The sequence below is a fragment of the Pedobacter sp. 22163 genome (genome assembly GCF_052045595.1).
Taxonomy (GTDB): Bacteria; Bacteroidota; Bacteroidia; order Sphingobacteriales; family Sphingobacteriaceae; genus Pedobacter.
This window is the reverse complement of sequence record NZ_JBQEPM010000004.1, coordinates 519,044-634,386: the sequence shown is the minus strand read 5'-3', so window position 1 is coordinate 634,386 and position 115,343 is coordinate 519,044. Positions and strand designations below refer to the sequence as shown.

Genomic DNA, 115,343 nt, shown 5'->3' with positions numbered 1-115,343 from the left:
CAGAAAATCACAAAATCTGGCAAGACGACAATCACCCTATCGAATTACAAGAAATCGATGCTTTTCAAAAACTACATTATATCCATGATAATCCTGTTAAAGCTGGTATTGTTGAATTTCCCGAGCAATACATTTACAGTAGCGCTAAAGATTATGCTGGAATTAAAGGTTTGGTGAAAATTGAATTGATTTAAAAAGCGATAAAATCGCTATTCTCGTTCATCCTCGTTACAAACGAGGACGATAGCACAGATGAATTATAGTCCCCGTTTGTATAATGGATATAGATTTTTTGATGTCCGGTTCAAAGATTTCTCCACTTCTGTCGAACATATTATACGAATGGTTAACTTCGATTAAGGTATATCTTCTCTCATCCTAAATCTTCCCTTTTACCTCCTAGCTCAAATAAACCCGATCTTCTTCACCTTCCACATCCATTACTACATCCACATGTTCTTTTAAGATGGTAGCCAGTTCAAGCCCAACAAAATCGGTGGCAATAGGGAAAATTTTATGGCTTCGATCAACCAAAACTACTGTACGTATTTTTTTATGTGGCGTATTTAAGAAAACGCCTAAACCATAAGCAAGGGTTTTACCGCTGTTCAGTACATCATCAACAATAATGATCACCTTGTTTTTCCAATGGCTTTCATCCAGATCTGTCGAAGCAACCAATTTGCTACTTTCTTTCTGCAGGTCGATACGCAGTAAGGTTAGTTTAAAGCCTGAAATCTTTTTAAGCACTTTTTCTAATCTTAGCGCTAGTTTGTAGCCACGGTCCCAAATACCGGCAAGCACCACTTCTTTCTCATTCAGGTTATCTTCTAAAATCTGATAAGCGATACGATCTATTTTCTGCTGAATTTGTTTCTTGTTGAGAATAAGTAATTGCGATGCCATTGTATAAAAAGGATTGAATACAAAAAGAACGATTTTAAGGATGAAATTCAAACTATTTGAAAAATAATTTCGATTGTTTGCAACGTTTTCATCAGAGATGCGTCTAATCTATAACCAAAACACAAAATCGAAGCCATCGTTGCCTAAATACTGCGTAATGATAGCTTCAGAATCATTTAATGAAAAAACGACTATGAAAACCCTTATCAAATCATCCGCCATTTTATTTATCGTGGTAACCAGCTACATGGCTAAGGCACAGGATACTAAAAGTTTTACCGTTAAAAACTTCAATAGCATTGGAGTAAGCAGTGGTATAGATTTATACCTCACTCAGGGCGGTAATGAAAGTGTGAGTATAAAATCTGATTCTGAAACATTAAAAGATATTGTTGTTGAGCAGAGCGGCAGCAATGTTACCATAAAATTTAAAGATGGCATCAATTGGAGCGGCATGTTTAAAAACCGCACCATTAAAGCTTATGTAAGTTTTAAAACCCTAAATGCAATTGCAGCATCGGGAGGATCGGATGTTTTTACACAAAACCAAATTAAAACAGATAAACTTGCTATTCGCTCTTCAGGAGGATCAGATTTAAAATTAACGGTTGTTTGCAACGATCTATCTGTTCAATCGAGCGGTGGCAGTGATCTCGATTTAAAAGGCAAAGCAGAAAATATGACCATTCAATCTAGTGGAGGTAGCGATATCGACGCTTACGAATTAATTACAGATTATGCAAAGGTGCAGGCTTCTGGTGGTTCTGATGTAAATCTTCATGTAAATAAAGGCCTAGAAGCCAGTGCAAGTGGTGGTGGCGATGTAAGTTATAAGGGAAATGCTTCACTCAAGAAAACATCAAGCTCAAAAAGTGGAGATGTGCACCACGTAAATTAAAAGTTTAGTTTAGTTAATAATAATGCGCTGCTTTGTGGATACAAAGCGGCGTTTTTTATTCGGTGATTGCACAGATTAATAGATTACACAGATTCTGATCATTAAAGGCTGTAGAGAGGAAATCTTAAACTTTCAGCCTTTCTATCCTTACCTTTTTTTGTAAGGATAGTAAATAAAGTTGGCACCTTCAGGAACAATTACGAATACACACATAAAATCTTCAGGCTTTTTATACACTTTTAAGAAGGGTTCCTTTTTCTCTTTGCTGATGATTCCTTTTTCTACAAATTCTTCTAAAGTAGAGGCTTGTATGGTCCAGTCGGTGTTAAGTTCTTCTTTATTTAAAATAAGTTCACCTATGTTTACTTCGTGCTGATGTGCAATAAAAATTGGATGGGCAGAAATGCCTTCAACCATAATCTCGATTGCTACTTCTTTAATCGCATCAGCATAGAACTCCAGGTCCTTTTCTAAACTTACCAGCGGACTTTCCTGCTTTTTTTGTGGTGTTCCGTTCTCTTCGGGCGTTGCGCCTAATAATTCTTCTCTATCCATACCTTAACTAGTAATTGAATTTTGAATGAGTGAATAGTTAAATGTTAAAGGCAAATTGCCCCATTCTGTCATTCAATCTTTCTCTCACTCAATCATTTTATTACTTTAACCTTAACAATACTACGTTCTCTACGTGCTGCGTGTGTGGAAACATATCTACAGGTTTAATGCGCACCACATCGTATTTCTCTTTCAATAACTCTAAATCTCTAGCCTGCGTGGCTGCATTACAGCTTACATAAACAATTTTTTCAGACTCCATTTCAAGCAATCTCTCTACTACATCTGCATGCATACCAGCGCGTGGCGGATCAGTAATGACTACATCTGGTTTACCATGTGCGAGGATAAATTCTGAAGTAAGAATATCTTTCATATCTCCAGCATAAAAAATCGTATTATCGATGCCATTTAGCGCTGAGTTAAACTTTGCATCTTCAATAGCAGTTGGCACATATTCTACCCCCACTACCTGCTTTACGTTTTTGGCAATAAAATTTGCAATCGTCCCGGCGCCAGTGTATAAATCATAAACCAGCTCATCGCCTTTAAATCCGGCAAAATCTCTGGTGATTTTATATAGCTCGAAGGCTTGTTCAGAATTGGTCTGATAAAAAGATTTCACCCCAATTTTAAAACGAATGCCATCCATTTCTTCGAAAATATGATCGCGACCTGAGAAAACCACTACATCCTGATCAAAAATAGTGTCATTCTTTTTTTGGTTAACGATATATAGCAAAGAGGTAATCTGTGGAAATTCATTTTTAAGAAAACCCATCAAACCATCAATGTGTGCCTGTTCCGGATAAGCAAATACCACAGCAACCATCACCTCACCTGTACTAGAAGTACGGATTATCAGGTTACGCAAAACGCCTTCATGGTTACGCAGATCGTAAAACGAAAGATCATTTTCTAAAGCATATTTACGAACAGCATTTCTGATCGAATTAGAAGGCTCATCCTGTAGATAACAATGCTCGATATCTAAAATTTTATCGAAACGCAATGGTACGTGAAAACCCAGTGCGTTCATATCAAAATCTTCATCGCGTTCTACATCGGTTTTTTCCAACCAGCGTTTGTTCGAAAAAGTAAATTCTAATTTATTTCGGTAATACCTGTTTTTTTCTGAGCCTAAAATCGGTTCCGTTCCTGAGGTATCTATTTTACCTAAGCGTTGTAAAGCTGCCTCAACATTTTTCTGTTTAAACTTTAATTGAGAATCGTAACCCATATGCTGCCATTTGCAACCGCCACAGGTTCCGAAATGAGGGCAGAAAGGATCAGTACGCAACGCTGATTTTTCATGAAGCTGATCGATGATTGCTTCAGCAAAATTCTTTTTCTTTTTGGTCAACCGAACATCTACCACATCACCGGGAACGGCCTTATCAACAAAAATGACCAATTCGTCAGCCTTGCCTACACCTTTTCCTTCTTCGGCAATATCGATTATATGTACGTTTGGAACAATAGTTACCGTACCAGGTTTTCTTCTACTCATTATTTTGCAAATATAGAAAAAAGAGGTTAAGGGTTGAAAGGTAGAGGGTGAAAAACCAATTAATCAAAAGATTGGGCCACAACTATCCTACTCGAACAAGAACTGTCCGGCAATGAAAACCCTGATTTTAAAAATTATTTTCCAAAAAATTTAAATGCCGCACCCCAAAAGCCATCTAACCAATTAAATTTTAGGTCAAATTTTTCATCTACCAGTACAGAAAACTCTAATATTTCTTTGCTCATGATAAAAAACCCATCTATTTAAGCAATAATACTAAATTCATACTAAAAACCAAAACGGTATAAATTAATTTTATGTTAATTTTACATCAAAAGGTTAAACCACTCCTTTTACACCAACCACAAGCGCGATTCATTGATTTTCAGTCCCTTATTTGATAACTAAATAAAAATCCGTAACTTAAAGTATCATTCACATAAAAATGGAGGTTCATTATGAACGTTATCCGTAAAATTGAACATTGGGGAGATGTTCATCACTCAAAATGGCTGGATTATCTTCGGATTGTACTTGGCCTGATCATTTTTGGAAAAGGTGTTTCTTTTGTTAGCGACACTTCGGTTCTTCAGAACATGATCACACAAAACAACGTATTTGGTTTTTCGGGCATGCTCATCAGTGTCGCCATTCATGTTGTTGCATTTGCGCATTTGGTTGGGGGTGTTTTAATTACTTTAGGCTTAGTTACCCGCTTTGCTGTTGTAATTCAGATTCCAATCTTATTGTTTGCCGTATTTTTCGTTAACCTTACACCGGGCTTCTCCACACCGAATTCGGAATTGTGGTTTTCGGTATTGGTACTGTTTCTACTCATCATGTTTTGGGTGGTAGGTTCAGGCCCATTGTCGGTTGACGAAGGGTTGAAACGCAAAACAGGCAAGCGGTACGCCTAAACAACATTAAATATTCTTAGTATCTTTCGCTTTTAATAACGATCATGAAAACGAAGATACTTTTTGTACTGCTTTTGGCGGGATTGGGATGTTACGCACAAAATTCGACAGATGAATATTTCAAACTAACGCGGGCTGGTTTCCTAGAAAAAAACGCCTACGAAACCACTGCTTTTGTAGAAAAATACTTCCGCGTACCCGGCAACACAGGCTTTAATGCTAGTATCCATTATATAGAAAACATCCTTAAAAAGGCTGGTTTTGTAGAACAGAAGCAGAATGAATTCGAGGCTCCTTTAACTTACCGCATCGAAAAAAGAGCGATGAAAAACAGCACTTGGGAGCCCGTTGATGCCAATATAGATATTATTGGGGAAACAAAATCGCTCATTTCTTACAAAACTAACCGCAATATGATTCCAATCAATTGCAGATCAACAGTTGCAGGGGGTGTTACGGCTAATGTGGTTTACATTGCCAACGTATTATCTACCGAAATAGAAAAAATGGATCTGAAAGGGAAAATCCTATTTTCTGAGAACAGTCCATCGCGCCTGCTTCAAATAGCTGCAAAAGCGGGAGCCATTGGCGTGCTTGGCTATTCGATGCCAAAGTATACCCAACCAGAGGTACACCAAACATCTATCCAGTTTGGAAACATGAAAGCCAATAGTGAGGTATGGACACTGCTTTTATCTTACGCTGCTAAAGAAAAATTAAAAGCGGCCTGTTTAAAAGGCGACACCAAACTAAAAGTAAGTATTCAGACTAAAATTTACCCCTCTGAAGAATTAACCATAGTAGCAAATGTTAAAGGCAGTGTAAATCCTAATGAACGTTTTGTGTTCAGTGCACATGTTCAGGAACCCGGTGCAAACGATAATGCAAGCGGCGTTGGTACATTAGCAGAAATGGCAAGGCTAACAGCAGCATTATATCAGGCAAAAAAGATAAGCCCTAAGCGTAGCCTCACTTTTTTATGGGGCGACGAAATTGTATCAACAAGAAGGTATATTACCGAAGATACCACCCGGGCCAAAGGCATTATGTGGGGAATGAGTTTGGATATGGTTGGCGAGGACACTAAAAAAACCGGCGGTTCATTCCTGATTGAAAAAATGCCGGACCCATCGGCCATCTGGACAAGGGGAACGGATAAACATACCGAATGGGGTGCGGGCGATGTTACTGAAAAAGATCTTTTCCCACATTATTTTAACGATTTCATTTTTGATATCTGTAAGGCTCAGGGCAAATTTGCCAAGTGGACAGTTAATTATAATCCGTTTGAAGGTGGTAGTGACCATACACCATTCTTGCAAAATAAGATCCCAGGATTACTGATGTGGCACTTTACCGATGTATTTTACCATACGGATAATGACAGGATTGATAAAGTTTCGCCAACCGAAATGAAAAATGTTGGAATAAGTGGTTTAACTGCTGCCTATACTTTAATTTCTGCAGATGAAAATACTGCGATAGCCACTGTTACGCAAGTTAAAACCGATGCTTTAACCCGATTAAAAACTGAATTTGAACTGAGCAAAAAAGAAATTGCAAAAGGGAAAATCCCAGCTGATGAGAGACACATTATTGAAGTATGGGCCAAATGGTACACAGATGCCTTGGCAACGGTAAACAAAATGCCTGTAAAATCTGAAACGACCAGAGTTGGTTCGGCCATTAAGTTTGCCACCAACGAGATCGAAAAACAAACGAAGCTATATTTAGAGGAGTTGAAATAGGTTAATTTTTATAATTTATTAGGTTAATAACAACTTTAACCATCATTTCTTTTTCTTTGGGATCACTTTCTGCTATAAGCAAAGTAAGGGCAACTAATGCATTATCGGCAATTCTCTTTGCTCCGTCTGTGCGATAAAGCATTTTATTTTTATCGAGGAACCAAACGAACAAAAAGGCACCGATACGTTTGTTCCCATCAGAAAAGGAATGATTTTTTACTACAAAGTACAATAAATTAGCTGCTTTTTCTTCCAAACTCGGATAAAGTTCATCTCCATCAAATGTTTGATAAATGGTGAATAAGGAACTTTTAAATGATTGATCTTTTTCATTTCCGAAAAGCTTACTTCCTCCAAATTTCAATCTTAAATCATCTATCGCCTCAATTCCGAATCATAATCGATTTTAAAACTACCTTTAACATCAGAAACAGTATTTTCCAATTGCTGATGATCATACCTGTCCAAAACATCTAAAGCATAAACATAATCGGTAAGAATTTTAAAAGTACTTTTTAACTCTTCATCATTTAGCAACTGATTATTTTGAACAACACCAACTAATTTAATCGCTTGTTTTAATTCTATCAGCTGTTGGTTCTGCGCTTTAAGTTTTTTGTTATTTAACGCATATCCTTTTATTAAATAATCTTTTAAAATCTGATTAGCCCAAATACGGAATTTAGTACCCTCTTTGATTTTACACGGTAACCTACGGAAATAACCACATCAAGCGAATAATAGAATGTTTTATAACTTTTTCCATCCCTGGCAGTTGTCAAGTATTCCTTGACAACTGCTTCTCTTAAAAGTTCACTTTCTTCAAATATATTATTAATGTGTAGACTTATATTCTGCTTCGTTTTATTAAAAAGCTGTTGCATTTGTTGCTGCGTTAGCCAAACAGTCTCATTTCCATACGCAACTTCTATCGCAGGCAAACCCTCTTCTGTTTTATAAATTATAATTTCATCCTTAATCATCACTTCAAGTTAGTAAAATATTTATCTTATTTTCGCATCATGCGTAAACCAAAAGCAATAGTCATCGGAGCCGGAATTGCGGGCATTGCATCGGCAATCCGTCTTTCCGTAAAGGGCTATGAGGTTGATGTTTTTGAAGCTAATTCAAAACCTGGTGGCAAACTGACAGAAATAAAAATGAACGGTTTCAGGTTTGATGCCGGACCGAGCCTTTTTACCATGCCCCAGTATGTGGATGAACTCTTCAAACTGGCAGGTAAAAACCCTGAAGATTATTTTGGATATCTAAAACTAAAAGAAATTTGCCGTTATTTTTACGAAGATGGCTTAAGGTTAAACGCAAGCGCAGATCTCGATGAATTTGCTAAGGAAATAGAAGAAAAGACAGCTTCAACTGCAAAAGAGGTTGAGCGCTATTTAAACAAAAGCAAAACCATTTATGAGGTTACCCACCGTGTGTTTCTAGAAAGAAGTTTGCATAAAATTAAAAGCTACCTGCACTGGGACACCTTAAAATCTATATTCCGATTTGGCCAGATTGATGCTTTTAGAACACAGGCAAAAGCAAACAGATCGTTCTTTAAGGACGATAGAATAGCGCAGCTCTTTAACCGTTATGCCACATATAATGGTTCCGATCCCTATCAGGCACCGGCCACATTGAATATAATTCCACATTTCGAGTACCACTATGGAGCTTTCCTTCCAAAAAACGGCATGTACAGTATTGTTACTGCCCTGGTAAAATTGGCAGAAGATTTAGGAATAAGGTTTTATTACAATCAAAAGGTGGAGGAAATTATATATTCTAATAAACCTAAATCCGAAGTACAGGGCGTAAAAGTTAACGATAAAACCTATAAAGCTAACGTTGTTGTTTCGAACCTCGACGTCTGGTTTACTTATAAAAACCTGCTTAAAAACATAGCCCAACCAAAAAAATTACTAAACCAGGAACGGAGTAGCTCTGCTCTGATTTTTTACTGGGGCATGGACGGAAATTACAGCGACATGGGCTTGCACAACATCTTTTTTGCTGAGAATTATCAAAAGGAGTTTAATGCCATGTGGAAAGATAAAACCATCAGCAGCGATCCAACGGTGTACGTGAACATCAGCTGTAAACATATCAGGGGTGATGCACCTACAGACAGCGAAAACTGGTTTGTAATGATAAACGTTCCGGCTAATAATGATCAAAACTGGGATGTATTAATTAAAGAAGCCAAAACAAATATTATCCAAAAAATCAGCCGTATTTTAAATAGAAATATCGAAAAAGACATTATCTGTGAGCAGATTTTAGACCCCAGAAGCATTGAAAACAAAACAGGTTCTTATCAGGGTTCTCTGTATGGCAACAGCTCCAACAATCAGTTTTCTGCTTTTTTAAGGCATCCCAATTTCAGTTCGAAAGTTAAAAATTTATATTTCTGTGGGGGTAGCGTGCATCCGGGCGGAGGCATTCCGCTTGCATTATTATCCGCCAAAATAATTGATGATGGAATTAGGGTTTAGGGTTTAGGGTTTAGGGTTTAGGGTTTAGGGTTTAGGGTTTAGGGTTTAGGAGAAATCTTATCTAAAGCAAATTGTTTTATTGGCAAAGAAAATCTAACGATTCTTCTTAATCGCTTCTTCCAACTTTTCTCCATCCAGATCAAATGCAGCTACAATCAGTTTTGCTTGGGTGTAAAAAGGATCGCGTTCTTCGAGTTTCTCTTTAATAAATTCTAAAAGCTGTTCATCATCCAGATCTTTAATTAACGGACGTTTTTGGCGGTTATGTAAACGTGATACCAAAGCCGCTGGCTCCATTTGTAAGTAAACCGTTTCACCGTTAGCATTCATCCATTCCATGTTATCGAAAAAGCATGGTAATCCGCCTCCTGTAGCTACCACGCAGGTTTCTGGATAATCGAAGGTTTTAAGCATTTCGCTTTCATAATCCCTAAAGCCACTTTCTCCATATTCAGCAAAATATTCCGCAATGCTTTTACCTGTTTTTGAAACAATTTCGGCGTCAAGATCAATCACAGGGCATTCTAAACGATGTGCCAGCTGTTTAGCTTTTGTACTTTTGCCGCAGCCCATATATCCGATAAGGAAAATTTTCATGTGTGTTCTATTTAACCGACCTAAAGTAAATGGTCGCGTTTTAACATAATATAATCGGTTACAGGTGGTGTAAAACCTTCTTTTTTCAATAAAGTTACAACCTGTCCGCGATGATAAGTAGAATGATTAAATAAATGAAATAAAATTTCATCTAATCGGTTTTCGTACTGAACACCTTGTGTATTGCTGTACAAAATCTTCTTATCTAAAGGAGTCTCTTTCAATACCGCCCTAATCAACTTAAAATTTTCAGTAGCAATACGCTTAAAGTTTTCCTTATGATGAATATCCCAAACACCATAAATTGGCTTCTTGCCCGAAATCCGTTGTGCCCATATATGCTGCGCATTGAGTACGTGACTAAACAAGCGCTCAGCGTCTGGCATTTCGGTTGTTGCAAGCTTAAATATTTCGATGATGCGTTGATCTGCAAGCTCAGTATAATTTATAATTTCTTCTTCGCGCATAACCTAACTTAATTTAACTCTTGGGTCAACATAAGCATATAAAATATCAACCAAAATATTAATGACTACAAATACGAAAGCGATAAAAAGAATAGAACCCATCACTACCGGAAAATCAGACATTTCTAAAGCGGTTACCGTTGTTCTGCCTAATCCGTTATAACCGAAAATGTACTCAACAAAAAAAGAACCTGCCAGCAATGAAGCAAACCATCCTGAAATAGCCGTAATTACCGGGTTCATCGCATTTTTTAAAGCATGTTTATAGATTATGGCATTTCTACTTAAGCCTTTGGCCCTTGCGGTTCTGATATAATCCTGCGCTAAAACATCCAGCATTGCGCTTCTGGTTAACTGAACAATAATCGCCAAAGGCCTCAAACCAAGGGTAATCATTGGCAGCCATAGGTTTCTTAAGGTTAATACCTCACCATTAAAGGGATCGTAAGAATATAAGCTCCCGCTCATTTTTAGGCCTGTATAATTGCTCAGTACAAAGCCGAAAAGCCAGGCAATAATAATCCCCGCAAAAAAAGAAGGCGCTGATATACCCAGAATGGCAAATGCATTGGCCGATTTATCAATCCACGAATCTTTATAAACTGCTGAAAGTACACCCAAAAACACACCGATTATTGTTGCAAAAATCATCGCCGTTAAAGCCAGGATAAAGGTATTCGGTACCGTTTCGGAAAGTATTGCTGTTACATCACGTTTGGTCTGGTATGAACTGCGAAGATAAGGCCATTTAATCACCAGGGCCTTATTATCAAAGGCCATCAGTTTTGCGTAATGATATTTCTGTTGATTGGTACTATCGTTATCAAGAATGCTAATTGGCGATAAATCATTAATGTATAAAACAAACTGAACAGGTTTGGACCGGTCTAAACCAAATTCTTTACGAACGGCTTCGAGCGATTGTACATCGGCCCTTTGCCCCATCGTCATCCGTGCAGGGTCGCCAGGTAAAATATTAAACAGCACAAAAACAACCAATATTACACCGCCCATTACCAGCAGCCCATACATCAGTTTTTTTAGTGCGTATCCGATCATATTTATTTATCGAAATATTTTCGACTAAGCTGGTCGAAAGTGGGTACGTTGTGAAAATGCCATTTATTGATTACCACGCCGTTCTTCATCAATAAAACGCCAGGGTTTGCTCTTACCATACTTTTTAAAGGTACGGCATCGGCATAAAAAACCTCCGAAAACAGGTTGTTCTTTTTGATAAAAGCCTGTGCATCCTGAGCCGAATTAGAAGTAAGCAAAACCGTACGGATATTAAACTGCTGCGTAGCGTTTAAAGCCAGGGCATTTAGTTTACCAATAGCGGCCTCGTTTGTAGCATGAAGATCGTAGGCTACAAAGATCAAATTATAATAAGGGTTTTCGATCAGTTCTTTGGTATAATCGGTGCCTGAAGCATCTGTAATGTTCAGGTCTTTGATTTTAGGTTCAAAACCTTTTTTAACCAGTCTTTTTGCCGGTTCACCGATAATTTCCCAATTGTTATCCTTCCAGATCTCTGTTTTAAGATAGGCTTTATCACTCATATCTTTCTCTTCATTTGTTTTCTTGTTCTTTAGGTGATACATAATCTCAAATTCATCTGGTTTTTCTCCCGGAGGAATCACCATTAATGATGGAAGATGTGCACCAACCTTATAAGGCAGGAAATCGATAATCGGCAAAACATTGTAAGTATACAAACCAAAACCTAAAGATATAACCGTTACTACAATCGCAATATTTCTTTGAGTAGTTTCTTTTTTGAATAAAGGCTGAATCAGGTCCTTGTTTAAGAAAATAACAATGATCAGTGCTAAAAGGATTAAATCTTTACTGAACGACTGCCATGGGGTAAGTGGAATGGCATCGCCAAAACAACCACAACTGGTCACTACTTTGAACGCTGCAGATATAAATGTTAGCAGGGTAAAAAAGATAATGAGAAGCAATAAACCCCAGGCTACCTTTTTACTCCAGAAACCTAATAGCAACAAAGCCCCGAGAACAATTTCTAAAGTACAAAGTAAAATGGCAATACCAGTGGCCATTCCACTCAGGAAACTCATATGAAAAACTTCAAAATATTCCTGTAGTTTATAGCCAAAGCCAAGCGGATCGTTTGCTTTGATTAATCCTGAAAATATGAATAAAGCACCGACAAAAATCCTGGAGAATCTTAAAAGTATGTTTCGCATCTGTATGTATCTATTTTTTAAAGACTATTACGCTATTTCTTAACGCCGAGTTTGATCAGTGCAAAAACCGAATAGTTCAACATATCCTGATAATTTGCATTAACGCCCTCCGATGCCAGGGTTTGCCCTTCGTTATCTTCTATCTGTTTAACCCTAAAAATTTTCATCAAAATCAAATCGGTTAACGAACTAATGCGCATATCGCGCCAAGCCTCACCATAATCATGGTTTTTGGCAAACATTAAATCTTTGGTTTCCGTTACCTTTTCTTCAAACCTTTTTTCAACTTCGGTATAAGGCATCTCATTCGGATCGCTTTCAGTCAGTTCGAGCTGCATCATGGCGATAATACAATAGTTTACAATCCCGATGTATTCTGATATCACACCCTCTCCTACCTTACTTACTTTTTTTTCTTCAAGGGTACGGATGCGTTGTGCTTTGATAAAAATCTGATCGGTTATCGAACTTGGTCTTAAAATTCGCCATGCAGTGCCATAATCTTTAGTCTTTTTTAAAAATAATGATCTGCAAACTGCAATCACTTCATCAAATTCGGTAGAGGTATTTGTTTGTGCCAAAGCCAATAATTATTTAGTTTTTAGTGTATTTTTGTCCTGAAAAAACAAAAGCTAAAGATACATTTTTAAAGCGAAACCCAAATCCCGAAAGGGTTTATTATGGCAGAAAAAAACTTTTTTGAGCCCAAACAAAGCTTAAACATTAAAGGTAAACTTATCGATTTAAGCCGCCCAAAAGTGATGGGTATTTTGAATATCACCCCGGATTCTTTTTATAGCAATAGCCGCACGAAATCAATAGACGAAGCTTTAACCAAAGCAGCCCAGTTCCTTAATGAAGGGGCTACATTTATTGATATCGGCGGATACTCATCAAGACCTGGTGCTAAAGATATTTCTACCAGTGAAGAGGTTGACCGTTTGGTGCCCGTGGTAGAAAGTTTAGTAAAGGCATTTCCCGAAGCGGTTATTTCTATAGATACCTTCAGGGCGAAAGTAGCGGAGGAAACGATTTCTGCAGGTGCGCACATCATTAATGATATTGCCGCTGGAGATATGGACAAACAGATGTTTGAAACAGTGGCCAAACTACAGGTGCCTTATATGATGATGCACATGAAGGGTACTCCCCAAAATATGCAGCAAAACCCTGTTTACGACAATGTGTTATTGGAAGTAATTGATTACCTGGCGAAAAAAGTTGCGGCGCTTAAGGCGCTTCATGTTCACGACGTAATTATTGACCCTGGTTTTGGCTTTGGAAAAACAATTGAACATAATTATGAGCTGCTTAACCAATTAGAAGCTTTTAAAATTTTTAAACTTCCCATTTTAGTGGGCTTCTCTCGTAAAGGAATGATCTATAAAACACTTGGCACTTCGGCAGCAGAGGCCCTGAACGGGACTTCGGTACTCAATACCATTGCGCTACAAAAAGGAGCGGGTATTTTAAGGGTACATGATGTTAGGGAAGCGGTAGAATGTGTGCAGTTAGTTGGGATGCTGTATGACTAATTTAGATTGGTCGATTATTTGGTTAGAGTTACTTATACCATGTTAAATCGACAGGGTACAGACTTCTTGCAGATTCGTCCCGCTGAACTTGTTTTAGCATCTATTTTCCGATAAAGACCTTGAAACAAGTTTAGGGTGACGATCCTTAAAAAACAATTAACCATTTTAAACAGTTAACCTATCTTGCTTGTAAACTGAAAACCGTTTTGCTATCTTGCCACTAATGAAAGGATTAGATTTTGATTTCGTAAAATTCACCATTACCGACGTGGTAGACATCGTGCTCGTAGCACTTTTAATCTATTACGTGTATACCCTAATCCGCAATACTTTAGCTGTTAACCTACTGGTTGGGATGCTCATCATCGCAATATTCTATCATATTGTTGATGCTTTGCATATGAAATTACTCACGGCCATCATAGAGAAATTTATGAGTGTGGGGATTATTGCATTGATTGTAATTTTCCACCCAGAGATCAGGCGTTTTCTCTTACTGATTGGAAAAAATGCTTTTTTACAAAAGAATAAGGCCTGGTGGGGATATCTATTTGGTAGAAAAGAAATTGAAAGAAATAATTTAACCCGTATAAAACCAATTATTGATGCCTGTAAAAGCATGAAAAAAACGCGTACAGGAGCATTAATAGTATTCGTTAAATTTTACGATGAGCAGTTTTTTGCCAATAGCTGCGAACTTGTTGACGCTAAAATATCGAAACGTTTGCTGGAAAGTATCTTTCAGAAAAACAGTCCGCTGCATGATGGTGCCGTGGTTATTTCTGAAAACAAAATTAAAAGCGCGAGCTGTATTTTACCTTTGACGGATAACGACCAGTTGCCCTCACAGTTTGGGTTAAGGCACCGAGCGGGTATTGGCGTTTCTGAAACAACCGATGCCGTTGCAGTAATTATATCAGAAGAAACTGGCGAAATATCGTATGCCAAACAAGGCAGGGTAAGAATGAATGTTTCGTTTGGTGAGTTGGAGAAATTGCTGAATAAGGACTTTTAGTAATCACAGATTTTGAGATTTTAAGTGATTACACAGATTTCACTTCTATGTCATTCTGAACGCAGTGAAGAATCTCTGACCTATGAAAGCGATCCTTCGACTACGCTCAGGATGACGAACCGAAGGGGAATATTCCGTGCTTTCTGTGTTTCCGTGGCAAAAAATTACGATAAACGGAAAATGGTGAATGTTCCCATTCACCATCTCGTTATCATTTAAATCACCTTCTTATTGGTACAATCCAATAATCTGTATAATCAATTTCTAGCAGTATTGTTCAAAAGCACCGATCAGGTTATCAGCAATCATTTGCGCCGGACGGCCTTCAATCTGGTGACGCTCGATCATGTGAACCAATTTACCATCTTTAAATAACGCCATTGCCGGAGAAGATGGAGGGAAAGGCATCATGTAATTTCTTGCCTGATCTACCGCTTCTTTTTCCATTCCTGCAAAAACAGTAACCAATTTATCAGGGTGTTTTTCGTGTGCTGCTGCTGCTCTGGCCGCTGGACGAGCATTTGCTGCTGCGCAACCGCAAACCGAATTTACTACTACCAACACAGTTCCTTCGCCTTTAATCGCCTGATCTACATCTTCTGCGTTTTTTAATTCTTGAAAACCTACGTTAGTTAATTCCTTACGCATTGGCTCTACTAAATATTCTGGATACATTATCTTAGTTTTTTATTTACAATTTCAATCCTACAAAAATAAGAAAATCGAATGGCATGCACCATTCGATTTATATTTTTAAGGTAAAATTAAATTCAGCTTATTTCAGATCTCTTAAAAAATTCTCAAACATATGTGGATTTGCAACCACACCTACAATGATAAGTATAAACATAAGCACCATCAATGCACTTAAAATCGTCGCAATCATTCCGCAGATCTTACCAGCTTTAGCATTTTTGTACGATGATTCAGTATACAAACTTGGATTAAGCTGATACTTTTTCATATCACCTGCACCTAATATCCAAGCAATTACGCCAAAAATCAATCCAAATATCCCATAAAAGCAACATGCAGGTATAGCTAAAATACCCAGCACTAGCGAAGCTGTAGAGTTTGGCAAGTTCTGCTGACCAAAACCTCCTCCTCCAAACTGTCCAAATGGTGGCGGTTGCTGAAATGGCGGTGGGGTTGCCGGACCATTACCTAATGGCTGAAATGGCGCAGGTTCTGGATTTTTATCTTTTGAAAGATCAATAGGTTTATTTTCTTGAGGGGTTTCCTGTTCTTCTGACATAGCTATATTTAGATCAATTGGTGAGTGTATATTTTGTAAATGTAATTGATTAAAATAATTACTGCAACACTTGCGAAAACGATTTTTATCAGCTGTGCCCCAAACTTGAAATCGACCTTGAGGTGAACAATGGTAAATACTATAACAAAAATGAGTGGAATTGTTGCGGGATAAAACTTAAATGATGCCATTAAATCGCCTCGAAATAAAGCCAGAACCGAGCGCTGTAAACCACAGCCTGGGCAATCGAATCCAAAATGAGCTCTAAACGGACAGCTAAAAAGATGCTCGCCAATCCAGTCGAAAAAACTATGTTGCGGTTGAGCCATCTATATCGCCTATAATTTTGATCTGTGCATCTTTCCAAACTTTATATTTTTCCAGATCTTTAAGCACCTGCCTATACACCAGGTTCAAGATGTAGATATCATCAACAAAACCTAAAACGGGCACAAAATCAGGGATCACATCTATTGGAGACAAGAAGTAAACCAAGCCACCCAAAATAGCAATGATTGATCTTTTCGGAATTTCGGTATAATCGCCGTTCACGTAATCTTTTGATACGGCAAAGAGCAGTACCAGTTTCGACCAAACACCTTCCAGATCACCTTTATTCGTTACTGCCTTTCCCAATGCATCTTTAATCGTATTGCTCGCTTTGGTCTTATCACTTAAGATCACCGAAGCTTTGCTTTGCGATTTTTTAAAGAAACCCAGTATTTTCTCCCTATTCAATTTCATAGTTAACTGTATTACAAATTAACGGCCAAAAGCATCATAATTGTCTTCGGCATATTTGGTAAAGCGATCCAATAGTTTAATATTTTTGTTCTCGATAGCCGTTAAATCATTATCGACATTGTTTTTAACAGGAACATACCATTCTACAGGATCGAAAAAATTTCTGAAAGTTTGTTTTTTAAAGGCATAACCATGTCTGGCGAAAATGGTGTTTTTGATAATCTGCAAATCAAGTTTTCTTAAATTCTTTACATCTTCTTCTTTAAGTGCAGTAGTTGAAGCATTTAATTTAAAAATCTGTTCAGATGCACTTCTGTAAAAAGTATTGGCCCCTAACGAATCTATACTTCCATCTTCAAGGGTATCTAACCGCTCTACCATTTTGTGATCGCTCCAATCTACATATTCCATTTCAGTTGGCAACATACGGCTGGCATTATATTCAAAAGCCTTTTTTAACAACTTAAATTCTTTTCCCGGCCATTTCAGTTCTTTTTTATAGGCGTTCCATTTACCAATCAAGGTGTCGCCTACGAGGGTAATTTCAAATTTCCCATCGTATTTATCTGTACCAGGTTCATCCAGAACGAAGGTAATTTTACCGCCATCTTCTGATATTTTACCCAATAGCGGGCGGCTGTTGCCAGAAACCACACTTTGTGCAATCACCGTATCTTTAGTTATCTTTTTTATATTGATATTCAGTTTCTTAACAGCATCAGAAATATCCCCTTCATATTCAAACTCATCTGTTGTGTAAAAATCACCAACCCAAAAGCCATAAAGTTCCTTGTGAATTTCCTGCTGCGCAATGCCTGTTGCTTTTTCTTTTTTTGTTTTTTTGGTGTCTCTGCATGATAGCATCAAAAAGGGAATCAGAGCGAATAATAAGATTTTTTTCATCGGTATATATTTAAGGTCAAATAAATTTCTTTTTGATCAGCCATTCGGCGATTAACAAATTGGGTATCCAGCCTAACCAGGCGATAATCTGGTAAACATCCATTGGTGCCGGGTGAAATAAATATACGAAAATAACTTTCCATAGTCTTAAAGTTATCGCAGAGGTTGCCAAAGCAAAACTACGGTACATAAACTTTTTATGGGCTATTATTTCTCTTTTTAAAATAAACAGAATCGCCTTTAGGGTAAACCAGAACCATAAAACGCCTAAAATAATGAATGAGGTTTTAGCCATTAATCCGCCGTTTGCAAACCAGCCGATAAAAATACCTGATGGCGCGGCAAGTAACAATCCGAAGCTTGCATACAAGTAGCCCAACCATTTATGTATTTTAGGATATTTAGCTAAAATTTTTGGACTAAACTGTGTAAAACCAGCCAGTAGTACAAATATGGCACTATAGACATGGATGTAAAATATGGGAAGATAAGCTTTGATCCCTGAAACTTCAGTCTGTTTAATCTGCAGAAAAGACACTTCACTATTCAATGGGATATACCGTAAAGTAATCTGTACCATTAACACAAAGAAATAGGCAAAAAACAATAGCCAGGCCACACGTTTATAGCTGAAGCTTTTCATTTATTTTGTTAAACAGTAATAAGTAATAACTCATGATCCTAAGCATAAAGAAGATGAGGATGTTTTTCATTATTGAGCAGCGTTATCAAATATACTAAAGTCACATTGAGCTTGTGAATGCTTTTATAAGATCTTCGACAGGCTCAGACTGACATGTGTGAATGAGATTTATTAAATTTAAGAAGATTTCATCATCTCCAAAATATCATCAACATATTTTCGCTCATTGGCTAAACGCGGTACTTTATGCTGTCCACCGAGTTTATCTTTTGCCTTTAACCAATTATAGAAAGTATTTGCGGGGGCATTATGCACTTTGGGACGGGCTAAAGCCATATCCTTAAAACGTTTAGCATCGTAATCGGAATTCACCGCACGTAATGTATTGTCCATAATATCTACAAACTTTTCAAAATCGTTAGGTTGTTTATCGAATTCTATGATCCACTCGTGCCCACCAGCTTTTTCATCTTTAAAGTAAATAGGTCCGGCAGTATAATCTTTAATTTCGGCACCGGTTTCCTGGCAAGCTTTGGTTAAGGCCTGTTCTGCATTGTCGATAATCACTTCTTCGCCAAAGGCATTAATGAAATGTTTGGTACGTCCGGTAATTTTAATACGGTAAGGAGAAAGTGAGGTAAACTGAATGGTATCGCCGATCATATAACGCCATAAACCACCGTTTGTAGAAATTACGATGGCGTAATTTTTATGCAGTTCTACTTCACCCAGCATTAAAGCTTTAGGATTTTCTTCACAGATATTCTCCATCGGCACAAACTCATAAAAAATACCATAATCTAACATCAGCAACATTTCTTCTGAGTTATCCTGATCCTGAATACCAAAAAATCCTTCGGAGGCATTATAAGTTTCCAGATAATACATGTCTGCGGATGGAATGAGCTGTTTAAACTGTTCGCGATAAGGTGCGAAGTTTACCGCACCATGGATATACAATTCGAGGTTTGGCCAAACCTCCAGTAAATTCTGCTTTCCGGTAAGTTCGAGCACCTTTTTAGCCAGTACAATAGTCCATGTTGGCACACCCGAAATACTAGTTACATTTTCATTGATAGTGGCTTCTGCCATTCTATCCATCTTAATTTCGTAATTATCCATCAATGCGATAGACATATCAGGCGTACGGTAATATTCGGCCCAGATTGGCAGGTTTTTGATCAGCACGGCAGATAAATCGCCATAAAAACAATCTTCATTTAACTGATTAACCTGATGGCTTCCACCCAACACCAAGCCTTTTCCGGTAAACATCTGGTTATCGGGACGGTTATTGCAATAGATAGAGAGCATATCCTTTCCTCCCTTAAAGTGGCATTCTTCCAATGATTCTGGAGAAACAGGAATAAACTTACTCCTATCACTTGTGGTGCCCGATGATTTTGCAAACCACTTGATATCTGATGGCCAGAGAATATTTTGTTCCCCATTAAGCATGCGCTCAATATAAGGTTTTAAGGTATCGTAGTTTTGGATCGGAACACGTTCCTGATATTGTTGTGGAGTTAAGATCGATTTATAATCGTACAGTTTGCCCCATTCGGTATTTTCGGCACTATCAATCAAGTTATGGAACCACTCTTCCTGGACATCGTACGGATATTTCATAAAAAGCTCGATCTGGTGGATCCGCTTTTTCATTAACCAGGTAAAAATTGAATTTACAAATGCCATATTAGAAAATAAACAGCTGATTTTTACCACAGATGTTGACAGATAAACACAGATACTGTTGTTTTTGTTGCAACAATAATCCGATCTTTTTACCTGAAATAATTTTAGCTGTGTTTATCATTTTTATTCCCGAAATCCGGAATAAGAATTGGTTAATATTAAACATCAAATTTCTTACGTTTCAATACAAAGTTCGATCCAAGATAAACTTTTCTTACCATCTCGTTCTCAGCCAACACTTCTGGAACACCCTGTTCTAAAATTTTACCTTCAAAAAGCAGATATGCCCTATCGGTAATCGACAGTGTTTCCTGTACATTGTGATCGGTAATTAAAATGCCTATGTTTTTATGTTTCAGTTTAGCAACAATACTTTGGATTTCTTCTACCGCAATTGGGTCTACGCCTGCAAAAGGTTCATCCAATAAGATAAAATTAGGGTTAGCGGCTAAGGCACGTGCGATTTCGGTACGGCGGCGTTCACCTCCTGATAATAAATCGCCACGGTTTTTACGCACTTTATGTAAACTAAACTCGTTGATTAGTTCTTCGAGTTTATCACGCTGTTCTTCCTTGGTCAATTTGCTCATTTCCAAAATGGCCAGAATATTATCTTCTACAGTAAGTTTCCTAAAAACCGATGCCTCCTGAGCTAAATAACCGATTCCTTTTTGCGCCCTGCGGTACATCGGATCTTCGGTAATATCTTCTTCTTCCAAGAAGATACGGCCTTCGTTTGGTTTAATTAAACCAACAATCATGTAAAAGGAAGTTGTTTTTCCGGCACCGTTCGGACCTAAAAGCCCAACAATTTCCCCTTGGCTAACATTAAAAGAAACATTGTTTACAACAGTACGCTGTTTATATTTTTTAACCAGATTTTCGGCTCTTAATATCATATATTGATTGCTCCGTCATCCTGAATTTAGTTCAGGATCTTTCTAATTAGATGCTGAAACAAGTTCAGCATGACGATTTATTTTATAGTTAATTAACTTTTATTCCTTTAATATTTAATTGCAAACGTTTCTTATCACGCCACACGTTTTCCTCTAATGTATAACAAACCGAAAACGGCACCTTTGGTTGTAAAAGATTTTGAAATTCTGCCAACCCAAATGCAATGCCTTCAAAAATAGGCGAATTTTGTTGTTTTATGTTAATTTTTAAATGATTTGCACCAACAGCCATGGCTTGCTGTGCAAGATATACATTATGGGTAACAAATATAGGCGCCATATTTTCTGGTCCGAAGGGGCCCATCTGCGATAAAACACGATAGAATTTACCATCTATCTGTGCCAGCTCGATTTCGGCATCAATCCTGATCATCGGCGTAAGCAACTCCTCTGTAATACTCGCCGATACAATTTCTTCGAATTTATCAGCAAAGGCATCTACATTATGCTGTTGCATGGTTAAGCCTGCAGCAAATTTATGCCCGCCGTATTGATCCAGTAAATCGGCACAACCGCTTAAAGCTTCGTACAGATCGAAACCAATTACCGATCGGCAAGAACCTGCTACATGTCCGTTGGATTTTGTTAATACGATTGTTGGGCGATAATATTTTTCAGTTAAACGCGAGGCCACAATCCCGATTACCCCCTTATGCCAGTTTTCGTTAAATACAACGGTTGTTTTTTTGTTGATCAGGATGTCACTTTCGCCAATTAAAGCCAAAGCCTCACGGGTAATGTCCTGATCGTAAGTTTTACGCTCAGTATTTTTAAGATTAATCAGTTCACTCTGTTCTAGTGCGTTGCCATCTACCTGGCAAAGCAACATGGCAACTGCATGTTTAGCATGGTCTATCCTTCCGGCGGCATTAATCCGCGGGCCTAAGGTAAAAACCACATCGGTAATGCTATAGTTTTCGGTTTTGCCCGAAACTTCCATTAGGGCACGTAAACCTTCACATGGATTGGAATTTAATTTTTTTAAGCCGTAATAAGCTAAAATCCTGTTCTCCCCCACTACCGGAACAATATCAGCCGCAATGCTTACCATTACCAAATCTAAATATTGCAGATAAGTTTCTTTAGGGAGCTGATGTTTTTGCGCATATGCCTGTGCAAGTTTAAAGCCTATACCGCAACCGGCCAGTTCTTTAAAAGGGTACGCACAATCAGCACGTTTAGGATCTAAAACGGCAATAGCCTGAGGGAGTTCATCCCCAGGTAAATGGTGATCGCAGATAATGAAATCGACACCTAAAGTGTTGGCGTAATCAATTTTATCGATAGATTTTATTCCACAATCTAAGGCAATAATTAAAGAGAACCCATTTTCATTGGCATAATCAATCCCTGCGGTAGAAATGCCGTATCCTTCCAGATAGCGATCGGGGATATAATATTCGATGTTTTTAGTGAGCTGCGAAAAGAAACTGAAGGCCAGTGCAACCGAAGTTGTACCGTCTACATCATAATCGCCATAGATCAGTATTTTTTCATGGGTGGCCAATGCCGTTTCAATGCGGGCAATAGCAACATCCATATCTTTCATTAAAAAAGGATCATGAAGATGGTCAAGATCTGGCCTGAAGAAATCTTTTGCCTGATCGAAATCACAAATATTCCGCTGTACGAGTATTTGTGCAAGTGAGCGATCTATATTAAGTTGTTCTGCTATTTTTGTTATCGCAGCATCATTGCAATCTGATGCCAGTACCCATCTTTTTTCCATTTATTCTGTCTCCGAACAGTAAATATACATTTTAATTGTATATGCTAGCCATCCTTACTCGGGTTGTTCCCGCAGATTTTGCAGAAAAGGCACGCAGATTATTGGAACTTAAATAAATCTGATTTAATCTGCGTTTTTTATCCCATTAAATCTGCGGGCAAAATCAAACAAAGCCGCTAAGAGCTAAAATCAAATTTATTTAGAATCCCCAGGATAAGCCTGATAAAGTTTCATTAAATGCGCTTTCTGCTCGGCATATTTTGCATCATCAACCAAATTTACGCGCTCTGCCGGATCCCACGATAAATTATAAAGTTCGGTAAGTTCTTTATTGTCTTTTTTGGTAATCCTCAACTTCCAATCGCCATCTTTTACGCCTTCTAAAACATAATTGTGGTAATAAATCGGGCGGTGAGGTTTAGTGTTGTTTTTACTGGTCAGCAAGGCTGAAATAGATTCCCCATCATACACTTTTTGAGGTAATTTACTTTTTGTCCATTCGGCCAATGTAGGAAAAACATCCAGATTTGAAATGGGCTTGGTTAACTGGCTATTGTTAAGGGTATGCCCTTTCCAATATACAATAAATGGAACGCGATGACCACCTTCGTAAGAAATCCCTTTCGAACCCCTAAAAATTCCTGCGGAGCCAACATGGTAAAATTTGGTAAAACCATCCTCATACATACGCTGTGGTGCATTTATCCACGGACCGTTATCGCTGGTGAAGATAAAAATGGTATTGTCTGCCTGTCCGGAAGCGACCACTTGCTTCCAGATTGCAGCCAAACCGGCATCCATATCTTCGATTACATCACCAAGTTCACCACCGGCAGAAGGTGTTTTTCTACTTTTTTGTGCCGCAAAAGCAACAGGCAAATGTGGCATATTTTGCGCCAGGTAGAGAAAAAACGGTTTTTTAGCAGCAGCACTTTGTTTAATGAATTTGATCGATTCGCGGGTGTAAGAACTCGTTAAAATGCTATCGTTCGGTTTATAGATTTCTGGTTTGGTATTTCTAAAAATCTTGATCGTTGTATCGGTTTTAACATAAGGCGCTCTATAATCGTGGCTATATAAAAGGCCATAAAACTCATCAAAGCCCTTTTTATTTGGCAGCGATGCACCATGATCGCCCAAATGCCATTTACCGACTAAAGCGGTAGCATAACCTGATTGTTTAAGCATCTGTGCAATGGTAATCTCATCTTCAGGTATGCCACGTTTATCGCCCGGACCAATCGGCCATGGTAAATCCATCCTGCTACAGTATCTTCCGGTGAGCAACGATGCCCTCGATGGCGTACAGGTTGGTGAGGTGGTTACGAAGTTTGTAGCTTTTATTCCTTTCGTAGCCATTCCATCCAAAAATGGTGTTTTGATCAGCGGACTTCCATAACATGAAATGTCAGCATACCCCATATCATCAGCCAATACAATAATTACGTTTGGTTTTTGCTGTGCTTTTAACTGTATCGAAAAACTACAAGCCAGCAGAAAAATTAAGATTCGGAGATTCATGCCTGAAATTTAAGCATCATATTTTACAAAAAAAGGAAGTATCCAAGCTTTTACCAAAACAAATACTCAAATTTAGATTGTTACCTTTGTAGAAACATTAAAGATCTACATTTTGCAAGTTCACACCCTATTCGAAGGCACCTATTCTGTTGATGCAACAAAGAAATTTGTTCCTTTCGACCCTGCCATACATCATTTTAAAGACAGACCCGCATCGCTATTCATTAACGTTCAGCCTTTTTTGGTTGAGCTGAAAAACGACCTCGTACTTTTTGATACGGGTTTAGGATTTAGTGATGACCATGGCGAACTTATTTTGCACAAAAACATCCGCAATGCAGGTTTCGACCCTACTGATGTAACCAAGGTGTTAATGTCGCATTTACATTACGACCATTCTGGTGGCATGATCCATAAACAGGGGAATGGTACAGTTGAATTAAGTTTCCCTGATGCTGAATATGTAATTAACCGAGGCGAATGGGAAACAGCATTTAGCAGCACTTCATCTTCTTACCACACCGATATTTTCGATTTTGTACAACGCAATGCACAATTAAAATTTGTAGAGGGCGATGGCGCATTGGATGAAACCATTGCTTATGAATTTACAGGTGCGCACTGTCCCAACCATCAGGTTTTCCTTTTAACCGAAGGCAAGCAAAAGATATTTTTTGGTGGCGATGTACTGCCTGAACCTGAAGAACTGGTTAAAAACTTTATTGCCAAATACGATTTCGATGGCCGCAAGGCAATGGAATTACGCAAGGAGTTTGGAAAAAGAGCAACCGAAGAAAACTGGGAATGTTTGTTCTACCATGGCAAAAGCGCAGCAACTGGTTTTGTTGATGCGGTTGAAGGCGGATTTAGGATAAGATAAGCTCCACCGTTTTTTACCGCAAAGGACACAAAGAAGAAACGCAAAGCACGCAGAGTTTCTTTTTTTACCACAGAGGTCACAAAGAAAGGCACAAAGTGCCAGAGCTGGGTGCATACTTAGAATTCTGGATAGCTCAGTGTTCCTCTGTGTTAAACTCAGTGTACTCGGTGGTAAAGCTTAGCACTCTTTATTTTCCGTGCCTTCTGTGTTTCCGTGGCTAAAGATATAATCCACAAAAAAAGCCCAGACTAATGCCTGAGCTTTAATTTTTCCGAGACGGAAATAATTATTTTTTAGCTACCAATTTAACAGCTAATTCAAAGTTATCATCAATTGCTTTGTCGCCAATGCTATCGAAGAATGATTTAGAACCATATTTGATGTCATATTTAGTTCTATCAACAACGATTTTACCTGCTAAAGCTGAAGCTGTACCATCTGCATTAACCGTTACAGTTGCAGGGAAGCTTAATGGTTTAGTAATACCTTTGATGGTTAAATTACCTGATACCGTTACGTTTGCTCCTGAGCCAGCAACTTTAGTAATTACGAAAGTTGAAGTTGGGAATTTAGCTGTACCGAAGAAATCGTCTGCTTTTAAGTGTCCTTCTAATTTAGCGCTTCCATCAGCATCTTTAATTGAAGCCATATCAATAACAAAAGTACCACCAGTTACACTTTTACCGTTAACGGCTAAGGTACCTGATTGTAAAGCTACAGTTCCGTTGTGAGAACCTGTTACTTTTTTACCAACCCAAGTAATGGTTGATTTTGCTGCATCTACAGTATAAGTTACTGGTTTAGTAGGGTTTTTAAAAGCTGACAAGGCTACAACTGCCACTAATAAAAAAATTGAGCTAATTTTTAATTTCATTTTCTGGTTTTTTATAATTTGATACAAATATAGATTAACTCCCGATCTCTTGTTATTGACCTATGTTAAGTTTTTCAAAAATAATCGGATTTATTTAAAATCATTCTATTGACTATAGAAATATAGTAATGGTTTAATTTGTTTACTTTTTTATGTGAATATAGAAAGGTAGAAGGCGGAGGGTTTAAGGTAGAGAGTCTCCTTGGCATCGCCAAAAAAAATGCAAATATTTAATACATACCTATCATGCTTAATTTTATTCTATACTGTTCATAGAAAAAATAATCTTCTATATTTAGACAATAATATTAAACGCTCATGAAAAATAAAATTTACGTTTCATTATATTTATTCAGCTTATTACTTATTGCAAGCAGTTGTAATTTCAACAGCACTTATTTAAACCGCGAAGAAGATAAAAAAGATGCGGAGAAAGTAGCGGATCAATTTTACACTTTGGTTGAGAAAAATGATTTGAAAAATCTAAACCCTCTTCTTAGCAATCAATTTAAAGCAGTAACCAGTACACAGAAATTAAATGATTATTTAACCGGAACTGCCAACAAGTTGGGCGCGATAAAAAGCCAAAAATTAGATCATTGGGAAACGAAAGTAATTAGAGGCTCAAATCCGTCTGCAACGTATGTACTATATTATATCGTAGAAAGAACAAAATTCCAAGCAAAAGAAACAGTTACTTTAACTGCAGAAAACGACCAGATTAAAATTTTAGGATACAATGTAAATTCTGAAGGTTTATTAAAATAAGAAGAATTCTTGATCTATAAGGCATTTAAATCGGCAACTAAATCATGGCAAAGAAAAATCTACCCGATAATTTAAAAAATGGCATTGAAGCACTTTCGGGCATTTCAATGGATCGCGTGAAAGTACACACAAATTCGGATAAATCTGCACAATTAAAGGCTTTGGCCTATGCGAATGGTACTGATGTTCATTTAGCTGCTAATGAAGAAACGCATTTACCGCATGAGGCATGGCATGTGGTACAGCAAAAACAAGGTAGAGTTAAACCAACAACACAATTAAATTCCGATATAACAGTTAACAACGATCCTGGTTTAGAAAAAGAAGCTGATGAAATGGGATCAAAAGCAACTGGTCTTTAAATTATAAATAAGGCACCCGCTTTTTATATTACGGCGTTTGACTTTTATATTAATGCATCCGCTTTTTACAATAACGCACCTTATTTTTATAATAACGCACCCGCGATTTACATTAACCCACCCGCGATTTATATTAACTTACCCGCGATTTATATTATTGCACCCGCTAAGTTAAATACCACTCACTCTGAATTGGCTTCCCACCCAGTCACCTCCTTTATAAACCTGACAGTAGCGAAAATCCTTTTTGTTTGCACTTACAGTAAAAGATTACTTCGTCGTTTCTCCTAACAATGACGATAACGAGAGCAGAAACCACAAAAAGATTGAAGCGAATGGCAGGACTGCCGCTTCCGATGGAAAGCTGGCATTCTTTTTCAAAAAAAATCTGCAAGCCTTATAAAATGAATTTATAAAACTTGCAGATCAATATGTTCGCGAGGACACGGACCTGGGCTCAAAATTTTTCTAAATAGATTGCCACGTCGTTCCTCCTCGCAATGACGATCGGGAGTAATTAAGGCGATGGAAGGGAAAACCTTAAACCATCTACCTTCCTACCCTCAACCTTAGGGAACGATCTCTTCTAAATAACTCTCAATCGGCGGGCAAGCACAGATTAATGCCCTATCGCCATGGCTATCGTTAACACGACCAACTGAAGGCCAGAACTTGCGTTCTAACACATAAGGAAGCGGGAACGCAGCTGTTTGACGGCTATAAGCATGATCCCACTCGTTAGCGGTAATTACCGAAACCGTATGAGGTGCATTTTTTAATGGGTTATCTATTTTATCTAAACTACCGTTTTCTACAGCGGTAATTTCGTTTTTAATCGCGATTAAGGCGTCGCAGAAACGGTCTAACTCATGTTTAGGTTCTGATTCTGTAGGCTCAACCATCAAAGTACCCGCAACTGGGAACGAAACTGTTGGTGCGTGGAAACCATAATCCATTAAACGTTTTGCAATATCGGTCACTTCAATTCCGAAAGCTTTGAACGAACGGCAATCTAAAATCATCTCATGTGCACAACGGCCCTGAGCGCCTGAATAAAGCACTGGATAGTGTTGCTCTAAACGCGCTTTCATGTAGTTTGCGTTTAAAATCGCATATTTAGTAGCGTTGGTTAATCCTTCAGCACCCATCATTGCGATATATGCATGAGAGATAATCAAAATCGAAGCCGAACCCCATGGCGCAGATGAAACTGCAGAAATAGATTTTCCTTTGTCGATATCAACTACAGCATGACCTGGAAGATAAGGAACCAGGTGTTTTGCCACACCGATTGGGCCCATACCCGGACCACCGCCACCGTGAGGGATACAGAAAGTTTTATGTAAGTTTAAGTGACAAACATCGGCACCGATATTGGCCGGACTTGTTAAACCAACCTGTGCATTCATGTTTGCACCATCCATATATACTTGTCCGCCATTAGCGTGAATGGTTTCGCAAATTTCGATAATGCTTTCTTCGAACACACCGTGAGTAGATGGATAAGTTACCATCAAACACGATAAGTTGTCTTTGTGTAATTCTGCTTTCGCTTTTAAATCTTCAACATCGATGTTGCCATTTTCTAAAGATTTAACCACAACAATTTTCATATCGGCCATTGCAGCAGAAGCAGGGTTTGTTCCGTGTGCCGAAGCAGGAATTAACGCTACATTACGGTGGAAATCGCCTCTATCGTGATGATAAGCGCGGATAACCATTAAACCAGCATATTCGCCCTGAGCACCAGCATTTGGCTGTAAACTCATTGCGGCAAAACCGGTAATTTCACTTAACCATTTATCCAGTTCGTTAAAAACCGAATAGTAACCCAATACCTGATCGGCAGGTGCAAATGGGTGAATGCGACCAAAGTGAGACCAGGTAACCGGAATCATCTCTGCCGTAGCATTTAATTTCATGGTACAGCTACCCAAAGCAATCATCGAGTGGCAAAGCGATAAGTCTTTTGCTTCTAATGATTTGATATAACGCAACATTTCATGTTCTGAATGGTGCAGATTAAAGATCGGGTGTGTTAAATAAGCTGAAGTACGTTGTAGTGAAGCAGGGATAACTGTTTCTACATTTTCTACCACTTCAACCTGATCAGCTGCAATGGCTTTAACTTTAGCAAAGATTTTAGCAATTAAAGCTACATCTTCGAAAGTACTGGTTTCATCGAACGAAATAGTTGCAACGTTACCAACATAATTTAAGTTGATTTCGTTATCGATACATCCTGAATGGATACTGCCCTTTAAATCGCCTAAATCGAAACGGATCGTATCGAAGTAAGCAGAATTTAACTGCTCAAAGCCTAAACCTTTCAACGTAGAAGCTAAGCTGATGGCCAAACCGTGGGTACGTTCTGCAATGGCTTTTAATCCTTTCGGACCGTGATAAGCGGCATAAAAACCGGCCATAATGGCCAATAATGCCTGAGCGGTACAGATGTTTGATGTTGCTTTATCTCTACGGATGTGCTGCTCGCGGGTTTGCAAAGCCATACGTAAAGCATAATCGCCGTGACTATCGATGGTTACACCGATAATACGGCCTGGGATGTTACGTTTGTATTCTTCCTTAGTTGCAAAAAATGCAGCATGTGGCCCACCAAAACCCATTGGTATACCCAAACGTTGTGTAGTACCTACCACTACATCAGCTCCCCATTCGCCCGGAGGTGTTAACAAGGTTAAGCTTAAAATATCGGCAACTACCGTTAATTTAATATTTTGGTTGTGCAATGCCGATGCGAAGGCTGCATAATCAAAAACTTCACCGTTTCCTGCCGGATACTGAACAATTGCACCAAAGAAATCTTCAGTAGCTACGAAATCTAAATGACTTCCGATCACCAGTTCAATGCCGTAAGGATTAGCACGGGTTTTTAAAATATCGATCGTTTGAGGGAAAAGCAATTCAGAAACGAAGAACTTTTTAGCTGCCTGATTTTTACGCAAGCTATATTGCATAAACATCGCTTCAGCGGCAGCAGTACCTTCATCCAATAAAGATGCATTGGCAATTTCCATTCCGGTTAAATCGATAACCATGGTTTGGAAGTTTAACAAAGCCTGTAAACGGCCCTGTGCAATTTCCGCCTGATATGGCGTATATTGTGTGTACCATCCTGGGTTTTCGAATACGTTACGTAAAATTACACCCGGGGTAATGGTATCATAATAACCCTGTCCGATAAAGCTTTTGAAAACTTTATTCAACAATGAAGTTTGTTTTAAAGCACCAAGATATTCAGTTTCTGATTTTGCTGCAGGCAAATTTAATGGCTGTTTCAACCTAATTGCCGTCGGAACAGTTTGTTCAATCAGCTCATCAATAGAATTTACGCCAACAGTTTGCAACATTTCGGCTGTATCTGCCTCATTTGGTGCAATATGACGATTTTGAAAATCTTCCTTGTAGTGGATATTTAAGCTCATGCGGTATGAATAATAAATTTGCGTGCAAAGGTAGCAAAAACGAAGCTGTATTTCACTATCAATCAGTGTAAAAAAGGTGTCCTATTTATACTTAAAAGCGACAAAATAGGTAGATTTTATACACCAACAAGAAGACAAACGTTTGTTCATTTTAAACGGAAACAGATTATTCGGAAAGCAGGACGTGTACTGAAATTAAAATCTGTTTAACCCATCAACTTCGATCTTTTGTAGTCTGTTAGGCTGAGGTCCGAAACACCTCAATGTAAAATAGAAGCTACCTAGGGAAAGAAAAAAAGCATTTGCATACTTTTGAACAGTATCTACTCCTCTTTTTTATGTCAACTTGCAAAAATAACGTCGCACTTTTAGTTCATGCCTGCGATAGTTATGAATTTCTTTATAAAGGTTTTGATTACACTTTCTCAGAAAACTGGGATTTTAAAATACCATGCAATTATTATTTCGCTACAGAAATAATAAACGCTGATGTGAATGGCTTTACAAACATCCAATCGGGCAAAGGTGAATGGGCCGATCGGCTGGTAACGTTGTTAGGTAATATAGACGAAGAATATGTACTCTATTTCCAGGAAGATATGTGGTTAAGTAAACCCGTAAATCTCATGTTCTTTACAGCGCTGTTCGAACAGGCAATTAAAAACGATTGGCAACAGGTAAAACTCCATAGTTCTGGTGTTTACAAAACGAAAGAAACCACTAATTTTATTGAAGGATTTAATATTGCGGAGATCGATAATGAGGCGTCAAATTATTTAATGTCGCACCAGATTACCCTTTGGAAAAAAGATTTTCTGCTTGCCCAGCTGCATAAAAAAGAACATCCATGGAGGAATGAACGGAAAGGCACCAGAAGGTTAAAAAAATTAAACCCGCTCATTCTTCATGCCGATTATTTTGCAGAAAACGGCGCAGAGGAGAACAATAAAAATAAAAACCCATCGGAACGAAGTGAGTATTATGCCGTTTCATTTAACAGCACCTTAAATCACAATGCCATTCGGTTTATCGAAGTATTAAGGTCGGGTAGTCAACCTCAAAAAGACTATGCTGCAGAACTGCTAAACCATTACGACAACAATTTAACGCATAGCGGTAAGGAAAGGCCTAAAAAAGAAGATCTTTTTAAGAAGCTTAAAACGTATCTATCGAAAAAGAATTCGTAATTAATTTACGCATATCATATAGGTTTGAAAAGCAATGGCTGTGCTAAAATTTAAGTTTGTTCCCGCCATTTGCTACAATCTTTTTGCTACTCTCTCGTCATACTGAAGGTTGCTGCAAACAAAAAGTATTTTCACTGCTGTCGGGTTTAAAAACAAGGGAACTGCAAGAAACAGAGGTTGCAGGGCCCAATAGGCATTACGTTTTTTATCTTTGGTCTTTCAGCTTTAGTCTTTAAATCTACTTCTGCACTTTCCAACCCTCGTCTTTACTCAATTTTAATTTATAAGTTTTGGTAATGAAGTTGCTATTTTTGTTCGCATCCTTATCAAAAGGTTCGAAATCAGTAGTGGTCATTTTAAGCGATACGGTAACCTTTGCCGTGCTTGAGTTTACCTGAGCAAAATCGACTGGTTTCTCATCCGATAAAACGTACTCTACTACTTTTACAGTTGCCTTATCACCATCCTGTTTCAATACCAACGGACTTGCCTTATCGGTTAAAGTGATCTGATAAACGTAGCTGCTATCTTTCGATAAGAATTTTTTCTTTGCTTCCTTTAAGCTTAACGAAACCAGACCTTTACTCGCTAAAGATTTATACTTCCCAAGCTCGAACATGTCGTTTGTGCTGTTGAATTTGATCTCCCCAAAATTAAATCTGGCGGTTTTATATTCGGGATTGGCTTTTAAATAATCGGTAATTACCTCAGCAGCTTCGTCCTGATTGATGGTAGTTTTGGTTTTACATGCGGTTAATCCGACGATGATAAAGGATAAAATATAAATAGTAAGTTTTTTCATGTATATATGCTTTATGCTTTTTAAAGATATTTATTTTTAGTCTAACCGCAAAGAGCGCAAAGTTTATTAATCTTTAAGGCTTAAACCACAAAGGCGCTAAGAACGCTAAGTTTGCATTCAAGGCACAACAATAAATTCAAAAGCCCTGCTTTGCGTCCTCTGCGTCTTCACTCTGTGTGCTTTGCGGTAAAAAACTAGATTAATCTCGCTTTAAATATTTCAGATTCGGCAAAACCATCGCTGATAAAATTACCACAACGCCAACCCACCTTAAAAGCGATACCTGTTCTTGTAACACGAAACCCGCCATCATTACAGCAACAGGCAACTCTGCGGCGCTTAGTATCGAACTCAAGGCTGTTCCAATTCTGGGCACACCTTCTGCGTAAAATAAAGGTGGAATAACCGTACCGAAAACTGAGATAATCAATCCCCATTTTAATAAGCTGCCATTTAAAGCACCATTAAACAAGAATGTTGGTGGAAAAATAATGAAGATCAATATACAGGCACCAGTAATCATCAGGGCACTTTTTTGCAATGGAGCATATTCATTTCCAATCCGGCCACTCAGCAGCAAAAAGCCCGCATAAGAAATTGCAGCCAATAAACCGAAACCAATCCCTTTTAAATCCATGCTCTTGATACTTGTTTCAGCCATTCCGCTGGCCAAAACAGTTCCAGCTAAGACTAACAGGATTGCCAGGAGCTGTAAGCCTGTGGGCTTCTTTTTAAAGATGAGATATTCCATTAAAATACTCATCCAGATAAACTGCATTAACAAAATGATGGCTACCGAATTTGGCACAAGCTTTACACATTGATAATAAAACACGCTCACTAATCCAGTACATGTTCCCGCCAGCACCATTTTCCACCGAGGGGTTTTAATGATGATTGTTTTGGCTTTATAACCAGTGGTTCTGCTTTGAAAGAAAAATAGCACCCATAAAATTACGGCACCAAAGAAAGCCTGAGCCCCTGTAACATCACCCAGCGTATAACCTTCATGATAAGCCAGTTTAACAAAAGTAGAGAGGATACCAAAACTACAGGCACCAAAAAAGACAAGGAGAATTCCTTTTAACATAAAATCCAATATTTAACCGCAAAGGACGCCAAGGTTTTCGCAAGGCACCGCAAAGATTAACTAAAATCTATACACCCTACTTTGCGTCCCTTTTCTTTGCAGTCTTTGCGGTTAAAGACTAAGCCAATTGTTGTAAATATTTCTGAATGGTAGTTTCCAAACCTAAATAAAGCGCATCGCTAATTAAAGCATGGCCGATAGAAACTTCCAGCAAACCTGGGATACTCTGTGCAAAATAATGTAGGTTGTGTAAGTCGAGATCATGCCCGGCATTAATTCCCAGGCCTAATTTATTGGCATGATGTGCCGCAGCAACATAACTTATAACGGCTTTTTCGCGATCGGCAAAATAATTATGCGCATAAGCTTCTGTATATAACTCAATACGATCTGTTCCGGTTTCTACCGCTCCTTCAACCATCTCTACAACCGGATCTACAAAAATAGAAACGCGGATGTTTTCCTTTTGGAAAACAGCAACCATCTCTCTCAGGTAATCTTTATGTTTGATAGTATCCCAACCATGGTTTGATGTAATCTGGCCCTCGGCATCGGGCACCAAAGTAACCTGGGCAGGTTTGTTGGCTAAAACCAGATCAACAAATTTATCTTCTTTGCAATTTCCTTCAATATTAAATTCTGTCGCAATAACGGCCTTTAAATCGTAAACATCCTGGTAACGGATATGGCGTTCATCAGGCCGTGGATGCACCGTAATTCCCTGCGCGCCGAAACGTTCGCAATCTAGTGCAACCTTAACCAGATCAGGATTATTACCTCCGCGACTGTTGCGAAGTGTAGCAATTTTATTGATATTAACCGATAACTTTGTCATGAAGCAAAGATAAGGCTTTGCCTCTGTTAATCTTAAACCTTAAAAAAATTTGACTTTTTTTTGCTCATATTTGCTTCTTGTAAATGAACTTAAAAGATACAACACTATATAAATTCCTGATCGTTTTACTTGCAATTGCAAGTATACCAGCACTTTTTGGCGGCGTGATGGAACCCGATGGCGCATTGTACGCTTCCATGTCTAAAAACATCATTCTGTTTAAAGATTGGTTTAACCTTTATGGCCGTGGGGCCGACTGGCTGGACAAACCCCACCTCACTTTTTGGATTTCCGCAGCATCCTTTAAAATTTTCGGAATCTCATCCCTCGCCTATAAATTACCATCATTTCTGTTCGGTTTACTGGGCGCGTGGTATTTATATAAATTAGCCAAAGATATATATGATGAAAAAACCGGATTGATCAGTGCGGTAATTTTTCTAAGTGCCTTGCATATCATAACTTCTACATTTGATGTTAGGGCCGAAATTTATATTACCACTTTTACATTAGCATCTATTTACCATTATTATAAAGCACATCAAAATTCTTTCTGGCACATTGTAGCAGGTTCATTTTTTGCTGCCTGCGCGATATTGATCAAAGGAATTTTTGTGTTGATTCCGGTATTTGCCGGTTTTATTATCTATTGGTTGCTTACAAAACAATACCATCAGCTTTTAAAACCAAAATGGTATATCGCCATTCTTTTGATTTTTGTTTTTATTACCCCCGAGCTGTATTCGCTTTACACGCAATTCGATCTGCATCCCGAAAAAATTGTTTTTGAAAGGACTGGTGTTTCGGGTTTAAAATTTTTCTTTTGGGACAGTCAGTTTGGAAGGTTTTTTAACAATGGGCCAATTAAAGGCAAAGGGGATATTTCCTTTTTTCTACACACTACCCTTTGGGCATTCCTTCCTTGGTCTGTACTATTTTATACGGCCGTTGTAAATCTGTTTAAAAGAAAAAACAGAACTGCTTTAGCGCCCGAAAGCATTATGATCTGGGCAAGTGCAGCGGTTACTTTTCTGATCTTTTCGCTTTCTAAATTTCAGTTGCCCCATTATATACTGATCATCTTTCCTCAGTTTTCGATCATCACAGCCTTGTACTTAAGGAAGCTTGGCGGCAAAGGTTTAAAAACCTTCTTCATTATACAGAACATCATTTTCATTTTGGTTATTGCCTTACTTTCTTTCTTAGCCCTTTTCTTTGGATTTGAAAGTCCATATTTAATTATCGGCATCCCGATTGTTGTTCTCGCTATCTCTTTCTTACTATTCAAAGGCATTTTATTGGAAACCATCATTGCCAGAAGTGCATTTTTATCTGTTGGTTTAATGATATTTCTCTTCATTTTTTTCTACCCTGCCCTTTTAAAATATCAATCGGGTATGCAGGCCGGTAATTGGTTAAAGCAAAATTATCCTACGGCTAAACCTGCAGTATTAAATTATATAGATGCATTTTCTTTTGATTTTTATGCCCCGGGTGAAGTAAAATATCTGCATAATTATACCGATCTCAACAAATCAAAGCACCTAAAAGACCTGGTTATATACATTCCGGAACAGGAATTGGCAAAACTAAAAAGCGAATACCATGCTGAAATTCTAAAATCGTTTGAATATTTTCATACAACCAAACTGACGGGTAAATTTTTAAACGTGAAAACTCGTCCACAGGTTTTAGAACGCTTTTATTTGGTTAAAATACATTAACATGGATTTATTTTTCCGCATCTTAAAATTTGGATTAACCGGTTTCCTCGGGATGGCAATAGATTTCGGTGCCACCTGGTTATGTAAGGAAAAAATCAAAATAGACAAATACATTGCCAATGCCATCGGTTTTACGCTTGCAGTAACCAATAATTACCTGATTAACCGGGTTTGGACTTTCGAAAGTACCAATACGCATTGGGGAACCGAATTCAGCAAGTTTTTAGTGGTGAGTTTAATTGGTTTAGGACTAAACACCTTTATCATTTACCTTTTTCATCAAAGGAAAAACGGCACCAATTTTTACGTAGCCAAATTCTTTGCAATAGTGATTGTTTTTGTGTGGAATTTCCTCGCGAATATGCTTTTTACATTTAGGTAAAAGTTTTGAAATACTTTCTAAATAGATCCTGAAACAAGTTCAGGATGGCGGTTGGCTGAAGATTTTATGTAATTAGCATGGCCCAATGAACCAATGACCAGTGAACAAATGAACCAATTTAAGTAACGTTTTTGCCAATAAAATAGAACACAACGAGCCATATTAATCCTTTAATCAGGAAGAATAAAAACCCAACCAGCCCTACCCGCTTAAACCATAATTTTACTTTTTCTTTGTTCATGGCGATGTTTGTAAAGATAATGGATTTGCCTTAAATTAGAAAGATTTTAAATAAGGAAATATGACATTATCTAAATCTTTGCGACTCATTATTTTTTCCCTTTGCTTTTTTGGTGTTAAAGCTTTTGCACAGAATTTTGATGATATCAAACGTTACAAGGTGAACTTTGCTACCGCCGCCCGTGCTAATGAAAAACTGATTGCAGTTAGAAGTTTTACTGCAAATAATCAAAAATATTTATTGCTAGTGAATCCCGAAACTTTAGATACCAAAGTAGATCTGGCCAGTAATTATCATACAAGTAGTTTACAATTTCAGAACGTATTAGCGATTTTCAAAAATACAGCCTATGTTAAATCAATAGAAGCAGCGGCAGCTAAAGATCTACAGCTTCAAAATGCAGGAATCGATCATGCCATTCCGAACGAAAAGGGCATTACCTTAACGATTGATCTTTGTCCCTCGCACAAGGCTTTAGACAGGATTATTTTTCAATCTGTTTTCGATGAATTTAAAAAGATAGAACAGCCTGCACCCCTCGCGATTTCTGTTTCTGGCAAATGGATGCTAAAACATCAGGATGATTTGAACTGGCTTAAAAGTCTGGTAGAGAAAAAGGAACTGAATATTACCTGGATAAACCATACCTACAACCACGAAGTAAATAAGTTGCCCTTAGCTGAAAACTTTCTATTGGCACCTGGAACAAATTTAGATGTGGAGGTATTGGAGAATGAAAAACTGATGCTCAAAAATGGTCTAACTCCATCTGTATTTTTTCGTTTCCCCGGCCTGGTATCGGATAAGACCGTTGTTGAAAAAATTGAAGCCTATGGATTAATTCCTGTTGGAAGTGATGCCTGGCTGGCCAAAGGACAACAGCCTAATGCAGGCAGTATTGTATTGATCCACGGCAACGGGAATGAAGAAATCGGTGTGAAAGATTTTATCCAGTTATTAAAAACCAGACAGGCCGATGTGAAAAGCAAACAATGGCTGCTTTTTGATTTAAGAGAAGGTTTGGAAAAGGAATTTGAATAGGCTGCTTTTTAACCGCAAAGGACGCAGAGGGAAGGCGCGGAGAGCATAAGGTTGGGTGCATAGCTGTAATAAAGCTTTGCGTCCTTTGCGAAAAACTTTGCGGTAAAACCACTATTTCTTAACTGGCAATAACTTTATTTCTTTCGCCTTAAAACGGTTATTTACAATTTCGCCAGTAACTTCTGCTTTGCTCACCGCATTGCAAAAACCATGTTCGCCATGCGCATCGCCAAAATCATCAATGCCTTTTCCATCAACAAAATAAGATTTACCATCTATTTTCACGGCTAACTCGCAATCTTTCCCTTTCATTTTAAACTGACATTCTCCACAGGCAATATCTACCGTTTGTTTGGTAATTACTTTTGCTGATGCAGTTTTTTGAGGTACAGTTTGGGCTTTTGCTACAAAACCAAAAAAACTAATGCATAATGTTATAATAATTGCCTTCATAATCATTTACTTTCTTAATTCAATATTAACTTTATTTTGCCAACAACCAAGTGATTAAATCCACTGGTTCCGCTATACTCCAAGAATGCGGATGTTTTTGTGTATTATTCCTTAATCCTCTATCTTTAGTCAAAACGAGTTCTACTTTATTATCTTGCGATTTTTGTTTTAATTTATTGATGTAACCCGCACAATCTGTTACGTTCATATCCGACAGATCCATGCTCCTATTGTTTATCCACCATAAAATATCTGGTTCACTATAAATCCTTAAAGCAGTTGATCGATAGTCTGGCAACATATTTAGTGCTGTATAATCGGGATTGTAAACTGACAACTCTTTTAAACTTTGTTCTTGTTGCTTATGTTCGCTATTTAAAGCATCTAATTTAACCACAAAACTTTTTTCCCGCCCTTTTAGTAACGATTTCCTTAATCTAACCATATCTAGCGGGGGATCTATAGCGAAAACCTTACTGATTTTTATACCCTTATTTTTCTCTGAATAAAACTTTAACGCTGTTGCACCACCAATAGAAAAACCACCAAGATAAAGATCAATTGCTGGTTGAAGTTTATTTTTACGATAAAAATCGGCAATCATTTCACCTAACGTATTCAAGCTTTTTTTATCAATTGGAAAACTTTCATTGTTGGGCGTAAGATTAACCATTACAACCGCTAAACCATGTTTATTGGCTTCTTGTACAATTGTTGATTGAGCCGTTACTGCTGTTGGGCTTTCTAAAAAACCAGGCACCAAAAATAGAACCCCATTAATATTCCCTTCTGACGGGACACTTTGCATGTAAAAACATTCTTTCCCAAAAAGATGATCGTTTTCTACTTTAACCTGTGCACGTACAATAAAACCAGCAAATAAAATTAATATGGAGAGTAAATATTTCATTAAGATACATTTTTTTCAAATGTAAGTTTTCAGGGGCAAAAGAACCACAATCCGCTGTAAAATAAACCTGATGGGAACGAACATCCCGATTCTTCCATCGGGATAAAGTGTACAGCAGGACTGAAACCTCTGAAGAGAACAGGAACCAACGTTTTCAAAAAATAGGAGACGCGCCGAGACGTAGGGACACTCCTCTTGAGAGGGGAATAAAAAAGGGATATGCAATTTGCACATCCCTTTGATATTATTAAATTTCAGTTACTGCGAACTGAAAACTGAACTAGTATCTGTATGTATCTGCTTTAAACGGACCTTCTACCGGTACACCGATATAATCAGCCTGGTGTTGATCCAAAACATCTAATTCTACACCAATTTTTTCTAAGTGTAAACGGGCAACTTTTTCATCTAAATGTTTAGGCAAAGTATAAACTTTGTTTTCGTAAGCAGCAGTGTTGGTCCAAAGCTCCAATTGAGCCAAAGTTTGGTTCGTGAATGAGTTACTCATTACAAAACTTGGGTGACCAGTTGCACAACCTAAGTTAACCAAACGACCTTCGGCCAAGATGATTACATCTTTACCATCAATGGTATATTTATCAACCTGAGGTTTAATCTCCACTTTGGTATCGCCATAATTGCCGTTTAACCAAGCCATGTCGATTTCGTTATCGAAGTGACCAATGTTACAAACAATTGCTTTGTCTTTTAATGCACGGAAATGTTTTTCGCGTACAATATCACAGTTACCAGTAGTAGTTACCACGATATCAGCTTCTTTAATTGCAGTATCTAAACGTTTAACTTCATAACCTTCCATTGCAGCCTGTAAAGCACAGATCGGATCAATTTCAGTAACAATAACACGTACACCTTGCGAGCTTAAAGATTCTGCAGAACCTTTACCCACATCGCCATAACCACAAACAACGGCAACTTTACCAGCCATCATTACATCAGTTGCACGACGGATCGCATCAACCAATGACTCACGACATCCGTATTTGTTATCGAATTTAGATTTGGTAACCGAATCGTTTACGTTAATTGCAGGTACGTGCAATGTTCCGTTTTTCATTCTTTCGTACAAACGGTGAACACCAGTTGTAGTTTCTTCTGATAAACCTTTAATAGCTGCAATTAGCTCAGGATATTTATCAAAAACCATATTGGTTAAATCGCCACCATCATCCAAAATCATGTTTAATGGTTGTTGCTCCGGACCGAAGTGTAAAGTTTGCTCAATACACCAATCAAATTCTTCTTCGTTTAAACCTTTCCAGGCATAAACCTGAATACCAGCAGCAGCAATTGCAGCAGCAGCGTGATCTTGTGTAGAAAAAATATTGCAAGATGACCAGGTAACTTCAGCACCCAGTGCAGTTAATGTTTCGATTAATACAGCCGTTTGGATGGTCATGTGCAGGCAACCTGCAATACGCGCACCTTTTAACGGTTGTGTTGGACCGAATTCTTTACGTAAACTCATTAAACCGGGCATTTCTGCTTCGGCTAATTCGATTTCTTTACGGCCCCATTCTGCCAGTGAAATGTCCTTAACTTTGTAAGGGATATAAGAAGTCTCTACTGATGACATAATTATTTGTTTTAAAATGAAATGCAAAGTTACCACATCCCTTTGTGAAAGCCAAATAATTAAAAGTACAAGCAGGTTTACAGATTGTAAAATAGTACTTCTATTTCACTACAAGTTCCAATACTTCATGTCTTAGCTATTTTTGAAAAGCAAGTCTGTAGTTCTTAGCTCAGCTTCGGCCCTGCCATACATTATAGCTCCGATGAATCCCGATGCAAAATCGGGATGGAGGCTGCCGTTCCTCTCAGGTTCAGATATATAAAACTGTGCGTTGTTTGTAAACCCGAGAACAACCTGAAATAAAACTTTGATTTACAGCCAATTATTTCTTAAATTGTTATAACCAAATTAAGTTTTATGAAAAGCGTAAAACACTTGTTAGATACCAAACAGGTACGGATTATCTCGGTATCAGAAAATATTTCTGTTTTAGATGCCTTAAAAGTAATGACAGAAAAGAACATCAGCGCGGTATTGGTCATGGAAAACGATCGGCTACATGGCATTTTTACGGAACGCGATTATGCCAGAAAAATCATCCTTCAGGGTAAATCATCAAAAGATACTTTGATTAAAGAAGCAATGACGGCCAGTCCGATCACCATTAACTTAAGCGACAGTATTGATTACTGCATGGAACTGATGACCGATAAACACATCCGTCATTTACCAGTTGTAGAAAACGACGAAGTAAAAGGAATGGTTTCAATCGGTGATGTGGTAAAGTTTATCATTGCAGATCAAAAACAGACCATTTCGCAATTGGAAAGCTACATTAGTGGTTAATGCTGAGTTAGATTATGTTGGTTGGTGAGACACCAACCAATAGATGAAGCCTACGCTTTCACCGCAACTTTATCTTCTGTTTTGCCTGATTGGTGCATTTCGAGTTTTCCATTGTATTGTGCACCTAGTTCAATTTCAAGGGCTTCCGTTTTGATGTCACCATTAACCCTGCCCGTCTTTTTTATTTCCAGATTTTGAGCTTTCACATTTCCGTTAACGGTTCCATAAATAATGGCAGAACCTGTTTGAATGTCGCCTTTAATCATCCCTTTTTCACCCAAAACAATACCGCCTTCAACATTTACATTTCCGATTACGGTTCCATCGATCCTCACTACTGCTTTCCCTTTTAGTTCGCCTGTAATGGTAAAGCCGAGGCCTATGATAGTCGAAATCTCCTGCTGATTTAAGTCTTTAATCTGATTGTTTTTCTTGAACATGTTTCTTATAAGGTTAAAAAGGATCTTGGATTTATAACTTTACCATTTTTATGCACTTCATAATGTAAATGTGGCCCGGTTGACCGCCCGGTTGAGCCCGCTTTGCCAATATTGTTGCCTGCAACAACATCCTCATCTACTTTTACCAAAATTTTAGAAAGGTGACCATAGTAGGTTTCAAAACCATTACCGTGTTTAATTACGATGCAATTGCCATAACCACCGCGCCTTCCTGCAAAAATCACCTTACCGTTCGCTGTACATTTAACAATGTCGCCATAATTGGCCCTGATATCGAGTCCTTTATGTGTCTCCACATTTTCACCACTAAAAGGATTTTCGCGGTGTCCATACCCGGATGTGATTGTACCTAAATGTGGATAACCCATAGGCGTATAGGCTACATTATAAGCAATTTTACTCAGGTAGTTATCGTAAAACTCGCCGATTTCTTCAGCAGATAGAATATCATCACTTTGCTCTCCACCTTCGTTACCCGTTAAAATCGGCTTTAGTCCTCTTGCTTTTAGGTATTTATTGATGGTAAGCAGTTTTTTATCTATTGATTGGTAATGCTTTTTTAGGGAAGAAGTATCGATAACAGATAGTTTGTCTTTACTTTTTAAAAGCGCCAGTTCGAGTTTACCCTTGGCTAATTCTACACTCGAATTACTACGGATCAGGTAAAATATGCTGGATATGAGTATTAAGAATAATCCTAAAACGCCTAAAATATACTTTTTCCAATGTACAATGTATCCTGTTGGAACTTGGATGGGCTTGCTTGAACTTTGATTATTATTTACAAAAATTACGGTTGTTTTGTTCCGTTTTCTGTTCATTTTTACTCAGATTTTTTGTTTGGGACTAAAACAAATATATGATTAACAACCACATAGTCAAAAACAAAGCTCAGATTTAACACTTACAGGAATAAAAATCACAACGTATTAACTTCGAATTAACCTATACTTCATTGCTCATGCTCGCTAAAGACAGATGTGTAACATTTAAGTGGCTTTCGTTGTAAAGCTCTTTAGGTGTCTCGCAAAGATTTCTCCACTGCGGTCGAAATGACGAATCTACTAATACTTTATTTCCGCCATTTTGAGCGGAGCACGGCGAAGCCGAGAAATCTTTTAATGCAGTCTCGCAAAGATTTTCCTCCGAAGGAGTTCCTTTGGAACACTACGGTCGAAATGACGAATTATCTTACGGGAATTAATCATATCTGTGCAATCCTAAAATCGGTGTAATCAACCCGCAGGCAACATCAGTGTAATCACCCCGTAAGGAAAGAGGCAAGAAAATCTATGAAATTATTTCCACCTCCACTCGCCGGCAATACTCAAAGGCTCCTTTAGGTTCTGAGATTCTAAGAAAGCCCTTAATTCTTCTTCACCCTGAACACCGACAGGAATTTTCGGTGTATTGGCTAAAGCATAAGTTAACATAGCGCTGTAACGTACAGTATTTTTAAGTTCCTGCTCATCAACCAGTTTAAAACTATCGCCATCTGAGTGATAAAATGGACCAGAATTGTTTGGTAATTTACCACCAAAACCACCGCCAGTGGGAATACCTTCTAGCATAAACGGTTGATGATCGCTATGTAAACCAGCACCAGCATTAAACAGATTTTTGAAACCGGTATCAATTTTTACAATATCAGCTCCCCAGGCCGTAAACAAATCTTTCATTTCTGCTCTTGAAGTAGAAAAACCTTTCGGATCGTTGGTCATATCGTAATTCAGCATAAACTTAACCTGGCTTAATGTTTTGTCTTTCTTAGCCTGATCGATGTATGCTTTAGACCCCAACAAACCTTGCTCCTCGCCCATAAACAATACAAACTCTACGGTACGTTTGGTTTTTAAATTCAGTTTTTTAAAGGTACGTGCCATATCCATAATCGCAAAAGAACCAATTCCATTATCAATTGCACCAGTTGCTAAGTCCCAGCTATCTAAATGTCCACCCACCACAATTTTATCCTTAGGCCATTCAGTTCCTTTAAAAGTAGCAACTACGTTTCTCGCTTTGATTAAACCAGAGAAATTCGTCATGGCGATATGTGCAATCTGCGACTGTGATTTAATTTTTTCCTTTAAAGCTGTACCTTCTTCTAATCCAATACAAATAGCAGGAATAGGGATCAATTTACCCGTTACCGAAGCCGTTCCGGTTAAAAGCACGCCACCTTTTACCGTATTGATGATGATTACCCCAATTGCGCCGTATTTTGTGGCAATGGCAGTTTTTTCTGAGCGGTGTAATGACTTTGTTCCAGCCGGAGAGCCTGGTAATACACCCAAATAAATCAATGCAATTTTACCTTTAAACTTCTCAGGACTGGCTTGATAATCTGCCTCCAATCCGTTACCTGCATCTACTATCTCACCAGTAACGTCTGCACTAACCGGCGAATGCGCTAAAGTAACAGCCTTCATTTTGGTCAAACTGTTTTTATCAGCACCAATTTCTACACTGATTGTTTTTCTTGCCCAGCTTTCTACTTCGAAAGGTTGAAACTTCACTTCACAGCCATAAGATTTTAATAAATCGAAAACATATTGCTCTGCTTTTGCACCGTTTGTAGAACCCGTTAAACGATGACCGATAGTTTCCGTTTCATATTTAAGTGTTTGATAAGCTTTTGAATTTTGCTGTACATCGGTATTGATCTTGGCAAAAACATCACCGAATTTATCCTGGGCATTTACAAATAAAGTGGTACAAAGAAGGGCGGTAGAGAAAAGGTATTTCATTAGGTTAAGTTATATCTGCTGAAAGTACAAATTTTAGCTAGAGATTGCCAGCTGTAACGTTTATTTTGCTTTAGTTTTCTTTACCACAATAAAAGAACTAGCAATCTTTTCCCCATGCACAACCTTGCCTCGGCTCACCGCCGCCGATGGGCTCTTTCTTTTCTCTTGATAGAAAAGAAACAAAAGATCAAGGCTTGCATTCTTTCTTGTAAAAAACTACAAAAATCTCAATTGCGGCAGTCTATAGGCTCTTTCCTAACCTCATTGCCACCACACTCGCTTAAACACTGCCTTGGTCTGTGGAAGCATTGGTAAAACTGCAAAGATTTTTGTGTTTTTTCCTACGAAAATCTGCTAGGCCACACAGCAAAATGCAGTTACCACACTTAGCACTTTACAAAACAAAAAACTTAAATGTACTCAGGTGACTTAGGTGGTTAAAATAATTTTAGCAAAAATGTTTTAGATGATAAACTAAGGTTTTACTTGTACTTTTTTCTTCGGAAACACCAAAGAAGCCACAATACTCATCACTAAGATACTCAGAATTACGATCAAGGAATGCTCAGTAGTGAAACCCCATTTCTCCAGATAAGTATGTCCCAGCATTTTTATTCCGATAAAGGCCAATAATACGGCTAATCCGGTTTTTAAATAGTGGAATTTATGGATGATATTCACCAACAGGAAGAACATGGAACGTAAACCCATGATGGCAAAAATATTAGAGAAAAATACAATGTAAGGGTCTTTTGTTACCGCAAAAATAGCCGGGATAGAATCGACAGCGAATAAAAGATCGGTAAACTCAACGATCAGCAGCACCAAAAACAAAGGCGTTACCAGCGTTTTATGGTTAATTTTTACGAAGAACTTTTTCCCCTCGTACTTAGGGTGAATAGAAAATATTTTCGAAGCCCATTTAACCACTGGATGATTTTCCGGATCAATCTTATCATCCTCATCTTTGCTGAAGAACATTTTTACTCCGGTAAAAACAAGGAAAGCGCCAAACAAATAGAGTATCCAGGCAAATTTTGCAATTAGTGCTGCACCAACAAAAATGAAGATGAAACGCATAATAATGGCGCCCAAAATACCCCAGAATAATACACGGTGATAATATTTTTCTTCAACGGCAAAGGCAGAAAAAACGAGTACGATCACAAAGATATTATCTACAGAAAGTGCATATTCAATTACATACCCCGTTAAAAATTCTAAGCCGAGGTTTTGTTTATATACCGCTAAACTTCCTTCAAAATCATTAGGAATTAATTTAATGTGGTGCTGGTGTCGGGTTACAATTTCTTGCAGGTGTGCAAAATCCTTTATTCCATGTAACTGGTGCCCTTCGGTTAACAGGATAAAGTAAAAACCGATAGCTAAAGCCACCATAATCAAACTCATCACCCCAGCTTGTTTTAAGCTTACCACATGCTCTTTCCGGCTAAATAGACCAAGGTCTAAAGCAAGAATCAATGCAATAAAAAGAAGAAAACCTAAGCTAAAAAGTAATTCGTTACCCATTATTTTTTACGTTCAGTGGTGTACAGTACAAGTAGTTCTAAACCAGTTCGTGCTTCGCCTGCCTCAAAACTGTGCAAAATATCAAATGCTTCTTTCTGGTACTCCAGCATTTTCTGGTTCGCGTAATACACACCTTCGTGTGCATTAACGAAATCTATAATTTGCTGAATTTTAACCGGGTCGTCCTGATGGTTTTTCACCAGGTTAATTATTTTTTTACGTTCAGTTTTTTCAGCTTTATTCAGTGCATAAATTAAAGGCAGCGTTACTTTCTTCTCTTTAATATCAATACCTAAAGGTTTGCCTACATCATCGGTACCGAAATCGAAGGTATCGTCTTTAATCTGAAAGGCAATTCCTACTTTTTCGCCAAACAGACGCATTTTTTCTATCGTATCATCATCAGCACCTGCCGAAGCAGCCCCCGCAGCGCAACAAGAAGCGATTAAAGAAGCGGTTTTCTGTCTGATCACATCAAAATATAAATCTTCCGAAATATCCATCCTCCGCACCTTTTCCACCTGCAATAGCTCTCCTTCACTCATTTGTTTTACCGCTTCCGATACAATCTGTAACAAACGGTGTTCGTTATTGTTTACCGAAAGTAATAATCCTTTAGCCAACAGGTAATCGCCAACCAGAACGGCGATCTTGTTTTTCCATAAAGCATTGATAGAGAAAAAGCCACGGCGCTCATAAGCATTATCGACCACATCATCATGCACCAAAGTAGCGGTATGTAAAAGCTCGACCAAAGCAGCTCCACGATGGGTTGATTCTGTAATTCCACCGCATAGTTTAGCCGCAAAAAACACGAACATCGGCCGCATTTGTTTGCCTTTTTGCTTTACAATATAATGGGTAATCCTATCCAGCAACGGTGCGTCGCTATGCATAGATTCTTTAAAGGTTTTTTCAAACGCTTTAATATCAGCAGCAATAGGTGTTTTTATCTGTTCGATTCCCGGCATTAAGTCGAAAAATTTTGATTGCAAACTTAAGCTAATTTCCCATAAAAAGGTAATGTGCAATCGTATTATTAAGGATTTGAAAAGTAATAGTTTAATCTTTAACATCTTTTGCTCCTGCTATTGCCCATAGTTCTCGCCCTCATGCTTCAGACCTGTGGGCTATTTGGCGCCATCAGGTTTAACATTATGGGTTAGTGTAGGTAAAAACCCCTCCATACGATAATTAATTCCTCAAAAATATTAGCTTTATTTAATTTCAAATTTTACATTTAAACCAATATTCGCTGAGCCTAGATGAAAAAACGCTACAAAGTACTTATCGGCCTTTCGGCATTAATTGTTGCAGGCTACCTACTGGGGCCAAAACCCAAAAAACCGGTTTATAACAAAGAACTCACACAGGTTCCCGATCTGGAAGATTTAGACCGTTATGTGGCCAGCATAGAATCGATGCATAAAATAAAACCGGGTAACGAAGCCGAAATCATCTGGGCCGATCCTCTCCACAAGCAAACCGAGTATGCCATTGTTTACCTGCATGGTTTTTCGGCATCCAAAACAGAAGGAAACCCCGTTTACCTAAATTTAGCAAAAGAGTTAAATGCCAACTTATATTTAGCGCGTTTGGCCGACCATGGCATTGATACACTTGCGCCCATGCAATATTTCACTGCCGACCGCCTTTGGGAAACCAGTAAACAGGCTTATGCCATCGGCAAAAAACTGGGCAAAAAAGTAATTTTAGTAGGCACTTCTACCGGTGGAACTGTCGCTTTAAAACTAGCGGCAACCTATCCAGAAATTAACAGTTTAATTTTATTGTCGCCAAATGTGGCCATTAACGACAAAAATGCCTGGCTTTTGAATAATCCATGGGGCTTACAGATTGCCAGAAAAGTTGTTGGTGGCGATGAACGCAAAGTAGACGATCGCACTGATGAATATAAAAAATATTGGTACACCAATTACCGCCTCGAATCTCTGGTAGAACTGGAAGAGTTTATCGAAAGCAGTATGGTAAAAACGACTTTCCAAAAAGTAAAACAACCTGTTTTAATGCTGTATTATTACAAAAATGAACTCGAGCAAGATCCTGTGGTCCGTGTAGATGCTATGCTGAAAATGTTCGATGAACTGGGTACACCGAATAATTTAAAAAGAAAGGTTGCTATCCCCAACGCAGGGAATCACGTAATGGGATCGTATATTACCTCTAAAGATTTGACAAGTGTAAATGGGGCCATTGAGAGTTTTGTAAGTGCTAAATTGAATGTCCCCATTTTATGATTATACTTTTAAAAGAATGGTCGTCCTCTCGACTGAAGCGCAGCGAAATGGAGAGATCTTTTGCCATAGATTTAGCTTCGCTGAGCCTTCGGGTTCTCGACTGCGTTGCACTCCGCTCGAAATGACGATCCGCGCTGATATCTATTATATAAGTTAAATCTAAATCTCGCTCTTTATGAAAAACAAACCATTATTACTGGAAATTTTATGGCTCTTAGCCTGCATTGCAATTAGCATAATTATCGGCCTCTGCATATTTGGAAAAACTGTTTTTAGCAATTCCATTGATATCAATCTTCACGACACCTATTTTGTGATTAAAAAACAGCATTTATTGATATCCTTTTTTATCGTCGTTTCTTTTTCCATTTACTACTTTAAAGAGTTTAAACACTCATTTCGCAGAAAAATTCAACGCTCATTTATTTTCTTTTTAGGCTTTATTTTAATCATTCTTGCATCCCTTGCGGTACAGCTTTTGCCATTTTTTAATCCATACAATGTTAACGGCTGGACAGTCTACCCTCCACTATCTATGCAAACAGAAATCAATCAATACGAACAAAACTTCTTTATCTTAACGGTCGTATCTAAAGCTGTACTTATACTTCAAATTATAGTAGTGTCTATGATGTTATCTGTAGCGTTTAAATGGGGGAGATCAAAAATAACCAATTAACTTCAGGGGTCTAAAAGCCTGCGCCCAGAAGACTTCGGAAGTTTTAACGTGGGTGTAAGACTTACGAAGTTATTCCATCGCTGATCCCCTGGCTAAACTTCGTAAGAAATTTAACTCAGAATATTTTTTACAATCATTTCGGCGTGCACCCTTGAGTTTTCGATAAAAAGTTTGTGTGTATCCAATCCACCGCAAACTACACCAGCCAAATACAAACCTTTTACATTGGTTTCCATTGTTTCTTCGTTGTAAACCGGGCACAGTGTTTCGGGTAGTTCGATGCCGAATTTCCTAAGCATTCCAAAATCTGGTTGATAACCCGTCATTGCAATTACAAAATCGTTCGGGATGGTTTTTACTCCCTCCGGTGTTTTGATATCTACTTCACCTTCTCTTATTTCAAGCAATTCTGAACTAAAAAATGCTTTAACTTCTCCCTCTTTAATCCTGTTCTGAATATCCGGACGTACCCAATATTTAACATGGGGACCAAGATCGTTACTACGAACAACCATGGTTACATTTGCACCTTTCCGATATGTTTCTAAAGCAGCATCTACGCCCGAGTTATTGGCGCCAACCACTACCACATTTTGAAATGCATATAAATGCGGGTCTTTATAATAATGCGTTACTTTTGGTAAATCCTCTCCTGGAACATTCATCAACAATGGCACATCATAAAAACCTGTTGCTACAATTACATTATTTGCCGTATAATCGGTTTTGGAGGTATTGATTTCGAAAACATCATGATCATTTTTAACAACCTGTTTTACGCTTTCGAAAAGATGAATATTTAAATCAAATTTTTCGGCCACACGGCGGTAATATTCAACCGCTTCATTTCGGTTAGGTTTCGGACTGATGGTTACGAAAGGAACTCCTCCAATTTCTAACTTTTGAGAAGTAGAAAAGAAGGTCATAAATACAGGATAATTGAACAAACTGTTTACCAAAGCACCTTTCTCTACAATTACATAGCTTAGATTTGCTTTTTGGGCTTCAATTGCACAAGCCATCCCTATCGGGCCAGCACCGATAATTAGTACGTCGTAATGATTTTGATTTTCAGACATCTGAATGTTTTAATTCCGCTTTAAGATTGCTTCGTCGTTCCTCCTCGCAATGACGAATTATGATACTTTCATTGCTTTGCTTGGGCAGGCGAAATCGGTTCTTTTTAAACCAGTATTTTTAATTGCGCCGTAACCGCCTGCAACATCGATCACATTTTCTACCCCACGCGATTTTAAGATGGAAGCAGCAATCATCGAGCGGTAGCCACCTGCACAGTGAATGTAATAGGTAGATTTTGGATTGATTTCGCCAGTCCAGTCGTTAATAAAATCTAAGGGACGGCTCAGTGTAAATTCGAGATGTTCTGATTCATATTCACCTGGTTTACGTACATCAAGGGCAGTAATTTCTCCGTTAAGACTAGCGGTTTCAAATGCCTCTGCAGAGATTGATTCAATAGTATCGATTTCCTTGCTGGCATCAGTCCATCTTTCGAAACCACCATCTAAATAACCAATCGTGCTATCGTATCCTACGCGGGTTAAGCGGGTAATGGTTTCTTCTTCTTTACCCTGATCTGTAATCAATAAAATGGGCTGCTGTAAATCGGTAATCAAAGCACCAACCCAGGGTGCAAACTGTCCGTTAAGGCCAATATTGATCGAATTTGGAATAAAACCTTTGGCAAAAACCTGTGGATCGCGGGTATCAAGCATAATCGCCCCTGTTTGGTTTGCAGTATCTTCAAAAGCTTGCGGGGTTAAAGCGTTTAATCCTTTCTCGTAAACCTCATCAATACTTTCCACCCCGCCTTTATTAATGGCAGCATTTTTAGCAAAATATTGTGGTGGTGGTAAAATGCCATCTGTTACTTCAGCAATAAACTGCGCTTTAGTTTCGGCTTTTAAAGCGTAATTTACTTCTTTTTGGTGCCCCAAAGTATCAAAAGTTTCCTTACTCATGCTTTTACCACAGGCAGAACCTGCACCATGTGCCGGATAAACAATTACATCATCAGCTAAAGGCTTTATTTTTTCATTTAACGAATCGTAAAGCATTCCGGCTAAATCTTCCATGGTTAAATGGCCCTTCTGTGCTAAGTCCGGGCGACCAACATCGCCAATAAATAAGGTATCGCCACTAAAAATGCAGTAATCTTTTCCATCTTCATCGCTTAGCAGATAAGTTGTCGATTCTAAAGTATGCCCGGGAGTATGTAAAGCGGTAATGGTTATATTTCCAATTTTAAACTGCTCGCCATCTTTAGCAATGTGCGATTTAAATTCGGTTTTAGCGGTTGGGCCATAGATAATTTCGGCACCGGATTTCTCTGCCAAATCTACATGTCCGGAAACAAAATCGGCATGAAAATGCGTTTCAAAAATATATTTAATGGTGGCTCCTGCTTTTTCAGCTTTCTTTAAATATGTTCCAACCTCTCTTAGCGGATCAATAATTGCAGCCTCACCATTACTTTCGATGTAATAAGCGGCTTCTGCCAGGCAACCTGTATATATTTGTTCTATTTTCATGTTTTCTTCGCAACGTCACCCTGAATTTATTTCAGGGTCTTACTAGAAAGATACTGAAACAAGTTCAGCATGACGGATCTATTAAAGCAAAAATAGCGCTAAATACTTATAACCGAAATGATGTGGGTCATAATTGCAGAAGTTTTACTTATTTCGGCATAGACCTTGCAGGTTTGTGAAACTTGAAAGGTCTAGTAGAAGCCTGGAACTGAAAACTGTAAATTGCCAGAATCCCGTCTAATACTAATCTTTAGTCAATTCACCCCTTAGCGATTCTTCCATTAATTTACGACTTTCTTCTATTGACAAGCCTAAGCCCATTACAAACATTAGCTTTGTAACTGTAGCCTCGAAAGTTAAATCGTAGCCACTTAAAATACCCATTTTCAGCAATTCTCTACTGGTTTCGTAACGTCCCAATTGTACAGAGCCTTTTTTACACTGAGAGATATCGATGATTATCTTTCCATTCAAAATAGCCTGACGCAAACTATCTAAAAACCATTGAGCAGTTGTGGTATTGCCCGAACCAAAAGTTTCTAAAATAATGGCATCTACTTTCGAATCTGTTATTGCCTGAACCGCCTGTGGCGTTATTCCAGGGTATAATTTCAGTACCCCGATGTTAGAATTAAAATTGGTGTGTAATTTCAATTCTCCTTTCGATGCTTTAAGAATATAATTTCTATAAAACTGCAGGTGAACACCCGCTTCGGCAAGTATCGGATAATTTGGCGAACGGAAAGCTTCGAACTTTTCGCTGTTATATTTTATAGAGCGGTTGCCCCTAAATAACTGGGAATCAAAATATATACAAACCTCTGGAAAAAGTGCTTTTCCATCTTCTTTGGTCGCTGCAATCTCTAGAGCGGTAATTAAATTCTCTTTAGCGTCAGTCCTGATTTCGCCAATAGGCAGTTGCGAACCGGTTAAAACAACAGGCTTAGCTAGATTTTCGAGCATAAAGCTCAATGCCGATGCGGTGAATGCCATAGTATCAGATCCATGCAGAATAACAAAACCATCGTATTGATCATATTTATGATAAACCAGTTCGGCTAATGTTTTCCATATTTCAGGATCCATGTTTGAAGAATCCAATACCGGATTGAAGGAATGCACATCTAAATCGTAATCTAAACGGCTTAATTCAGGAACGTTTTCTTTTATCTGCTGAAAATCAAATGGAATTAACATCCCATTTGTAGGATCGTTAACCATACCGATGGTACCGCCGGTATAAATTATTAATATTTTGGTCATTTGGTTGGGTGAAGGTTGCTCACCGCAAAGAAACTAAAAATTTACAAATGATCGGACGATATTTTCAAATTAGCAACAAAAAAGTCAAAAACAGTTAACATATTGCCAATATAATAAATTTTAAGCAACTATTTTACAATACAAGAAATTCAATACAATCGTGATTCCCAACTTGATTGGGAATCGTAATGCCTTGGCCGGGTTTGTAGATTACATAAGATTCCCGCCTGCGCGGGAAAGACGATCTTCCGTCAGAATCTGTCATTAGTAATTTGTTTCAGGATCTGATAGGAAAGATGCTGAAATAAATTCAGCATGACCGCCTAGCAAAAAATTGATGTTTAAACCCCGAAAATTTTCTTCGAATTCTCTGTGGTTACATTTGCAATTTCTTCAATAGGAACGCCATAAATATCGGCCAGTTTTTGGGCTACATAAATCAAATAACTACTTTCATTGGGTTTTCCGCGGAAAGGAACTGGTGCCAAATAAGGCGAATCTGTCTCTAAAACTAAGTTAGCTAAAGGAATCTCTGACAATACCAGGTCCAATCCAGCTTTTTTATAGGTAACCACACCACCAATGCCTAAATAGAAATTTAAGTCGATGGCCTGTTTAGCCTGTGCTAAATTGCCCGTAAAACAATGGAATATTCCGCGCAGTTTTTTATCCCTTTCACTTTCCAATAGCTCAAAAACCTCATCAAAAGCCTCGCGACAATGGATCACGATCGGCAAACCTAAATCTTTTGCCCAACCAATCTGTTTGCGAAAAGCATCTTGTTGAATGGCCAAGGTAGTTTTATCCCAATAAAGATCGATCCCGATTTCGCCGATGGCATAAATTTTCCTACCGGAAATGCTATTGTAAATTTCGTCCAATTGAGCAAGATAATCTTCCTTCACATCGCAGGGATGCAGACCTGCCATTGCAAAACAGTTTGCTGGATATTTCGCCACCAGATCATCTATCATGGCAATTGATTTTACATCAACATTAGGTAGAAACAAACGATTAACGCCGTTCTCGAAACAGCGCTCCATCAACTGCGCCTGCTTCTCCGCATCCTGCTCGTAATATAAATGGGTATGGGTATCGGTAAAAATCATGTTTATAATGTAAAATGGGTAATGAAAAATAGATGATGGGCTATATTATTTATCATGAATGTTATTAAAAGTCGATTTCTTCTCGAATCTGCCTTGTTGAGCTTGTCGAAACACTTTGCAACAAATTTTTAGCAAGTCCTTCGACAGGCTCAGGATGACAATTTATTTGTACATAAAGACCCTGAAACAAATCCAATAGCTATCGGATCAGGGTGATGATCGCTTAAACCTGTAATCTCGGTCTTTCTGACTTCCAACCTCGAGCTATTTCTTTTTCTTTGACGCTTTGACTTCGGACTTCGGAATACCGACCTCGGACTCTAAAGCCATTTCCTTTTTCAAAAACTTTCCGGTTAAACTGATCGGGTTCTGGATCAAACCTTCTGGCGTACCTTCGAATAAAATCCTTCCGCCACCAGCACCGCCTTCTTCACCTAAATCGATCACCCAATCGGCCACTTTAACCACATCTAAATTGTGTTCAATTACCAAAATCGTATTTCCTTTATCAACCAGCTCTTGCAATACGCCTAAAAGCACAGCAATATCTTCGAAATGAAGTCCGGTGGTAGGTTCATCTAAAATGTAGAAAGTTTTTCCAGTATCTTTTTTAGAAAGCTCTGTAGCCAATTTAACCCGCTGCGCCTCGCCACCAGATAAAGTAACCGATGATTGTCCTAATGTAATATAACCTAAACCCACATCTTTCAATGTTTTGATCTTCCTATAAATGATCGGGATATTTTCGAAGAAATTACAGGCATCTTCAATACTCATATCCAGCACATCACTGATCGATTTTCCCCGGAAACGAACTTCTAAGGTTTCTCTATTATATCTTTTTCCGCCACATTCTTCACAAGGCACCTGTACATCAGGCAAGAAATTCATTTCAATCACCTTTAAACCAGCACCCTGGCAGGTTTCGCAACGGCCACCTTTTACATTAAAAGAGAAACGGCCGGGTTTGTAACCACGGATTTTTGCTTCAGGCAACTGTACAAACAGATTTCTGATATCAGAAAACACTCCGGTATAAGTAGATGGATTAGAACGAGGCGTTCTGCCGATAGGTGCCTGATCGATTTCAATCACCTTATCAATTTCTTTCAATCCGTTAATTTTCTCGTAAGGCAAAGGTTGTTTTTTCGCCCTAAAGAAATGATGGTTTAAAATCGGATATAAAGTTTCGGTAATCAAACTCGATTTACCACTGCCCGAAACTCCGGTTACGGCAATAAATTTACCCAAAGGAAAATCTACTGAAACTTCTTTTAAATTATGCCCGGTAGCTTTTAAGATCGACAATTTATGCCCATTGCCTTTTCTGCGTACTTTTGGCGTTTCAATTTTCTTTTTGCCGTTCAGGTAATCGGCAGTTAAGGTATTCGACTTCAGGATCTGTGCGGCAGTTCCTTCTGCAACTACCGTTCCGCCGTGAATACCCGCTCCAGGACCAACATCAATTACCCAATCGGCCTCCAGAATCATATCCTTATCGTGTTCTACCACCAAAACGGTATTTCCAAGATCACGGAGATTTTTAAGCGCATTGATCAAACGTTCGTTATCGCGCTGGTGCAAACCGATACTTGGCTCATCAAGGATGTACATTACATTCATCAACTGCGAACCGATCTGCGTAGCCAAACGGATCCGTTGCGCCTCACCACCAGAAAGTGTGCGGGCTGTTCTATCTAGCGTTAAATAGGTTAAACCAACATCTGTTAAGAAACCGATCCTGGCTTTAATCTCTTTTAAAATTTCCTTTGCAATGATATTCTGACGATCGCTAAGGCGTTCATCTACTTTTTCGAACCAGATGTTCAGGTTGAAAATATCCATTGATGACAGTTCGAAAATATTTTTGCCATCAACTTTAAAGTGTAGACTTTCTTTTTTCAAACGGGCACCATGACACTCCGGACAGGTTTTCAGTTTCCTGAATTCGTCCATATCATCTGATGCAGATTCGCTTCTCTTTTCATTCTGCTCTTCGAGCATTTTAATAATACCATCAAAAGTGATATTATAATTTTGAACGTTCCATTTATTGTATTCTACCTCAACCTTGATCAGATCGTGCGTACCGTTTAAGATGATGTTTATTACTTCATCGCTTAACTTTTCGATGGGGGTTGAAAGTGAGAAACTGTATTTTTTGGCTAATGCTTTTAACACCTGGAACATCCAAATATCACGATATTCGCCCAATGGAGCCAAACCACCGTTTAAAATACTCAGCTTGGGGTTTGGAATCACCGATTCTTTATCCACCACGAAGATATAACCTAAACCATCACAACGCTCACAGGCACCATAAGGCGAGTTGAATGAAAAACTGTTCGGTTGAGGTTCGTCGTAAGAAATACCAGTGGTTGGGCACATCAAAAATTTACTAAAATGCGCAACGTTATTATCTTTATCGCTGATTTTAATCACGCCTTTACCCATTTTCATCGCAATCTGCAACGAATCTAGCAGGCGTTTTTTATCTTTTACATCAATGATCAAACGGTCAATCACCACTTCGATATCGTGAATTTTGTAACGGTCTACCTGCATTTTAGCAGAAATATCCTTTATTTCTCCATCCACACGAACCTTTACATAACCCTGTTTACGGATCTGCTCAAAAAGCTCTCGGTAATGCCCTTTTCTACCTTTAACAACAGGTGCCAGAATATTTACTGCAACACCATCAAATTTATTAAAGATATTCTGCAGGATCTGGTCTTCACTCATGCGCTCCATCTTCTCGCCAGTATTGTACGAATAGGCATCGGCAACACGTGCATAAAGCAAACGCATAAAATCGTAAATCTCGGTAATGGTACCTACAGTAGAGCGAGGGTTTTTGCTGGTGGTTTTTTGCTCGATGGCAATAACCGGGCTCAATCCCGAAACCTTATCTACATCAGGGCGTTCCATCCCTCCCATAAACTGGCGGCTATAGGCACTAAATGTTTCCATATAACGGCGCTGTCCTTCCGCATAAATGGTATCAAAAGCCAACGAAGATTTACCGCTACCACTTAACCCTGTTATTACAACAAGTTGGTTGCGTGGAAAACTGACATCTATATTCTTTAAATTATGTACCCTCGCACCATATACTTCTACATCTTTTTGCTCGCCGAGGTCGATAGATTTATTGCTCATATTTTATTAAAAGTTGGAGGCAAAATTGAGCCTTTAAAAAGACAAAATTTCAATCTGCAAAAATGCTAAAAATTTTATCAAAATGAAAGTGTAATGCAATCTTGATTAAGGATTAATTGTCATAATATCAGCATTCATTTCTACAAAAATAACATGCTACAAACAACACGCTTAATAGGGCATCTGTTTTAAATTTATACAAATAAAGGAGATAAAGATTATTTATTGAATAGATATTGGATAAGTTGATCTCCGCCGACTAATTGTCATAATGCGACTTCTATTAGTAGGAAATCAGAGGCAAACAGCGGAGACAGATTAAAATTCGTCATACCAGATAAACGCTGATAATGAGAGAACGGTTTTGTATTTTTAAGAATTGATTTTGAAAACCGCTTGATTAGTTAGATAATTAGTTCAGTCGCCTATAAATACCTAAAACAAACAAGCTGTGTAAAATAGTAATTATGTGTAATAATTAGCGTATAACCTCTACAATGCAAATCTAGTTAAGTTGAACATATGTCCGATAAGTTGCCCGACATATGTTCTAATTTTTTGGATCTAGTTATAAGCTAAAATTATCATTTAACCACTTCTTAATATTCGCATGACTTCGGGTTGTTCCTGGAAGTTTATCACGCAATGCATCTTCCAACTTATTTAGGGTAGTTTGACTGGTCCATCCTTTATCGGTCATATATCTATTTAGAAATGGGAGGACTTCATATCCTTCATGCCTGTCAAGAAGTACATTATCAGGGAAACCCGTAATTTTAGCATTGTCGCTTTCTGCAGAAGCAGTCCAAGAGTACTTAAGCTTTAAATCACTCTTTTTAAAATTTGCCATATTATAGTTTTAAATTGATAAGCTCGAAAATATTCTTTCTTAACAATAAAATTTTACGGAAAACCATAAGATAAAAAATCATTCTAAATTGCTTTCCCTCTCAGCTCCCATAGATCTACATTCGAGATGACGATGCAACTGCGAGCACCATGCTAACCAATGAACCAATGGCTAATGAACCAACCTACCACGCTATCGTTGTCCCATTCTCTGTCGGGTGTCCGGTACAAACCAAAACCCTGCCTCTTTCCAATTCATCATCAGTAAGCACCTCATTGTAATCCATCCTTACGCCACCTTTGGTGCAATTAGCCACACAGGTACTGCATACGCCCCCGCGACAACTATACGGTAGTTTGATTTTATTTTCCAGCGCAACATCTAAAATTCTTTTTGGCCAGGGCACTTCGAGGTTGTAAGTTTCTCCTCTAAAATTTAAAATTACCGAGTAAGTATTTTTATCGACAACCTTTTCTGCCGAACCATCATCTTCATCTACCTCATCTTCTGGCAATACAAATGTTTCTCTTTTAATTTGTTTGATATCGAAACCCATGCCCAGCAAGGTGATCCGGCATAAATCCATATAAATTATCGGACCACAGCTGTAAAACAGCGCATTATTCCGATCAAAATGTAAATGCTCTTTAATTAACTTTTCGATATAGAATTTATTCAATCTAGCCGTCATTAAGTTTTTGCTATTGCTAAAAACCCAAACAATCTTTAATCTATCCGGATATTTCTTTTGCCATTCGTTCAGCTCATCATAAAATAATGCATCCTCCATTGATCGGTTACTATATACTAGTGTAACCAATGATTTTTTCTCACACACTAAGGCCGTTTTCAAAATCGAGAATAATGGAGTGATTCCCACCCCTGCAGCAAACAGAAAAAGATCACGTTCCAGGTTTTCTTCTGGCAAGTAGCTGAACATGCCTTGAGGCTCTTGCGCCAAGAGAATATCATTTACCGAAGTTTTATGGTGTAAGAATCTCGAAATCTCTCCATTTTCTACCCTTTTCACTGTAATGGCCAAAGGCTCATCCACGTCTGGTGAGCTATTAAAAGAATACGACCTTCTTATCTCCTTGTGTTTCCCCTGAAAAACCAAAGAAATAAACTGACCGGCTAAATACTTTGGATATTGTTGATCTACTTCCTCAAATTGAAAAGTAATGTTATCGCCAGGTTGATTTATGATTTTATTGATGCGCAGTTTGAACATATACAAAGAAAAGGAATTGATTTATTAGTTCAATCGTTCATTGGTCATTAGTTAGCAGAAAGAAAAGGTTTAGGGTTTAGGGTTTAGGGTTTAGGGTTTAGGGTTTAGGAAAAACACCAGTCAAACAATTTTGTGTTCGATAATATTAAAAACACACGCACTTAAATGACCTTCTATTTCTTATATGGTAAAATTTTTCCGTGTTAATCTGTGCTTCCGTGGCTAAATGTTCATTTGTTCATTTGCCATTAGTTCATTAGTTAGCATAACGCAGAAAATAATTCAGTGTTAATCTGTGCTTCCGTGGCTAAATGTTCATTTGTTCATTTGCCATTGGTTCATTAGTTAGCATAACGCAGAAAATTCTCGTATCAATTAATAACACCTAAAAAAACGTTTAGTGGTTAGATTTTAGTAAAAAACAAACCTGTGTAATCCAACAATCTGTGCAATCACTTTCAAAAAAAAACGTCCCGATTTAAAACCGGGACGCCTTACCAAATGCTTGTCTTTATCTTAATTATATTATTCGGCGTTGTAGGCCAATAATACTCTCGGTTTTTCGTAACCGTAACGTTTCGGGTGCTCCATAATCTGTTTCATAGAAATCACTTTATAAACATAGCCTCCGGTTTCGCGGTTCAGCTTCATTTTGTAGTAATTATCTTGATTTTGATTATTGATCTGCTTGCGTAGGCGTCCGTCGCCAACATTGTAAGCCGCAGCTACCAATGTCCAGCTTTCTAAACCTTTATACATTTCTTTAATGTATTTGCAGGCAGCAATGGTCGATTTACGCAGATTATAGCGTTCATCAACATTTCCGTTTACTCTTAATCCATAGGTACGGGCTGTGCCAGGCATAAACTGCCAGATTCCGGCTGCACCTTTTGGAGAAACTCCTTCCGCCATTCCAGATTCGACCAGGGCCAAATACTTAAAATCGTTAGGAATTCCGTAGGCAGCGAGGATAGGCTCAATTACCGGAAACCATTTTGCTGCTTTTGCATGCAATTTATTGGTCTGAGTGTTCCCGTAAGTGTGTGCTGCAAGGATTTTTTTCATTTTGCGTTCTACCTTTTTATCGCCTAACGGCAGGGTTTCTTCTGCAAAATTTAACTGTGCCATTAAAGATAGCGGCTTATCCGCATTTTCAACTTTCAGGCTATCAGATTTGGGTATTGTAGTGTTTAATTTTTCTTCTTTTAAAAGACTTTTTTGTGCTAAGGGCATTTGGTAAGCGAACACTTTTGCCAAGATAAATAGTGTCGCCACTACCGCAAATGGTACGATGTGTTTCTTTAACATTTTCCTCCTTTTTTTGGTGAACTTATATAAAAACGTTGGCAAAGGTAAAAAATAATAAGCACATTATCAAATAGTTACAGAATTAACCCCAAAAATCAGCCTCTAAAGCGCTTTAAATGTGGATTTTAAATTTTGATTTTCAGCCAATTTTTTCTATTTTAGAGGCTATTTTTTTATCTAATTTTTCCGCTCTTAAAATTGTTATGTTCATCAATTTTTCATAAATTTGCAACCCGCATTTTTAATGTGGTTAAAAGCGTATCATGATAAATAAAAACAACAGGAACAGTCGGGATGACAAGTCCAAACCAGGCAGTCGGAAAACAGAAGGCAGAAGTAGTTCGGCCGGGTCTGACAGAAGAAGATCAGACGACAAAGACAGCAAATTCAAAAAATCATCCGATTCTAAAGACGGCTTCAAACCTAGAAGCTCAGAGGGTAAAGATTTCAAATCAAAATCTTTCGGAGACAAAAAAGACTTCAGGCCAAGAACAGGAGACCGTAATTTTAAATCGAAAGATGGAGAATCAACAGGATTCAAATTTGGAGACCGCGAGTTTAAATCAAAAGATAACAACTCAAAATCAGAAGACCGCAGTTTCAAGCCAAGAGAAGGTGGATCGAGAGATTACAAGCCAAGAACTGGAGATCGTGATTTCAAATCGAGAGAGGGAGGATCAAGAGATTACAAACCGAAAACAGGAGACAGAGATTTTAAACCAAGAGAAGGTGGTGCAAGAGATTATAAGCCAAGAACAGGAGAACGCGATTTCAAATCTAAGGATGTAGATTCGAGAGATTTTAAACCGAGAACTGGCGACCGCGACTTTAAATCGAAAGAAGGCGGATCAAGAGATTACAAGCCAAGAACAGGAGACCGTGATTTCAAATCGAAAGATGGTGGAACAAGAGATTTCAAACCAAGAGAAGGTGGCTATAAAGATTACAAATCAAGAGGCAAATCTGATGATTTCAAGCCAAGTGCTGGAAGTTCAAGAGATGTAAAACCTAGAGAACCGAGGGAAGGCGACACCCGTCCGTTTAGAAAACGCGAGGATGCTCAGCCAAGAGATACAGAATTTAACCGCCCAGAGCGCACTGTAATTGCCCAAGGCCGCAAAACAAATGAAGAGAAAGGCTTAATTCGCCTTAACAGATATATTTCAAATGCAGGTATCTGCTCCCGCCGTAAAGCTGATGAGCTAATTGCTGCCGGCATTATTACCGTAAACGGAGAAGCCATTACCGAATTAGGACATAAAGTTGATCCAGCGAAAGATTTAGTACGTTATAACGGCGAGCTATTGAAACGCGAGAAAAAAGTTTACGTTTTATTAAACAAACCAAAAGATTACATCACCACTACCGACGATCCACAAGAACGCCGTACGGTAATGCAATTGGTTGACAAGGCGAGCCGCGAGCGTATTTACCCCGTTGGCCGTTTAGACCGTAATACAACAGGTTTATTGTTGATGACAAACGATGGTGATTTAGCAGATAAATTATCGCATCCTAAAAACGGTATCACCAAAATTTACAATATTGAGCTGGATAAAGCTTTATCACAAGGCGATTTAAACAAAATTGCTTTTGGTTTAGAGCTGGAAGACGGATTGATTAAACCGGATAACATTTCTTACGTTGCAGGTGGAACCAAAAAAGAAATCGGCATCCAGATCCATAGCGGTAAAAACAGAATTGTTCGTCGTATTTTCGAGCACCTGGGTTACAATGTAGAAAAATTAGACCGTGTAGTATATGGTAATCTGACTAAGAAAGATCTACCACGTGGCAGATGGCGCTATCTTGAAGATCATGAATTGATCCAGATTAAACATCTGATAAAATAATATGTAAAAAGGCAACCAATGGTTGCCTTTTTTGTTGCTTTACAAAAAAAAATATTATCCTGAGCAATCAATTTTTTCAGAAAAATATTGGAGTGGATTTGACAGGGTGCGGGGTATCGTCATTCCCAACTCGATTGGGAACCACGGAGTACTCATCGAAGATAATCGTAATGCTTTGGAAGGGGCTGTAGGTTGCATTAAGATTCCCGCCTGCGCGGGAAAGACGACCTTTCTCTGGAATCCGTCATTGATTGGCATAGCCCAAGGATAATCTTTTCATATCTATCTCGTAACGTCTTCGACTACGCTGAGACTGACAAATTTGAGTATAGCTTAAGCATACTGCACCTTGTTGCCAATTTATATTTTTAAGATTCTGAAATAAATTAAGAACGACGAAAACGGTTTATCAAATAGAAATTAATTTCCGTGCTCTTCCGTGCCTCCGTGGCTAATTACATTTTAATTCCCCATATTTGTTAAAATCAATATCGTTTTTCATGAAAAAAATTAGTTCAGTATTTATACTTTCTATACTATCAACGCTAACATTTGCGCAAAAGACCAATTACAACCTTATTGTTGGCACCTATACCGCACCTGGAAAAAGCGAAGGAATCTATACTTACAACTTTAATACTTCAACCGCAGCTACAACGGCAAAAAGCATCACAAAAAACACGGCGAACCCGAGTTATCTGGCTGTTTCTCCAGATCAGAAATTTGTTTATGTAGTTAATGAAACCGGAGCCACCAGCACAGTTAGTGCTTTTAAATACAACGCAACAACAGGTGCTTTAACTTTTTTAAATAAGGTAGACAGCCACGGCGCCGATCCTTGTTTTATTACCGTTGATGCCAAAAATGTTATTGTTGCGAATTATAGCGGAGGCAGTTTAGCGGTATTCGCACGCAAGACTGATGGTGCCTTAACAGCAGCTTTGCAAGTAATTAAACATACCGGAAAAAGCATCGATCCTAAAGGCAGACAAGAAAGTGCACATGTGCATATGGTTAAATTTACGCCAGATCACAAATATTTAATTGTTAACGATCTGGGTGAAGATCAAACTTATATTTACAACTATAACCCTTCCTCAAAAGAAAAAATATTAACCGTTAAGTCGGTAATTAAAACCAATGCAGGCACTGGCCCCAGGCACATCACTTTTAGTCCGAATGGGAAATTTGCCTATTTAGCGCACGAATTTAATGGCAGCATAACGGTTTTCGCCTATTCGAATGGAAGTTTAACCAAAATTCAGGAAATTGGTACTACGCCAAAAGATTTTACCGGAAAAATTGATGGTGCCGACATCCATGTTTCGGCTGACGGAAAATTTCTTTACGAAACCAACCGTGGAGATGCCAATAGCATTTCTGCCTTTTCCATTCTACCGACCGGAAAATTGAAATTTATCGAAACAGTCAGTACACTCGGCAAAGGGCCAAGAAACTTTACGATTGATCCGACTGGAAAATTTCTATTGATCGGCCATCAATACACCAATAACATCGTTATTTTTAACCGAAATAAAACCACTGGCAAATTAACCGATAGCGGTAAACGCATTGATGTTGGCGCGCCAGTTTGTTTAGTTTTTAATTAATTACCTAAAATTAAGCCAATGGAAAACTTCGATTGGACTAGATTCACCATTAAGATTGCTGTTAAAGCGAAACTTGAAGACATGTATAATGCCTGGACAAAAGCCAGCGAAATTGAGAAATGGTTTTTAAGTGAGGCGGAATTTTCTGACGAGAATAACGTATTACTCAACAAAACGCAAAACGTATTGAAAGGCGATAAATACAAATGGATCTGGTATTTGTATGATGATATTGAAAAAGGGAGCATCACTGAAGCCAATGGCAAAAATGAACTTCAATTTACTTTTGCAGGCGAATGTTTGGTAGACATTAAACTCAGAGAAGAGTTTGAGTATGTAGTTGTAGAGTTGACGCAAAAGAACATCCCTTTAGATGACAATGCAAAAAGAAATATTCGCTTAGGTTGTCATAACGGTTGGAGTTTTTATTTGGTTAATTTAAAATCCGTTTACGAAGGTGGCTTAGACTTAAGAAATAAGGATAACCGCTTTAAACCCATGTTGAATAATTGAGGTGATGGATTTGGTGGTTAAGGAAAAAGAAATTCAGGAATTAGGTTTTTCGGTCGTAGATGATGTATTTACAGCCCAGGAAGTTGAAGATATCCTTGCAGCGATTAACAGGACAGATTCTACAAAAGAAACCTTTAGAAAATCAGGCGATCTTTTTGCGATACGTCAATTTTTAAAAGAAGTTCCAGAAACAATCCATCTTATTTTCAATCACAAACTCAAACACATCATAAAAGAGGTTTTTGGTCAAGACTATTTTCTTGTCAAATCGATCTATTTCGACAAACCCGAAACTTCAAATTGGTTTGTTTCCTATCATCAGGATTTAACGATTTCAGTTAACCAGAAAATAGAAATAGCTGGTTTTGAGCCTTACACTAATAAACATAATCAGTTTGCCGTTCAACCGCCACTTAATATCCTCGAAAACAATTTCACTATCCGCATTCATCTCGACGATACCAACGAGGAGAACGGTGCATTAAAAGTAATTGCCAATTCGCATAGCAAAGGCATTTATCGCCCCGAAACCATAAACTGGAGTATAGAAAAAGAAATAAGTTGCAACGTAAAAAGAGGTGGTGTGATGATTATGAAACCACTGCTCCTGCACAGTTCGAGCAGAACAACAAACAATCAAAAAAGAAGGGTAATTCATTTGGAGTTTAGCAACAAAATACTGCCAAAGGAATTAAAATGGTCGGAATATTTGAGTTTAATGTGATATACTGAAACAAGCTCAATATAATGGAACGCGCAAATAAATTAAGCTACTTTACTTACGCGAGCGTCCAGCTGTATTTATTTCAGCATCTTTATTGCAAGAAAAATAATAAAATAGAACAACAGAAGTTATGGAACGAGGTGGCTGCGTTTACATATTAACTAATCATACGCATACAGTTTTATATATTGGCGTAACATCAGATTTATATTTCAGGATAGTTGAGCACAGGGAGAAGAAATATCCAGATTCATTTACAGCCAAATACAATTGTAGTAAACTCATTTATTTTGAACAATTTGAATCGATTGAAGAAGCAATTGCAAAAGAGAAGCAATTGAAAAACTGGAAGCGGATCTGGAAGATTAATCTGATTAATCAAAATAACTCAAATTGGGAGGATTTGTTTGAAACCCTAGAATAAAGCTGAAACACCCATTCGATCCGTCACCCTGACCTGTAGCGCAGCGGAAAGCTACGCAGTAAATTCATTTCAGGGTCACAAATTAGCAGATAGATACTGAAACAAGTTCAGTATGACGAAACGCGGGAACACGTTCAACACAGAAATCCAATCCCCCTCGATCCGTCACCCTGAATTCATTTCAGGGTCTTAAACAACAAGTGAGCAGGATAGATACTTACCATGTGGTAGCTACAAGACAATTGAAAAACTATTTCTACTTGTAAAACTAGTCCAGCATGACGGCCCGAAAAAACAAAAAATGGCCCCGATTTTCATTGGGGCCATTTAATATTATATGGTCGCTTATTATGCAGGTTCTGCAACTCTGGCTACATTGCGATATGGGAATTCATTAAAGATATGTCTGCGGGCAAAACGGCCAGGAGAATCGGCGTTAACCAATTTCACGTAGATTGCTTTTGGTACATCGAAGTATTCGTAAGCACTTCCATCAAAAAACTGGATATTTAAAACCTGTTGTTTGTATTCGAAATCCTGAATATTCGATAATGTTGTCGTTTGCGTGTACGTTTCGATATTTTGTTCGCGTGTTTCTGGCGCAATACTTACCAGGAAATGGTAAGCTTCGATAATTTCTTTACTTCTAGCTTCTGCATCTAATTTCTCTTCTTCCTGCTGAAATTTATCAGGGTGACAATCTTTCATCAATGTGCGGTACACAGATTTAAGCTCTTTTAACTCAGCATTTTTATCTACGCTCAAAAGCTTTCTGTAATCAACTATTTTCTTCATTTGGGATAACCTCTTTTTTAATTTTGTCGAAATGATTTAGGGATCTTTATCTGCAAAACCGTTTCAAGCCGCAAAGATACGATTTATAATCATTTGATTTTGAGAAAGTTTACTTTTATTAAATATTGCTGATATGATTCATCAACTAATGAGTTCTCTGGTATCTTACTTAAGTTTTTTAACAACAGATGCACACGGATTTATCATCTGTGTGCATCCTTTTATCTGTGGTTAAATATAACGTGAGACTTAATTTGTTAATATTTAGGCTGTAATGAGTTTTCGATTACTTCCTTATAATAGTTAACATAAACAGGAAGGATCTTTTTAAGGTCAAAATCTTGTGCCCTTGCAAAAGCATTTTCTTTGAAACGGTTCAGGGTTTCATCATCCTTTAATATTTCAATGGCATGGGCTGCCATCGCATCTACATCTCCAACATTGCTCATGTAGCCACAAAATCCATCAACATTAAGTTCAGGTAAACCACCCGCATTTGTAGTAATTGCCGGCACTTTACAAGCCATTGCCTCTAACGCAGCCAAACCGAAGCTCTCCGATTCTGATGGCATTAAGAAAAGATCTGAAACCGACAAGATTTCTTCTACTGCATCTTGTTTGCCTAAAAACCTTACATTTTCACAAATATTCAACGATCTGCAAAGCTGCTCATCATATGCACGCTCAGGTCCATCACCTACCATTAATAATTTTGATGGAATAACCGCCTGTACTTTTTCGAAAATCCTAATCACATCAGCTGTACGTTTCACTTTCCTGAAATTACTGGTATGGATTAAAATCCTTTCGTTATTTGGCGCGATTGCTTTTTTGAAGTGACCTTTTGCCTGTAAACTAAAGCGTGAAAAATCTATAAAATTTGGGATTACCTTAATTTCTTTCGTAATCTCGAAGTGGTTATAAGTATCTTCTTTTAAATCTTCTGACACTGTAGTTACACCATCGCTTTGATTAATGGAAAAGGTAACCACAGGTTTATAAGTTGGATCTTTACCCACCAAAGTAATATCGGTACCGTGCAAGGTAGTTACCACCGGAATATGAATGCCATAACTTGCCAAAATCTGTTTCGCCATAAAAGCAGCAGAAGCATGTGGAATGGCATAATGAACGTGTAATACATCCAATTGTTCAAAACGGACAACATCTACCAGTTTGCTGGCCAGGGCCGATTCGTAAGGAGCGTAATCAAAAAGTGGATAATCTCTTACCGAAACCTCGTGATAAAACAGGTTGGCCGAAAAAAAATCAAGCCTGGCAGGCTGACTATAAGTAATAAAGTGAACCTGATGTCCCTCGTTAGCAAGTGCTTTACCAAGTTCTGTTGCAACTACTCCACTACCGCCAAAAGTGGGGTAGCAAACAATTCCTATCTTCATTGTATATGTATTGTTGTTATCGCAAATGTAGCCGATTTTAATCTATAATGCGTGTCGGCTTATTGCAATAAAAAAGACGAGATATTGAGTAGAGATTTTATTAGAGACCGGAAGAAAATTATTGCACCCAAATTATTATTTGAGATTTCGCATTTCTTCTTTGATTACAAGGAAAAGTTCGTTAGGCCTTTGGGTGCCAATAAAATATTCCAAGCCATCGCGATCGGTTAAAACAACTGCATCTTTGCCCGATGAATAAAAACGGATCGTACCTTTTGTATGCAGGTTGTAAACCGGATTATTGAAAAAATAACGGCTATACGTTGCCTTACGAACATCAACAATACTGTTCAGATCAATCTTTACACGTTTGGTTGTCCAAAGACCATCCAAAATCATACTGCCATTATCTACTACAATTTTGTATTGGATAAGGAAAAGTAAAAGCATCGAAACACCGATGATCCCGAAACCTACAACAAGAAACAAGTCTTGTGTATTGTCACGATCGCGCTCATAAACGTAGGCTGCAAAACAGAACGCAGCCATAATAAGCCTAATGAAAATACGGACATAATCACGGCCGATGTACTGTTTTTCGATATAGGCGTATTTGCTTTCCACTTATTTAATTTTGAGTTCGAATATAGCAACTTTTTTTGTTGCTGTAGTTAATTTATATCGGTTATCCTGTCGCATACCAGCAATCCAAACAATTTCACCATTGCCGTTAACCAAAATCGGTGTAACGCTTTTCAAATGTAGGGGAACTTTCTCGTCGATAAAATAATCGCTCACTTTTTTGGGATTACGCATACCTAACGGAATAAATTTATCTCCATGTTGCCAGTTCCTCAACACCAAAGGGAAAATTAATTTATCAGCATTTACAAACGCTTTATTCGAATTAATTTCGAATTTCACTTCATCTGTAAACCTCAACGAAATTTCATCATTAGCAAAAACAATGTTTTCAGTTGTTGGGTGGATAAACTGATTAGCAGTAACCGATGTGTTTTTTTCAATAATAACCAGGTCACTTCTATTGATAATGGCCTGATGTGTGGCACTAAAAAAATGTGTACCACTTAAAGCCTTTAAACTGTCTAAAATTTCTTTCACTACATTTTCGCCAAAATTAAAAGGCTTAAGTAACTCGTAAAGCAAGAGTTTTTGCGGATTTAATTTCGAAACCTCTTCCAAAGAAATATAAATGCCATCATTCCTTTTATTTAAAATTTTATTTTCAAGTTTCTGAACCTGGATATTTAAAAAAGTCTCCAATTCAGCAAAGCGTGAGCTATTTTCTGCAAATGTTTTCACAAGGTTAGGGTTAATTTCCTGCAAATGCGGCACTACCTGTAGTCTGATTTTATTCCGTGTATAATTCGTACTTGCGTTCGAGCTATCTTCTACAAAATCGATGTTATTAGCCCTTACAATTTCATCAATCTGCTGTCGGTTCAAAAAGAGCAAGGGTCTGATCAGTAAATCACGTTTAGGTAAAATGCCATGCAACCCGCTTATGCCTGTGCCACGGGTAAGGTTAATGAGTATGGTTTCTACCGCATCGTTTTGGTGTTGCGCCAGGGCTATATAATCGTAACTTTCTTTATGCCTAATTTCTTCAAACCAGTTATAGCGCAGATCGCGTGCTGCCATCTGGGTAGAAATTTTATTTTCGGCCGCATATTTTTTGGTATCAAAATGCGTTATATAAAAAGGTAATCCTAAACTTTTGGCCAGTAGCGCAACAAAACTTTCATCACGTTGAGCCTCATCAGCCCGTAAATTAAAATTACAATGTGCCACACCAATATCAACGCCTATTGCTTTAAATAAATGCAACATTAATACCGAGTCTTTTCCCCCACTTACGGCCAAAAGGATCTTGTTAGCCCGAACAAACAGCTGGTGCTGTTCAATGAAATCCTGAAATTGTTTTACGGGTAACATCCATCAAAAATATTTAATTTTAACTGGTATTCCGAACGTTCGGAACAAAAAACTAACTTTGTAGTGTGCAAAAACTATTTGTCTTTTTATTTCTTTTAATCAGTCCAGTATTTTTATTCGGTCAGCAACCCGCTTCGAAGATTAAAATCGTATCGTTCACAAAAATAACAGGCGACCTTAAGAATAAGGTAAACTATCTACGAAACCCTGTCTTCCAACAAGATAATGCAACTCTGACCTGCGATAGTGCCGTATTTTATAGCGAGCGGAACTATTTTGAAGCTTTTAAAAATGTACATATCAACCAGCTTACCACTGATATTTATTCCGATCAACTGGAGTATGATGGGAATAAAAAACATGCGCATTTAACCGGAAATGTGGTGATGAAAGACCCAACATCCACCTTAACCACCAATATTTTAGATTACAATACCCTCAGCAAGATAGGCACTTATACCAGTGGAGGAAAAATTGTAAATCAAGAGGTAACAGTAACGAGTAAAAATGGCTATTATTTTAGCCAAAGAAACGTAGCCTACTTTAAATATGATGTGATAGTAGTTACGCCTCAATCGGTCATAAAATCGGATACGATGAGCTATAATACTCAGGATAAATGGACCTACTTTTATGGCCCTACCAATATCAAGGGAAAAGACGATAATCTTTACACCGAAAATGGTCAGTATAATACGATGACTGAGGATGCTTTTTTTGGAAAGAAAAACCTATACACGCAAGGCACCAGATCGTTAAAAGGTGATAGTTTGTATTATTTCGGGAAGAAAGGCATTGGTAAAGCAGTAAAAAACATTGTTTTTTCTGATACAAAAGATAAGATGAAGATGTTCGGTGATTTGGGATATTACTATAAAATGGATCAGCGGACCTTGGTTACCAGAAATGCATATTTAGGAATAGGCACGGAAGATTCGGTAATGGTGAAGAATAAAAAAAGACCAGATAGTTTATGGATGGGTGCCGATACTTTAGAAACGCAGATGGTATTGCAAAAAACCTTAAAACTAATCCCTAAAATTTCGATTAAAGCCGACAATCAGGTTGGCGAAGATGATGAAGATACCGGAGAAAAGAAAGAAAAAGGGGAGCCAAAATACAAACCGGAAGCTGAATCTACCCAAAAAGAAGACAGAAATAAGCGTAAAAATAGCAGGGCTGATAAAAAGAAAAAGAACAAAGGCGATACCGAAGCGGAAGACGCGCTTAACCTGAAGGATAAAAGTATTGATAGTTTAAAATCGAAGGTAGACTCACTTGGCAAGGACCTGCCCAAGCTTAACCTTGATAGTTTGCAGAAAAATAATCTTTTAAAGAACAAGGCCGATTCCCTTATTAAAAACCTGCCTAAACTTAAAACTGATAGTCTGAAAAAACTGGCTGACAAAACCAATTCGATAGCAAAGGATGTATCGAAAACAAAAATCGATAGCCTGCAAAAAAAGATAACAAAATCTGGCGCTAAAGATAGCTTAACAAAAGCGCTAGGAAACTTAAAACCAGGTGCATTAAAGACTGATACGGCCAAATTTAACCCGGCTGATACCGTTCAAACCCGTATAATTAAGGCTTACCATGGCGTTAAGATTTTTAAAACTAATATACAGGCCAAAACCGACAGCCTTTTTTATACCAGTGCCGATTCTACGCTACGTTGCTACAGTAATCCAATCATCTGGTCAGAAGGTTCTCAACAGGTTGGCGACACGATATTTGTTCAGTTCAAGAATAAAAAACTAAATAATTTACAGGCATTTAGAAATGCATTTTTAGTAAATACACCAAAAGATTCGTTAAGGTTTAACCAGATAAAAGGAAGGTTAATGACTGGTTTCTTTACCAACGGAAAATTCAAGAACCTATATGTAGATGGCAATGCCGAAAGTATTTATTATACCCAGGATGACAGTACAAAGGTGTATAAAGAAATGAATCAAACCCTAAGCAGCAGGATAAAATTCATCTTCAAGGATAATGAAAATGCAATTGAGGAAATTGTTTATATCAAGGGAATAGAAGGCGCTTTGAATCCGGAAAACACGATTGCAAAAGATCATGTTTTAAAAGGATTTTCATGGAAACCTACCGAACGCCCAAAATCAAAAAAAGATGCCATTGGCTCATCTGGAAAACCTAAACCCAAAACAAAGGCCAAAACAGTTGCTGGCAAAACTGTAGCCGGTGCTAAAACCACAACCCCAATAATTAAACCATCAACAACGGCACCTGTGGTTAAACCAAAAATCACATTGGGAAAAGACAGCTTAAATGTGGATAAGAAATTGCCACAAACTAAACCGGCAGACACGGCCAATTTTGGCATTAAACCCATTTTACCGAAAAAGGATTCCGTTCAGGTGAAAAAAGATTCTGTTCAGGTGAAAAAGGCGGTTGGTAAAATGTAATAAATGTGATCGTCATTTCGACTGGAGCGCAGCGGAATGGAGAAATCTTTTGATGAAAAGTTCAAAGATTTCTCCTCCAAAGGAGTTCCTTCGGAACACTATGGTCGAAATGACGATCTATCAAAATCTAATAATCTCGTAAAGCCTACTCTCCTATCCCTTCAAAAAATCCAACATCTTTTTAAGTGCAATGGCACGGTGGCTGATTTTATTCTTCTCTGTCATGTCCATTTCAGCAAAAGTGATATCATAACCATCCGGCTGAAAAATAGGATCATAACCAAAGCCTTTCGAACCTGATAATTCTGTCCTGATGGTTCCATCAATTAAACCTTCAAATATATGGTTTTTGCCATTCTGCATTAAGGAGATTACCGTTTTAAACCTTGCTTTTCTGTTGAGGTTCCCTTCAAGCTTAGCTAAAACCAATTGAATATTTTCTAAGCTATCCCTGCTTCCCGAATATCGGGCAGAGTAAACTCCCGGTTCGTTATTCAAAGCATCTACCTCTAAACCGCTATCATCTGCAAAACAGTCAAAATCAAAATGTTCGACCACGTAGTTACTTTTTAAAGTAGCATTTCCTTCAAAGGTATCTGCAGTTTCAGGAATATCAACCAAACAACCAATATCTTCCAGATTCAGCACCTCATATTTACCTTCAAGTGCAGTCCGTATTTCTTCGGTTTTATGTTGATTATTGGTCGCAAATACAAGTTTTTTCATTTTTGGGAAGGTGTAGGGTGTAGGATGTAGGATGTAGGATGTAGGATGTAGGATGTAGGATGTAGGATGTAGGATTTGAAAGATTAACCGTTTCTTTGTTACCGGATTATTTAATTTTCTGAAGATGCCCCCAAAGTGTTTTCTTAGCGGTTAAATCGCTATCCAGATGATGGAGGTTAGGGGCAAATATAATCCTGGTGGTTTCGTGAACAATGATTTCATTCTGCCAGGTAAGGTTCAGTCTCAAGTCGGCAATCTCTACTCCAAAAGACAACATAATGGCCGGTTTAAAAAACCTATGCAGTTCTGCATAGTCAGTTCCGCTATAATTTGCATAATTTAAAATGGCAAAATCGGGTGTGCCCAAGTCTACTGCCTTCACAATTTTGCGCAGCAGTTCCCTGCCCTGTTCGGTACTTACATCGTTCTGATTATCGTTTACTAAAATCAGCACCGATTTTTTATTTCCACCTAAAAATTTAAACGTTTTTTCTGGTGCTGGTTCGGCCACAATATGCGGAATTTCAGGACCTTGCGTATAAACTTTAGGTGCATTTGTAGGATTAATCCCAGGAATTTGCGTTATTTCCGGTTTTAAAACAGGTTCTTTTTCTTCAGTAACAGAAACATTTTCGACAGCAAAAACTGGCTCTGGATTACGTAAAGGCAGAATTTCTACACTTTCATCTTTTACCAAGAAAACCTCTTCAGTAAAAAATAAACGTAAAGCATTCGCATTGTTGGTAACCTGGTTTTCCATTCGTATTTTTGTTGGATAATAATTTCTGTTAAAATTAGTTAAATATCTTATAATAGCGTCGCTAATTGTTACTTTTATCCCTTAAAATTTATAGAGTGCTCTGCGTGAGGAAAGCTTATTGCCTATTTGTTTTTAGCTTTATTTATAGCATTTCGTTTGCACAAAACGTGGCTGTGGTAAACGGTAAATCAATAAGCACCAAAGAATTTATGTGGGCATACAAAAAAAGCCATAACGGAAACGTTAGTGCAGCTTACGATACTTTACAAGCATATTTAAACTTGTATATAAATTTTAAGCTTAAAGTTTTAGATGCCCGGGAAATGGGATTGGACAAAAATGCTAGTTACCAGGAAGAAATCAAAACCTACGAAGATGCATTAACCACACATAAAAAAATTGGCGTAAGTAACAAAGACCGCGATTTTTTATTGAACGAATACCGTGAAGGGGTTTTAATGTTCAATGTTTCGGAACAAAAAATCTGGAATAAGGCACAGGAAGATGAGCAGGCGATAAATGATTTTTACAGTAAAAACCAACAAAAGTATAATAAACCCTTAAGCGAGGTTAGAGGAGAGGTAATTGCCGATTACCAACTTAGTTTAGAAGAAAATTGGCTAAAAAGCCTCAAACAAAAATATCAGATCAAAATTAACGAAAACGAGTTAAAAAAGCTTGCCAAGTTATAACCAACCTGATTTTTTGACCATAAGTATTAAATTTGCAAAATATAACAAATAGAATGAAGAAAGTTTTTTTAGTAGCAACCGCTTTAATTTGCCTGTTTTTAAACAGTTTCGCTCAAAAGCATACTGTAGATAAAGTTGCTGCTGTTGTAGGAAATAATATTATCCTGCTATCAGATTTAAACCAACAATACACACAATATCTTTATCAGGGAAACCAGGCCAACAATGATATTAAGTGTAAAATATTACAACAAACCTTAACTCAAAAACTGCTTAAACAACAGGCTGAGATCGATTCAGTAATGGTTGAAGATGGTGCTGTTGATGATGAAGTAAACAAGCGTATGCGTTATAGCATGCAACGTGCCGGCGGGCAAGAGCGTTTAGAACAATTCTTAAACAAATCTGTGCTTCAGTACAAAGATGAGATCAGACCATCGGTAAAAGATGAGTTGATTGCTCAAAAGATGCAACAAAAAATTACTGAGAACATTAACGTTACACCAATGGAAGTTGAAAAATACTTCAAATCGTTAGGTGATAGCATTCCTGAATTTAATACTGAGGTAGAAGTTGGTGAAGTAATTTTAAACCCACAGTTAACCAGAGCAGAAAAACAAAAATTCCGCGATAAAATTGAAGCTCTTCGTTTAAGGGTTAAAAGTGGTGAAGATATGGGTGTGTTAGCTAAAACCTACTCTGAAGATCCAGGTTCTGCTGCCGATGGTGGTGATTATGGTTTTATCGACAGAAATACCATGGTTAAAGAGTTTACCGCCTGGGCATTTAAGCTGAAAGCCGGAGAAATTTCACCAGTATTCGAAACAGATTATGGTTTCCACTTTTTACAGGTTTTAGAACGTCGAGGCGAGCAGGTACACGTTAGACATATTTTAATTATGCCTAAAACTACACCAGAAAGTTTAACGCGTTTAAAATTGCATGCAGATAGCATTTACAACAATATTATCGGTAAAAAATTAAGTTTCGCTGCTGCTGCAAACCTTTATTCAGATAATAAAGAGAGTAAATATAATGGTGGTATGATGCTTAATGCCGAAAATGTTCAGGCAAGAAGTACCTTTATTCCTGTTGATAAATTAGATCCTTCTGTGTTTCTGGTAATCGATAGCATGAAAATCGGCGGTATTTCTAAACCAGATTTATTTACTGCTGCTGATGGAAAACAAGGATATCGCATTTTATATTTAAAATCTAAAATCCCACCGCACAAAGCAAACTTAACACAAGATTTCCCAAAAATCAGAGATGCCGCACAAAGTGATAAAATTAATCGTACTTTAAGCGAATGGTTTGAAAAACGTCGCGAAAGTACTTACATTAAAATCGACGACGAATTTAACACCTGTGATGAATTAAAAATTTGGACTAAAACCACAGCCGCAAAATAACACCAATGCAGTATAAGAACGAAGTAGAAGCTGTTGATGCACTTCATCAATCTTTCAACAACATTAAAGCCGAAATAAGCAAAGTAGTAGTTGGACAAGATGACATCATAAAATCTGTTTTAATCGCCATTTTTAGTAACGGACATTGTCTGTTGGTTGGCGTACCGGGATTAGCCAAAACTTTACTTGTACAAACGGTGGCTTCTGTTTTAGACCTCGATTTTAACCGCATTCAGTTTACCCCCGATTTAATGCCAAGTGATATTATTGGCGCAGAGATTTTAGGAGAAGACAGGCACTTTAAATTTATAAAAGGGCCTGTTTTTTCTAATATTATCCTCGCTGATGAGATTAACCGTACTCCACCAAAAACTCAGGCGGCTTTATTGGAAGCCATGCAGGAGAAATCAGTTACTGCTGCTGGTCAAACCCATATTTTACCAAAACCGTTTTTCGTTTTGGCCACACAAAACCCTATTGAGCAGGAAGGCACTTACCCCCTACCCGAAGCGCAGTTAGATCGTTTCATGTTCAATATTCAGTTAAATTACCCTGCCTTTGCAGATGAGTTGAACATCGTAAAAAACACCACCAGCAATAAAACCGTTCAACTGCAGAAAATTATCCATGCAGATGATATTCAATATTTCCAGAAACTGATCCGCGATATTCCTATTACCGATAATGTTTTGGAATATGCCGTAAAACTGGCTGCTAAAACCCGCCCCAACAGCGAGTTTGCTACGGATGCAATTAACAAATACATCAGCTGGGGTGCTGGTCCGCGTGCCTCGCAGTTTTTAGTATTGGGCGCAAAATGCCATGCCGCTGTAACAGGGAAGTACTCGCCAGACATTGAAGATGTTAAAGCAGTTGCTGAGCCTATTTTACGTCACCGCATTGTGCGTAATTACCGTGCTGAAGCTGAAGGCTTATCAATTGAGAAAATCATTAAAGATTTATTGTAGTAGCATTAAGCTAGCCGGGATTTGCAATCCCATCTGATAAGCCAGAATTTTTAACCTCTATTAGTGGATTACAATCCATTATACAGCAGGAAAAGTCATCTCCAATCCGTATCTTGTGTATCGATACTATTCGAGCAAAACCTCGTGCTAAAAGATACATTCATTAATCTCTTAACAAATTATACGGATAGTGACCGAATAATAGCCGAATTTTGGGCTGAGATTGAGAAAAAGTACACTCATAAAAAAAGACATTATCACACACTTTCACATCTTGATAACCTGCTGACGCAACTTACTGAAGTAAAAGTTAACATTGAAAGCTGGGAAAGTATTCTATTTACGATGTTCTATCATGATATTATTTATAATGTTTTAAAATCGGATAATGAAGAGAAAAGTGCCGGACTTGCCCAGAAGAGAATGGCGCAGATTTCAGTTCCTGATCACATCATCAATAACTGCAAAACTCAAATAATAGCCACTAAAAAACACCTTGCTTATCCTGAATCAGATACAAATTATTTTACTGATGCAGATCTTTCGATATTAGGCCAAAGCTTAGAAAACTATACTACATATTCGCAAAACGTAAGAAAAGAATATTCAGTTTATCCAGATCTCATTTATAATCCAGGACGAAAAAAGGTTCTGGAACATTTCATAAAAATGGAACGGATTTTTAAAACAGATTATTTTTATCACAAATTTGAAAGCCAGGCAAAATCGAATCTACAGTTTGAACTAGAACAGCTCGGCTAGCCGGGATGCAAATCCCATCTAATAAAATGCTTAGGTTACCTTTCTATACTAAATGCATTAAGGATAAACATGCAGTTCATAAAACCAGTGTTAGCCTTTATTAGAAGGAGAATCATTTCTTTAATATTTCTTGGCTTTTATATCAGAAGCTGGGTGTTTTGTTTTATGTTTTTTCATAGTTTACCAACCAGCTCTGCACTAAGATGCGGGATGCCTGATTTTGGTATGTTTATTTCCATAATGTTCCTATCATGCATCTATTTAATAACATTTCTAGTCCTTACTTTAATAAATAAAGGACAATCTAAAAATGAATTCATTGTGATTACCGCAATGATTCCTTTACCAATCTACATTGGAATAATTGATCTGTTAACTTAAACTTTTGTTATTCAGGATTTTCAATCCTTCTATTCTCTAAAATACAATAGGTCTGAATTACAAATCCCGACCAACGCAAGGCCTTGCAACACAAAACTCATCACAAACAATTATATTTGTTTTAAGATGGATGCGAATAAACTTACCGGTGCTATAGCTGCACTGATGGATGAATATAAAAAGGCGATTGAGGAGCTTATTGCGGTAATCGAACCCATTAGCCCACATCAACTGATTAAAACCATTGAGCCAGAAAGTTCAAATCCAGATTGCATTTCTATTCAAACCATCTTAACGCATGTAACCGCTTCAATGTTTAGTTATGCGGTATATATCGAAAATTCTATTGGATTGAAAACAGTAAGGCCGGAACGATTGCAGTTTGACCATATCACACCTTATATCTCAAGGATCAGGGAAGCACTTAAATATAACGAGGATTTTTTCAACAGAAATCCTGACATCACCATGGAAGAGTTCGATCAATCTAAAAAGATAAATACAAAGTGGGGACAACAATACGATGTAGAACAAATGTTAGAGCATGCCATCGTTCATATTTTAAGGCATAGGAGGCAGATTAAAAATGCGCTTGTCGATATAAAAAGCAGATCAATCGAAAAAAAATAATTTGCAATTCACTGAAAATAAATATCTTTGCATCAAAATTTACAGAAATGCTAAGTCAACTACATATCCAACAATTAAGCTTTAGCCCGTCTTGTGGTATAAAGGACTTGGGTATTGACTTAAATTTCCTCCCCAACCCTTAACGCGGTTTTAAGTTTCAATAAACAAAACCCACATTTAAAAATCAATTTTATTACGCATTTGCTAAGCATTTAACCGCTTATCAAAATTAATTATATCCGTTATGGACATTTATACCACTGTAGAAGAAAAATATCTACAGGCCATCGAAGAACTGCACTGGGGCGAATTACCCAAGGCACTTCAGTATTTTAACGAAATTATTGTTTTCGACCCTGATTATGCAAGAGCTTATTTTCAGTTGGGCGATATTTATCAGAATCATTTTAAAGATTATAAAACAGCAGGTTATTATTACAAACGTTGCATTGAGCTAGATTCGGATTTCCCAGAGGTCTATAAACCCTATCTTGAACTTGTTATTACGCTTAAAATGCACAAATTGGTGAAACAGGTTGCAGAAAAGGCTTTACTTGTACCTGGTGTTTGCGAAGCACACATTTACGAATGTTTGGGCCTACATGCCGAGCAACAGCAAAATTTTACAGACGCGGCAAATTATTTCAAAAAAGCAGAACTGTTTAATGCCATTCAGGATGAGCAAAGCACTTTAATGGAGCACCAAAACCGTATTAAAAGCAAAATGAACAGCACAAAAGCAATGATTTACGATTTACAAGGATAAAAGGCAATGCCTTTTATCCTTTTTAACTGATCGGTTAATCTTATAATACAATTCACCGAATTGCCCTTGTTATTTTAATTTTGTTACTATCTTTACCGCACAATTACAAAGCATAAATTTTTAAATCAAAAATATTCGATATGTCAGCTCACGATTCACACGCACCTGTTCAGCAAACAAAAGGCATTTGGGCTTTACCATTGGCTGCATGGATTCTGGTTTTATTATTGTGCGTCTATTTCACTAGACCAATCTTTAACCACAAAGAAGCATCTGCTCATCATGAAAAAACTGAAGCAGCGCACGAAAAACCAGAAGCACACCACTAGGGGGTTTCCAGTTATAGAAGCATAAAAAAAGCGTTCGGATTTGAATCTTAACGCTTTTTTTATGCCCTTTTATTTCTGGCTATTTAAGCTGTCCCATGATGTTGGGAAAATCGGTAATGATGCCGTCTACCCCGAGGCTCATAAAATAATTCACTTCCTTTACTGTATTAACCGTCCATGGGATAATTTTAATACCCATTTCGTGGCAGCGGTCTACCAAACCCTTACCAACCAAAACCGAGTAAGGACTATAAATAGTCGGTTTAAAACCTAACTTATCAATATAATCTTCAAAGGGTTCTTTTTCATCAATCAATAACGAGGTTTGTATTTTGGGATATTTCTCGTGCAGGTATTGTAGCGTACGCATATCAAATGATTCGATAATCACTCTTTTGGCAAGTTTTTTCGAATTAATTACTTCCATAATCAATTCTACAAATTCTGCAGGCTCGGGATGAAATTCGTTATCGCCCTTTTTAATTGTTTTCGTTTCGATGCTATATACAGGTTTGGCGAGTTTGTGTGCTTTAACATAAGCCTCAACCGCATCTATTGTTTCAGAAAGTAGCGGTTTGTATGCTTTAAACTTCATCTGACCAGGGAAGCGGTTATGGACCTTACTGCCTACATCAAACTTTTTAACCTCCTCATAATCCATCTTGTAGATGTTATAATTCTTTTGATCTTTTAAAGTAATCGGCTTACCGTTAGGCAGCAAAGAAATCTCATTGTTAAAGTAAGGCTCTTGTGAAAGCACCACTTGCTTATCTTTCGAGATCACGGCATCCATTTCTAAGGTGGTAACGCCTAAATCAATCGCTTTTAACATTCCCTCAATGGTATTTTCGGGCATAATACCACGTGCGCCGGCTTTACCCTGTACATCGAATTTTTTCTTTTGGGCAGAAACATGAAAAAACAATAAAATCAGGGTTGAGAGCAGAAGTAATTTTTTATGCATGAATTTTAAACGTAAAATGAATAATTTTATTGGTGATAATAATTTTTGGAGCGCAAAAACTGTGCTTCTATTTAATGTTTATTCCTGCTTTCCGTTATATCTTTTGGCTACGCTTCAAGATACCACTCCATCCGATAGCAATCGGATCAGGGCCAGATCGGACCATAAAGCAAGCAAAATATAGAAATAAAAAAAGGGCTTCTTTTTATGGAGAGCCCTCTTTAATTCACATTTGTTATTTATCTTTCTGCTGGTACAAAGGCCTGTACAATTAAGTTCCAGCTTGCATCAGCTCCCTTTTCATAAACGAAAACATAATTAAAACTTTCACGTAAATCGGCCTTGTAATCGATAGTAGCAACGCCATAGGTATAAGCCAAATCACTACCGATTGCTTTATCTACGCCTGTTGTTTTTAAGTTAATTTTGCTGATCATTCCGTTATAAAAAGCAATAATTTTTCCTTTTCCATCTATGGCTTCGTTACCTGGAAAAAGTAAACGGGCATCGCTGGTTAAAAAGCCTCCAAATGCCGCAATTCCATGCGTTTTTAATAACGTATTTAATGTTTTCTCGGTGGTTAAGATAATTTCTTTCCCGGCCTTGATTTCTTTTTCATTTAAGAACTTTGGTGCAACATGATCTTTAGGTTCAATAAACTGTGGCGTAACTTTGGCCAAAGGTTTATTGCTTTCAGTTCCTAAATCAATAGCTAATTTCCATCTGCCATTTTCTGGTTTCCAGATTGATAAGTATTGACCATATTTTTTCTCTGAAGTACCAACTTCATATGGTCCCGTAGTAAAACCTAAATCGCCACTGCGTGATACTTTCGCCAGGTTTGGCGTCCAGGTTACATCGTTTTCAGCATTTGCCTTAGCCGCGTAAAACGTTTTGGCCTGAACAGGATTTGGTCTGAACACTAAGGTACTCGTTGATGAATAGTCTATAAAAGCTTCTTTATCTCCATTTTTGGCAATTGACTTAGCAAAATCCTTCTCAGCATTTACTAGAGATTTGGTTGTTCCGTCGCTTTTTTGGGCAAAAGCACCTAGGGCTAAAAGCGAAGCTATTGCAGTTGAAAATAATTGTTTCATTATTAATTAAGATAATATTGTTTGGCGAATATAAAATTTTCTTTAATGTATGACCTTAAAAGTAATTAACAATTACACATTAAGGTCACTTATTTTTCTCTATAAATGGTTTCTAAAACAGTTTGCCCAGTGGCTTTCAAGGTATTTTTATCGATATTGGCTAAGTTATCCAATTGCGTGTGCCAATTGATATAAAAACCACTGTTATCATTGTAATGGATAATATCGATAGAAGGAATGCCTGCTTTGTTCATCCAAAAATGATCATCAACCAATTTTCCGCTTGGAATTTTCGTAAAGTAAGAAGCGTAACCAATTTCATTACCAATGTCCCAAACCTTGTTTACTACGTTTGGAGCAGCCTGACGGGAGATTTCATCCTGCGTAAACTGCGCGCTACCACCACCGACCATATCGAGATTAATGCCGTACAAAGCTTTATATCCTGTCGCAACTGCTTTTTTAGCCCAGTATTGAGAGCCTAAACACCATGTAGTTTCATCTGCTGTTTCATCATTGGCCTTGCCATAATCTTCTAAATCCCACAGTATAAAATCGACTCCAACATCTGGCTGTTTCTGCTGAATCTGACGTGCCATTTCTAAAATCACTGCCACCCCACTCGCACCATCATTTGCCGCATCAAAAGCTTTCGCATGGTTTGCAGGGTCGGTATCCTGATCAGAAAATGGGCGGGCATCCCAGTGTGCGGTGATCAAAACCCTCTTTTTTTGATCTGGATTAAAAGCGGCAACAATATTTTTCAACTGAAAGCTTTTGCCATCATAAGTTTGTGTTTTCTCGCCCTGAACAATTACATCAGCGCCGAACGATTTGAGTTTAGCCACCAAATAATCGGCACATTTTTGATGAGCCATGGTACCTGGAATCCTAGGGCCAAAATCAACCTGAGCTTTGGTATAGGCATAAGCACTATCGGCATTAAAATCAGGAGAAGATAAAGTAGCTACTGCCTTTTCTCCATTTTCATCAGCATTTTGGTTTGTTTTATTCCGACAAGCCTGAAGTGCAATTAAAGCGAATAAAGGCAGTATTAAAAGTTTTTTATTCATTGTTTAATTTAACGGAAAATTGTTTAAAGTAGTGTAATGGGTTGGATTTAGTCGTTCATCTTCATCCCCCTGCCCCCTTCAAAGGGGGACGAATTAATTGCTAGAGAATAGTCCATTCCCCCTTTGAAGGGGGCAGGGGGATGACCTGGCGAAAACTTGTTTCTTTAACAGGATCTCGGATGATCTTTCTCCCGTTCAGCGATAAAATTCTGAATTGTCCTATCTACATTCTCGATATCGTTCATGACCTCATCATCACTAAACCTCAGAACATGAAAACCCAATACTTTTAAAATATCTTCGCGTGCTTTATCTTTTTCAAATTGTCCCTCCCACTCATGGCTAAGGCCATCAACCTCGATAACCAACCTTAAATCTTTTGAGAAAAAATCCGCAATATAATTCGCGATTGGTCGCTGTCTTAAGAAAGAATATCCCAGCATTTTTTTATTCCTCAACAATTCACACCAGATTCTTATCTCTGCTTTTGTACTATCATTTCGATGGCCTCTAGCAAAAAGTTTTAATTTAGAATTATAGTGGTTGTTATCCATGATATCTTAAACCTTTTCTTAGCAGTAAAAAGTCGAAAAATGCATATAGCAAACAATTTGTTGTTTTATTCATCTTTAAAATTAAATATGATCTTCTTCATCCCCCTGCCCCCTTCAAAGGGGGACAAATTTCTTGGTGAGCCCAAATGTGTAGGATTTGTTTTCTACACTTAACCTATTCCGCGTCGCTCTTTAAGGGAGACGGATTTCTTGAGAGCCTAAAAATCTATGAGACTTATTTTCCTACACTTAACTCTTTCCCTTTCAAAGACGACTGATTCCTTGATGAACTCAAGATGCAAAGGGTTTATTTTTTCACGATTAATACCTCCCCCTTTGAAGGGGGCAGGGGGATGACCCTGCTAAAAATCTTTCCTTTCAAAGGATCCGGGGATGATCTTTCTCCCATTCTACAATATATTGCTGAATTGTCCTATCTACATTCTCGATATCGTTCATGACCTCATCATCACTAAACCTCAGCATATGAAACCCCAATACTTTGTTAGTTACGAAAGCATATAATCTACAATCGCCTGGCAATGAATTTTGGTCGTATCAAATACCGGAATCTCAAAGTCATCCTGATTAATCAGCATAGGAATTTCGGTACACCCCAAAATTATCCCCTCAGCTCCTTCCCTGATCAGATCATTAATTATCTGGATATATTGTGTCCTGGTTTCTTCCAAGATCACACCTCTACCTAATTCTTCTTTAAGGGTAAACTGTATATAATCGCGGGTTTCTTTCTTTGAAGGCACTAAAACATGTAACCCATGGTCTTTAAGCTTTTTGATATAAAAGTCCTTTTCCATGGTAAATACGGTCCCCAGGAGCCCTATATTTTTAATTCCAGTAGCATTTATGGCCTTAGCAGTTTCGGCACCGATATGGATAATAGGCAAGGCAATTTTTTCCTGCAATTGATCGGCAAAAAGATGCGCGGTATTGGCGCAGAGTGCAATTGCTTCTGCCCCACTTTTTTTTAAACTTTCGCAAGCATTGAGTAAAAGATCAAACGATCCTTCCCAGGTTTTATCTTGTATATCGCCAAAATTAAGGGAATAAATTAAACATTCGGCGAAATTTAACCCACCCAAACGCTCATTTACTCCCTCATTTATAAAACGATAATAATCTATAGTAGATACCCAGCTAATACCGCCTACTAAACCAATTCTTCTCATTGCTAAAATCGATTATGACTTTGGATTGTAGACTCAGGACTAACTACGCTTTACTCCAGGTCGTTCCCTCTTTGCCATCTTTAAGCTGGATTCCCAACTCTTGCAAGCCAATACGGATGCGATCGGAAGTGGCGTAATCTTTATTCGCTTTTGCTTCGGTCCTTAAGTTAATCACCATATCCAGAACGCCATTTAAGTCGTTACCTCCGGCATCTTCATCTTTCAATCCTAATATATCGAATACAAAATCGTTAACCAGTTGCTTCAACTTTTCTAATGCTTCTGCAGAGATTTTGCCCTTACCATCGTAAACGGTATTGATAATCCTTACTGCTTCAAACAGTTCGGCAATCAAAATCGGACTGTTAAAATCGTCATTCATCGCGTGGATGCATTTCTCTTTCAATGCATCGATATCGAAATCGTTCTGTTCTGAAACCGTTAACTTATCTAACAAACCAATAGCAGCCATTAAGCGGCGGAATCCTTTTTCAGAAGCATCTAAAGCTTCATTCGAGAAATCTAAAGTACTGCGGTAGTGTGCCTGCAACATGAAAAACTTAACTGTCATTGGGCTGAAGCCTTTTTTCAATAAAGCGTGATCACCTGTAAATAACTCTAAAGGAAGAAAACCGTTACCAGCCGATTTAGACATCCGCGTACCGTTTACCGTAAGCATATTGGTGTGCATCCAATAGCGGGCAGGCTGTTTATGGCTGCAAGCTTCAGATTGTGCAATTTCATTGGTATGGTGTGTTGCTGCTAAGTCCATTCCACCTCCATGAATATCAAATTCGGCGCCCAAATATTTAGCACTCATGGCCGAACATTCAATATGCCAGCCCGGAAAACCCATGCCCCATGGCGATTGCCATTGCATTAAAGTTTCTGGTTTCGCTTTTATCCAAAGTGCAAAATCTAACCTTCCACGTTTCTCATCCTGTCCACCCAGTTCACGGGTATTGTTCAGCATATCTTCCAGATTCCGGTTGGTTAAAATGGTATAATTATATTCTTTGCTATATTTTTCTACATCAAAGTACACATTGCCATCAATCTCATAACCGTAACCGTTGGCAATAATTATCTTGATCATTTCGATCTGTTCGATAATGTGCCCTGTAGCAGTTGGTTCGATGCTTGGCGGCAGCGTGTTGAACATACGCATAACATCATGGAAACCTAAAGTGTACTTCTGCACAATTTCCATTGGCTCAAGCTGCTCTAATTTTGCACGTTTTGCAAACTTATCATCACCCTCGTCCCTATCGCCTTCTAAGTGACCTGCATCTGTAATATTACGCACATAACGCACCTTATAACCAGCATATTTAAGATACCTGAAAATTAAATCGAAAGATATAAACGTGCGGCAGTTACCCAGGTGCACATCACTATAGACAGTAGGACCGCAAACATACATCCCAACATTGGGTGCATTTAAGGGTAGGAAAAGTTCTTTTTTGCGCGAAAGCGTATTATAAAGCTGTAAGCCAGTATTCATATTGCAAATGTAATATTAAGTTAGAAAGTTAAAACGTTAAAAGTTGCAATGTTTCGCTTATGATTTTTAACTAACATTTATAAACAGGTTCCGTGCAGTATCTGTGCTGTGAGATATTACCATCTAACAGTAAAGCAAAATTTATTTATAGTGTTGATTTTTCTCCGACACCAGAAAAGGTAATTGCTGCTCATCGGTAAAAGCAGTCCCTCTTTCCGCTGTAGCTTCGCCGAAGGGGCTCAGGCTGCCGCTTCAATAGGGTTTAGTTTGGTTATTCCTCTGCTTTTGGCTTGAAAACCATCGCTAAACCTGCGATGTCTGCCCAGCCCCTGGCCTTATGAGGCTTCTCCAGTTGGCCTGGCACGCGGTGAGCTGTCAGATGTCACCATTTGACGGTAAAAACAAAATTTAATCTTTAATTTTAGCTTCATCTATCAATAAAAAATGGTTCAGATCAGAGAAATTTCGGAAAAAGATGCCGAAAGCGTAGCTACGCTTTCTACACAATTGGGTTACGAAAGCGACATCAAACAAACATCAGAAAGAATTAAACGCATTAATAACAATAATGAAAACTGCGCATTTGTTGCTTTAGTTGATGGCGAAGTAGTAGGCTGGATTCATGGTTTTTACACCCTTCGGATAGAATCTGATCCATTTATTGAAATTGGCGGTTTAATTGTGGATGAAAAATACCGAAACTTAAAAATCGGGAAGCAGTTGATTGAAAATATAAACCTTTGGGCAAAAAAGCATCAGGTAAAAAAACTAAAAGTAAGGTGTAACATCAAACGCACCGAAAGCCACAAATTTTACGAGCGGCTTGGCTTTAAGGAAAATAAACGACAGATTGCGTTCGAAACGAATGTGGTTTAATTTTTTCAATAGCGTCAGATAGAAACATCTGACACCACAAACAGGTCCTTGCTAAACTTGCGAAGTTTAGATCAGCCCCTGCCCAGCCAGACTTCGCAAGTTAGCCAATCCACAATTAACCAATTCACTCCAATTATTACAACCTTCAAACATTTCTGCATTGTAACATTTCAATCCTATTCATTAACTTTGTACCATGATTGATTTACCGGTAGTACCTGCTGTAACTGAAGTAAAACGTAAACCAGATTGGTTACGTGTAAAATTACCCGTTGGTAAAGAATATGCACAAGTTCGCAGTTTAGTAGACACGCACAAGCTCCATACCATCTGCGAAAGCGGAAATTGTCCTAATATGGGCGAATGTTGGGGTGCAGGCACGGCAACCTTCATGATTTTGGGTAACATCTGTACCCGTAGCTGTTCTTTCTGTGCTGTAGCCACGGGCCGCCCTTTGGCCGTTGATGTTGACGAGCCTAACCGCATTGCCGATTCGGTAAGATTAATGGGTGTTAAACATTGTGTAATTACTTCGGTAGATCGCGATGATTTAAAAGATGGCGGCTCAATCATCTGGGCAGAAACCCTACAGGCTATCCGCAGAGAAAGTCCAATTACTACTTTAGAAACCCTAATCCCCGATTTCAAAGGTCAGTGGGATAATTTATACCGCGTATTAGAAGAAAGACCAGAAGTGGTTTCGCACAATATGGAAACCGTTAAGCGTTTAACCAAACAAGTGCGTATCCAGGCTAAATACGACAGAAGTTTAGAAGCTTTAAAAAGAATTTCTGAATTTGGCTTAAGAACAAAAACAGGCATTATGCTCGGCTTAGGCGAAACCGAAGAAGATATTTTCGAAGCCATGGACGATTTGGTTGCCAATGGTGTGCATATCTTAACTTTAGGTCAATACTTGCAACCTACACGTAACCACCACCCAGTTGTAGACTGGATCCATCCGGATACTTTCGCAATGTATAAAGAAGCTGGGTTAGCTAAGGGCTTAAAGTATGTAGAAAGCGGTCCGCTGGTGCGTTCATCTTATCATGCAGAAAAACACCTTTTTCCAATTGAGGGGATTGCATAATTCACTTATATAAGTAGGGATTTAAAATATTTTATAATCGTACTCCCTGGCGGAATGCATTTACAAAACATTTTTTTGCTTTTACTGTTCTGTATTGTATCTTAGTAACCAATAGTGACTGCATTAAAAAAATTAACCCTAACTGAGCCTGAACTTGTTCAAGCACTGCAATCGAAAGATCCCGCGGTTCTAAAAACATTGTACAGCATGTATTCGTCAGCGCTTTATGGCGTTATTTCGCGCATTATCACCCACACAGAGCTTGCTGAGGATGTACTACAAGAAACTTTTGTAAAAATCTGGCAGTCTGCTGCACACTATGACAATACCAAAGGACGTTTGTTTACGTGGATGATGAACATTGCCCGCAATTTATCGATCGACAAACTACGTTCTAAAGACTTTAAGAATTCACTCAAAAACCAAGATATAGAAAATAACGTAAGTTTCGTTGATGAACAAAACAAGGTAACGTTTAATCCTGATATTCTTGGAGTTAAGCAACTTGTAGAGAACCTTAAACCGGATCTACAAGCAGTTCTTGATTTAGTTTATTACAAGGGTTTCACTCATGTGGAAGCCGCAGAAAAGTTAGATCTGCCATTAGGTACGGTGAAAACCCGGATCCGGTTGGCTATTATTGAATTGAGAAGGAATTTTAATTGAGCGTGGAAAATTTAAAAGCATATATAGAATCTGGAGTACTTGAGCTGTACGTTTTAGGTGATTTATCACCTGAAGAAGCGTTGCAGGTTGAGGAAATGGCATCTCAACACCCTGAGGTAAGAGATGAAATAGCTGCCATTGAGCAAGCTATGGAGCAATATGCTATGCAAAATGCTGTAGAACCATCTGCAGATGTAGAAACAAGATTATTCGAAAAGTTGGGGTTAAGTGAAGTTGAAGAGAATGTGAATGTTCAACCCGAACCAATTTATACAGAAGAACCAAGAATTATACGTTTAGATGGAAGTGATGCCAAAGTAAGAACTTTGCGTTACGCCTTAGTTGCTTGTATAGCTTTATTGGTAGTAAGTACAGCGGCATTGTTTATTACGTATAACAAGCTAAATGCCGCACACGACCAAATTGCAAGTTTGAACCTGGATAAACAAAAATTTGCTGGCTTAGTAAGCAAATTAGAGTTCGAAAACCAGGGTTTAGATAATATGGCTGCAATGGCCGACAGCAAAGAATGGGCAACCATCAGAATGGCTGGCCAGGCTTTTAGCCCGAACTCGAAAATGAAAGTTTACTGGAACAAGAAAGATAAAAGTGTGCTGATCAACTATGTAGCAATGGATTTACCAAAAACCGATGCAGCACATCAATATCAGTTATGGGCTTTGGTAAACGGCAAACCGGTAAGTTTAGGCGTATTCGGCAAAACGGATTCGACTAGTAACGAGGCATTGGTAAAAATGCAGGCTATTCAGGAAGCACAGGCTTTTGCAGTAACCTTAGAGCCTATGGGCGGAAGCGTTAACCCAACAATGGATAAATTAACCGTAATGGGCGGTGTTTAAATAGAAATAATTTAATCAATTATATAAATCCCGACATTGATAAAATGTCGGGATTTTTTGTTTTTATAACATTAATTTCTCGTTGATGTTTATATTAGAAAACGAACAGTTCCAACTCCGTAGGTGCTGCAGTCCCGTTATACACTCCAATCTTTTTATTGCAAATTCAATACATCAGGCAATACGTTTAGTCTAATCTATTTTAAGCAATAAAAAGGATTTCCGTTACTACCGGGTTTAGGAACAATGGGCATGTGGGTTTTGACCTTTCAACTGCCTTTGGTAGACAATGGTTTTGCTCTATGCAACCTTAAATAGAATGAATGGCTGTACAGCATAAACCTGACAATAGCGAACACCAAACGCAGAGCGGTAAAGCGAATGGCAGGGCTATAATTGCCTAAATGCTTCTGCATGTGCTTTCCAAAAAATAGATGTAAATTTAATATGTAAATATTATTGACAGGAGTAAACGAAATGGAGAGATTTTATTGATAAAGATCTCTCCACTGCGGTCGAAATGACGATTCGATGATTAAGATTTCGCTGCGTACTTCACCTCTTCGTAAGGCTGCACCAAAACCCATCCCTCGCCAAAAAATTCTAACTGGAAAGATTCGCCACTTCCTCTTCCGATAAAAGACCCGAAAGTTAAATTGGTTTTAATGTTTGGCGTTAAGTTTTCAGACCAGGCTACTGTAGCATTAGGATCGGTATACACCGCCTGGTTACCGGTAACCCTTAATAAAATCGGTTCGCCATGTGTGGTAATGGCAATGTAGCCACTGCCCGATAATTTAACCTGAAATAAACCACCGCTCATCATCCCTGCAATGCTTTTTAGCATTTTTATTTCGTTTTTAATATTGTCTTCTAAAGCCAATACATCATTACCATTTACAAATACCGCTTCGTTTTGGAGTTTGATGATCTTTACTTTCTTGCCCTCATCGGCCAGATATAGTTTACCTGTTCCTGTGGCGTGCATCAGCGAAGTACCTTCGCCAGATATGGCTTTCTTTAACAAACCGCCCAAACCTTTGCTCAATAGTCCTTCTCTTTTAAAATCAATATTTCCGATGTAAGCAACCATAGAACCTGCTTTTGCCAATATTTTTTGATTTTTTAGATTTACCTCCAGCATGGCAGGTTTCTCTAATTCGAAAAAATCGTTTTCATTTGGATTCTCTGCCGATTCCTGAATTAATTCATTCAGCGTGTACTCTTTTTGTGCCATAATAATTTTTTTCCGTTTTTAAGATATCTGTTATTTTAAATATTCCCTTAAACTATAAATTATAAACTAGAAGCATAGTAGATTAATACCGGTTTTTCTCCACAATTGTGGCTAACTGCACATAACAAACAAACTAATTGGATATAAGCGCTTTAATTTCTTTGGGCACCCTGGTTGCAACCTGCGAGGCGGTAACTACAAAGTTTTCGTGCGCTAAATGATCGCCCGCTTTTCCATGAATGTAACAAGCCAAAATAGCGGCATCTGCTGCGGCATGTTGCTGTGCTACAAAGCCCGCAATAATGCCCGTAAGAATATCCCCCATCCCCCCTTGAGCCATTGCCGGATTACCAGTAGGGTTGATGAGCACCTTACCTGTTGGCAGGCAGATAAAAGTATACTGGTTTTTAAGCACAATAACAATCTTCTGTTTTCTGGCTTGTTTTATAGCCGTTTGCACCCTGTCCCACCAGTTATCATGTTCGCCAAATAACCGATCGAACTCCTTCATATGTGGGGTAAGAATGCTATTTGCGACAAGTTTATCGATCAGATCGGGCCTTTCACCCAGAATATTTAAAGCATCGGCATCAATAATCATTGCTTGGTTGGCCATAATCAAGCTTTCGAGCAGTTTTTCATTCTCAGCTTCAGCACCTAAACCCGGACCAATAGCAATGGCCTGATATTTCTTTGGATTCTCTATTCTCGTGTATTCGTCCCTTGGTAGCGCCATTACTTCTGGTAAGGTTGTATTTAAAGCGATTAATCCACTTTGCGGGATACAGGCTGTGGTTAATCCCGCCCCTGTGTGTAAACAAGCCATAGAAGACAGTAAAGCCGCACCCATGGTATTGGTATTTCCAGCAATAATCAGTGCGTGGCCGTAAGTACCTTTATGGCTGAACAATTTTCGGGGCTTCAGCATCTTTTCAATATCAGATTCTTCCACTAAATAGAAATCTGCCTCTTGTTTTTGAATAAATGTCTCATCCAGATCAATATCAACCACCTCATATTTTTCAGTTGCCATGGCCGACTCGGGGAAGAAAAAGTTAATCTTCGGCCGTTGAAAACAAATTGTTTTATACGCTTTTATGCCGTTGTAATCTTTAGGTAACTTGCCTTCGGCAAAAAAACCGGTGGGTACATCAACTGCATACACTTTTTTATTCAGCTTGTTAATGGCCTGAACCAGCTGTTCATATTCTCCGCTTAAAGGTTTATTTAAACCAGAGCCTAAAATGGCGTCGATAATTAAATCGGCTTTCAGGTTCTTTAAATCAGAAACCTGGTTGATGATCGTTTTTTTGCATCTCGTTTCCTCAATCCGCTGTAGGTTGATGGCAAAATCGTCGCTTTGTTTTTTACTGAAGTTGATGATGTAAACTTTTATATTCTCATATCCGTTAGCAATAAGCAAATGGGCAATGGCTAATCCATCTCCTCCATTATTTCCCTTCCCACAGCATATAGCAACGCTTTTATTCGTATCGAACTCATCTCTTAAAAAAGTTTGAACAAAAGCCCTCGCAGCTTTTTCCATCAGATCGATTGATGCTATTGGTTTATTAGCAATGGTAAACTGATCGGCACTACGCATTTGAGCAGAAGTAAGCAATGTTTGCATATAACTAAGATAAGATTATACAGCTACAATGCAAAAGAGTGGGATTTTGTTTGATTTTTTATACCCAAAGTAATAGTCTTCCAAAATAATTTAAGATACTGTCTTTTAATTTTTATACCTTTTGCCAATCTTTAGCGTTGTCTATTGAATTAAATTAAATCTCAAAACAATGAATCAAAAACCATCGAATGCATTCGTGGCAGCTGCCTGGATTGCATTAGGTATCGGAATGATCGGCTTTATTGTAGGCCTGTGGCGTTCTGATATGCTTCTTAATGAAAAAGGATATTATTTTACCGTATTGATGTTTGGCCTTTTTGCCGTAATCTCTTTACAAAAAGCTGTTCGCGATAAATTGGAAGGAATTCCTGTTACTGAAATTTACTACGGCATCAGCTGGTTTTCTACGCTTTTAACCATTACTTTATTGGTAATCGGTTTGTGGAATGCCACTTTGCTGCCCAGCGAAAAAGGATTTTATGCCTTTGCCTTTTTACTCTCGTTGTTTGGTGCCATTACAGTGCAGAAAAATACGAGAGACAGCCAGATCGTGAATAAAAACCGCGATTCGGAATAACCAAAACAGCTTATTCTTAACGAATTTTATTGAAACCAATGCTCAGGCATTGGTTTTTTATTTTTAACCAAAAACGAATATATTATCTCCTTAACCAAAAAATAATTGCTACTTTAAACATCAGATACCGAGGCTAATAGTTTATCATTTTCGAGCAAATAATATAAACCTATTTCAATCTTGTAAATCCTGCCAATGGAACAAAAAGATAGCTTAAAGAAAACACTCACCCCTTTTATGTTATGGGGGCTTGGTGTAGGGTATGTGATTTCGGGAATGTATTTCGGTTGGAACTTAGGCCTTGAAAAAGGCGGTACACTGGGTATGGCCATTGCCACTGTTGCCATTATGGTGATGTATGTTACCTTTAGTTTTAGCTATGCCGAACTGGCTTGTGCCATACCAAAGGCTGGTGGTGTTTTCGATTATGCCAATACAGCATTGGGCAAAAACATCGGTTTTATTGCCGGTATTGCCCAAATGGTCGAATTTATATTTGCACCACCCGCCATTGCATTTGCCATTGGCGCTTATTTTAATGCCTTCTTTCCGCAGGTACCCATTCTCACCAGTGCAATTGCGGTGTACTTTATCTTTACTGCCTTAAATATATACGGTGTAAAAGCCGCGGCTTCGTTCGAAGTAATTATTACCATTTTGGCTGTTGGCGAGCTGTTATTGTTCTCAGGCATTACATTGCCTAAATTTCATGCAGAAAACCTAGTCCATAACAATTTTCCGAATGGTTGGAGCGGGGTTTTTGCTGCCATCCCTTTTGCCATCTGGTTCTTCCTGGGTATTGAAGGCGTTGCAAATGTAGCCGAAGAAACCAAGAACCCACAACGGGATATTAGCAAGGGCTTTGGCTGGGGCATATTTACATTGGTTGTTTTATGTGTGCTTGTTTTTATCTCCACCATTGGCATTGGAGGTTGGGAAGCCATTGTATATAAAAACGGAAAATCGGGCGAAACCTCTGATTCGCCTTTACCACTTGCCCTTTCGATGATCACAGGCGACAACCACCTGATGTATCATTTACTCATCACGGTTGGGTTATTTGGCTTGGTAGCCTCCTTCCATGGATTGGTTTTAGCAGCTGGTCGTTCTACTTACGAGATGGGGCGGGTTAAAAGTATCCCAGCTGTCCTTGGAAAAATTTCTCCTAAATTTCAAACACCCGCAAATGCATTAATTGGCAATGCGGTGATTGGTATCATCGCACTTTTATCAGGTAAAACTGCCGAAATTATTATCATTTCTGTATTTGGCGCATTAACTTTATACATCATCTCGATGATTGCGGTAATGGTACTTAGGAAAAACAAACCGGCAATGGTAAGACCTTTCAAAACGCCAATTTATCCGTTATTTCCCATTATTGCATTAGTTATTTCCTGCGTTTCTTTCATCGCAATGCTGATTTATAATCTTAAATTGGGATTAATTTATTCGGGAATTGTTTTGGGCATATTTCTTCTATATAAAATATTTAAAAAGGCAGATTAATGAGTACGAGCAAAGAAATTCTGGATTACGTTAAAAATCATCCCTCTGGAAAAGTAAAATTAGCTGTTGCCGATATCGACGGTATTTTAAGGGGGAAATATGTAGCCGCCGAAAAATTCGCATCACTGGTTGAAGGCCGATTGGGTTTCTGTGATGTTACCTTTGGTTGGGATGCAGGTGATGTGGCGTATGAAAATGGAAAATATACAGGTTGGCATACCGGCTATCCAGATGCACAGGTTAAAATCGATCTGACCACGTTCCGAAAAATCCCATGGGAAAATGATGTACCATTCTTTTTGGGCGATTTTATTGACGATCAGGATCAGGCAAATTTTGTCTGCCCGAGACAATTGTTAAAAAAAATAATTACCCAGTGCGAAAGTGAAGGATTTTCGCCGCTTTTTGCACAGGAATTTGAATGGTTCAATTTTTTGGAAACGCCAGAGACAATCCAGGAAAAAGGTTTCGTTAATTTAAAACCTTTAAGTCCGGGCATGTTTGGTTATTCCATTTTGAGGAGCACCTACCGAAATGAGTTTATGAGCGATCTGTTCGAACTGCTAAATAAATTCGATATCCCGATTGAAGGTTTGCATACTGAAACCGGGCCCGGGGTTTACGAAGCTGCTATAAAATATGCTCCTGCCTTACAAGCTGCTGATCAAGCGATATTATTTAAAACAGCCGTAAAGGAAATCGCCTATAAACATGGTATCCTTGCCACATTTATGGCCAAAATAAGCGAAAACTTACCGGGGTGCAGTGGCCATGTGCACCAAAGCCTCTGGGATGCAGACAAAAAGATCAATTTATTTTATGATGAAAAAGATGCAGATAAAATGAGCGAAATAATGAAAAGTTATATCGCTGGTCAGTTGCATTGCCTCCCATACCTTTTACCAATGATTGCCCCTACTATAAACAGTTATAAACGCTTAGTTGAAGGCGCATGGGCACCAACTACGGCAACCTGGGGAATCGATAACCGTACAACAGCATTACGTGCGTTACCAGGAAGCAAAAAGGCATCGCGTTTAGAAACCCGGATAGTGGGTTCGGATACCAATCCTTATTTAGCACTTTCGGCCTGTTTAGCTGCCGGAATGTACGGTGTTAAAAATAAATTAAAACTCGAACAACCGGCCACCAAAGGAAACGGATATACCGATTTATCGAACGGCTCATTATCGCGTAATTTATTTGAAGCAACACAAAAGATGAAAAATTCTGATCTGGCCAAAACATTATTGGGCGGGGATTTCGTTGATCATTTTACGATGACCCGCGAATGGGAATGCAAGCAATATGCTAAAGTAGTAACCGATTGGGAATTGAAAAGGTATTTAGAAATTATTTAACGTTAATAGTCATCATTCTGAACTTGGTTCAGAACCTCTGCAGGATAGATGCTGATCCCGATTAATCGGGACAGCATGACGCAAACTCGAGAAAAAAATAAAAACAATTGTCATGATATTTGATAAAATCCATCAGTTTAATTTCCCAACAACCATCCGTTTTGGCGCTGGCGCAGTAAAAGAGTTGCCCGCCTACTTAAGCAAGAACAATTTAAAGGCACCATTAATTGTAACCGACCCTACCATCGCCCAACTTCCTTTTTTTAAAACCATTGTTGAAGATTTAAAGGCAAAGGGTATTGCTGTAGAGGTTTTTAGCGACATCCACAAAAACCCGGTAAAAAGCGATGTTTACAAAGGTACTGATGTTTGGGATGCCACCAATCGCGACAGTATTGTTGGCATTGGTGGTGGTGCAGCTTTGGATGTTGCCCGTGCAATTGTACTCCGAGTTAATCACCGCGAGGATTTATTCAAGTATGATGATTTAATCGGCGGCGATATCTACGTAACGAACGATGTTCCACATTTTATCACCATTCCAACCACATCCGGCACAGGAAGTGAAGTTGGCCGCAGTGCAATTATTGCCGACGATGAAACCCACCAGAAAAAAATTCTGTTCTCGCCCAAATTAATGGCGCAGATCGTATTTGCAGATCCCGAACTCACTATGGATTTACCCCCATTTATTACAGCAGCAACTGGCATGGATGCCTTAACACACAACATGGAAGCTTATTTAGCTAAAAATTTCCACCCCATGTGTGATGGAATTGCACTAGAGGGAATTTCATTGATCAAAGATTCTTTGGAACGGGCAACTAACAATCCCGATTTAGAAAGTCGTAGTAAAATGTTAATGGCTTCGATGATGGGCGCAATTGCTTTTCAAAAAGGTTTGGGTGTAGTACATTCGCTGGCACATCCGCTTTCTTCGTTGTTAGACACTCATCACGGGTTGGCTAATGCAGTGAATATTCCTTACGGTATGCAGTTTAATATTGCTGGTTTTGAAGATCGTTTTAAAAAAATTGCCCGTACGTTGGATCTCAAAGATGAAAATGGTGAAGCTGTTGTAAAATATCTGTTCGATTTAAATACGAAAGTGAATATTCCGCATAAATTGAGTGATATTGGCGTTAAAAATGAACATATAGAAACACTTGCCGATTTAGCCTTTGCAGATTTTGCACATCCAAATAATCCTAAACCGGTAAGCAGAGAAGATTTTAAACAATTGTATTTAACCGCACTTTAAAATAGGATTAAAAGATTACGTGATTTTAGGATTACTAAACCATTAAAATCAGTGTAATCTAAAAACCGGTGTAATCATCCCCGAAGGAAAAATAGGTGTAATCTACCCGAAGGAAAAAAGATAAATCAGTGGAATTAATTAATATGTCTGATAAAATAATAATTGGTGTTACCGACTGTAGCAAATTCGACATCTACCGGGATTGGGTTTTATCCTATAACAAAAATGTGGAGGTAATCCAGCTCGGGTACAAACTCAATAATTTCGACGAGATCAGAAAATGCAATGGGATCGTTTTAACAGGAGGTGAAGATGTTCATCCCCGGTTTTACAATCTGCCTGAATATTATCCTTACTGTTATGATGATGATATTGATGAAAAACGCGACGAGTTTGAATTTAAGGTTTTAACCTATACTGAAGCCAATTCTGTTCCTGTTTTGGGTATTTGCAGGGGCATGCAAGTGGGCAACGTATTTTTTGGTGGAACTTTAATCCCTGATATCCCAACCTGGGGAAAATTCGATCATTCAAAAATGCACGATAAATCAGACCGATATCACGAAATCATCATCAATCCTTCCTCGTGGCTGAACCAGATTGTGAATACAGATAAAGGCCTAGTGAACAGTAACCATCACCAAAGCACCGATAAAACAGGGAAAAGTTTGGTGGTGAGCGCAATATCACCAGATGGTGTTACAGAAGCCATGGAGCGGATGGAACCGGAAGGAAAATCCTTTTTGTTATTTGTACAATGGCACCCTGAACGGTTAAAAGACCAGCAAGGACCCTTTAGCAAAAACATACACGAGGCTTTTATTAATGCGATAAAATTAAATATCAACCACAGATAAAAAGGATAAACACAGATTGTAATCATTAAGCTAATTTAGGTTGTTAGTCCTAAACCCTTTTTAAAAATCTGTGTTCATCTGTAAAAATCTGTGGTAAGAAAATGAATAACATGCAGATCATCAACCCGGCAACAGAAGAAATTATTACCAGTTTAGCGGAAGATAACTCCTCTACGCTTCAAACTAAATTAGATACTTTAAAAAAAGCTCAACCACAGTGGGCCAACAAATCCCTTAGCGAAAGGGTTTCGGTTATTGCCCGGTTTAGTGATTTACTGGAAACTGGCATAGAAGAATTGGCATCGGTATTAACCAGCGAAGTAGGCAAGCCGCTCCAACAATCGCACAACGAAATTAATGGTGCAAGAGCCCGCATCAAATGGATGTTGACCAATGCCGAAAAATACCTGGCCGATGAAATAATGACCGATGAACCAGGACTCAAAGAAATCATTAAATACGAGCCTCTGGGTGTAGTTTGTAATATCTCCGCCTGGAATTATCCTTATCTGGTTGGCGTGAATGTTTTTATCCCAGCTTTACTGAGTGGCAATGCTGTAATGTACAAACCCTCAGAATATGCCACATTAACTGGAATCGAGATTGAAAAAATGTTAAAAAAGGCTGGGGTACCTGAAGATATCTTCCATATCGCTATTGGCGCAAAAGAAACGGGAACCGCATTATTAGAGATGGGTTTTGATGGCTATTTCTTTACTGGATCTTATAAAACGGGAAAATTCATCTACGAGAAAGTGGCGTCGAAAATGGTTCCCTGCCAATTAGAGTTAGGAGGAAAAGATCCGTTGTACATTGCCGAAGATGTAACCGATGTTGCTTCTGCTGCAGTTGGTACGGCTGATGGCGCTTTTTACAATAACGGACAAAGTTGTTGTTCAGTTGAGCGCATTTATGTGCATGAGAAAAATTACGAAAATTACTTAAATGCCTTTGTTACCGAAGTTAAGCGCTGGAAAATGGGCCAACCAACAACCGATGGCGTATATATTGGTGCTTTAACACGGAAAGAGCAGATTTTGGTATTGGAAAACCAAATTAAGGATGCCTTAAGCAAAGGTGCAACATTATTAACTGGCGGAAAGGCCATTGAGGGAAAGGGCTATTATTTTGAACCAACAGTGCTAACAGATGTTACCAATGATATGCTGGTAATGCAGGAAGAAAGTTTCGGACCGATTATCGGAATTATGAAGGTGAAAGACGATGAAGAGGCCTTAAATATGATGAAAGATACAGATTATGGCTTAACAGCATCGGTTTATACAGCCGATCAGACAAGGGCTGAAAAAATACTATCTCAGCTTGACGCGGGTTCGGGTTATTGGAATTGCTGCGATCGGGTGAGTGCAGCACTGCCATGGAGTGGAAGAAAATATTCGGGTATTGGTGCAACCCTATCACATCAGGGATTAAGGGCTTTTACTAAACCAAAAGGCTATCATTTAAGGGGATAATAAATGGAAAACGATAGCGACAAACAACTTATTGAAGGCGAAATTGCCGATTATTTGTTAACAGATGATGGAATACTTATTTCGTACAGTAAAAGCGTTTTACGTACAGTAGAAAATATTGCGGCCAATGTTGAACTGGTGAAGAAAATTACGGGGAATAAGAAAGTCCCACTGTTAATTTACTTAAAAAATTCTCCTGTTCCAGACAAAGAAACACGAAGGTTCTCTACTGAGCAATTGCCTCAAATTTATACGGCTATGGCGATGGTTTCGAAACCCGGTTTAGCTCAACTGATTATGAAAATTCTTTTTAAGTTTCAAATTCCACCCATCCCAATGAAATCATTTACGGACGATGAAAAAGCTATGGAATGGTTGAAAAAGTTTTTGTAGTTTAAACTTTAATAATATAATTGCTTTGGTTAATTACCTAGGTTTTTACAACAAAAAACAATATTTTCAAGGCGTTTAATGCTACTTTATTAAATTCACTGATAATTAACGCTCATGAAAAAAAACATCGCATATTGTCTTTTAATCTGTACCGCATTTTCCTGCAAAGATGCAGAAAGGCCTACAAAAAGTAAAGATGACACCCCTACTGCACTGGCAGATGAAGAATCTTATAATATCGTTTCAAAGCGGGGCAGAGAAGACCTGATCGACAACCTTTATGCTGAAATAATAGCTAAAGATTTAGCATTAAAAAAAGTTGATGATAACATTAGGGAAATTGAAAATGGCAGAAGCGACTCCTTAAAAAAATTCAATAGCTACGACGAAAAAAACCAAGATTATTTTGTCTCAGCAAATGCCCATGTAAAAGAAATTAAAGACTCCGTTTTAAGAAAAACCTTAACGGCTTTAATCGCTAAAAATATGGAAGCATATAAGGCAAGAACTCTTCAATACAAGAAATTAGCCCGTTCGATAGAAACTAAAACATCCTCACTTAACGACTTATCGCTAGCTTTAAAAATTTCTAGAACACTACCATTAATAGAAAAATATCAGAAAGAAAATCTACCAAGCAATAAATCTATTTTAAATTTATCATACAAAATTGATCAAACCATTAAACTTGCCGATACACTTTACAAGGAGAAGATACAATGATCCCCTTAGAAGACATCCGCAAAAACTATGAAAAGTATGATGATGCTACAATTCTAAAAATTATTTCAGAGGCTAATGGATTACGAAAAGAAGTTGTAGTCTTATTGAACGATGAAATCATAAAAAGGAATTTAGATACTAAACTGATCAAATTTGTAGCAGAAGAAACTAACTTTTACGAGGGAATAGAAAGAACGAACTTAATTAACGAGATCAAGAATTCTGTTTGTACCCATTGTAACAATGAAAACGAATTATATGGCTATACCTTTAATACGATAATATCCTATCTGATTTGGTATAATCATGAACAAAAACTTCAAATCATATGTTCAACATGTGCAAAAAGTTTTCGTTTAAAGAGTATGCTCACCACACTTGCCTTAGGCTGGTGGTCGAGGCCAGGCCTTTTTGGTACACCTGCCACACTTATTTCAGATCTCATAGAAATCTTCAGAAAGGAAAAGTACAGCCAGCGGGTAATCGACTATTTCATTGATGAAAATACTGGAAAAATCAGACGTATGGAAAAAGGAAAAACTATGTTAACAACTCTTATTAAGAAATTTAACCAAAAAAAAGTAGAATCAGAAGACTAAAATTTGCTATTACACCATTTATAAATTTAATGCATGATCACTCCAGATAGCAATCAAAAGAATTGGTTAATTAAAAAGAGCTATTTTGACCGAAAGCCTAAAAATTTATTATTTACGCCACAATCAATACTATTTGGTAATCAAAAATTATCAGTTCCCACAATAACTGATTTATCTACAGAAGAGCCGTTAGAATACCGTTTTGGAATTAAATGGATTAGAGGATTTGAATTTATCGTAGGGAGAAAGTATCAATTATTGATTAGGAACAGCGATGGGGAAATGATCAAAATAAGTTTCGGTTCTTATTATGGCATCAATAAAGTCCATTTGTATAATCAATATGCCGAAATATTGAACAAACTATGGGAAAGCTATTTCGATGGGTTAGTGGACCATTATTTAGCGCTGTTTAGTCAAAAAACACCGTTCATTGTGGCAAATGTGACTTTCGATGAAGCTGGCATCAAAATTAGATCCACAAAATTTATTAACGAAGAAGAAAAGTCGTTGCTTTGGCCTGATGTAGGCACCAAAAATTACCGCACTTATTTTGCCATCTTTTCAAAACAAGATCCATCAAATATCAATAAAGGATATAGTTATTTAGATGACTGGAATACGGGAGTTTTATATAGTGTTATTGAAACGATATTAAAAGGATTTGAGGCAAAATAGTCTCAAAAAGAACAAGTAAACAACACTATTTTATTCTAAAAGATTCTTTACTGTGTTCAGAATGACAAAAATAGTTATGCCATATTAATTTGCAGTTTTATTTTATGTCTTCCGTCATCACTCCAACTGAGCTCATCACTTAGGGCTATATTCCTTTGTGTTTCTGTGAACTTTGTAGTTAAGTCTTCGACTCTGCTTAGACTGGCAAATTTCTCATAATGCCATAAATTCAATAACGATTTTATCCAAACCAAACGCTATGCGCTCCACGCTCTTCTTTTATACATTTCCTTCCACATAAATACCTCCTATTAAAATCTTTTTTAATAAATTGCAGATTATACTTATTCGGTTAACCCGCTTTAATTATTTTAATGAAAAAATTATTCCTGATTATCTTCTGCTGTTTTTTTGCAGCCAATACCTTCGCTCAATCAATTGTTACAGAAACTGAAATCGGCGATTCCGAAAGCGCGGTTATGCAAACACCAATTGCCATCATCCCCGAACCGGTATCCTTAATGAAAAAGGCAGGTACTTTTACCTTGCCAGAAAATGTAACCATCCAGACCCTTAAGAGTGGAGAATTAAAACAATCTATCGCTTACCTTTCTGATCGGATCACTACTGCTACAGGCAAATTTGTAAGCACAGTGAGCAATTCGAGCCATCCTACCATCAAACTAATCCTTAATACACAAGAAGATGCACAGTTAGGTAAAGAAGGTTACAAATTAAATGTTAATCCTACTCAGGTTGTAATTACAGCTAACCAGCCTGCAGGTATTTTTTATGGCGTTCAGTCGTTGCTTCAACTTTTCCCGGCCGAAATAGAAAGCAAGGAACTGGTGAAAGATATTAAATGGAAGGCACCTTGTGTTGATGTGCTAGATTATCCGAAATTAGGATGGAGAGGTTTAATGTTCGATGTTGCCCGCCACTTTTTCACCAAACAGGAGGTAAAGCAGTTTATCGACGATATGGTCCGTTATAAATTTAACCTGTTGCATCTGCACCTCGCTGATGATGAAGGCTGGAGAATCGAAATTAAAGGCTTACCTAAATTAACCGAAGTAGGTGCCTGGAGCGTTAAAAAAACCGGGACTTTTGGCGATTTTACCCCTCCAACTCCAGATGAGCCCCGTACTTATGGTGGTTTTTATACACAAGAAGATATTAAAGAACTTGTTCAGTATGCACAAGAACGTTTTGTAAACATATTACCAGAAATCGATGTTCCGGGGCATAGTTTAGCTATTATCGCTTCTTACCCTGAATTATCCTGCACACCCGATGCGGTTAATTACAAAGTACGTTCAGGCGAGAAAATAATGGATTGGAGCCGTGGTGCCCCACCAACAGCTCTAGTTGACAATACGCTTTGCCCGGCAAATGAAAAAGTTTATGTGTTCTTAGATTCGGTACTTACCCAGGTAGCTAAACTTTTTCCTTTTGAGTACATCCACATGGGTGGCGATGAAGCTCCTCATAATTTCTGGGAAAAGAACGACCAGGTTAAAGCCTTAATGCTTCGCGAAGGTTTAAAAACCATTCCTCAGGTCCAGGCTTATTTTGAAAAACGTGTAGAGCAGATCGTGATTTCAAAAGGTAAAAAGTTTATGGGCTGGGACGAAATCCTTGAGGGTGGTGTATCGCCAACAGCAGCCGTGATGAGCTGGAGAGGAATGAAATATGGTATCCAGGCAGCGAACGAAAAACACAATGTGGTAATGAGTCCGACTGATTTTGCCTATCTGGATTATATGCAAGCAGATCAGATTACCGAACCAAAAGTTTATGCCTCGTTGAGGTTAAATAAAGCCTATCAGTTTAACCCTATTCCAGCGGGCGTTAATGCGCAATATGTCATTGGTGCACAGGCCAACCTTTGGACAGAACAGGTATTTACTTTCCGCCAGGTAGAATATATGGTTTGGCCACGTGCATTTGCCATTTCAGAATCGATCTGGAGTCCGATTGAAAAGAAAAGCTGGACAAATTTCGTTGATCGTACACAACAGCATTTCAAACGATTAGATTTCGCAGAGATTAAATACTCGCCAGCTATTTACGATCCTATTTTTACAGTAAAACGCAGTGCAGATAAACAGTTAATGATCGAATTAACCACAGAAATAGATGGTTTGGATATCTACTATAGCTTCGACAATTCTACTCCCGACCGCTTTTACCCGAAATACACAGCCGCACTACAGGTACCAAAAGATGCTAGTATGTTACGTGTAATTACCTATCGCGGTAAACAACCCATCGGAAGATTGATTAGTATGCCTATCGCTGATTTACAGAAAAGGGCAAGATAAATGACGGGGGAAAAAAGTTTAGCAAAATTGTTAAAAACAATGAAGCCAGTGCACAACCCAGGCGAATTTGTATTTTGTAAGGTTGATCATCAAAATACAATAGATATCAACCTGGCAATTTGTTTATTCAAAGAGCAGGAGGCAACCACGGTGGTCTTAAAAAAAGAAATTGCAGATCATTTGGGTCTTGACTATACTTTTATCGCTTCTTGGATCACATTAACGGTGCACTCTTCTTTAGAAGCCGTAGGTTTAACAGCAGCATTTTCAGCTGCACTGGCCGAAAAAGGTATAAGCTGCAACGTAATCGCGGGCTACTATCACGACCATATATTTGTGAATGTGAAAGATAATGAGGCAGCGATGAATATTTTAGCACAACTCTCCAAATAATGGGTAAAGAAATAGAGCGTAAATTTTTGATCGATCAGCAGAAGTGGGATGATCTGAGCAAACCTGAGGGAAAGCTTTTTAGGCAAGGCTATCTCCTTACGGATAAAGATAAAACCATACGCGTAAGAGCAACAGAAACCAAAGGCTTTTTAACCATAAAAGGTCAAACAATAGGAGCTACGCGAATGGAATACGAATATGAAATCCCAGTTGCCGAGGCCACACAATTATTGGATAATTTCTCCTTATCTGAGCTTTCGAAAACCCGTTACGAAATTCCGTTTAGCGGCAAACTTTGGGAAGTAGATGTATTTTTAGGTGATAATAATGGCCTGATTGTTGCCGAAATTGAACTTGAAAGTGAGGACGAAACATTCGATCTTCCAGACTGGGTAAGCAGAGAGGTCACCGAAGAAGAAAAATATTATAATTCCAACCTAACAGTTAGCCCTTTTAAAGATTGGATTTAATTTTCAGATTGATCTATCGTTTCAATTCTTCTAATAGCTTGCAGATCCATAGTTATTAAAGCCAAAAAAGACCGCTTAACTTTAAAAATCATAAGGTCTTTATTAAATCAGCTGGTGCTCGTGCGCAAAATTCAGCAAACCAACAATTGATTTAACACCGGTTTTACGCCATATATTTTTACGATGGGTTTCTACTGTATGTTCCGAAATAAATAACATCTTGCCAATATCTGCAGAAGTGTATTCTTTGGCAATCAACCTAATAATTTCTACTTCCCGAGGTGATAAAATATTTACTTCTTCCGTATGGTTTTCACGCTGGTAACCATTAATAAATTTAGCGGTAATGGAATTTTGGATATAGGTTTCGCCAAGCATAACCTTATTAATTGCTTTATGCAGTTCGTGAAACTTTACACTTTTTAAAAGGTAACCCGTTGCTCCAGACTTGATCATTTTTGAAATATTCATAAAATCATCCTGCATAGAAAGTGCAATAATTTTAATTTTGGGGAATTCTCTTCTAATCAGTTTAGTTAAATCAGCTCCGACCTTCTCGTTAACGCTCACATCGGCAATTACAATATCCGGCATTTTAGCCCTGATCAATTGTTCGGCAAGTGCTGCAGAATTGGCCTTACCAACAACAATACTTTCCGACTCACTAAGGATGGATTCGACATTATCTGTTAATGCATCATAATCGTGAATTAAAAAGACCTTGATCTTCTCCATAAAGTTTAGTTTAAACGTTAACCACTTTCACCAGAAGATCAGGCAAACAGGTTGAAAAAGATTTTTAAACAAAATGTTTAACTTCTTTAAAACCTACCAAATATTCTATCAACAGCTTTAAATCTTATGTTTTTAACTAAGGTAGATAGCAACTTCTTTTGGGTAGCCTCAAATAAATCATTAACCTGCCTTTGCATATTGGTTAAATAAGGCCATTGGGAGGTACTGCGGTTATTTTTGCATGTAGGGTAACGGTGAGAGGCCATTACATGCCTGCGATATCCATCCTTTATAAACAGATTGAAAAATATGCTAAACAGCATTAATTTCAGGCCCAGAAACGTAATAGTCCTGTTTGAGCACATAGTGAAAAAAGAATAAAAATTTGTTTTGTTAATCTAATTTAAACAAAAATTTTATTTTGTCGCCAAAATTATCAATTTCTTAACGCAAAAAAGCGCAAAGCCAGTATTAAATTTTACTGATCCTTGCGCTTTTATATTTATGCTGGGTATTTTACTTGCTTAGCGGTGTTGCTGCATTTGGTTTAATAATACCTTTCAGTTCTACATCGAATACCAATGGCGTAAACGGATTAATTGGTCCGCCACCATTTTCTCCAAAACCCAATCTCGATGGCAAAATCATTTTGATTTTACCACCAACACCAATAAGTTGAATACCCTGAATAACGCCTTGCGGCAATTGCCCTAATGGTAGGCTACGCGGCACATATTGTACACTTTCAGAGAAAATTCCGGCATCTTTTGCGATTTTAGCATTCGAAGTATCAAAAACATTTAATGTTCCGTTCGATTTTTTATTGGTAAACTGACCTGTATAGTCCATTAATACCGTATCGGTTAAACTTGCCCTTTCCGAGTTACCTGGCGCAGTAATTACATATTGCAGTCCAGATGGCGCAGTAGTTACCTTTAAATCATTTTCAGCAACGTATTTTGCAATTTTAGCGGGCTCTACTACTTTATTTTTTTCATTTAGCGCTTTGTACTCCGATTCAAAGAAAAGTCGTTTCTTCGCTTCGAAAATAGAATCGGGGTCTTTTCCTTTATGCAATACTTTCTCAATTTTAATTGTAAAAGAAGCAATGTTTGATTTTAGTCCTTTTGGTTTAGGCTGGCCTGAATATTTCTCCATAGAATCCAGGTTCAATTTAAAAACTGCGCTGTCTCCTTCACCAAGAAGTTTCAATCCCGAAGCTAAATCGCCTTTAAACATCGATTTGCTAATGGCAAAAAAAGCTGGCCGCTCATTATCGTAAGTATTTACCATTACCGAATCGGGATTGGTATTGGTTTCTACCGTTTGAACACCGTTTAACTTTACATAATCGCCATCCTGAATTTTCGGCTTACCTTCACTTTTATAGATTTTGTAAGTCATATCTCCTTCACCCTTTTCGAATTTGTTACATGCAGACAGGCCTAGTGCCGCCGCCAAGAGAATAATAATTCCGTTCCTCATTTAAATTTTATTTATTAAAAAACAGTGGTTATATCTTTTTCAAAATGCCCACTATTTTATTAGATCACTACAAAGATAGGTTATAATAAGTTTTTATAAATCTTTGAAACGTTTTATTTCTTGGCTCAGTATTAAAAAATAATAAACAAAAAAAATCCTGCTTAACTAATAAGCAGGATTTTAAAATACTTTTAAGAAATTATTTTTTAACTACCGGAGCAGGCATTTGAACTGGAGCTGCAGCTGGTTTTCCTTTGATAATATCTTTGATTTCTAAATCGAAAGCAATTGGGCTGAAAGGCATAATACCTACCTGAGGTGCACCTTGCTCGCCATAACCTAAGTTAGAAGGGATAATCACTTTAATTTTACCACCTTTACCAATTAACTGTAAAGCTTCAGTAAATCCCGGGATTGTACCGCCAACTGGCATTTTCTGAGGACCATAAGGTTTACCTGGTTTAAATTCGTTTTCTGCTTTAGCCAATTTCTCATCACTTGTATCGAAGATTTTGTATTTACCATCTTTACCTTTTTTAGTTACTCTACCAGTATAATCAATTAATACAGTATCGCCTAAAGCTGGTTTTTCTGCACTGCCTGGTTTTTCTATAATGTAGTGTAATCCACTCGCAGTAGTTTTGGTTTCTAATTTAGTATCTTCTAAATAGCTTTTTAATTTAGCAGGTTCAGCAGCTTTCTTTTTTTCTGAAGTAGCTTTGTAATCGGCCTGGAAAAACTCCTGTGCTCTTTTGTTAAAAGTAGAATCAGCTTCACCAGTTTTTTTCTTGAATACTTTTTCGATTTTCACCGTAAAAGTCATGTACTTATCATTTTTGAACTGCTCTGGTTTAGGTTGTTTACTATGAAGTGCCATAGTATCTAAGTTTACTTTAAAAGTAGCACTATCACCTTCTCCAAACAATGTCAAAACATCGTTCATATCACCAGCGTACATTTTTTTCTGTGCAGGAAATACTGCAGGAGTTTCGCTATCGAAAGTGCTTGATAAAACTGAATCCTTATCATTTTTCTGGATAAAATTCATTTTAACGATATCGCCTTCTTTGATTTTCTCGTTACCTGCCGAGTGGTGAATGGTATACAATAACCCACCGGCTCCCTTTTTCTCTTTGTTACATGCCGCTAAACCTAAGGTGGCTGCTGCTAGAATAATAATTCCTTTTTTCATTTATTTAATTTGACTTTTTTAAGTTTATTGTTTATTTCTTGTGTTTAAGCAATCAATTGTTCTTTATATTCTGCTAATATCGTTTTAAATTCGTTTACTACATCAGCCAAGGGTTTTTCTGCCGCACCACCTGCTGCATTTCTATGGCCACCGCCATTAAAATATTTTTTACAGATTTCGTTGGCCGGAAAATCGCCTGTAGACCTAACAGATAATTTAACTTTATCCGGACGCTCAATAATTAATGCGGCTAAACGGATGCCGTTAATCGACAATGCATAATTTACCACGCCCTCTGTATCACCGGTTGCGCTATGGTATTGTGCCAGTTCTTCTTTTGTAACCGAAATAATGGCGGTATTGTATTCCCTTATAACTTCTAACTTGTTAGACAGGCAATAACCTAAAAAGCGCAAACGATTTTCGCTTGCGTTATCGTATACCAATTGATGGATTTTCCAATGCTCTGCGCCAAGATCTATCAGATCAGCTGCGATGCGGTATACGTCGGCTGTAGCTGATGGAAAACGGAAAGATCCAGAATCTGTCATAATACCGGTATACAAACAAGCTGCAACATCTTTATTGATGCCTGCCTTATCCTCCAATTGGTTAACAATAAAATCGTAAACCAACTGGGCAGCAGCACAGGCATTGATATCCCAGTGGCGGTAATCATCAAAATCCTCAGGTTCGAGGTGATGATCGATCATGATTTTTTTTGCTCCTGCTGCTCTAACCAATTCGCCCAATTCATTAATCCGGCTTAGGGTGTTAAAATCAAGGCAAAATATGAGCGAAGCTTCATCCACTAACTTGGCCGCCTTTTCTTGCTCTTCTGTAAAAATAATTACATCACCATTATTTGGCATCCAATGCAAAAACGTAGGATAATCTGTTGGGGTGATTACCTTAACATGATGGCCTTTTTGAATTAAGTATCCATATAACCCCAGAGATGAACCCATCGCATCGCCATCGGGTTTGTGATGCGTAGTGATCACAATTCGTTGTGGCGTAGCCAATAATGTTTTTAATTCAGTTAGTGTAAGCATATATTTTTTGCGCTGCAAAGCTAAGTAAATTTAGATTAGGATTAAAGGATTTTAGGATTAGTAGGGTCATAGTTTTAAATGAGATTGAGATTAACAGGATTACATTGCATAAAAAAAGCTCAGTTAGCCATTTAAAACCTAATTATCCATCACTAACCTCGATTCGCGACCGAAAAACAATGTTTATTGATTATTCATCAATTAAAACGTATTTTTGCAAAAAAATTGATATTAAAAAGCACAATGAGCACTAACAGAACTTTTACCATGATCAAGCCTGATGCAGTAGCAAACGGACATATCGGATCGATCATTAACGACATTACAAATGCTGGTTTCAAAATCATTGCATTAAAATATACTAAACTTACAGATGAAACTGCTGGTCAGTTTTATGCTGTTCACGCTGAGCGTCCTTTTTACAAAGATTTAGTAAGCTTTATGTCTTCAGGACCTATTGTTGCTGCTATTTTAGAAAAAGACAACGCCATTGAAGATTTTAGAAAATTGATCGGCGCTACCAACCCTGCTGAAGCTGCAGAAGGTACAATCCGTCAGAAATATGCAAAATCAATCGATGCTAATGCGGTTCACGGTTCAGATTCTGATGAGAATGCAGAAATTGAAGGCAACTTCTTCTTCAAAGCAGACGAACGTTTCTAGTTCCCAACACAAGAAATTTACAATAAAACCCCGAACATTCGGGGTTTTATTGTTTTATCTATTTTGTATCTTTCGGCCTTAAAAATAATCCACCACTTTAAACCTGTTGGAATTAATTACACATAAAATAATCAATGAAGAGAATTTTTTTAGCGGTATGTCTATCCGGTATCGCTGCTGCATCTTATGCACAAACCAAAACAGCAGCAAAGAAACCTGTTGCCAAAAAACCAACTACAGCCGCAAGTAAAACATCAACCTTTACAGCGGGTTTAAAATCTACTTTAGATTCTACCAGTTATGCTTTTGGTACTTCTATCGGCGCGGGCCTAAAAACAACTGGCCTTTCTACCTTAAATTACGAAGTATTGTTAAAAGGACTAAAAGATGCATTTACAGGAGGCAAAGTAATTTTAACACAACAGCAGGCACAACAATGTATTAATGAGGCATTAGCCAAGGCATCATCGGTAAAAAACAAAGCTGAAGAAGCAGCAAATAAAATTAAATATGCACCAATTATGAAAGAAGGACAAGATTTCTTAGAACAAAACAAAAAACGTGCAGGTGTACAAACAACTGCAAGTGGCTTACAATACGAAGTTTTAACTGCTGGTACCGGCGTTAAACCATTGGCAACCGATTCGGTACTGGTTCATTATAAAGGAACATTATTGAACGGAAAACAATTTGACAGCTCTTATGATAGAGGCGAACCGATTTCTTTCCCATTAAACCAGGTAATTAAAGGCTGGACAGAAGGTGTACAATTAATGCCTGCCGGTTCTAAATACAAATTTTTTATTCCATATGATTTAGCTTACGGAGCGCGTGGTGCTGGACAGGATATTCCTCCTTACAGCACTTTAATCTTCGAGGTAGAATTGTTAAAAGTGAACGGAAAATAAAAATTTCTGCTTATGCAGTCGGATGTTACCATCCGACTGTTAATGAAATTAAATGACGATTTTTTAAAGATCTGTGCAGCAAGATGTTACCATCTGGCTGTTTTTTGAACTGGAATTGAAACGGTTCATTCAAAAAGCATGAATACCGTGTCAGATGGTAACATTTGACACCACAAAAAATTAGATTTGAATGTGCGGTCAGATGTTACCATCTGGCCGTTTTTTATTTAAAATATTTTAAAATTGCAATAGTGGGATCAGTAATATGAAAGATGGTAACATCTTACACGGCGACGAGGACGATTCCAGGCAAATAAGTCATTTACCAAAACTTTCTCCAGTATTCAATGTTAGCTATTACAAATAACATGAATATGAAAAAAGCATTCCCTTTAGTACTGATCGCATTTTTATGCACTACCTTAAGCAGTTGTGAACTAGTAGAAGGTATATTTAAAGCCGGCGTATGGGTGGGCGTTATTGTAGTTGTAGTAGTGGTTGCACTGCTGATCTGGATTTTGTCGAAGATATTTGGAGGAAGGGGCTAGTTTTTCAGTCCAAAGTCTTGAGTCCTGAGTCTAAAGTCGGGAGTCTTAGTCCTAATTAAAATATTAAGGGTATAAGTGAAAACCTTACGCCCTTTTATTACGGCTATAAAAAGATCATATCGGTAATTACCTCGGCGCCAGCGTGTTCATTCAGTTTTTGGATAATGCCCTGGCGTACCATAACTAATTCATTTTTGATTACCGAAGATTCGATGCGTAGAAACAATTTCTTATCGTGAATGTAGATCTGCTTGGTCCTGTTGGCTATGGCAGTGCCCATAATCTCTGGCCAGATAGACAAGATCGAAGTTTCGTCGAATTTACGGCGCAAACGGTATACATCCAGCATTTTGCTGATGGCATCTTTTACTGTAACATCATTGGGTTTACGCATTTTGTATAGTTCCGTTATCTACTTCGAACAAAGTTACATCAACTTCTATTTTTTCAAAAATTGATTTTACCCTTTCTCTTCCTGTATCTGTTATAAATATCTGCCCAAAATCATGGTGGGAAACCATTTGCATTAGTTTTTGAACACGGTTATCATCCAACTTATCAAAAATATCATCCAACAAAAGCAAAGGTTTAAATCCTTTGTTTTTGGCGAGGTAAGCGTATTGAGCAATCTTCAAAGCAATTAAGAAAGATTTCTGTTGACCTTGTGAGCCAAACTTCTTTAAAGGCATTCCGCTGATCACGAAAGCCAGTTCATCTTTATGAATACCAGTTGTGGTACGCTCCAGTACACGGTCTTTCTCTACCGATTTCTTTAACAGCTCTTCGAAAGTAGCCTCATTCAATTGCGATTGATAATTCAGTTCTACAATTTCCCTGTTTTCGGTAAGGTAAGTATAATATTGGTTAAACAGTGGAATAAACTCATCCATAAAGGCCTTACGGATAGTGAATATCTTATTGCCGGCTACAATCAATTGCTCATCCAAAATTTCGAGCAGCGTAGGATCGTACTTTCTGGTAATGGCGATCTGCTTTAGCAAAGCATTCCGGTTTAACAGAATGCGGTTATAGGTAATCAGCTGATCCAGATAATGTGCATCCGTTTGCGAAATCACATTATCAATAAACTTTCTCCGCTCCTCGCTGCCTTCCATAATCAGGTTTACATCATAAGGCGAAACCATCACTACCGGAAAAAGGCCAACATGATCAGCCAATTTATCGTATTCTTTTTTGTTGCGTTTGAACTGTTTTTTCTGGTTGCGTTTTACCCCGCATGAAATTTTTTCGTTTTTTTCGTTACGATCAAAATCGCCCTGGATCATAAAAACCTCTTCATTGGTTTTGATCTGCTGGCTATCGATGGGATTAAAGTAACTTTTACATAGACAGAGATAGTGAATGGCATCGAGCATGTTCGTTTTGCCAGAGCCGTTATTACCCGTAAAAACGTTTACCGTTTCCGAGAAATGAAGATCTGCATCGGTATAGTTCTTGAAATTTAGAAGGGTAATATTTTTTAACCACATAAATATGTCACAAATTTACCGTTTTTTAGCCTCTTAACACCCATTGTTTAAAATAAACGTTAATAACACTTAAAAAAATTGTACTTTCATAGCAAGGAAAATTAGATGGTTGCACAAAAAATGTTAGAAGGGAATGTTCTATGGTCTTACGATCATGAACTAACCAATGGGGAAAGTTCGAGCTGGGTTAAAAAAATCGCAGGCTTATTTTCGTTTTTAAAGCCAGTTCACAATCACGAAGGCAATATTCTATTGGCCTCGAATGGTCTTTTTATTACAGGAGACGAACAATTGGAACTTCCATTATCCCATATAGAAGAAGTTTACATGGGCTTCGACGATTTATTCCCGGCTTCATCGGCAAAAAACTTCGGCGCATTCTGGCAGCCCATTAGAATTAGATCTACGGTAAGCCGCTCCGAAAGTCAAACGGTGTACCTGGTGATTAACCACACTGGTATTTTTAGCGACAACCAAACCTGGTTTAACACACTGATTAGCTTGTTACGCTAATTATCATGACGATTTTATAATCTGCACGCCTAAATAACTAATGTTTAATCAAATACTTCAAAATAAAGATTGATACTTTGATTGAAAAATGTATTTTTGCAATCTTAAATTTTTTAAACAAACATGTCTACAACAGATAACCAGACAATTCAACCAACTAAAAAAGGTTCATTTTTACAAGAGAATAATAAGAGCTTACTGTTTATTGCAGGCGCTGTAGTTTTATTAGTTTTAATATATCTTTGGTATCAAGGCGTGTATTTAAAAGGTCGTGCTGAAGAAGCCGCTAGCAAAATGTACAAAGCAGAACAATTTGTTGGTGTAGATTCATTATCAAACAAAGCTGTTAAAGGCGAAGGTGGTTACCCGGGCTTAGAGCAGATTGCTAAAGAATACGATAATACAAAATCGGCAAACTTAGCTAACCTTTACCTGGGCGGTATTTACTTACGTAAAGGCGAGTATAAACAAGCTATAGAGGCATTAAGCAAATATAGCGCTACCGGTAGCCCAGTTGCAGATCCATTGGCTTTAGGCTTATTAGGTGATGCTTACAGCGAACTGAAAGACTTTAAACAAGCGGCTACTTACTATAAAAAAGCGGCAGATAAAGCTAGTAAATTTACTTCACCAATGTTTTTAAAGAAATTAGGATTGGTTAACGAAAACCAAAATGATTTTAAAGGTGCTGTTGATGCTTATACTAAAGTAAAAACCCAATATCCTGAGAGTGCAGAAGCGCAGTTAATTGATGCTTACATTGCCAGAGCTCAAGAAAAAGTTAAATAATCGTTAACTAAAACATATTTATGAAAAGATCATCGAAAGATGGTCTTTTTTTTGTTTAAAAGCTTTTGTTTGTTAATTGTGCTGGTCCTTCGACTATGCTGCCCATTGGCATATCCCATAGAGAGTCGTCATCTCGACGGGAGCATCGCGGAATGGAGAGATCTATGGTAGAGAAGTAGATTTAGCTTCTCTGGAGCCCTTCAGGTTCTTGACTGCGTTGCACTCCGCTCGAAATGACGACACTCCGAGACACCATTCTCACCAAACAATAGGCATCCTTCCCCACTAATCATTATTTTTTTTCTGGAAATCAGGTGCAGAGGCTTTTAGGCTTGTGCAATCCCGCTCTATGTTTTTTCCGATGCGATTTAGTTTTAAAACCAATTTGTTGGTAAAGCATCAGAACCACTTCGATCGGGTTTAGGTGGCACAGCCAGCAATACGATTTGGGGTTGCATGGCGCAGAAAAAGCAATTGCCTTTATCGACCCGTTTCACATCAGATGGTACGTGAGGACACACGCTGGACTAGGAAAAGAAAATTTATATAAAACTACTATTCTACCCTCAATAGCAGCATAGACACTGCCTTTTAGACCTGATTGAAATGGAAAGCCCGCAAGCGAGGTACGAGTGCGG

114 protein-coding genes and 1 pseudogene (1 of these 115 cut by a window edge) are annotated in these 115,343 nt (G+C 38.0%); 52 read left to right on the top strand and 63 right to left on the bottom strand.

Annotated features, from left to right (window positions below; translation table 11 throughout):
- On the top strand, positions 1 to 194 hold the 3' portion of the coding sequence (locus ACTJKN_RS13925) for an REP-associated tyrosine transposase (protein WP_440825826.1). The gene continues 352 nt to the left of window position 1, outside the view; 194 of the gene's 546 nt are visible here — the last part of the coding sequence; its start codon lies off the left edge, out of view; the stop codon is at positions 192 to 194.
- A 205-nt stretch (positions 195 to 399) separates the two neighbouring features.
- Here ACTJKN_RS13925 and ACTJKN_RS13920 read toward each other — a convergent pair whose 3' ends face one another.
- Positions 400 to 906 carry a phosphoribosyltransferase family protein gene (locus tag ACTJKN_RS13920; protein WP_029275623.1) on the bottom strand — a complete coding sequence of 169 codons (507 nt, stop codon included), beginning with the start codon at positions 904 to 906 and terminating at the stop codon, positions 400 to 402.
- A 193-nt stretch (positions 907 to 1,099) separates the two neighbouring features.
- Between ACTJKN_RS13920 and ACTJKN_RS13915 the strand changes: the two genes are divergently transcribed.
- Entirely contained in the window at positions 1,100 to 1,804 is a 705-nt protein-coding gene (locus tag ACTJKN_RS13915; protein ID WP_440825824.1) for a head GIN domain-containing protein, read from the top strand.
- 147 nt (positions 1,805 to 1,951) lie between these two features.
- Here ACTJKN_RS13915 and ACTJKN_RS13910 read toward each other — a convergent pair whose 3' ends face one another.
- From ACTJKN_RS13910 to ACTJKN_RS13900, 3 genes are all read right to left on the bottom strand, one after another.
- Positions 1,952 to 2,359 (bottom strand): hypothetical protein, encoded by a 408-nt coding sequence (locus ACTJKN_RS13910; protein WP_230145962.1) that lies wholly within the window; start codon positions 2,357 to 2,359, stop codon positions 1,952 to 1,954.
- 100 nt (positions 2,360 to 2,459) lie between these two features.
- Positions 2,460 to 3,869 carry a 23S rRNA (uracil(1939)-C(5))-methyltransferase RlmD gene (rlmD, locus tag ACTJKN_RS13905; protein WP_440825822.1) on the bottom strand — a complete coding sequence of 470 codons (1,410 nt, stop codon included), beginning with the start codon at positions 3,867 to 3,869 and terminating at the stop codon, positions 2,460 to 2,462.
- A gap of 134 nt (positions 3,870 to 4,003) precedes the next feature.
- Positions 4,004 to 4,114 carry a hypothetical protein gene (locus ACTJKN_RS13900; RefSeq protein WP_029275619.1) on the bottom strand — a complete coding sequence of 37 codons (111 nt, stop codon included), beginning with the start codon at positions 4,112 to 4,114 and terminating at the stop codon, positions 4,004 to 4,006.
- A gap of 213 nt (positions 4,115 to 4,327) precedes the next feature.
- On the opposite strand from ACTJKN_RS13900, the gene ACTJKN_RS13895 reads away from it, so the two are divergent.
- Both ACTJKN_RS13895 and ACTJKN_RS13890 read left to right on the top strand, forming a co-directional pair.
- Positions 4,328 to 4,786, top strand: coding sequence for a DoxX family protein (locus ACTJKN_RS13895; protein WP_057931136.1), 459 nt, complete (start codon positions 4,328 to 4,330; stop codon positions 4,784 to 4,786).
- A 44-nt stretch (positions 4,787 to 4,830) separates the two neighbouring features.
- Entirely contained in the window at positions 4,831 to 6,534 is a 1,704-nt protein-coding gene (locus ACTJKN_RS13890; protein ID WP_440825820.1) for a M28 family peptidase, read from the top strand.
- Between the two features lies 1 nt (position 6,535).
- Here ACTJKN_RS13890 and ACTJKN_RS13885 read toward each other — a convergent pair whose 3' ends face one another.
- The 3 genes and pseudogenes from ACTJKN_RS13885 to rhuM form a co-directional block, all read right to left on the bottom strand.
- Complete coding sequence (locus tag ACTJKN_RS13885; protein ID WP_440825818.1) at positions 6,536 to 6,898, bottom strand: type II toxin-antitoxin system death-on-curing family toxin; 363 nt, start codon at positions 6,896 to 6,898, stop codon at positions 6,536 to 6,538.
- A gap of 11 nt (positions 6,899 to 6,909) precedes the next feature.
- Positions 6,910 to 7,071, bottom strand: a complete 162-nt coding sequence (locus ACTJKN_RS13880) for a hypothetical protein (RefSeq protein WP_440825881.1) — start codon at positions 7,069 to 7,071, stop codon at positions 6,910 to 6,912.
- Between the two features lie 117 nt (positions 7,072 to 7,188).
- A pseudogene (gene rhuM, locus ACTJKN_RS13875) lies at positions 7,189 to 7,418 on the bottom strand (RhuM family protein); the annotation flags it as partial.
- 138 nt (positions 7,419 to 7,556) lie between these two features.
- On the opposite strand from rhuM, the gene crtD reads away from it, so the two are divergent.
- Positions 7,557 to 9,035 (top strand): 1-hydroxycarotenoid 3,4-desaturase CrtD, encoded by a 1,479-nt coding sequence (crtD, locus tag ACTJKN_RS13870; RefSeq protein WP_440825817.1) that lies wholly within the window; start codon positions 7,557 to 7,559, stop codon positions 9,033 to 9,035.
- 93 nt (positions 9,036 to 9,128) lie between these two features.
- Here crtD and ACTJKN_RS13865 read toward each other — a convergent pair whose 3' ends face one another.
- The 5 genes from ACTJKN_RS13865 to ACTJKN_RS13845 are packed head-to-tail and all read right to left on the bottom strand — an operon-like array spanning position 9,129 to position 12,893.
- Positions 9,129 to 9,632 (bottom strand): shikimate kinase, encoded by a 504-nt coding sequence (locus ACTJKN_RS13865; RefSeq protein ID WP_440825814.1) that lies wholly within the window; start codon positions 9,630 to 9,632, stop codon positions 9,129 to 9,131.
- A gap of 20 nt (positions 9,633 to 9,652) precedes the next feature.
- Positions 9,653 to 10,099 carry a DinB family protein gene (locus ACTJKN_RS13860; RefSeq protein WP_440825812.1) on the bottom strand — a complete coding sequence of 149 codons (447 nt, stop codon included), beginning with the start codon at positions 10,097 to 10,099 and terminating at the stop codon, positions 9,653 to 9,655.
- Positions 10,100 to 10,102: 3 nt separating this feature from the next.
- Positions 10,103 to 11,158: an ABC transporter permease gene (locus tag ACTJKN_RS13855; RefSeq protein WP_440825810.1), complete on the bottom strand. Its 1,056-nt coding sequence runs from the start codon at positions 11,156 to 11,158 to the stop codon at positions 10,103 to 10,105.
- A gap of 2 nt (positions 11,159 to 11,160) precedes the next feature.
- Positions 11,161 to 12,312: a BT_3928 family protein gene (locus tag ACTJKN_RS13850; RefSeq protein WP_440825808.1), complete on the bottom strand. Its 1,152-nt coding sequence runs from the start codon at positions 12,310 to 12,312 to the stop codon at positions 11,161 to 11,163.
- Positions 12,313 to 12,344: 32 nt separating this feature from the next.
- Positions 12,345 to 12,893 (bottom strand): DUF1599 domain-containing protein, encoded by a 549-nt coding sequence (locus tag ACTJKN_RS13845; RefSeq protein WP_440825806.1) that lies wholly within the window; start codon positions 12,891 to 12,893, stop codon positions 12,345 to 12,347.
- A gap of 99 nt (positions 12,894 to 12,992) precedes the next feature.
- Between ACTJKN_RS13845 and folP the strand changes: the two genes are divergently transcribed.
- Together folP and cdaA are read left to right on the top strand one after the other, a co-directional pair.
- Complete coding sequence (gene folP, locus ACTJKN_RS13840) at positions 12,993 to 13,847, top strand: dihydropteroate synthase (protein ID WP_440825805.1); 855 nt, start codon at positions 12,993 to 12,995, stop codon at positions 13,845 to 13,847.
- A 223-nt stretch (positions 13,848 to 14,070) separates the two neighbouring features.
- On the top strand, positions 14,071 to 14,862 hold the full coding sequence (gene cdaA / locus ACTJKN_RS13835) for a diadenylate cyclase CdaA (protein ID WP_440825803.1): 792 nt from the start codon (positions 14,071 to 14,073) through the stop codon (positions 14,860 to 14,862).
- A gap of 264 nt (positions 14,863 to 15,126) precedes the next feature.
- Here cdaA and ACTJKN_RS13830 read toward each other — a convergent pair whose 3' ends face one another.
- The 10 genes from ACTJKN_RS13830 to ACTJKN_RS13785 form a co-directional block, all read right to left on the bottom strand.
- Positions 15,127 to 15,537 carry a BrxA/BrxB family bacilliredoxin gene (locus ACTJKN_RS13830; RefSeq protein WP_029275606.1) on the bottom strand — a complete coding sequence of 137 codons (411 nt, stop codon included), beginning with the start codon at positions 15,535 to 15,537 and terminating at the stop codon, positions 15,127 to 15,129.
- 100 nt (positions 15,538 to 15,637) lie between these two features.
- A complete protein-coding gene (locus tag ACTJKN_RS13825; RefSeq protein ID WP_440825801.1) occupies positions 15,638 to 16,117 on the bottom strand; it encodes a CCC motif membrane protein in 480 nt (159 codons plus the stop codon).
- 8 nt (positions 16,118 to 16,125) lie between these two features.
- On the bottom strand, positions 16,126 to 16,446 hold the full coding sequence (locus ACTJKN_RS13820; protein WP_440825799.1) for a DUF2752 domain-containing protein: 321 nt from the start codon (positions 16,444 to 16,446) through the stop codon (positions 16,126 to 16,128).
- Positions 16,427 to 16,861: a YkvA family protein gene (locus ACTJKN_RS13815; RefSeq protein ID WP_440825798.1), complete on the bottom strand. Its 435-nt coding sequence runs from the start codon at positions 16,859 to 16,861 to the stop codon at positions 16,427 to 16,429. Before ACTJKN_RS13815 ends, ACTJKN_RS13820 begins: the two co-directional genes overlap by 20 nt.
- Positions 16,862 to 16,879: 18 nt before the next feature.
- Positions 16,880 to 17,764 carry a YARHG domain-containing protein gene (locus ACTJKN_RS13810; protein ID WP_440825796.1) on the bottom strand — a complete coding sequence of 295 codons (885 nt, stop codon included), beginning with the start codon at positions 17,762 to 17,764 and terminating at the stop codon, positions 16,880 to 16,882.
- A 16-nt stretch (positions 17,765 to 17,780) separates the two neighbouring features.
- Positions 17,781 to 18,407, bottom strand: coding sequence for a DUF2306 domain-containing protein (locus ACTJKN_RS13805; RefSeq protein WP_440825794.1), 627 nt, complete (start codon positions 18,405 to 18,407; stop codon positions 17,781 to 17,783).
- 177 nt (positions 18,408 to 18,584) lie between these two features.
- The gene (locus tag ACTJKN_RS13800) at positions 18,585 to 20,102 is read right to left on the bottom strand and encodes a GH3 auxin-responsive promoter family protein (protein ID WP_440825792.1); all 1,518 of its coding nucleotides are present in this window, start codon (positions 20,100 to 20,102) and stop codon (positions 18,585 to 18,587) included.
- 158 nt (positions 20,103 to 20,260) lie between these two features.
- Entirely contained in the window at positions 20,261 to 21,001 is a 741-nt protein-coding gene (gene lptB, locus ACTJKN_RS13795; RefSeq protein WP_057931148.1) for an LPS export ABC transporter ATP-binding protein, read from the bottom strand.
- A gap of 88 nt (positions 21,002 to 21,089) precedes the next feature.
- Positions 21,090 to 22,790 (bottom strand): single-stranded-DNA-specific exonuclease RecJ, encoded by a 1,701-nt coding sequence (gene recJ, locus ACTJKN_RS13790; RefSeq protein ID WP_230145945.1) that lies wholly within the window; start codon positions 22,788 to 22,790, stop codon positions 21,090 to 21,092.
- Positions 22,791 to 22,985: 195 nt separating this feature from the next.
- A complete protein-coding gene (locus ACTJKN_RS13785; protein WP_440825789.1) occupies positions 22,986 to 24,311 on the bottom strand; it encodes a sulfatase-like hydrolase/transferase in 1,326 nt (441 codons plus the stop codon).
- 112 nt (positions 24,312 to 24,423) lie between these two features.
- Between ACTJKN_RS13785 and ACTJKN_RS13780 the strand changes: the two genes are divergently transcribed.
- A complete protein-coding gene (locus tag ACTJKN_RS13780) occupies positions 24,424 to 25,191 on the top strand; it encodes an MBL fold metallo-hydrolase (RefSeq protein ID WP_440825787.1) in 768 nt (255 codons plus the stop codon).
- Between the two features lie 286 nt (positions 25,192 to 25,477).
- On the opposite strand, the gene ACTJKN_RS13775 is transcribed toward ACTJKN_RS13780, so the two are convergent.
- Positions 25,478 to 26,065 carry a YceI family protein gene (locus ACTJKN_RS13775; RefSeq protein ID WP_440825785.1) on the bottom strand — a complete coding sequence of 196 codons (588 nt, stop codon included), beginning with the start codon at positions 26,063 to 26,065 and terminating at the stop codon, positions 25,478 to 25,480.
- Positions 26,066 to 26,383: 318 nt separating this feature from the next.
- On the opposite strand from ACTJKN_RS13775, the gene ACTJKN_RS13770 reads away from it, so the two are divergent.
- Both ACTJKN_RS13770 and ACTJKN_RS13765 read left to right on the top strand, forming a co-directional pair.
- Positions 26,384 to 26,833 carry a hypothetical protein gene (locus tag ACTJKN_RS13770; RefSeq protein WP_440825783.1) on the top strand — a complete coding sequence of 150 codons (450 nt, stop codon included), beginning with the start codon at positions 26,384 to 26,386 and terminating at the stop codon, positions 26,831 to 26,833.
- A gap of 44 nt (positions 26,834 to 26,877) precedes the next feature.
- Positions 26,878 to 27,195, top strand: coding sequence for an eCIS core domain-containing protein (locus ACTJKN_RS13765; RefSeq protein ID WP_440825781.1), 318 nt, complete (start codon positions 26,878 to 26,880; stop codon positions 27,193 to 27,195).
- A 569-nt stretch (positions 27,196 to 27,764) separates the two neighbouring features.
- Here ACTJKN_RS13765 and gcvP read toward each other — a convergent pair.
- Complete coding sequence (gene gcvP / locus ACTJKN_RS13760) at positions 27,765 to 30,641, bottom strand: aminomethyl-transferring glycine dehydrogenase (RefSeq protein ID WP_440825780.1); 2,877 nt, start codon at positions 30,639 to 30,641, stop codon at positions 27,765 to 27,767.
- Between the two features lie 338 nt (positions 30,642 to 30,979).
- On the opposite strand from gcvP, the gene ACTJKN_RS13755 reads away from it, so the two are divergent.
- Positions 30,980 to 31,828: a hypothetical protein gene (locus ACTJKN_RS13755; protein WP_440825779.1), complete on the top strand. Its 849-nt coding sequence runs from the start codon at positions 30,980 to 30,982 to the stop codon at positions 31,826 to 31,828.
- A gap of 238 nt (positions 31,829 to 32,066) precedes the next feature.
- On the opposite strand, the gene ACTJKN_RS13750 is transcribed toward ACTJKN_RS13755, so the two are convergent.
- The 3 genes from ACTJKN_RS13750 to ACTJKN_RS13740 form a co-directional block, all read right to left on the bottom strand.
- The gene (locus ACTJKN_RS13750; RefSeq protein ID WP_057931158.1) at positions 32,067 to 32,630 is read right to left on the bottom strand and encodes a hypothetical protein; all 564 of its coding nucleotides are present in this window, start codon (positions 32,628 to 32,630) and stop codon (positions 32,067 to 32,069) included.
- A gap of 199 nt (positions 32,631 to 32,829) precedes the next feature.
- A complete protein-coding gene (locus ACTJKN_RS13745; RefSeq protein ID WP_440825777.1) occupies positions 32,830 to 33,720 on the bottom strand; it encodes an EamA family transporter in 891 nt (296 codons plus the stop codon).
- A 118-nt stretch (positions 33,721 to 33,838) separates the two neighbouring features.
- Complete coding sequence (locus tag ACTJKN_RS13740; protein WP_440825776.1) at positions 33,839 to 34,555, bottom strand: pyridoxine 5'-phosphate synthase; 717 nt, start codon at positions 34,553 to 34,555, stop codon at positions 33,839 to 33,841.
- 83 nt (positions 34,556 to 34,638) lie between these two features.
- Here ACTJKN_RS13740 and ACTJKN_RS13735 point away from each other — a divergent pair, with 83 nt between their 5' ends.
- From ACTJKN_RS13735 to ACTJKN_RS13725, 3 genes are all read left to right on the top strand, one after another.
- Complete coding sequence (locus ACTJKN_RS13735) at positions 34,639 to 36,279, top strand: ArnT family glycosyltransferase (RefSeq protein WP_440825774.1); 1,641 nt, start codon at positions 34,639 to 34,641, stop codon at positions 36,277 to 36,279.
- 1 nt (position 36,280) lies between these two features.
- Positions 36,281 to 36,661 carry a GtrA family protein gene (locus ACTJKN_RS13730; protein WP_440825773.1) on the top strand — a complete coding sequence of 127 codons (381 nt, stop codon included), beginning with the start codon at positions 36,281 to 36,283 and terminating at the stop codon, positions 36,659 to 36,661.
- 301 nt (positions 36,662 to 36,962) lie between these two features.
- Positions 36,963 to 37,943 carry a polysaccharide deacetylase family protein gene (locus tag ACTJKN_RS13725; protein WP_440825771.1) on the top strand — a complete coding sequence of 327 codons (981 nt, stop codon included), beginning with the start codon at positions 36,963 to 36,965 and terminating at the stop codon, positions 37,941 to 37,943.
- 111 nt (positions 37,944 to 38,054) lie between these two features.
- On the opposite strand, the gene ACTJKN_RS13720 is transcribed toward ACTJKN_RS13725, so the two are convergent.
- The 3 genes from ACTJKN_RS13720 to ahcY form a co-directional block, all read right to left on the bottom strand.
- Positions 38,055 to 38,396 (bottom strand): DUF6370 family protein, encoded by a 342-nt coding sequence (locus ACTJKN_RS13720; protein WP_440825769.1) that lies wholly within the window; start codon positions 38,394 to 38,396, stop codon positions 38,055 to 38,057.
- A gap of 31 nt (positions 38,397 to 38,427) precedes the next feature.
- Positions 38,428 to 39,306: a hypothetical protein gene (locus ACTJKN_RS13715; RefSeq protein WP_440825767.1), complete on the bottom strand. Its 879-nt coding sequence runs from the start codon at positions 39,304 to 39,306 to the stop codon at positions 38,428 to 38,430.
- Between the two features lie 280 nt (positions 39,307 to 39,586).
- Positions 39,587 to 40,903: an adenosylhomocysteinase gene (ahcY, locus tag ACTJKN_RS13710; RefSeq protein ID WP_440825765.1), complete on the bottom strand. Its 1,317-nt coding sequence runs from the start codon at positions 40,901 to 40,903 to the stop codon at positions 39,587 to 39,589.
- 357 nt (positions 40,904 to 41,260) lie between these two features.
- Here ahcY and ACTJKN_RS13705 point away from each other — a divergent pair, with 357 nt between their 5' ends.
- Positions 41,261 to 41,689, top strand: coding sequence for a CBS domain-containing protein (locus ACTJKN_RS13705; protein WP_116252700.1), 429 nt, complete (start codon positions 41,261 to 41,263; stop codon positions 41,687 to 41,689).
- Between the two features lie 50 nt (positions 41,690 to 41,739).
- Here ACTJKN_RS13705 and ACTJKN_RS13700 read toward each other — a convergent pair whose 3' ends face one another.
- The 5 genes from ACTJKN_RS13700 to ACTJKN_RS13680 all read right to left on the bottom strand — a co-directional run bounded on the left by ACTJKN_RS13700 (position 41,740) and on the right by ACTJKN_RS13680 (position 47,398).
- A complete protein-coding gene (locus tag ACTJKN_RS13700) occupies positions 41,740 to 42,129 on the bottom strand; it encodes a bactofilin family protein (RefSeq protein WP_440825763.1) in 390 nt (129 codons plus the stop codon).
- 5 nt (positions 42,130 to 42,134) lie between these two features.
- A complete protein-coding gene (locus ACTJKN_RS13695; RefSeq protein WP_440825761.1) occupies positions 42,135 to 42,971 on the bottom strand; it encodes a M23 family metallopeptidase in 837 nt (278 codons plus the stop codon).
- A gap of 477 nt (positions 42,972 to 43,448) precedes the next feature.
- A complete protein-coding gene (locus tag ACTJKN_RS13690) occupies positions 43,449 to 44,897 on the bottom strand; it encodes a M20/M25/M40 family metallo-hydrolase (protein ID WP_440825759.1) in 1,449 nt (482 codons plus the stop codon).
- A gap of 474 nt (positions 44,898 to 45,371) precedes the next feature.
- Positions 45,372 to 46,427: a TerC family protein gene (locus ACTJKN_RS13685; protein ID WP_440825758.1), complete on the bottom strand. Its 1,056-nt coding sequence runs from the start codon at positions 46,425 to 46,427 to the stop codon at positions 45,372 to 45,374.
- Complete coding sequence (locus ACTJKN_RS13680; RefSeq protein WP_440825756.1) at positions 46,427 to 47,398, bottom strand: polyprenyl synthetase family protein; 972 nt, start codon at positions 47,396 to 47,398, stop codon at positions 46,427 to 46,429. Before ACTJKN_RS13680 ends, ACTJKN_RS13685 begins: the two co-directional genes overlap by 1 nt.
- A gap of 294 nt (positions 47,399 to 47,692) precedes the next feature.
- On the opposite strand from ACTJKN_RS13680, the gene ACTJKN_RS13675 reads away from it, so the two are divergent.
- Positions 47,693 to 48,685, top strand: coding sequence for an alpha/beta hydrolase (locus tag ACTJKN_RS13675; RefSeq protein ID WP_440825754.1), 993 nt, complete (start codon positions 47,693 to 47,695; stop codon positions 48,683 to 48,685).
- Positions 48,686 to 48,860: 175 nt separating this feature from the next.
- Complete coding sequence (locus ACTJKN_RS13670) at positions 48,861 to 49,364, top strand: hypothetical protein (protein ID WP_440825752.1); 504 nt, start codon at positions 48,861 to 48,863, stop codon at positions 49,362 to 49,364.
- Positions 49,365 to 49,474: 110 nt separating this feature from the next.
- On the opposite strand, the gene ACTJKN_RS13665 is transcribed toward ACTJKN_RS13670, so the two are convergent.
- The 8 genes from ACTJKN_RS13665 to ACTJKN_RS13630 form a co-directional block, all read right to left on the bottom strand.
- On the bottom strand, positions 49,475 to 50,443 hold the full coding sequence (locus ACTJKN_RS13665) for a YpdA family putative bacillithiol disulfide reductase (protein WP_440825750.1): 969 nt from the start codon (positions 50,441 to 50,443) through the stop codon (positions 49,475 to 49,477).
- Positions 50,444 to 50,500: 57 nt separating this feature from the next.
- Positions 50,501 to 51,916: an MBL fold metallo-hydrolase gene (locus ACTJKN_RS13660; RefSeq protein ID WP_440825748.1), complete on the bottom strand. Its 1,416-nt coding sequence runs from the start codon at positions 51,914 to 51,916 to the stop codon at positions 50,501 to 50,503.
- Between the two features lie 243 nt (positions 51,917 to 52,159).
- Positions 52,160 to 53,179 (bottom strand): asparaginase, encoded by a 1,020-nt coding sequence (locus ACTJKN_RS13655; RefSeq protein ID WP_440825747.1) that lies wholly within the window; start codon positions 53,177 to 53,179, stop codon positions 52,160 to 52,162.
- A gap of 341 nt (positions 53,180 to 53,520) precedes the next feature.
- Positions 53,521 to 54,288: a TatD family hydrolase gene (locus ACTJKN_RS13650; protein WP_440825745.1), complete on the bottom strand. Its 768-nt coding sequence runs from the start codon at positions 54,286 to 54,288 to the stop codon at positions 53,521 to 53,523.
- A 264-nt stretch (positions 54,289 to 54,552) separates the two neighbouring features.
- The gene (uvrA, locus tag ACTJKN_RS13645; protein WP_440825743.1) at positions 54,553 to 57,450 is read right to left on the bottom strand and encodes an excinuclease ABC subunit UvrA; all 2,898 of its coding nucleotides are present in this window, start codon (positions 57,448 to 57,450) and stop codon (positions 54,553 to 54,555) included.
- Between the two features lie 568 nt (positions 57,451 to 58,018).
- Positions 58,019 to 58,300 carry a hypothetical protein gene (locus ACTJKN_RS13640; protein ID WP_440825741.1) on the bottom strand — a complete coding sequence of 94 codons (282 nt, stop codon included), beginning with the start codon at positions 58,298 to 58,300 and terminating at the stop codon, positions 58,019 to 58,021.
- A gap of 184 nt (positions 58,301 to 58,484) precedes the next feature.
- Positions 58,485 to 59,531 carry a 2Fe-2S iron-sulfur cluster-binding protein gene (locus tag ACTJKN_RS13635; RefSeq protein WP_440825739.1) on the bottom strand — a complete coding sequence of 349 codons (1,047 nt, stop codon included), beginning with the start codon at positions 59,529 to 59,531 and terminating at the stop codon, positions 58,485 to 58,487.
- 525 nt (positions 59,532 to 60,056) lie between these two features.
- A complete protein-coding gene (locus tag ACTJKN_RS13630; protein WP_440825737.1) occupies positions 60,057 to 60,839 on the bottom strand; it encodes a lytic transglycosylase domain-containing protein in 783 nt (260 codons plus the stop codon).
- Between the two features lie 263 nt (positions 60,840 to 61,102).
- Here ACTJKN_RS13630 and ACTJKN_RS13625 point away from each other — a divergent pair, with 263 nt between their 5' ends.
- The 5 genes from ACTJKN_RS13625 to ACTJKN_RS13605 all read left to right on the top strand — a co-directional run bounded on the left by ACTJKN_RS13625 (position 61,103) and on the right by ACTJKN_RS13605 (position 65,963).
- On the top strand, positions 61,103 to 62,692 hold the full coding sequence (locus tag ACTJKN_RS13625) for a pseudouridine synthase (RefSeq protein WP_440825735.1): 1,590 nt from the start codon (positions 61,103 to 61,105) through the stop codon (positions 62,690 to 62,692).
- A gap of 500 nt (positions 62,693 to 63,192) precedes the next feature.
- Positions 63,193 to 64,302, top strand: a complete 1,110-nt coding sequence (locus ACTJKN_RS13620) for a lactonase family protein (RefSeq protein WP_440825733.1) — start codon at positions 63,193 to 63,195, stop codon at positions 64,300 to 64,302.
- 18 nt (positions 64,303 to 64,320) lie between these two features.
- Positions 64,321 to 64,815, top strand: coding sequence for an SRPBCC family protein (locus ACTJKN_RS13615; protein ID WP_440825731.1), 495 nt, complete (start codon positions 64,321 to 64,323; stop codon positions 64,813 to 64,815).
- A gap of 4 nt (positions 64,816 to 64,819) precedes the next feature.
- Positions 64,820 to 65,539, top strand: coding sequence for a phytanoyl-CoA dioxygenase family protein (locus tag ACTJKN_RS13610; protein ID WP_440825729.1), 720 nt, complete (start codon positions 64,820 to 64,822; stop codon positions 65,537 to 65,539).
- Positions 65,540 to 65,669: 130 nt separating this feature from the next.
- Positions 65,670 to 65,963: a GIY-YIG nuclease family protein gene (locus ACTJKN_RS13605; protein ID WP_440825727.1), complete on the top strand. Its 294-nt coding sequence runs from the start codon at positions 65,670 to 65,672 to the stop codon at positions 65,961 to 65,963.
- 348 nt (positions 65,964 to 66,311) lie between these two features.
- Here ACTJKN_RS13605 and ACTJKN_RS13600 read toward each other — a convergent pair whose 3' ends face one another.
- From ACTJKN_RS13600 to tilS, 4 genes are all read right to left on the bottom strand, one after another.
- The gene (locus tag ACTJKN_RS13600) at positions 66,312 to 66,758 is read right to left on the bottom strand and encodes a KTSC domain-containing protein (protein ID WP_029279950.1); all 447 of its coding nucleotides are present in this window, start codon (positions 66,756 to 66,758) and stop codon (positions 66,312 to 66,314) included.
- A 257-nt stretch (positions 66,759 to 67,015) separates the two neighbouring features.
- Positions 67,016 to 68,158, bottom strand: a complete 1,143-nt coding sequence (bshA, locus tag ACTJKN_RS13595; protein ID WP_131027844.1) for an N-acetyl-alpha-D-glucosaminyl L-malate synthase BshA — start codon at positions 68,156 to 68,158, stop codon at positions 67,016 to 67,018.
- A 135-nt stretch (positions 68,159 to 68,293) separates the two neighbouring features.
- Positions 68,294 to 68,782 carry a hypothetical protein gene (locus ACTJKN_RS13590; protein ID WP_029282618.1) on the bottom strand — a complete coding sequence of 163 codons (489 nt, stop codon included), beginning with the start codon at positions 68,780 to 68,782 and terminating at the stop codon, positions 68,294 to 68,296.
- Positions 68,783 to 70,114 carry a tRNA lysidine(34) synthetase TilS gene (gene tilS, locus ACTJKN_RS13585; protein ID WP_440825724.1) on the bottom strand — a complete coding sequence of 444 codons (1,332 nt, stop codon included), beginning with the start codon at positions 70,112 to 70,114 and terminating at the stop codon, positions 68,783 to 68,785.
- Between the two features lie 65 nt (positions 70,115 to 70,179).
- Between tilS and ACTJKN_RS13580 the strand changes: the two genes are divergently transcribed.
- Positions 70,180 to 72,540, top strand: coding sequence for an OstA-like protein (locus ACTJKN_RS13580; RefSeq protein WP_440825722.1), 2,361 nt, complete (start codon positions 70,180 to 70,182; stop codon positions 72,538 to 72,540).
- Between the two features lie 153 nt (positions 72,541 to 72,693).
- Here the strand turns inward: ACTJKN_RS13580 and ACTJKN_RS13575 are convergent, their stop codons facing one another.
- Complete coding sequence (locus ACTJKN_RS13575; protein WP_440825721.1) at positions 72,694 to 73,266, bottom strand: non-canonical purine NTP diphosphatase; 573 nt, start codon at positions 73,264 to 73,266, stop codon at positions 72,694 to 72,696.
- Positions 73,267 to 73,372: 106 nt separating this feature from the next.
- Entirely contained in the window at positions 73,373 to 74,026 is a 654-nt protein-coding gene (locus ACTJKN_RS13570; RefSeq protein ID WP_440825719.1) for a hypothetical protein, read from the bottom strand.
- A 209-nt stretch (positions 74,027 to 74,235) separates the two neighbouring features.
- On the opposite strand from ACTJKN_RS13570, the gene ACTJKN_RS13565 reads away from it, so the two are divergent.
- From ACTJKN_RS13565 to ACTJKN_RS13535, 7 genes are all read left to right on the top strand, one after another.
- The gene (locus ACTJKN_RS13565) at positions 74,236 to 74,718 is read left to right on the top strand and encodes a hypothetical protein (RefSeq protein ID WP_440825717.1); all 483 of its coding nucleotides are present in this window, start codon (positions 74,236 to 74,238) and stop codon (positions 74,716 to 74,718) included.
- 53 nt (positions 74,719 to 74,771) lie between these two features.
- Positions 74,772 to 76,130 (top strand): peptidylprolyl isomerase, encoded by a 1,359-nt coding sequence (locus ACTJKN_RS13560; RefSeq protein WP_440825715.1) that lies wholly within the window; start codon positions 74,772 to 74,774, stop codon positions 76,128 to 76,130.
- Between the two features lie 5 nt (positions 76,131 to 76,135).
- Complete coding sequence (locus ACTJKN_RS13555) at positions 76,136 to 77,098, top strand: AAA family ATPase (protein ID WP_440825713.1); 963 nt, start codon at positions 76,136 to 76,138, stop codon at positions 77,096 to 77,098.
- 144 nt (positions 77,099 to 77,242) lie between these two features.
- The gene (locus ACTJKN_RS13550; protein WP_440825711.1) at positions 77,243 to 77,860 is read left to right on the top strand and encodes an HD domain-containing protein; all 618 of its coding nucleotides are present in this window, start codon (positions 77,243 to 77,245) and stop codon (positions 77,858 to 77,860) included.
- Positions 77,861 to 78,367: 507 nt separating this feature from the next.
- Positions 78,368 to 78,871 (top strand): DinB family protein, encoded by a 504-nt coding sequence (locus ACTJKN_RS13545; protein ID WP_440825710.1) that lies wholly within the window; start codon positions 78,368 to 78,370, stop codon positions 78,869 to 78,871.
- 244 nt (positions 78,872 to 79,115) lie between these two features.
- Positions 79,116 to 79,637 (top strand): hypothetical protein, encoded by a 522-nt coding sequence (locus ACTJKN_RS13540; RefSeq protein WP_440825708.1) that lies wholly within the window; start codon positions 79,116 to 79,118, stop codon positions 79,635 to 79,637.
- A gap of 140 nt (positions 79,638 to 79,777) precedes the next feature.
- Complete coding sequence (locus ACTJKN_RS13535) at positions 79,778 to 79,966, top strand: hypothetical protein (protein WP_440825706.1); 189 nt, start codon at positions 79,778 to 79,780, stop codon at positions 79,964 to 79,966.
- Between the two features lie 79 nt (positions 79,967 to 80,045).
- Here ACTJKN_RS13535 and ACTJKN_RS13530 read toward each other — a convergent pair whose 3' ends face one another.
- From ACTJKN_RS13530 to cysS, 6 genes are all read right to left on the bottom strand, one after another.
- Positions 80,046 to 80,930: a glycerophosphodiester phosphodiesterase family protein gene (locus ACTJKN_RS13530; RefSeq protein WP_440825704.1), complete on the bottom strand. Its 885-nt coding sequence runs from the start codon at positions 80,928 to 80,930 to the stop codon at positions 80,046 to 80,048.
- Positions 80,931 to 81,169: 239 nt separating this feature from the next.
- Positions 81,170 to 82,027, bottom strand: a complete 858-nt coding sequence (locus tag ACTJKN_RS13525) for a nuclear transport factor 2 family protein (RefSeq protein WP_440825702.1) — start codon at positions 82,025 to 82,027, stop codon at positions 81,170 to 81,172.
- Between the two features lie 89 nt (positions 82,028 to 82,116).
- Positions 82,117 to 83,100 (bottom strand): M28 family peptidase, encoded by a 984-nt coding sequence (locus ACTJKN_RS13520; RefSeq protein WP_440825701.1) that lies wholly within the window; start codon positions 83,098 to 83,100, stop codon positions 82,117 to 82,119.
- Between the two features lie 164 nt (positions 83,101 to 83,264).
- On the bottom strand, positions 83,265 to 83,654 hold the full coding sequence (locus ACTJKN_RS13515; protein ID WP_440825700.1) for an endonuclease domain-containing protein: 390 nt from the start codon (positions 83,652 to 83,654) through the stop codon (positions 83,265 to 83,267).
- Between the two features lie 509 nt (positions 83,655 to 84,163).
- On the bottom strand, positions 84,164 to 84,844 hold the full coding sequence (locus ACTJKN_RS13510; RefSeq protein WP_440825698.1) for an aspartate/glutamate racemase family protein: 681 nt from the start codon (positions 84,842 to 84,844) through the stop codon (positions 84,164 to 84,166).
- A gap of 43 nt (positions 84,845 to 84,887) precedes the next feature.
- Positions 84,888 to 86,348 (bottom strand): cysteine--tRNA ligase, encoded by a 1,461-nt coding sequence (gene cysS, locus ACTJKN_RS13505; protein WP_440825696.1) that lies wholly within the window; start codon positions 86,346 to 86,348, stop codon positions 84,888 to 84,890.
- Positions 86,349 to 86,792: 444 nt separating this feature from the next.
- Here cysS and ACTJKN_RS13500 point away from each other — a divergent pair, with 444 nt between their 5' ends.
- The 4 genes from ACTJKN_RS13500 (at position 86,793) to ACTJKN_RS13485 (ending at position 89,840) form a co-directional block, all read left to right on the top strand.
- Complete coding sequence (locus tag ACTJKN_RS13500) at positions 86,793 to 87,224, top strand: GNAT family N-acetyltransferase (RefSeq protein WP_440825694.1); 432 nt, start codon at positions 86,793 to 86,795, stop codon at positions 87,222 to 87,224.
- A 196-nt stretch (positions 87,225 to 87,420) separates the two neighbouring features.
- Positions 87,421 to 88,314 (top strand): lipoyl synthase, encoded by an 894-nt coding sequence (gene lipA / locus ACTJKN_RS13495; RefSeq protein WP_029278501.1) that lies wholly within the window; start codon positions 87,421 to 87,423, stop codon positions 88,312 to 88,314.
- Between the two features lie 114 nt (positions 88,315 to 88,428).
- Positions 88,429 to 88,980: an RNA polymerase sigma factor gene (locus ACTJKN_RS13490; RefSeq protein WP_131027860.1), complete on the top strand. Its 552-nt coding sequence runs from the start codon at positions 88,429 to 88,431 to the stop codon at positions 88,978 to 88,980.
- A gap of 2 nt (positions 88,981 to 88,982) precedes the next feature.
- Positions 88,983 to 89,840: an anti-sigma factor gene (locus ACTJKN_RS13485; RefSeq protein WP_440825693.1), complete on the top strand. Its 858-nt coding sequence runs from the start codon at positions 88,983 to 88,985 to the stop codon at positions 89,838 to 89,840.
- 535 nt (positions 89,841 to 90,375) lie between these two features.
- Here the strand turns inward: ACTJKN_RS13485 and ACTJKN_RS13480 are convergent.
- Positions 90,376 to 91,077 carry an AIM24 family protein gene (locus ACTJKN_RS13480; protein WP_440825691.1) on the bottom strand — a complete coding sequence of 234 codons (702 nt, stop codon included), beginning with the start codon at positions 91,075 to 91,077 and terminating at the stop codon, positions 90,376 to 90,378.
- 133 nt (positions 91,078 to 91,210) lie between these two features.
- Complete coding sequence (locus tag ACTJKN_RS13475) at positions 91,211 to 92,707, bottom strand: NAD(P)H-hydrate dehydratase (RefSeq protein ID WP_440825690.1); 1,497 nt, start codon at positions 92,705 to 92,707, stop codon at positions 91,211 to 91,213.
- 169 nt (positions 92,708 to 92,876) lie between these two features.
- Here ACTJKN_RS13475 and yiaA point away from each other — a divergent pair, with 169 nt between their 5' ends.
- The 13 genes from yiaA to ACTJKN_RS13410 all read left to right on the top strand — a co-directional run bounded on the left by yiaA (position 92,877) and on the right by ACTJKN_RS13410 (position 105,327).
- Positions 92,877 to 93,284 (top strand): inner membrane protein YiaA, encoded by a 408-nt coding sequence (gene yiaA / locus ACTJKN_RS13470; RefSeq protein ID WP_029278495.1) that lies wholly within the window; start codon positions 92,877 to 92,879, stop codon positions 93,282 to 93,284.
- A 195-nt stretch (positions 93,285 to 93,479) separates the two neighbouring features.
- The gene (gene eat / locus ACTJKN_RS13465) at positions 93,480 to 94,793 is read left to right on the top strand and encodes an ethanolamine permease (RefSeq protein WP_440825688.1); all 1,314 of its coding nucleotides are present in this window, start codon (positions 93,480 to 93,482) and stop codon (positions 94,791 to 94,793) included.
- Positions 94,793 to 96,154, top strand: coding sequence for a glutamine synthetase family protein (locus ACTJKN_RS13460; protein ID WP_440825686.1), 1,362 nt, complete (start codon positions 94,793 to 94,795; stop codon positions 96,152 to 96,154). Before eat ends, ACTJKN_RS13460 begins: the two co-directional genes overlap by 1 nt.
- Before the next feature lie 112 nt (positions 96,155 to 96,266).
- A complete protein-coding gene (locus tag ACTJKN_RS13455) occupies positions 96,267 to 97,415 on the top strand; it encodes an iron-containing alcohol dehydrogenase (protein WP_440825684.1) in 1,149 nt (382 codons plus the stop codon).
- A gap of 143 nt (positions 97,416 to 97,558) precedes the next feature.
- A complete protein-coding gene (locus ACTJKN_RS13450) occupies positions 97,559 to 98,272 on the top strand; it encodes a gamma-glutamyl-gamma-aminobutyrate hydrolase family protein (RefSeq protein WP_440825682.1) in 714 nt (237 codons plus the stop codon).
- 101 nt (positions 98,273 to 98,373) lie between these two features.
- Positions 98,374 to 99,747, top strand: a complete 1,374-nt coding sequence (locus ACTJKN_RS13445; protein WP_440825681.1) for an aldehyde dehydrogenase family protein — start codon at positions 98,374 to 98,376, stop codon at positions 99,745 to 99,747.
- A gap of 3 nt (positions 99,748 to 99,750) precedes the next feature.
- Positions 99,751 to 100,140 (top strand): STAS/SEC14 domain-containing protein, encoded by a 390-nt coding sequence (locus tag ACTJKN_RS13440; protein ID WP_440825679.1) that lies wholly within the window; start codon positions 99,751 to 99,753, stop codon positions 100,138 to 100,140.
- A gap of 114 nt (positions 100,141 to 100,254) precedes the next feature.
- The gene (locus ACTJKN_RS13435) at positions 100,255 to 100,863 is read left to right on the top strand and encodes a hypothetical protein (RefSeq protein ID WP_440825677.1); all 609 of its coding nucleotides are present in this window, start codon (positions 100,255 to 100,257) and stop codon (positions 100,861 to 100,863) included.
- On the top strand, positions 100,860 to 101,462 hold the full coding sequence (locus ACTJKN_RS13430; protein ID WP_440825675.1) for a hypothetical protein: 603 nt from the start codon (positions 100,860 to 100,862) through the stop codon (positions 101,460 to 101,462). The genes ACTJKN_RS13435 and ACTJKN_RS13430 overlap by 4 nt, the downstream gene beginning before the upstream one ends.
- 33 nt (positions 101,463 to 101,495) lie before the next feature.
- Entirely contained in the window at positions 101,496 to 102,140 is a 645-nt protein-coding gene (locus ACTJKN_RS13425) for a hypothetical protein (protein WP_440825673.1), read from the top strand.
- A gap of 374 nt (positions 102,141 to 102,514) precedes the next feature.
- On the top strand, positions 102,515 to 104,464 hold the full coding sequence (locus tag ACTJKN_RS13420) for a beta-N-acetylhexosaminidase (protein ID WP_440825671.1): 1,950 nt from the start codon (positions 102,515 to 102,517) through the stop codon (positions 104,462 to 104,464).
- On the top strand, positions 104,465 to 104,857 hold the full coding sequence (locus ACTJKN_RS13415; protein ID WP_440825669.1) for an ACT domain-containing protein: 393 nt from the start codon (positions 104,465 to 104,467) through the stop codon (positions 104,855 to 104,857). It begins immediately after the preceding gene.
- Entirely contained in the window at positions 104,857 to 105,327 is a 471-nt protein-coding gene (locus tag ACTJKN_RS13410; RefSeq protein WP_440825668.1) for a CYTH domain-containing protein, read from the top strand. Before ACTJKN_RS13415 ends, ACTJKN_RS13410 begins: the two co-directional genes overlap by 1 nt.
- Before the next feature lie 102 nt (positions 105,328 to 105,429).
- On the opposite strand, the gene ACTJKN_RS13405 is transcribed toward ACTJKN_RS13410, so the two are convergent.
- From ACTJKN_RS13405 to ACTJKN_RS13390, 4 genes are all read right to left on the bottom strand, one after another.
- On the bottom strand, positions 105,430 to 106,062 hold the full coding sequence (locus tag ACTJKN_RS13405) for a response regulator (RefSeq protein WP_440825666.1): 633 nt from the start codon (positions 106,060 to 106,062) through the stop codon (positions 105,430 to 105,432).
- Positions 106,063 to 106,578: 516 nt separating this feature from the next.
- Positions 106,579 to 107,547: an FKBP-type peptidyl-prolyl cis-trans isomerase gene (locus tag ACTJKN_RS13400; RefSeq protein WP_440825664.1), complete on the bottom strand. Its 969-nt coding sequence runs from the start codon at positions 107,545 to 107,547 to the stop codon at positions 106,579 to 106,581.
- A 199-nt stretch (positions 107,548 to 107,746) separates the two neighbouring features.
- Entirely contained in the window at positions 107,747 to 108,739 is a 993-nt protein-coding gene (locus tag ACTJKN_RS13395) for an FKBP-type peptidyl-prolyl cis-trans isomerase (RefSeq protein ID WP_440825662.1), read from the bottom strand.
- A 44-nt stretch (positions 108,740 to 108,783) separates the two neighbouring features.
- The gene (locus ACTJKN_RS13390; protein ID WP_131027875.1) at positions 108,784 to 109,794 is read right to left on the bottom strand and encodes a DHH family phosphoesterase; all 1,011 of its coding nucleotides are present in this window, start codon (positions 109,792 to 109,794) and stop codon (positions 108,784 to 108,786) included.
- A 243-nt stretch (positions 109,795 to 110,037) separates the two neighbouring features.
- Between ACTJKN_RS13390 and ACTJKN_RS13385 the strand changes: the two genes are divergently transcribed.
- From ACTJKN_RS13385 to ACTJKN_RS13375, 3 genes are all read left to right on the top strand, one after another.
- Positions 110,038 to 110,457 carry a nucleoside-diphosphate kinase gene (locus ACTJKN_RS13385; protein WP_025144153.1) on the top strand — a complete coding sequence of 140 codons (420 nt, stop codon included), beginning with the start codon at positions 110,038 to 110,040 and terminating at the stop codon, positions 110,455 to 110,457.
- Positions 110,458 to 110,591: 134 nt separating this feature from the next.
- Complete coding sequence (locus tag ACTJKN_RS13380; protein WP_440825659.1) at positions 110,592 to 111,365, top strand: FKBP-type peptidyl-prolyl cis-trans isomerase; 774 nt, start codon at positions 110,592 to 110,594, stop codon at positions 111,363 to 111,365.
- Positions 111,366 to 111,712: 347 nt separating this feature from the next.
- Entirely contained in the window at positions 111,713 to 111,913 is a 201-nt protein-coding gene (locus ACTJKN_RS13375; RefSeq protein WP_440825657.1) for a hypothetical protein, read from the top strand.
- Positions 111,914 to 112,016: 103 nt separating this feature from the next.
- Here the strand turns inward: ACTJKN_RS13375 and ACTJKN_RS13370 are convergent, their stop codons facing one another.
- The gene (locus ACTJKN_RS13370; protein ID WP_230145835.1) at positions 112,017 to 112,307 is read right to left on the bottom strand and encodes a DUF721 domain-containing protein; all 291 of its coding nucleotides are present in this window, start codon (positions 112,305 to 112,307) and stop codon (positions 112,017 to 112,019) included.
- Positions 112,300 to 113,403: a DNA replication/repair protein RecF gene (recF, locus tag ACTJKN_RS13365; RefSeq protein ID WP_276900802.1), complete on the bottom strand. Its 1,104-nt coding sequence runs from the start codon at positions 113,401 to 113,403 to the stop codon at positions 112,300 to 112,302. The genes ACTJKN_RS13370 and recF overlap by 8 nt, the downstream gene beginning before the upstream one ends.
- Positions 113,404 to 113,523: 120 nt before the next feature.
- Here recF and ACTJKN_RS13360 point away from each other — a divergent pair, with 120 nt between their 5' ends.
- Positions 113,524 to 113,916 carry a hypothetical protein gene (locus ACTJKN_RS13360; RefSeq protein ID WP_440825655.1) on the top strand — a complete coding sequence of 131 codons (393 nt, stop codon included), beginning with the start codon at positions 113,524 to 113,526 and terminating at the stop codon, positions 113,914 to 113,916.
- A gap of 123 nt (positions 113,917 to 114,039) precedes the next feature.
- A complete protein-coding gene (locus tag ACTJKN_RS13355; protein WP_230145832.1) occupies positions 114,040 to 114,705 on the top strand; it encodes a tetratricopeptide repeat protein in 666 nt (221 codons plus the stop codon).
- The last annotated feature ends 638 nt before the right edge of the window (positions 114,706 to 115,343 follow it).

Bases quoted from the DNA above. Each gene is read 5' to 3' on its own strand.
- ACTJKN_RS13370 (WP_230145835.1), bottom strand. From the start codon at position 112,307: ATGCGTAAACCCAATGATGTTACAGTAAAAGATGCCATCAGCAAAATG.
- ACTJKN_RS13355 (WP_230145832.1), top strand. From the start codon at position 114,040: ATGTCTACAACAGATAACCAGACAATTCAACCAACTAAAAAAGGTTCA.
- ACTJKN_RS13890 (WP_440825820.1), top strand. From the start codon at position 4,831: ATGAAAACGAAGATACTTTTTGTACTGCTTTTGGCGGGATTGGGATGT.
- ACTJKN_RS13450 (WP_440825682.1), top strand. From the start codon at position 97,559: ATGTCTGATAAAATAATAATTGGTGTTACCGACTGTAGCAAATTCGAC.
- ACTJKN_RS13830 (WP_029275606.1), bottom strand. From the start codon at position 15,537: ATGTATCCAGAATATTTAGTAGAGCCAATGCGTAAGGAATTAACTAAC.
- ACTJKN_RS13735 (WP_440825774.1), top strand. From the start codon at position 34,639: ATGAACTTAAAAGATACAACACTATATAAATTCCTGATCGTTTTACTT.
- ACTJKN_RS13375 (WP_440825657.1), top strand. From the start codon at position 111,713: ATGTTAGCTATTACAAATAACATGAATATGAAAAAAGCATTCCCTTTA.
- ACTJKN_RS13425 (WP_440825673.1), top strand. From the start codon at position 101,496: ATGATCACTCCAGATAGCAATCAAAAGAATTGGTTAATTAAAAAGAGC.
- ACTJKN_RS13415 (WP_440825669.1), top strand. From the start codon at position 104,465: ATGACGGGGGAAAAAAGTTTAGCAAAATTGTTAAAAACAATGAAGCCA.
- ACTJKN_RS13860 (WP_440825812.1), bottom strand. From the start codon at position 10,099: ATGCGCGAAGAAGAAATTATAAATTATACTGAGCTTGCAGATCAACGC.
- ACTJKN_RS13480 (WP_440825691.1), bottom strand. From the start codon at position 91,077: ATGGCACAAAAAGAGTACACGCTGAATGAATTAATTCAGGAATCGGCA.
- ACTJKN_RS13600 (WP_029279950.1), bottom strand. From the start codon at position 66,758: ATGAAGAAAATAGTTGATTACAGAAAGCTTTTGAGCGTAGATAAAAAT.
- ACTJKN_RS13785 (WP_440825789.1), bottom strand. From the start codon at position 24,311: ATGAATCTCCGAATCTTAATTTTTCTGCTGGCTTGTAGTTTTTCGATA.
- ACTJKN_RS13755 (WP_440825779.1), top strand. From the start codon at position 30,980: ATGTCAACTTGCAAAAATAACGTCGCACTTTTAGTTCATGCCTGCGAT.
- ACTJKN_RS13440 (WP_440825679.1), top strand. From the start codon at position 99,751: ATGGAAAACGATAGCGACAAACAACTTATTGAAGGCGAAATTGCCGAT.
- lptB (WP_057931148.1), bottom strand. From the start codon at position 21,001: ATGATATTAAGAGCCGAAAATCTGGTTAAAAAATATAAACAGCGTACT.
- eat (WP_440825688.1), top strand. From the start codon at position 93,480: ATGGAACAAAAAGATAGCTTAAAGAAAACACTCACCCCTTTTATGTTA.
- ACTJKN_RS13680 (WP_440825756.1), bottom strand. From the start codon at position 47,398: ATGCCGGGAATCGAACAGATAAAAACACCTATTGCTGCTGATATTAAA.
- ACTJKN_RS13855 (WP_440825810.1), bottom strand. From the start codon at position 11,158: ATGATCGGATACGCACTAAAAAAACTGATGTATGGGCTGCTGGTAATG.
- tilS (WP_440825724.1), bottom strand. From the start codon at position 70,114: ATGTTACCCGTAAAACAATTTCAGGATTTCATTGAACAGCACCAGCTG.
- ACTJKN_RS13915 (WP_440825824.1), top strand. From the start codon at position 1,100: ATGAAAACCCTTATCAAATCATCCGCCATTTTATTTATCGTGGTAACC.
- ACTJKN_RS13765 (WP_440825781.1), top strand. From the start codon at position 26,878: ATGGCAAAGAAAAATCTACCCGATAATTTAAAAAATGGCATTGAAGCA.
- bshA (WP_131027844.1), bottom strand. From the start codon at position 68,158: ATGAAGATAGGAATTGTTTGCTACCCCACTTTTGGCGGTAGTGGAGTA.
- crtD (WP_440825817.1), top strand. From the start codon at position 7,557: ATGCGTAAACCAAAAGCAATAGTCATCGGAGCCGGAATTGCGGGCATT.
- ACTJKN_RS13545 (WP_440825710.1), top strand. From the start codon at position 78,368: ATGGATGCGAATAAACTTACCGGTGCTATAGCTGCACTGATGGATGAA.
- cdaA (WP_440825803.1), top strand. From the start codon at position 14,071: ATGAAAGGATTAGATTTTGATTTCGTAAAATTCACCATTACCGACGTG.
- ACTJKN_RS13630 (WP_440825737.1), bottom strand. From the start codon at position 60,839: ATGTTAAAGAAACACATCGTACCATTTGCGGTAGTGGCGACACTATTT.
- ACTJKN_RS13815 (WP_440825798.1), bottom strand. From the start codon at position 16,861: ATGAAATTGAATAGGGAGAAAATACTGGGTTTCTTTAAAAAATCGCAA.
- ACTJKN_RS13385 (WP_025144153.1), top strand. From the start codon at position 110,038: ATGAGCACTAACAGAACTTTTACCATGATCAAGCCTGATGCAGTAGCA.
- ACTJKN_RS13515 (WP_440825700.1), bottom strand. From the start codon at position 83,654: ATGGATAACAACCACTATAATTCTAAATTAAAACTTTTTGCTAGAGGC.
- ACTJKN_RS13730 (WP_440825773.1), top strand. From the start codon at position 36,281: ATGGATTTATTTTTCCGCATCTTAAAATTTGGATTAACCGGTTTCCTC.
- lipA (WP_029278501.1), top strand. From the start codon at position 87,421: ATGATTGATTTACCGGTAGTACCTGCTGTAACTGAAGTAAAACGTAAA.
- ACTJKN_RS13895 (WP_057931136.1), top strand. From the start codon at position 4,328: ATGAACGTTATCCGTAAAATTGAACATTGGGGAGATGTTCATCACTCA.
- ACTJKN_RS13745 (WP_440825777.1), bottom strand. From the start codon at position 33,720: ATGTTAAAAGGAATTCTCCTTGTCTTTTTTGGTGCCTGTAGTTTTGGT.
- recF (WP_276900802.1), bottom strand. From the start codon at position 113,403: ATGTGGTTAAAAAATATTACCCTTCTAAATTTCAAGAACTATACCGAT.
- ACTJKN_RS13560 (WP_440825715.1), top strand. From the start codon at position 74,772: ATGAAGAAAGTTTTTTTAGTAGCAACCGCTTTAATTTGCCTGTTTTTA.
- ACTJKN_RS13715 (WP_440825767.1), bottom strand. From the start codon at position 39,306: ATGAAATATTTACTCTCCATATTAATTTTATTTGCTGGTTTTATTGTA.
- ACTJKN_RS13740 (WP_440825776.1), bottom strand. From the start codon at position 34,555: ATGACAAAGTTATCGGTTAATATCAATAAAATTGCTACACTTCGCAAC.
- ACTJKN_RS13770 (WP_440825783.1), top strand. From the start codon at position 26,384: ATGAAAAATAAAATTTACGTTTCATTATATTTATTCAGCTTATTACTT.
- ACTJKN_RS13610 (WP_440825729.1), top strand. From the start codon at position 64,820: ATGGATTTGGTGGTTAAGGAAAAAGAAATTCAGGAATTAGGTTTTTCG.
- ACTJKN_RS13430 (WP_440825675.1), top strand. From the start codon at position 100,860: ATGATCCCCTTAGAAGACATCCGCAAAAACTATGAAAAGTATGATGAT.
- ACTJKN_RS13615 (WP_440825731.1), top strand. From the start codon at position 64,321: ATGGAAAACTTCGATTGGACTAGATTCACCATTAAGATTGCTGTTAAA.
- ACTJKN_RS13640 (WP_440825741.1), bottom strand. From the start codon at position 58,300: ATGGCAAATTTTAAAAAGAGTGATTTAAAGCTTAAGTACTCTTGGACT.
- ACTJKN_RS13540 (WP_440825708.1), top strand. From the start codon at position 79,116: ATGGACATTTATACCACTGTAGAAGAAAAATATCTACAGGCCATCGAA.
- uvrA (WP_440825743.1), bottom strand. From the start codon at position 57,450: ATGAGCAATAAATCTATCGACCTCGGCGAGCAAAAAGATGTAGAAGTA.
- ACTJKN_RS13675 (WP_440825754.1), top strand. From the start codon at position 47,693: ATGAAAAAACGCTACAAAGTACTTATCGGCCTTTCGGCATTAATTGTT.
- ACTJKN_RS13555 (WP_440825713.1), top strand. From the start codon at position 76,136: ATGCAGTATAAGAACGAAGTAGAAGCTGTTGATGCACTTCATCAATCT.
- ACTJKN_RS13810 (WP_440825796.1), bottom strand. From the start codon at position 17,764: ATGAAAAAAATCTTATTATTCGCTCTGATTCCCTTTTTGATGCTATCA.
- ACTJKN_RS13655 (WP_440825747.1), bottom strand. From the start codon at position 53,179: ATGACCAAAATATTAATAATTTATACCGGCGGTACCATCGGTATGGTT.
- ACTJKN_RS13525 (WP_440825702.1), bottom strand. From the start codon at position 82,027: ATGAAACAATTATTTTCAACTGCAATAGCTTCGCTTTTAGCCCTAGGT.
- ACTJKN_RS13800 (WP_440825792.1), bottom strand. From the start codon at position 20,102: ATGGCATTTGTAAATTCAATTTTTACCTGGTTAATGAAAAAGCGGATC.
- ACTJKN_RS13820 (WP_440825799.1), bottom strand. From the start codon at position 16,446: ATGGCTCAACCGCAACATAGTTTTTTCGACTGGATTGGCGAGCATCTT.
- ACTJKN_RS13695 (WP_440825761.1), bottom strand. From the start codon at position 42,971: ATGAACAGAAAACGGAACAAAACAACCGTAATTTTTGTAAATAATAAT.
- ACTJKN_RS13750 (WP_057931158.1), bottom strand. From the start codon at position 32,630: ATGAAAAAACTTACTATTTATATTTTATCCTTTATCATCGTCGGATTA.
- ACTJKN_RS13700 (WP_440825763.1), bottom strand. From the start codon at position 42,129: ATGTTCAAGAAAAACAATCAGATTAAAGACTTAAATCAGCAGGAGATT.
- ACTJKN_RS13705 (WP_116252700.1), top strand. From the start codon at position 41,261: ATGAAAAGCGTAAAACACTTGTTAGATACCAAACAGGTACGGATTATC.
- ACTJKN_RS13670 (WP_440825752.1), top strand. From the start codon at position 48,861: ATGAAAAACAAACCATTATTACTGGAAATTTTATGGCTCTTAGCCTGC.
- ACTJKN_RS13500 (WP_440825694.1), top strand. From the start codon at position 86,793: ATGGTTCAGATCAGAGAAATTTCGGAAAAAGATGCCGAAAGCGTAGCT.
- ACTJKN_RS13825 (WP_440825801.1), bottom strand. From the start codon at position 16,117: ATGTCAGAAGAACAGGAAACCCCTCAAGAAAATAAACCTATTGATCTT.
- ACTJKN_RS13665 (WP_440825750.1), bottom strand. From the start codon at position 50,443: ATGTCTGAAAATCAAAATCATTACGACGTACTAATTATCGGTGCTGGC.
- ACTJKN_RS13720 (WP_440825769.1), bottom strand. From the start codon at position 38,396: ATGAAGGCAATTATTATAACATTATGCATTAGTTTTTTTGGTTTTGTA.
- ACTJKN_RS13435 (WP_440825677.1), top strand. From the start codon at position 100,255: ATGAAAAAAAACATCGCATATTGTCTTTTAATCTGTACCGCATTTTCC.
- ACTJKN_RS13775 (WP_440825785.1), bottom strand. From the start codon at position 26,065: ATGAAATTAAAAATTAGCTCAATTTTTTTATTAGTGGCAGTTGTAGCC.
- ACTJKN_RS13530 (WP_440825704.1), bottom strand. From the start codon at position 80,930: ATGCATAAAAAATTACTTCTGCTCTCAACCCTGATTTTATTGTTTTTT.
- ACTJKN_RS13620 (WP_440825733.1), top strand. From the start codon at position 63,193: ATGAAAAAAATTAGTTCAGTATTTATACTTTCTATACTATCAACGCTA.
- ACTJKN_RS13475 (WP_440825690.1), bottom strand. From the start codon at position 92,707: ATGCAAACATTGCTTACTTCTGCTCAAATGCGTAGTGCCGATCAGTTT.
- ACTJKN_RS13625 (WP_440825735.1), top strand. From the start codon at position 61,103: ATGATAAATAAAAACAACAGGAACAGTCGGGATGACAAGTCCAAACCA.
- ACTJKN_RS13865 (WP_440825814.1), bottom strand. From the start codon at position 9,632: ATGAAAATTTTCCTTATCGGATATATGGGCTGCGGCAAAAGTACAAAA.
- ACTJKN_RS13850 (WP_440825808.1), bottom strand. From the start codon at position 12,312: ATGCGAAACATACTTTTAAGATTCTCCAGGATTTTTGTCGGTGCTTTA.
- recJ (WP_230145945.1), bottom strand. From the start codon at position 22,790: ATGGAAAAAAGATGGGTACTGGCATCAGATTGCAATGATGCTGCGATA.
- ACTJKN_RS13455 (WP_440825684.1), top strand. From the start codon at position 96,267: ATGATATTTGATAAAATCCATCAGTTTAATTTCCCAACAACCATCCGT.
- ahcY (WP_440825765.1), bottom strand. From the start codon at position 40,903: ATGTCATCAGTAGAGACTTCTTATATCCCTTACAAAGTTAAGGACATT.
- ACTJKN_RS13445 (WP_440825681.1), top strand. From the start codon at position 98,374: ATGAATAACATGCAGATCATCAACCCGGCAACAGAAGAAATTATTACC.
- ACTJKN_RS13920 (WP_029275623.1), bottom strand. From the start codon at position 906: ATGGCATCGCAATTACTTATTCTCAACAAGAAACAAATTCAGCAGAAA.
- rlmD (WP_440825822.1), bottom strand. From the start codon at position 3,869: ATGAGTAGAAGAAAACCTGGTACGGTAACTATTGTTCCAAACGTACAT.
- ACTJKN_RS13685 (WP_440825758.1), bottom strand. From the start codon at position 46,427: ATGGGTAACGAATTACTTTTTAGCTTAGGTTTTCTTCTTTTTATTGCA.
- ACTJKN_RS13390 (WP_131027875.1), bottom strand. From the start codon at position 109,794: ATGCTTACACTAACTGAATTAAAAACATTATTGGCTACGCCACAACGA.
- ACTJKN_RS13690 (WP_440825759.1), bottom strand. From the start codon at position 44,897: ATGAAATACCTTTTCTCTACCGCCCTTCTTTGTACCACTTTATTTGTA.
- ACTJKN_RS13360 (WP_440825655.1), top strand. From the start codon at position 113,524: ATGTTAGAAGGGAATGTTCTATGGTCTTACGATCATGAACTAACCAAT.
- ACTJKN_RS13650 (WP_440825745.1), bottom strand. From the start codon at position 54,288: ATGATTTTTACCGATACCCATACCCATTTATATTACGAGCAGGATGCG.
- ACTJKN_RS13400 (WP_440825664.1), bottom strand. From the start codon at position 107,547: ATGAGGAACGGAATTATTATTCTCTTGGCGGCGGCACTAGGCCTGTCT.
- ACTJKN_RS13520 (WP_440825701.1), bottom strand. From the start codon at position 83,100: ATGAATAAAAAACTTTTAATACTGCCTTTATTCGCTTTAATTGCACTT.
- ACTJKN_RS13380 (WP_440825659.1), top strand. From the start codon at position 110,592: ATGAAGAGAATTTTTTTAGCGGTATGTCTATCCGGTATCGCTGCTGCA.
- ACTJKN_RS13565 (WP_440825717.1), top strand. From the start codon at position 74,236: ATGTGGGCATACAAAAAAAGCCATAACGGAAACGTTAGTGCAGCTTAC.
- folP (WP_440825805.1), top strand. From the start codon at position 12,993: ATGGCAGAAAAAAACTTTTTTGAGCCCAAACAAAGCTTAAACATTAAA.
- ACTJKN_RS13725 (WP_440825771.1), top strand. From the start codon at position 36,963: ATGACATTATCTAAATCTTTGCGACTCATTATTTTTTCCCTTTGCTTT.
- ACTJKN_RS13605 (WP_440825727.1), top strand. From the start codon at position 65,670: ATGGAACGAGGTGGCTGCGTTTACATATTAACTAATCATACGCATACA.
- ACTJKN_RS13460 (WP_440825686.1), top strand. From the start codon at position 94,793: ATGAGTACGAGCAAAGAAATTCTGGATTACGTTAAAAATCATCCCTCT.
- ACTJKN_RS13635 (WP_440825739.1), bottom strand. From the start codon at position 59,531: ATGTTCAAACTGCGCATCAATAAAATCATAAATCAACCTGGCGATAAC.
- gcvP (WP_440825780.1), bottom strand. From the start codon at position 30,641: ATGAGCTTAAATATCCACTACAAGGAAGATTTTCAAAATCGTCATATT.
- ACTJKN_RS13510 (WP_440825698.1), bottom strand. From the start codon at position 84,844: ATGAGAAGAATTGGTTTAGTAGGCGGTATTAGCTGGGTATCTACTATA.
- ACTJKN_RS13410 (WP_440825668.1), top strand. From the start codon at position 104,857: ATGGGTAAAGAAATAGAGCGTAAATTTTTGATCGATCAGCAGAAGTGG.
- ACTJKN_RS13395 (WP_440825662.1), bottom strand. From the start codon at position 108,739: ATGAAAAAAGGAATTATTATTCTAGCAGCAGCCACCTTAGGTTTAGCG.
- ACTJKN_RS13575 (WP_440825721.1), bottom strand. From the start codon at position 73,266: ATGAAAAAACTTGTATTTGCGACCAATAATCAACATAAAACCGAAGAA.
- ACTJKN_RS13900 (WP_029275619.1), bottom strand. From the start codon at position 4,114: ATGAGCAAAGAAATATTAGAGTTTTCTGTACTGGTAGATGAAAAATTT.
- ACTJKN_RS13805 (WP_440825794.1), bottom strand. From the start codon at position 18,407: ATGAAAAGCTTCAGCTATAAACGTGTGGCCTGGCTATTGTTTTTTGCC.
- ACTJKN_RS13660 (WP_440825748.1), bottom strand. From the start codon at position 51,916: ATGAAAATAGAACAAATATATACAGGTTGCCTGGCAGAAGCCGCTTAT.
- yiaA (WP_029278495.1), top strand. From the start codon at position 92,877: ATGAATCAAAAACCATCGAATGCATTCGTGGCAGCTGCCTGGATTGCA.
- ACTJKN_RS13420 (WP_440825671.1), top strand. From the start codon at position 102,515: ATGAAAAAATTATTCCTGATTATCTTCTGCTGTTTTTTTGCAGCCAAT.
- cysS (WP_440825696.1), bottom strand. From the start codon at position 86,348: ATGAATACTGGCTTACAGCTTTATAATACGCTTTCGCGCAAAAAAGAA.
- ACTJKN_RS13910 (WP_230145962.1), bottom strand. From the start codon at position 2,359: ATGGATAGAGAAGAATTATTAGGCGCAACGCCCGAAGAGAACGGAACA.
- ACTJKN_RS13535 (WP_440825706.1), top strand. From the start codon at position 79,778: ATGTCAGCTCACGATTCACACGCACCTGTTCAGCAAACAAAAGGCATT.
- ACTJKN_RS13405 (WP_440825666.1), bottom strand. From the start codon at position 106,062: ATGGAGAAGATCAAGGTCTTTTTAATTCACGATTATGATGCATTAACA.
- ACTJKN_RS13570 (WP_440825719.1), bottom strand. From the start codon at position 74,026: ATGGAAAACCAGGTTACCAACAATGCGAATGCTTTACGTTTATTTTTT.